The 113,748-nt window shown below is 36.5% G+C and carries 100 protein-coding genes and 2 tRNA genes; 26 read left to right on the top strand and 76 right to left on the bottom strand.

Translation table 11 applies throughout. The features are described 5' to 3' along the window. Positions 1 to 889: 889 nt before the first annotated feature. From ACPDG9_RS04910 to ACPDG9_RS04840, 15 genes are all read right to left on the bottom strand, one after another. The gene (locus tag ACPDG9_RS04910; protein WP_430526644.1) at positions 890 to 1,522 is read right to left on the bottom strand and encodes a DUF4304 domain-containing protein; all 633 of its coding nucleotides are present in this window, start codon (positions 1,520 to 1,522) and stop codon (positions 890 to 892) included. 1 nt (position 1,523) lies between these two features. Further along, on the bottom strand, positions 1,524 to 1,724 hold the full coding sequence (locus ACPDG9_RS04905; RefSeq protein ID WP_430526643.1) for a hypothetical protein: 201 nt from the start codon (positions 1,722 to 1,724) through the stop codon (positions 1,524 to 1,526). A gap of 7 nt (positions 1,725 to 1,731) precedes the next feature. Then, positions 1,732 to 2,352 (bottom strand): hypothetical protein, encoded by a 621-nt coding sequence (locus tag ACPDG9_RS04900; protein WP_430526642.1) that lies wholly within the window; start codon positions 2,350 to 2,352, stop codon positions 1,732 to 1,734. A 470-nt stretch (positions 2,353 to 2,822) separates the two neighbouring features. Beyond that, positions 2,823 to 3,269 (bottom strand): hypothetical protein, encoded by a 447-nt coding sequence (locus tag ACPDG9_RS04895; protein WP_430526641.1) that lies wholly within the window; start codon positions 3,267 to 3,269, stop codon positions 2,823 to 2,825. 11 nt (positions 3,270 to 3,280) lie between these two features. Beyond that, positions 3,281 to 3,532 carry a hypothetical protein gene (locus tag ACPDG9_RS04890; protein WP_430526640.1) on the bottom strand — a complete coding sequence of 84 codons (252 nt, stop codon included), beginning with the start codon at positions 3,530 to 3,532 and terminating at the stop codon, positions 3,281 to 3,283. 94 nt (positions 3,533 to 3,626) lie between these two features. Continuing rightward, complete coding sequence (locus ACPDG9_RS04885; protein WP_430526639.1) at positions 3,627 to 4,238, bottom strand: hypothetical protein; 612 nt, start codon at positions 4,236 to 4,238, stop codon at positions 3,627 to 3,629. Positions 4,239 to 4,249: 11 nt separating this feature from the next. Further along, the gene (locus ACPDG9_RS04880; protein WP_430526638.1) at positions 4,250 to 10,726 is read right to left on the bottom strand and encodes an RHS repeat-associated core domain-containing protein; all 6,477 of its coding nucleotides are present in this window, start codon (positions 10,724 to 10,726) and stop codon (positions 4,250 to 4,252) included. Between the two features lie 4 nt (positions 10,727 to 10,730). Next, on the bottom strand, positions 10,731 to 11,180 hold the full coding sequence (locus ACPDG9_RS04875; protein WP_430526637.1) for a T9SS type A sorting domain-containing protein: 450 nt from the start codon (positions 11,178 to 11,180) through the stop codon (positions 10,731 to 10,733). A 287-nt stretch (positions 11,181 to 11,467) separates the two neighbouring features. Beyond that, on the bottom strand, positions 11,468 to 13,039 hold the full coding sequence (locus tag ACPDG9_RS04870) for a M20/M25/M40 family metallo-hydrolase (RefSeq protein WP_430526636.1): 1,572 nt from the start codon (positions 13,037 to 13,039) through the stop codon (positions 11,468 to 11,470). 202 nt (positions 13,040 to 13,241) lie between these two features. Beyond that, on the bottom strand, positions 13,242 to 14,042 hold the full coding sequence (locus ACPDG9_RS04865) for an endonuclease/exonuclease/phosphatase family protein (RefSeq protein ID WP_430526635.1): 801 nt from the start codon (positions 14,040 to 14,042) through the stop codon (positions 13,242 to 13,244). A 2-nt stretch (positions 14,043 to 14,044) separates the two neighbouring features. After that, positions 14,045 to 15,532, bottom strand: coding sequence for a RagB/SusD family nutrient uptake outer membrane protein (locus ACPDG9_RS04860; RefSeq protein ID WP_430526634.1), 1,488 nt, complete (start codon positions 15,530 to 15,532; stop codon positions 14,045 to 14,047). Positions 15,533 to 15,543: 11 nt separating this feature from the next. After that, a complete protein-coding gene (locus ACPDG9_RS04855) occupies positions 15,544 to 18,807 on the bottom strand; it encodes a SusC/RagA family TonB-linked outer membrane protein (RefSeq protein ID WP_430526633.1) in 3,264 nt (1,087 codons plus the stop codon). Positions 18,808 to 18,937: 130 nt separating this feature from the next. Next, positions 18,938 to 19,873 carry a FecR family protein gene (locus tag ACPDG9_RS04850; protein ID WP_430526632.1) on the bottom strand — a complete coding sequence of 312 codons (936 nt, stop codon included), beginning with the start codon at positions 19,871 to 19,873 and terminating at the stop codon, positions 18,938 to 18,940. 97 nt (positions 19,874 to 19,970) lie between these two features. After that, entirely contained in the window at positions 19,971 to 20,513 is a 543-nt protein-coding gene (locus ACPDG9_RS04845) for a sigma-70 family RNA polymerase sigma factor (protein ID WP_430526631.1), read from the bottom strand. A 99-nt stretch (positions 20,514 to 20,612) separates the two neighbouring features. Beyond that, positions 20,613 to 21,320, bottom strand: a complete 708-nt coding sequence (locus ACPDG9_RS04840) for a hypothetical protein (protein WP_430526630.1) — start codon at positions 21,318 to 21,320, stop codon at positions 20,613 to 20,615. A 272-nt stretch (positions 21,321 to 21,592) separates the two neighbouring features. On the opposite strand from ACPDG9_RS04840, the gene ACPDG9_RS04835 reads away from it, so the two are divergent. Next, positions 21,593 to 22,495 (top strand): DMT family transporter, encoded by a 903-nt coding sequence (locus ACPDG9_RS04835; protein ID WP_430526629.1) that lies wholly within the window; start codon positions 21,593 to 21,595, stop codon positions 22,493 to 22,495. A gap of 60 nt (positions 22,496 to 22,555) precedes the next feature. On the opposite strand, the gene ACPDG9_RS04830 is transcribed toward ACPDG9_RS04835, so the two are convergent. The 6 genes from ACPDG9_RS04830 to ACPDG9_RS04805 form a co-directional block, all read right to left on the bottom strand. Then, the gene (locus ACPDG9_RS04830; RefSeq protein ID WP_430526628.1) at positions 22,556 to 23,104 is read right to left on the bottom strand and encodes a HugZ family protein; all 549 of its coding nucleotides are present in this window, start codon (positions 23,102 to 23,104) and stop codon (positions 22,556 to 22,558) included. 64 nt (positions 23,105 to 23,168) lie between these two features. Continuing rightward, the gene (locus ACPDG9_RS04825) at positions 23,169 to 23,369 is read right to left on the bottom strand and encodes a helix-turn-helix transcriptional regulator (RefSeq protein WP_430526627.1); all 201 of its coding nucleotides are present in this window, start codon (positions 23,367 to 23,369) and stop codon (positions 23,169 to 23,171) included. Then, the gene (locus tag ACPDG9_RS04820; protein WP_430526626.1) at positions 23,359 to 23,760 is read right to left on the bottom strand and encodes a hypothetical protein; all 402 of its coding nucleotides are present in this window, start codon (positions 23,758 to 23,760) and stop codon (positions 23,359 to 23,361) included. Before ACPDG9_RS04820 ends, ACPDG9_RS04825 begins: the two co-directional genes overlap by 11 nt. A gap of 195 nt (positions 23,761 to 23,955) precedes the next feature. Further along, the gene (locus tag ACPDG9_RS04815; RefSeq protein WP_430526625.1) at positions 23,956 to 24,462 is read right to left on the bottom strand and encodes a GNAT family N-acetyltransferase; all 507 of its coding nucleotides are present in this window, start codon (positions 24,460 to 24,462) and stop codon (positions 23,956 to 23,958) included. Positions 24,463 to 24,542: 80 nt separating this feature from the next. After that, complete coding sequence (locus ACPDG9_RS04810; protein WP_430526624.1) at positions 24,543 to 25,928, bottom strand: leucyl aminopeptidase family protein; 1,386 nt, start codon at positions 25,926 to 25,928, stop codon at positions 24,543 to 24,545. A 97-nt stretch (positions 25,929 to 26,025) separates the two neighbouring features. Next, complete coding sequence (locus ACPDG9_RS04805) at positions 26,026 to 26,844, bottom strand: hypothetical protein (RefSeq protein WP_430526623.1); 819 nt, start codon at positions 26,842 to 26,844, stop codon at positions 26,026 to 26,028. Positions 26,845 to 26,968: 124 nt separating this feature from the next. On the opposite strand from ACPDG9_RS04805, the gene gcvP reads away from it, so the two are divergent. Then, the gene (gene gcvP, locus ACPDG9_RS04800; RefSeq protein WP_430526622.1) at positions 26,969 to 29,821 is read left to right on the top strand and encodes an aminomethyl-transferring glycine dehydrogenase; all 2,853 of its coding nucleotides are present in this window, start codon (positions 26,969 to 26,971) and stop codon (positions 29,819 to 29,821) included. 83 nt (positions 29,822 to 29,904) lie between these two features. Here the strand turns inward: gcvP and ACPDG9_RS04795 are convergent, their stop codons facing one another. The 6 genes from ACPDG9_RS04795 to ACPDG9_RS04770 are packed head-to-tail and all read right to left on the bottom strand — an operon-like array spanning position 29,905 to position 36,709. Further along, positions 29,905 to 31,809, bottom strand: a complete 1,905-nt coding sequence (locus ACPDG9_RS04795) for a TonB-dependent receptor plug domain-containing protein (protein WP_430526621.1) — start codon at positions 31,807 to 31,809, stop codon at positions 29,905 to 29,907. A 10-nt stretch (positions 31,810 to 31,819) separates the two neighbouring features. Next, a complete protein-coding gene (locus ACPDG9_RS04790; RefSeq protein ID WP_430526620.1) occupies positions 31,820 to 32,881 on the bottom strand; it encodes a hypothetical protein in 1,062 nt (353 codons plus the stop codon). Continuing rightward, on the bottom strand, positions 32,878 to 33,744 hold the full coding sequence (locus ACPDG9_RS04785) for a SagB/ThcOx family dehydrogenase (protein WP_430526619.1): 867 nt from the start codon (positions 33,742 to 33,744) through the stop codon (positions 32,878 to 32,880). Before ACPDG9_RS04785 ends, ACPDG9_RS04790 begins: the two co-directional genes overlap by 4 nt. 4 nt (positions 33,745 to 33,748) lie before the next feature. After that, a complete protein-coding gene (locus ACPDG9_RS04780) occupies positions 33,749 to 34,540 on the bottom strand; it encodes a hypothetical protein (RefSeq protein ID WP_430526618.1) in 792 nt (263 codons plus the stop codon). A 10-nt stretch (positions 34,541 to 34,550) separates the two neighbouring features. Then, entirely contained in the window at positions 34,551 to 35,831 is a 1,281-nt protein-coding gene (locus ACPDG9_RS04775; RefSeq protein WP_430526617.1) for a YcaO-like family protein, read from the bottom strand. After that, positions 35,828 to 36,709, bottom strand: coding sequence for a hypothetical protein (locus ACPDG9_RS04770; RefSeq protein ID WP_430526616.1), 882 nt, complete (start codon positions 36,707 to 36,709; stop codon positions 35,828 to 35,830). Before ACPDG9_RS04770 ends, ACPDG9_RS04775 begins: the two co-directional genes overlap by 4 nt. Positions 36,710 to 38,003: 1,294 nt before the next feature. On the opposite strand from ACPDG9_RS04770, the gene ACPDG9_RS04765 reads away from it, so the two are divergent. Both ACPDG9_RS04765 and ACPDG9_RS04760 read left to right on the top strand, forming a co-directional pair. After that, positions 38,004 to 39,200 (top strand): MFS transporter, encoded by a 1,197-nt coding sequence (locus tag ACPDG9_RS04765; RefSeq protein ID WP_430526615.1) that lies wholly within the window; start codon positions 38,004 to 38,006, stop codon positions 39,198 to 39,200. Between the two features lie 108 nt (positions 39,201 to 39,308). Then, on the top strand, positions 39,309 to 40,220 hold the full coding sequence (locus ACPDG9_RS04760) for a DMT family transporter (RefSeq protein WP_430526614.1): 912 nt from the start codon (positions 39,309 to 39,311) through the stop codon (positions 40,218 to 40,220). Here the strand turns inward: ACPDG9_RS04760 and ACPDG9_RS04755 are convergent. After that, complete coding sequence (locus ACPDG9_RS04755) at positions 40,217 to 41,686, bottom strand: lipopolysaccharide biosynthesis protein (protein WP_430526613.1); 1,470 nt, start codon at positions 41,684 to 41,686, stop codon at positions 40,217 to 40,219. The genes ACPDG9_RS04760 and ACPDG9_RS04755 overlap by 4 nt on opposite strands. A 136-nt stretch (positions 41,687 to 41,822) precedes the next feature. Here ACPDG9_RS04755 and ACPDG9_RS04750 point away from each other — a divergent pair, with 136 nt between their 5' ends. The 5 genes from ACPDG9_RS04750 to ACPDG9_RS04730 all read left to right on the top strand — a co-directional run bounded on the left by ACPDG9_RS04750 (position 41,823) and on the right by ACPDG9_RS04730 (position 46,069). Beyond that, entirely contained in the window at positions 41,823 to 42,677 is an 855-nt protein-coding gene (locus ACPDG9_RS04750) for a glycosyltransferase family 2 protein (protein ID WP_430526612.1), read from the top strand. Positions 42,678 to 42,744: 67 nt separating this feature from the next. Beyond that, the gene (locus tag ACPDG9_RS04745) at positions 42,745 to 43,491 is read left to right on the top strand and encodes an MlaE family ABC transporter permease (protein WP_182647681.1); all 747 of its coding nucleotides are present in this window, start codon (positions 42,745 to 42,747) and stop codon (positions 43,489 to 43,491) included. Between the two features lie 4 nt (positions 43,492 to 43,495). After that, the gene (locus ACPDG9_RS04740; RefSeq protein ID WP_430526611.1) at positions 43,496 to 44,272 is read left to right on the top strand and encodes an ABC transporter ATP-binding protein; all 777 of its coding nucleotides are present in this window, start codon (positions 43,496 to 43,498) and stop codon (positions 44,270 to 44,272) included. Positions 44,273 to 44,526: 254 nt separating this feature from the next. After that, entirely contained in the window at positions 44,527 to 45,399 is an 873-nt protein-coding gene (locus ACPDG9_RS04735) for a pirin family protein (RefSeq protein WP_430526610.1), read from the top strand. A 91-nt stretch (positions 45,400 to 45,490) separates the two neighbouring features. After that, complete coding sequence (locus tag ACPDG9_RS04730) at positions 45,491 to 46,069, top strand: hypothetical protein (RefSeq protein ID WP_430526609.1); 579 nt, start codon at positions 45,491 to 45,493, stop codon at positions 46,067 to 46,069. Positions 46,070 to 46,370: 301 nt separating this feature from the next. On the opposite strand, the gene ACPDG9_RS04725 is transcribed toward ACPDG9_RS04730, so the two are convergent. The 6 genes from ACPDG9_RS04725 to ACPDG9_RS04700 form a co-directional block, all read right to left on the bottom strand. Next, positions 46,371 to 48,401 carry a M3 family metallopeptidase gene (locus tag ACPDG9_RS04725; RefSeq protein WP_430526608.1) on the bottom strand — a complete coding sequence of 677 codons (2,031 nt, stop codon included), beginning with the start codon at positions 48,399 to 48,401 and terminating at the stop codon, positions 46,371 to 46,373. Between the two features lie 141 nt (positions 48,402 to 48,542). Continuing rightward, positions 48,543 to 51,638, bottom strand: coding sequence for a preprotein translocase subunit SecA (gene secA, locus ACPDG9_RS04720; protein WP_430526607.1), 3,096 nt, complete (start codon positions 51,636 to 51,638; stop codon positions 48,543 to 48,545). Positions 51,639 to 51,716: 78 nt separating this feature from the next. Next, positions 51,717 to 51,938 carry a DUF2795 domain-containing protein gene (locus tag ACPDG9_RS04715; RefSeq protein WP_002986941.1) on the bottom strand — a complete coding sequence of 74 codons (222 nt, stop codon included), beginning with the start codon at positions 51,936 to 51,938 and terminating at the stop codon, positions 51,717 to 51,719. 136 nt (positions 51,939 to 52,074) lie between these two features. Continuing rightward, on the bottom strand, positions 52,075 to 52,647 hold the full coding sequence (locus tag ACPDG9_RS04710; protein ID WP_430526606.1) for a cob(I)yrinic acid a,c-diamide adenosyltransferase: 573 nt from the start codon (positions 52,645 to 52,647) through the stop codon (positions 52,075 to 52,077). Positions 52,648 to 52,710: 63 nt separating this feature from the next. Beyond that, positions 52,711 to 53,403, bottom strand: a complete 693-nt coding sequence (locus ACPDG9_RS04705; RefSeq protein ID WP_430526605.1) for an ABC transporter ATP-binding protein — start codon at positions 53,401 to 53,403, stop codon at positions 52,711 to 52,713. A gap of 46 nt (positions 53,404 to 53,449) precedes the next feature. Further along, positions 53,450 to 53,989, bottom strand: coding sequence for a hypothetical protein (locus tag ACPDG9_RS04700; RefSeq protein ID WP_430526604.1), 540 nt, complete (start codon positions 53,987 to 53,989; stop codon positions 53,450 to 53,452). A gap of 135 nt (positions 53,990 to 54,124) precedes the next feature. Between ACPDG9_RS04700 and ACPDG9_RS04695 the strand changes: the two genes are divergently transcribed. Next, positions 54,125 to 54,679 (top strand): hypothetical protein, encoded by a 555-nt coding sequence (locus ACPDG9_RS04695; RefSeq protein ID WP_430526603.1) that lies wholly within the window; start codon positions 54,125 to 54,127, stop codon positions 54,677 to 54,679. Positions 54,680 to 54,809: 130 nt separating this feature from the next. On the opposite strand, the gene ACPDG9_RS04690 is transcribed toward ACPDG9_RS04695, so the two are convergent. Continuing rightward, positions 54,810 to 54,883, bottom strand: a tRNA-Arg gene (locus tag ACPDG9_RS04690). A 16-nt stretch (positions 54,884 to 54,899) separates the two neighbouring features. Continuing rightward, positions 54,900 to 54,973: transfer RNA gene (locus tag ACPDG9_RS04685), tRNA-Arg, on the bottom strand. Positions 54,974 to 55,185: 212 nt separating this feature from the next. On the opposite strand from ACPDG9_RS04685, the gene ACPDG9_RS04680 reads away from it, so the two are divergent. Next, positions 55,186 to 56,070, top strand: coding sequence for a hypothetical protein (locus ACPDG9_RS04680; protein WP_430526602.1), 885 nt, complete (start codon positions 55,186 to 55,188; stop codon positions 56,068 to 56,070). Positions 56,071 to 56,403: 333 nt separating this feature from the next. Here the strand turns inward: ACPDG9_RS04680 and ACPDG9_RS04675 are convergent, their stop codons facing one another. Next, positions 56,404 to 56,772, bottom strand: coding sequence for a hypothetical protein (locus tag ACPDG9_RS04675; protein ID WP_430526601.1), 369 nt, complete (start codon positions 56,770 to 56,772; stop codon positions 56,404 to 56,406). A gap of 130 nt (positions 56,773 to 56,902) precedes the next feature. After that, positions 56,903 to 58,726, bottom strand: coding sequence for a transcription termination factor Rho (gene rho, locus ACPDG9_RS04670; RefSeq protein ID WP_430526600.1), 1,824 nt, complete (start codon positions 58,724 to 58,726; stop codon positions 56,903 to 56,905). A 192-nt stretch (positions 58,727 to 58,918) separates the two neighbouring features. On the opposite strand from rho, the gene ACPDG9_RS04665 reads away from it, so the two are divergent. Further along, positions 58,919 to 59,335, top strand: a complete 417-nt coding sequence (locus tag ACPDG9_RS04665; protein WP_430526645.1) for a DUF4293 domain-containing protein — start codon at positions 58,919 to 58,921, stop codon at positions 59,333 to 59,335. A 43-nt stretch (positions 59,336 to 59,378) separates the two neighbouring features. Here ACPDG9_RS04665 and ACPDG9_RS04660 read toward each other — a convergent pair whose 3' ends face one another. Both ACPDG9_RS04660 and ACPDG9_RS04655 read right to left on the bottom strand, forming a co-directional pair. Beyond that, on the bottom strand, positions 59,379 to 59,891 hold the full coding sequence (locus ACPDG9_RS04660; protein ID WP_430526599.1) for a metallophosphoesterase family protein: 513 nt from the start codon (positions 59,889 to 59,891) through the stop codon (positions 59,379 to 59,381). Positions 59,892 to 59,920: 29 nt separating this feature from the next. Further along, the gene (locus tag ACPDG9_RS04655) at positions 59,921 to 61,201 is read right to left on the bottom strand and encodes a M64 family metallopeptidase (RefSeq protein WP_430526598.1); all 1,281 of its coding nucleotides are present in this window, start codon (positions 61,199 to 61,201) and stop codon (positions 59,921 to 59,923) included. 203 nt (positions 61,202 to 61,404) lie between these two features. Between ACPDG9_RS04655 and ACPDG9_RS04650 the strand changes: the two genes are divergently transcribed. From ACPDG9_RS04650 to lpdA, 4 genes are all read left to right on the top strand, one after another. After that, positions 61,405 to 62,235, top strand: a complete 831-nt coding sequence (locus ACPDG9_RS04650) for a hypothetical protein (RefSeq protein ID WP_430526597.1) — start codon at positions 61,405 to 61,407, stop codon at positions 62,233 to 62,235. Positions 62,236 to 62,331: 96 nt separating this feature from the next. Beyond that, positions 62,332 to 63,069 (top strand): tRNA pseudouridine(38-40) synthase TruA, encoded by a 738-nt coding sequence (truA, locus tag ACPDG9_RS04645; protein WP_430526596.1) that lies wholly within the window; start codon positions 62,332 to 62,334, stop codon positions 63,067 to 63,069. Continuing rightward, positions 63,066 to 64,820, top strand: a complete 1,755-nt coding sequence (locus tag ACPDG9_RS04640; RefSeq protein WP_430526595.1) for an ABC transporter ATP-binding protein — start codon at positions 63,066 to 63,068, stop codon at positions 64,818 to 64,820. The genes truA and ACPDG9_RS04640 overlap by 4 nt, the downstream gene beginning before the upstream one ends. 432 nt (positions 64,821 to 65,252) lie before the next feature. Further along, on the top strand, positions 65,253 to 66,644 hold the full coding sequence (gene lpdA, locus ACPDG9_RS04635) for a dihydrolipoyl dehydrogenase (protein WP_430526594.1): 1,392 nt from the start codon (positions 65,253 to 65,255) through the stop codon (positions 66,642 to 66,644). Positions 66,645 to 67,093: 449 nt separating this feature from the next. Here lpdA and ACPDG9_RS04630 read toward each other — a convergent pair whose 3' ends face one another. Next, on the bottom strand, positions 67,094 to 67,786 hold the full coding sequence (locus tag ACPDG9_RS04630) for a LytR/AlgR family response regulator transcription factor (protein WP_430526593.1): 693 nt from the start codon (positions 67,784 to 67,786) through the stop codon (positions 67,094 to 67,096). Then, a complete protein-coding gene (locus ACPDG9_RS04625; RefSeq protein WP_430526592.1) occupies positions 67,762 to 68,754 on the bottom strand; it encodes a sensor histidine kinase in 993 nt (330 codons plus the stop codon). The genes ACPDG9_RS04630 and ACPDG9_RS04625 overlap by 25 nt, the downstream gene beginning before the upstream one ends. A gap of 175 nt (positions 68,755 to 68,929) precedes the next feature. Here ACPDG9_RS04625 and ACPDG9_RS04620 point away from each other — a divergent pair, with 175 nt between their 5' ends. Together ACPDG9_RS04620 and ACPDG9_RS04615 are read left to right on the top strand one after the other, a co-directional pair. Next, on the top strand, positions 68,930 to 71,296 hold the full coding sequence (locus tag ACPDG9_RS04620; protein ID WP_430526591.1) for a TonB-dependent receptor: 2,367 nt from the start codon (positions 68,930 to 68,932) through the stop codon (positions 71,294 to 71,296). Positions 71,297 to 71,300: 4 nt separating this feature from the next. After that, positions 71,301 to 72,143: a DUF4249 family protein gene (locus ACPDG9_RS04615; protein ID WP_430526590.1), complete on the top strand. Its 843-nt coding sequence runs from the start codon at positions 71,301 to 71,303 to the stop codon at positions 72,141 to 72,143. Positions 72,144 to 72,341: 198 nt separating this feature from the next. Here the strand turns inward: ACPDG9_RS04615 and recN are convergent, their stop codons facing one another. The 11 genes from recN to ACPDG9_RS04560 form a co-directional block, all read right to left on the bottom strand. Further along, complete coding sequence (recN, locus tag ACPDG9_RS04610; RefSeq protein ID WP_430526589.1) at positions 72,342 to 73,997, bottom strand: DNA repair protein RecN; 1,656 nt, start codon at positions 73,995 to 73,997, stop codon at positions 72,342 to 72,344. A 36-nt stretch (positions 73,998 to 74,033) separates the two neighbouring features. After that, positions 74,034 to 74,924, bottom strand: coding sequence for a DUF4835 family protein (locus tag ACPDG9_RS04605; protein WP_430526588.1), 891 nt, complete (start codon positions 74,922 to 74,924; stop codon positions 74,034 to 74,036). Further along, on the bottom strand, positions 74,917 to 76,122 hold the full coding sequence (gene coaBC / locus ACPDG9_RS04600) for a bifunctional phosphopantothenoylcysteine decarboxylase/phosphopantothenate--cysteine ligase CoaBC (protein WP_430526587.1): 1,206 nt from the start codon (positions 76,120 to 76,122) through the stop codon (positions 74,917 to 74,919). The genes ACPDG9_RS04605 and coaBC overlap by 8 nt, the downstream gene beginning before the upstream one ends. Positions 76,123 to 76,135: 13 nt before the next feature. Next, positions 76,136 to 76,453 carry a DNA-directed RNA polymerase subunit omega gene (locus ACPDG9_RS04595; RefSeq protein WP_182647711.1) on the bottom strand — a complete coding sequence of 106 codons (318 nt, stop codon included), beginning with the start codon at positions 76,451 to 76,453 and terminating at the stop codon, positions 76,136 to 76,138. Between the two features lie 12 nt (positions 76,454 to 76,465). Beyond that, on the bottom strand, positions 76,466 to 77,272 hold the full coding sequence (locus tag ACPDG9_RS04590) for an outer membrane protein assembly factor BamD (RefSeq protein ID WP_430526586.1): 807 nt from the start codon (positions 77,270 to 77,272) through the stop codon (positions 76,466 to 76,468). A 168-nt stretch (positions 77,273 to 77,440) separates the two neighbouring features. Further along, positions 77,441 to 77,887, bottom strand: a complete 447-nt coding sequence (locus tag ACPDG9_RS04585) for a hypothetical protein (RefSeq protein WP_430526585.1) — start codon at positions 77,885 to 77,887, stop codon at positions 77,441 to 77,443. A 62-nt stretch (positions 77,888 to 77,949) separates the two neighbouring features. Continuing rightward, positions 77,950 to 78,468, bottom strand: a complete 519-nt coding sequence (locus ACPDG9_RS04580; protein ID WP_430526584.1) for a ferritin — start codon at positions 78,466 to 78,468, stop codon at positions 77,950 to 77,952. Between the two features lie 4 nt (positions 78,469 to 78,472). After that, a complete protein-coding gene (gene dapA / locus ACPDG9_RS04575; RefSeq protein WP_430526583.1) occupies positions 78,473 to 79,357 on the bottom strand; it encodes a 4-hydroxy-tetrahydrodipicolinate synthase in 885 nt (294 codons plus the stop codon). 6 nt (positions 79,358 to 79,363) lie between these two features. Then, positions 79,364 to 79,876, bottom strand: a complete 513-nt coding sequence (locus ACPDG9_RS04570; RefSeq protein WP_430526582.1) for a DUF6913 domain-containing protein — start codon at positions 79,874 to 79,876, stop codon at positions 79,364 to 79,366. A gap of 64 nt (positions 79,877 to 79,940) precedes the next feature. Continuing rightward, entirely contained in the window at positions 79,941 to 81,941 is a 2,001-nt protein-coding gene (gene ligA / locus ACPDG9_RS04565; RefSeq protein ID WP_430526581.1) for an NAD-dependent DNA ligase LigA, read from the bottom strand. A gap of 10 nt (positions 81,942 to 81,951) precedes the next feature. After that, positions 81,952 to 82,425, bottom strand: coding sequence for a DUF6495 family protein (locus ACPDG9_RS04560; protein WP_430526580.1), 474 nt, complete (start codon positions 82,423 to 82,425; stop codon positions 81,952 to 81,954). Positions 82,426 to 82,584: 159 nt separating this feature from the next. Here ACPDG9_RS04560 and ACPDG9_RS04555 point away from each other — a divergent pair, with 159 nt between their 5' ends. Continuing rightward, complete coding sequence (locus tag ACPDG9_RS04555; protein WP_430526579.1) at positions 82,585 to 83,055, top strand: DinB family protein; 471 nt, start codon at positions 82,585 to 82,587, stop codon at positions 83,053 to 83,055. A 34-nt stretch (positions 83,056 to 83,089) separates the two neighbouring features. On the opposite strand, the gene ACPDG9_RS04550 is transcribed toward ACPDG9_RS04555, so the two are convergent. The 13 genes from ACPDG9_RS04550 to ACPDG9_RS04490 all read right to left on the bottom strand — a co-directional run bounded on the left by ACPDG9_RS04550 (position 83,090) and on the right by ACPDG9_RS04490 (position 93,966). After that, on the bottom strand, positions 83,090 to 84,046 hold the full coding sequence (locus tag ACPDG9_RS04550; RefSeq protein ID WP_430526578.1) for a helix-turn-helix transcriptional regulator: 957 nt from the start codon (positions 84,044 to 84,046) through the stop codon (positions 83,090 to 83,092). A 204-nt stretch (positions 84,047 to 84,250) separates the two neighbouring features. Then, entirely contained in the window at positions 84,251 to 84,694 is a 444-nt protein-coding gene (gene rplI, locus ACPDG9_RS04545) for a 50S ribosomal protein L9 (protein ID WP_430526577.1), read from the bottom strand. A 65-nt stretch (positions 84,695 to 84,759) separates the two neighbouring features. After that, on the bottom strand, positions 84,760 to 85,056 hold the full coding sequence (gene rpsR / locus ACPDG9_RS04540) for a 30S ribosomal protein S18 (protein ID WP_002987043.1): 297 nt from the start codon (positions 85,054 to 85,056) through the stop codon (positions 84,760 to 84,762). 5 nt (positions 85,057 to 85,061) lie between these two features. Continuing rightward, complete coding sequence (rpsF, locus tag ACPDG9_RS04535; RefSeq protein ID WP_002987044.1) at positions 85,062 to 85,403, bottom strand: 30S ribosomal protein S6; 342 nt, start codon at positions 85,401 to 85,403, stop codon at positions 85,062 to 85,064. A gap of 150 nt (positions 85,404 to 85,553) precedes the next feature. Continuing rightward, complete coding sequence (locus ACPDG9_RS04530; RefSeq protein WP_430526576.1) at positions 85,554 to 86,132, bottom strand: helix-turn-helix domain-containing protein; 579 nt, start codon at positions 86,130 to 86,132, stop codon at positions 85,554 to 85,556. A gap of 428 nt (positions 86,133 to 86,560) precedes the next feature. Beyond that, the gene (locus ACPDG9_RS04525; RefSeq protein WP_430526575.1) at positions 86,561 to 87,124 is read right to left on the bottom strand and encodes a DMP19 family protein; all 564 of its coding nucleotides are present in this window, start codon (positions 87,122 to 87,124) and stop codon (positions 86,561 to 86,563) included. Positions 87,125 to 87,397: 273 nt separating this feature from the next. Further along, positions 87,398 to 89,848: a replication restart helicase PriA gene (gene priA / locus ACPDG9_RS04520; RefSeq protein WP_430526574.1), complete on the bottom strand. Its 2,451-nt coding sequence runs from the start codon at positions 89,846 to 89,848 to the stop codon at positions 87,398 to 87,400. Positions 89,849 to 89,910: 62 nt separating this feature from the next. Continuing rightward, the gene (locus ACPDG9_RS04515; RefSeq protein WP_430526573.1) at positions 89,911 to 90,267 is read right to left on the bottom strand and encodes a WG repeat-containing protein; all 357 of its coding nucleotides are present in this window, start codon (positions 90,265 to 90,267) and stop codon (positions 89,911 to 89,913) included. A gap of 212 nt (positions 90,268 to 90,479) precedes the next feature. Further along, entirely contained in the window at positions 90,480 to 90,872 is a 393-nt protein-coding gene (locus ACPDG9_RS04510; RefSeq protein ID WP_430526572.1) for a DUF2147 domain-containing protein, read from the bottom strand. Positions 90,873 to 91,058: 186 nt separating this feature from the next. Further along, positions 91,059 to 91,484, bottom strand: a complete 426-nt coding sequence (locus ACPDG9_RS04505) for a DUF2147 domain-containing protein (RefSeq protein ID WP_430526571.1) — start codon at positions 91,482 to 91,484, stop codon at positions 91,059 to 91,061. Positions 91,485 to 91,526: 42 nt separating this feature from the next. Next, complete coding sequence (locus ACPDG9_RS04500) at positions 91,527 to 92,423, bottom strand: YihY/virulence factor BrkB family protein (protein ID WP_430526570.1); 897 nt, start codon at positions 92,421 to 92,423, stop codon at positions 91,527 to 91,529. An 18-nt stretch (positions 92,424 to 92,441) separates the two neighbouring features. Next, on the bottom strand, positions 92,442 to 93,302 hold the full coding sequence (gene nadC, locus ACPDG9_RS04495) for a carboxylating nicotinate-nucleotide diphosphorylase (protein WP_430526569.1): 861 nt from the start codon (positions 93,300 to 93,302) through the stop codon (positions 92,442 to 92,444). A gap of 88 nt (positions 93,303 to 93,390) precedes the next feature. After that, positions 93,391 to 93,966 (bottom strand): DJ-1/PfpI family protein, encoded by a 576-nt coding sequence (locus ACPDG9_RS04490; protein WP_430526568.1) that lies wholly within the window; start codon positions 93,964 to 93,966, stop codon positions 93,391 to 93,393. Positions 93,967 to 94,170: 204 nt separating this feature from the next. On the opposite strand from ACPDG9_RS04490, the gene ACPDG9_RS04485 reads away from it, so the two are divergent. The 3 genes from ACPDG9_RS04485 to ACPDG9_RS04475 all read left to right on the top strand — a co-directional run bounded on the left by ACPDG9_RS04485 (position 94,171) and on the right by ACPDG9_RS04475 (position 96,804). Continuing rightward, the gene (locus ACPDG9_RS04485; protein WP_430526567.1) at positions 94,171 to 94,668 is read left to right on the top strand and encodes a hypothetical protein; all 498 of its coding nucleotides are present in this window, start codon (positions 94,171 to 94,173) and stop codon (positions 94,666 to 94,668) included. A 289-nt stretch (positions 94,669 to 94,957) separates the two neighbouring features. Continuing rightward, a complete protein-coding gene (locus ACPDG9_RS04480; protein ID WP_430526566.1) occupies positions 94,958 to 95,659 on the top strand; it encodes a YceI family protein in 702 nt (233 codons plus the stop codon). A 164-nt stretch (positions 95,660 to 95,823) separates the two neighbouring features. Continuing rightward, on the top strand, positions 95,824 to 96,804 hold the full coding sequence (locus ACPDG9_RS04475; protein ID WP_430526565.1) for a YpdA family putative bacillithiol disulfide reductase: 981 nt from the start codon (positions 95,824 to 95,826) through the stop codon (positions 96,802 to 96,804). Here the strand turns inward: ACPDG9_RS04475 and ACPDG9_RS04470 are convergent. Then, entirely contained in the window at positions 96,801 to 97,211 is a 411-nt protein-coding gene (locus ACPDG9_RS04470) for a Fur family transcriptional regulator (RefSeq protein ID WP_430526564.1), read from the bottom strand. The genes ACPDG9_RS04475 and ACPDG9_RS04470 overlap by 4 nt on opposite strands. A 416-nt stretch (positions 97,212 to 97,627) precedes the next feature. Here ACPDG9_RS04470 and ACPDG9_RS04465 point away from each other — a divergent pair, with 416 nt between their 5' ends. After that, the gene (locus ACPDG9_RS04465; protein ID WP_430526563.1) at positions 97,628 to 98,824 is read left to right on the top strand and encodes an aromatic amino acid transport family protein; all 1,197 of its coding nucleotides are present in this window, start codon (positions 97,628 to 97,630) and stop codon (positions 98,822 to 98,824) included. 56 nt (positions 98,825 to 98,880) lie between these two features. Here ACPDG9_RS04465 and ACPDG9_RS04460 read toward each other — a convergent pair whose 3' ends face one another. The 3 genes from ACPDG9_RS04460 to ACPDG9_RS04450 form a co-directional block, all read right to left on the bottom strand. Further along, positions 98,881 to 99,597: a tRNA threonylcarbamoyladenosine dehydratase gene (locus ACPDG9_RS04460; protein ID WP_430526562.1), complete on the bottom strand. Its 717-nt coding sequence runs from the start codon at positions 99,595 to 99,597 to the stop codon at positions 98,881 to 98,883. 37 nt (positions 99,598 to 99,634) lie between these two features. Continuing rightward, positions 99,635 to 100,276 (bottom strand): TatD family hydrolase, encoded by a 642-nt coding sequence (locus tag ACPDG9_RS04455; RefSeq protein WP_430526561.1) that lies wholly within the window; start codon positions 100,274 to 100,276, stop codon positions 99,635 to 99,637. A 73-nt stretch (positions 100,277 to 100,349) separates the two neighbouring features. Then, positions 100,350 to 102,986, bottom strand: coding sequence for a valine--tRNA ligase (locus tag ACPDG9_RS04450; RefSeq protein ID WP_430526560.1), 2,637 nt, complete (start codon positions 102,984 to 102,986; stop codon positions 100,350 to 100,352). Between the two features lie 223 nt (positions 102,987 to 103,209). Between ACPDG9_RS04450 and ACPDG9_RS04445 the strand changes: the two genes are divergently transcribed. Then, entirely contained in the window at positions 103,210 to 103,599 is a 390-nt protein-coding gene (locus ACPDG9_RS04445) for a DUF1573 domain-containing protein (RefSeq protein WP_430526559.1), read from the top strand. Between the two features lie 306 nt (positions 103,600 to 103,905). Here the strand turns inward: ACPDG9_RS04445 and ACPDG9_RS04440 are convergent, their stop codons facing one another. Genes ACPDG9_RS04440 through ACPDG9_RS04430 form a run of 3 tightly spaced genes read right to left on the bottom strand, consistent with a single transcriptional unit; the run spans position 103,906 to position 106,859 of the window. Beyond that, complete coding sequence (locus ACPDG9_RS04440) at positions 103,906 to 104,643, bottom strand: tyrosine-protein phosphatase (protein ID WP_430526558.1); 738 nt, start codon at positions 104,641 to 104,643, stop codon at positions 103,906 to 103,908. A 6-nt stretch (positions 104,644 to 104,649) separates the two neighbouring features. Then, positions 104,650 to 105,777 (bottom strand): DUF4105 domain-containing protein, encoded by a 1,128-nt coding sequence (locus tag ACPDG9_RS04435; RefSeq protein WP_430526557.1) that lies wholly within the window; start codon positions 105,775 to 105,777, stop codon positions 104,650 to 104,652. Positions 105,778 to 105,782: 5 nt separating this feature from the next. Further along, on the bottom strand, positions 105,783 to 106,859 hold the full coding sequence (locus ACPDG9_RS04430) for a PorV/PorQ family protein (RefSeq protein WP_430526556.1): 1,077 nt from the start codon (positions 106,857 to 106,859) through the stop codon (positions 105,783 to 105,785). Between the two features lie 151 nt (positions 106,860 to 107,010). Here ACPDG9_RS04430 and ACPDG9_RS04425 point away from each other — a divergent pair, with 151 nt between their 5' ends. After that, positions 107,011 to 107,751 carry a CDP-alcohol phosphatidyltransferase family protein gene (locus ACPDG9_RS04425; protein WP_430526555.1) on the top strand — a complete coding sequence of 247 codons (741 nt, stop codon included), beginning with the start codon at positions 107,011 to 107,013 and terminating at the stop codon, positions 107,749 to 107,751. Between the two features lie 234 nt (positions 107,752 to 107,985). Here ACPDG9_RS04425 and ACPDG9_RS04420 read toward each other — a convergent pair whose 3' ends face one another. Further along, positions 107,986 to 108,738 (bottom strand): NYN domain-containing protein, encoded by a 753-nt coding sequence (locus ACPDG9_RS04420; RefSeq protein WP_430526554.1) that lies wholly within the window; start codon positions 108,736 to 108,738, stop codon positions 107,986 to 107,988. An 83-nt stretch (positions 108,739 to 108,821) separates the two neighbouring features. Further along, positions 108,822 to 109,403 carry a TIGR00730 family Rossman fold protein gene (locus ACPDG9_RS04415; RefSeq protein WP_430526553.1) on the bottom strand — a complete coding sequence of 194 codons (582 nt, stop codon included), beginning with the start codon at positions 109,401 to 109,403 and terminating at the stop codon, positions 108,822 to 108,824. A 159-nt stretch (positions 109,404 to 109,562) separates the two neighbouring features. Here ACPDG9_RS04415 and ACPDG9_RS04410 point away from each other — a divergent pair, with 159 nt between their 5' ends. Further along, the gene (locus ACPDG9_RS04410; protein WP_430526552.1) at positions 109,563 to 111,956 is read left to right on the top strand and encodes a TonB-dependent receptor domain-containing protein; all 2,394 of its coding nucleotides are present in this window, start codon (positions 109,563 to 109,565) and stop codon (positions 111,954 to 111,956) included. A gap of 115 nt (positions 111,957 to 112,071) precedes the next feature. On the opposite strand, the gene cls is transcribed toward ACPDG9_RS04410, so the two are convergent. After that, positions 112,072 to 113,553, bottom strand: a complete 1,482-nt coding sequence (gene cls / locus ACPDG9_RS04405) for a cardiolipin synthase (RefSeq protein ID WP_430526551.1) — start codon at positions 113,551 to 113,553, stop codon at positions 112,072 to 112,074. Positions 113,554 to 113,748: the final 195 nt, after the last annotated feature.

Genomic DNA, 113,748 nt, shown 5'->3' with positions numbered 1-113,748 from the left:
CAATCAACGAATTTAATCAAATAATAAATATTAATAAAGCTGCTTAACTAATTGTCCGAATTTCATTAGGATATCCAAACATCAATTCAGGATATTCTAAACATTTCTTTAGATTTTCCTTGTACAATGAATAAATAACAAAATGCGGTCTGTAATTTTCTCCATCAGGCAGATTTATTAACTCTATACCTATCACGAAAGGCTCTACTATTTTGTACAATTTATTTGGAGAATAGTTCTGTAATTCAGGAAAAAACGACAACCACTCTTTTGTTATTATTCTCTTCTTTTTGTTGTCCATAAATCTTTTATTTTATTCAAAATGATCCTACCTTGGTAAAACATTACCATATCGATCCACTATATTCACTGGCTGATGAAAAGTATTAAAATACTTGTTAAATTGATTAGTTTTCATTATTGGGTTTCCAAATTTAAAATCATAAATAACATTATTACTAACATCATGAACATCTAGAAAACCTTTACCAAATCTTCCTTTAAAATATTTATTTACTTGTAATCCTCTATTTCCATACATATTTTGATATCTATTTAACAAGCCTGTTGCATACGTGTGTTTCGCAGTACCAGCAAATCTACCAACACCTCCAATTGCTGCTTCAGCTTTTATAGCTGCACTTTGAACTAACTGAACATTTGAAAGCCCTGATGCACTTCCACCAACAGTAATTTCATCTAAAACCGTGTTGGGAATAGTAAGTGATCCTCCTTCAACACCACCATCGACTACCGATAACGAGGAGTTGTGCTATTCTTAGTATACGTTTTAAAGAAAAGAACATCTAAGAGCTGTTTGCAAATTGCCCTTAGTGTCTATGGAATAAGCGAAACAGTATACAATTTCGCTATTTTTTTATCCTGTTTATTACTTTCGATTTGTTTTTTCTACTTCTTCATAACTATACTCTATTTCCATTAAATGCTCTATAGCTCTAATCTCATTTGGTGTTCCTTTTGAGTGTTTCATAAACCGCTCAATAACTCCATATAATGCTTCAAAATCTCCCTTAACTTTTAATAGTTTAGTTAAATATATAAACCTTCCTAACTCTGTAGTACCTGCATAATAGTCGTTTATCCAACTATTCATTAAATCTTCATCGGACAACCGTTTTTTAATTTCAGGTAGTATAATATGTTGAACTATTTCTATAACATCGCAAACTACATCATTCAAATTGTCCAATACACGAATACTCCACCAATAATCTGGACTGTTAGGCAAAAAATTTCCAACCCAAGCTATCCAATGACATTGTTCTACTTTCGGCTTTATTAACGTATCAGACCTACTGCATAATTCTGCTAAAACACTAGAATAAATTCCAAAGTTGATCGTAAATCTAACTACTTCCTTTGTGTTTTCTCTACTTTTTTGAAAGTTTAGTATCCCATAATTCACACCGTCTTTTAAATAAAAACTATTTCCTTTTTTACTAAAGCCCATTGGTTTCATCATAGGGGTTAACAAATTTAAAAAATCTCCAAATCTATTCATTTTACCAATTTTTAGGTTTTCTTACTAATTGTACTGGATAAGGAACGTCTTGGGCTTCAAGCCAAGCATCTTTTAATCTTTGTAATGGTAAATATCGAGAACTACCAACCTTAGTTTCAATTCCTCCTACATTAACACCTTTATACCAAACATCAAGATTCATATAGCGTTTTCCATCTTTAAAATCATACTCAATTCTCAAAAAATCACTAGTAAGTGGGATTAAAACAATCCCACTTAAATTTACTAGCATCTAAAAATTCAATATTGGTAAACTTTTCTTTTTCAAAAAAAACGCTACAATAATCAGATACAATAATTACAGCTTGTCCTATGGCAGTGGTATAAAAAACATCACTACTTATTTGATTAGGAGATTCAAACACAATAGCATTAATTTTATTTATAATACTCTTTCCTTTCTGACAAGTATTACACAAATCTTTTTCTTCAAACTCAATGTAGCTTAAATCAACGAAAGCATTAATCTGCTCAATTTCAGGATAATAATACACTTCATTTAACAATCTATTCTTATAGTATAGCTTTACCTCTCTAAAATTGGTTAAACCGTTAAAATCAGAATTGTCAATCTTATCTTTGACTTTTTTAGAGACAATAAAACCTACATAGGTTCCATAAATAAAATCTCCTAGTTTTCTTTTCGAGACATTGATTTCTAAAGGAGGTAACCACTCCAACATACTAAGAAAAGCTCCACATGTTTCACATACTTTTGCGACTCCTGTTTGATAATTCATTTCCCTTTGTTCTCCATAGGCAAATTCTGAATTCTCGAATAAATTATTTTTTATTATAAAATAGGGCATCATCATTCTATTAAATTAACGTTTGGTATTCTATTTTTCAGCCAAGGTTGTTGATGGAGATTATGAAGGTATCTATCAAATTGTATAGGTGTAGCTGAAGGATTACTCTGAAGCCATTTAACAACTGTTGCATCATATTCTCTATGCCAAGTTTGATATCCTCTATGAGACGCATCATCTGAAGCTTTATAAATATATTTGGCATTCGTTCTGCTATAATCAAATGCATTCTTCAATGTAGGGTGGTTATTTAAAACTCTTGTTATTCTATTCCCTAGTAAATGATGAGCTTGTCCAGTAGCTATCGTACTTTCCCCACCCCCTCCAACAGTAATTTCATCTAAAACCGTGTTGGGAATAGTAAGTGATCCTCCTTCAATACCACCATCGACTACCGATAACGAGGAATTGTGCTACTTCAAAAAAACAATTAACTGTGTATCATCAAAATACACCTATACTATTGAGAGTTATTGGTGCACTTTTACTTTAAATATCAGATCATAAAAATCAGCATCAGGACACCCATCATTACAATAATAAACAAAACTATCCTCTATCTTTTCAATATAGAAAGCAGCTCCATTATGTCCATAATCTACAGTTCCATCAGCTGTTCTCCAGACATTGTAAACATTTACTTTTTTATCCTTAGAAAATATTTCAATTGAAACTTTTTTAGGAGCTGTATCTTCCCATAACACAATTTTAAATGGTAAGATTTGGTTATTCACTTTAAAATCTCCCTTGGTTTCAATAACAATTCCTTGTACCCATTTGCTATTTGTTGAAATAAACTCTACATCGATTGTTATTTCATTCTCATTTAAAAAAAGTTTTTCTATTAAACGTAATTCTTTTCCTTTGTAATGAATCGGTTGTCCCTTGGACTCCGTAAATAATGTTTGAAATTCCATAGTACTATTTTTTAATATCTGAAAGGATCTAGTTTTCGGTGTTCATCAGGCCAAACTTTAATAAAATCGAACAAACCACCATTGCGCTGAGGAACTTTATGATGATGTAATTCCATGCTTTCAAGTATTCCAGTTTTTGGGTTTTGTTGTTGAGGAGCAAGACCTTTTTGCATACGCAAAACATTGGGTTCTCTATAAGCCTTTGAATTATAAAAGGCTTCATTCTTCCAAAATCGTTGCCTCACTGTACTCCATACAAACAAAGCTTTTCACTATTGATATTTCCTCTTTCACTTGAATCAACCTTAATTTCCTTAAAAATAGTATAAAGGAATAAACAACGTTTTTTCTTATAAGTTAATCCTTTTTCAAAGCAAAGATTGGTATTTCTATTGTTTCAATATTTTCCAATCTTATATTTGTGAATTTACTTTTTTTCAGAATTTCAGCTGTTCGACCTGTTACCAATATTTCAAAGGAGTTTTCAGGCAGAAAAAAGTCACTACCATCCCATTCATCTAAATTGACATCCATTCCCAGATAATATTCGCTTAGGGGGGTATTACCCCCTAAGCGTTTCTCTATAATTTTAGATTGGCTAAAGTCTATTTTCCCTGTTCGACCTTGAATTGACAACCCATGATAACCGTCTATTTCTTTGTTATTTTTCCCTAACAGTTTTACACTAAACGCACTCCATCCAGTCAATTTATTTTCTTCTAATAGGATTTTCATCTGATTTGAAATAAGAAATAAACTAGGCCACCCAGTATCCAAAACATCTTCTAGTTTACTCCCATATTCCTGCTTAAATACTATAGGATAGTCCCCTTCAAAGGCTCCTTGTATTAATTTATGTTGATCAAAAAATCCATTTTCATCTTCTTCCTTATTCAGACTAATAGCATGAGCTTGAATAGCTGATGAAGATAGCTTACTGCTAAACGTATAAAATTGGTTACTTCTCATTACTATCTTTTTTAAAAATTAACAGGTATATTATAGGCTTTCATTAATTCCCTCCCATAATCCATAATTTGAGATTGAGAAGGATTTGTTTTAAGATAACTTTCCCACATAGTATTAAACCTAAATGCATTCTTTAAATGGTCTGAAGTGTCCCACCAAGTCCCAAATTGAGGGTCATGTATATTTATACCTTTCGTGTTAAAAATAGATTGAAATTTTTTAGGAAAGACATGATGGGCCTGTGAATTCTCAGGTACGTAACCTGTCAACTTCCCTAAATTAAATCTAAAATTATTTTTTGTAAATGATTTAAATACAATTGTTTTCCCACCCCCACCAACAGTAATTTCATCTAAAACCGTGTTGGGAATAGTAAGTGGACCTCCTTCAATACCACCATCGACTACCGATAAAGGTACAACTTTTGTTGTACTATTTTTCACTTGATTGGTATAGTTCAAATCGGGAACACTCTTTGCGTTTGTGGCAGTACTGAGGTTTACTTCCGTTTCTTGCGAGACAACACCTGCGGGGTTGATGGTTACAGGCAGTGGATGTGCGATAGGTGCAGCACCTGTCCAAAAGTTTCGTCCATTCAATAGGGCAAGTATACCGTTGGAAAGGCCTCCTAATACACCTCCGAATCCGACACTGGTATAAAAATCTTTTGCAGAAATCATGGGATCGCCTAAATAGAAGGAATTACCTAAGGAAGTTATCCCCACTTGAGTTGCTGTTCCAATGATACCGGATCCCATTCCTGCGAGAGCTCCCCCTGCAGCACCTCCCATGAGTCCAAAAGCCACACCACCTGTAAGTATTTCCACCGCTCCTCCTGTTGCTCCGATACCAAAGGCTAGGAGTCCGTCCTTATCCATCTTAAATCCGTGGATGCCCCAGTTGATCACTCCTCCAACTACAGCCGCTATAATGATGGGTACAAATAAGAGTTCTCCATCCTGATCAATATAGACCAACGGATTATTCCACACATAGCCATAGCGATTGAAATTTTGCGTGTAACTGATGTCTTGTACAAAATTATCTGGTGCTAAGAAGCGATGCACCGATGGATCGTATAAACGTCCATTCATTTGCACTAAAGACACCCCTTGCAAATGCTCATGCCCCGTGAATCCTCTGTCTAAAACAGTCAATCGGTTGCGCTCATTTCCTTGCCCATCTTCGGCAATTACCAAATTTCCCCAAGCGTCAAAATGGCGCTTCTCAACCAATTCTCCTCTTGCATTGGAAATCGCCAAAATGCTACCTAAATAATCTCGATGAAGAAAATGGTGTACCAAGCGATTATCTCCTTTCTCCATTTTGGCTATTACCGTTGCGGAATAAGCATCGCCATCGAGATAGAAGACGAGGTCGATTTGATCTGCCTCAACATCGTAATTAACCTCAATAGATCCATCAGCTGAATAGTAGCGTCTAAAAGGACTCTGTTCCTTACTTGTGGCCAAATCTCCGTGGTACATCACACTCCTTTGATTCAGCGGATTATAATCAAAGTAGATATTTTCCTTTCCCTCTTCTTTAATCCAAACTGGTTTTTTAAACGCATTATACAGTACTTGCTGTGTAGGTCGTACTTGATTATAAGCATGAGCTTCGGGATTTAAATCAATTGAAGCTACTTGATACGAACTTTCGCTAGGATATTTATATGTTCCGATTTCATTGCTGAGAATACGTCCTTTGCTATCATACTCCTGCGTTTCTTGAACGCCTTCTCTGTTGGTAAAAGAAGTCAATCGGTCTAACTCATCATAGGAAAACGTTTCCGTTCGATTGAACATTCCATTTGTTCTACTCAACAGATTTCCTCTTTGAACATCGAATTGATTGGCTAATTGATACAAATCAATGCTGTGAAAGTCTTTTAATTTATGTCGGATTAAATAGCCATATGAATCATATAAATTACTAATTTTCAATCCATTGCCCAGTTCAATTTGGGTTAATTGACCATAGGCATTAGCCTCTACTTTAGTAATGAGTTTTAAACGGGTTGCAACATCAACTACCTCACTGTGATAGCCATATTTATACTGATGCTTGATCTTAGTTTCCTTTGTTCTTCCGTGGGTTTGTACTCTTAGGGTTTCTTCGAATTCTCTTCCAAACGTATTAAAAGTCAACTGTTTGGTAAATGTAGCCACTGGAGTTATTTCTGTAGTTTTGATCAATCGATGCAAAGTATCATACACATAATCATAGGTATAACGATCGCCATTTACCGTTGCAGTTATGTTGTCAAGTAGTTGGCTCCCTTCTGCATAGCTATATGTAATTTGTGTATTGGTTTGCTCTCCTGTTGTGTTTTTTTGGATGAGTTTCCCTACTGGATCCAGGGTCAATGTTGTTATTCCTTTAGGGGTTGTTTCTTTAATTAGTTCCCCTAACGCATTATACTCATAGGTATACGTTCCTGCAGAAGGGTCAATTAACTTAGTTTTTCTTCCCCAACCATCTTGTTCTAGAGACATAATAGCACCATCATACGTAGTTGATTTTAAATTGCCATTGGAGAAATACGTGTAGTTAATTTCACCTCCTGCATCTTTTCTAGTCACAACATCACCTGTGGCATTGATTTTTGTTTCTTTGATCGACACTCCATCATCAACTTTAGTAGTGGTGACGGTATAGGTTGTTGTAATCGTTTTGTCTTTGCTGCTTGTTGTTTTGTTGATTCTACCTCGTTTGTCATATTGTACGGTATTCCACAACGGCAAAATTGTCCTATCATAGGGTTCACTTTCTTTAATCAACCGGTTAAAGACATCATATTCAAAGGACTTCCAGACCAAGTCATTTCGAATATCAATAAAAGCACTTTGCGTTTTATTTCCACGCGTATCGTATGTTTCTCTCTTCCATCCACCTTCTCCATCTTGGGTTGTAATTTCAAAACCTTGATCCGTTTTAACGTACTCTGTTTGAGTTGTTTTACCGAGAAAATTTGTTATACCCGTAGGTTGTCCCCAATTGTTATAGGAGTAGGTTGTTGTACGTCCGAATAAATCTGTCATTTCGGTTAAGAGTCCTCTATAACTTTGATATCGATAGGTTGTTTTCAATCCCTCAACATCAATTTCTTCTGTTAGAAAACGTCCAAAATACCCGTATCTAAACCCTTGTTTACGCTCAGGTAAATCACCTGCTTTAACGATTTTCTCAACTACATTACCATAGGTATCATACCTGTTTTTTTCAACGATAGAATCCGAAGTATTATTTCCTTTTTTAATTGTTTGTATTACTCTTCCTTTATCATCATAGCCATAGTGTTCTTCTGTTGTAAATTCCTCTTCTCCTTCTCGAATTTGCGTTTGTTTTGACGCTGTAATTCGACTTCTAAAATAATTGGCTTCTGTATCGTTACTATAAGCATATGCTATTGTTGTTGTTTCTGTTTTATCCGTAATTGTACGAGGACCACTTGGTGCTGCAACAGCCAACTTGCGTTTGTACGTCGAAGACTCTTGGACGATATCATTAAAAATATTGTAGATATTAGTCGTTTCCTTTATGAAAGAATCAGCAATCGCCATTCCTCCCATCACTTGATTCACTACCTTAGTCAGCTGCGGAATAAACACCTTATCTGTGGTAATTTGAGTATGATACGTATAATCTGTAATCGTCTCATAGGCTTTAACAGCAGTAATTCCGCTTGGAGATGGTTTTTCTATGAACGCTTGCCATTGATCACCTGTAATTACACTTTCTCTTTTCAACAACCCTCTGTTTCGCACTTCCATTTCTTGGATCTTCTTAAACATATTTTCTGTTGTGTCGTACCAATTGGTGCGTACAACTCCTTTAAAACCTAAAAATCCAAGTCCCTGAAGATCTACAACTGGCGATGCATAAGCGAAGGTCTGTTTCTGTGCTGTAGTCTGATTATTTGTTAGCTCTATGGTCGTAACAAGATAAGTATTGAGTAAAGTATTGGGTTCAATCAAAGGATATTTTTCCTTAACAGTCGAGTATTTCATAAAGGAAGGAAAATCTGTTTGATCGTTTGGATTTTCAGTTTTCACACCATATTGGCCATACGTTAGGTGATAGGTGTCATCTCCTTGTTGAATAGTGGTAATCAATCTGTTTTTGGCTTGATTATAGCCGTATTCAAACGTATACATCCCTTGATTAATAAATAACCCCATTCGAAAACTATTGGTTGTATAAGCCACTTTACTAAATGGAGATAAGTAAATGGGAATGGGAATGTATTGAATCGCATCCTCTTCTGATTGAATGGGTTTAAATATCGGATCTGTAGAATAGGCATCTAGTACAGCAGCCGTATTAAAAACGGAATTCCCTTCATTTTTGACAAAATCAATCAGAAAGAGCGTACCTCCTTTTTTAAATCCTTCGTGGTCTTTGGGAACAACAAAATATCGAAATTCGATCATATCAGTTTTCCCATCGTTATTGAAGTCTGCCGCAATGTGATTGACATATTCTAAAACAGGAAAATTGTTATTGTAGTGGTCCGTAATTACATAGTCTTTGAAAGTATAAAATCCTCCTTTTGCTTCTATTCGTTCAAATCCAGTGCCTGTGCAATAAAATATCCAATTAGCCCCTCCATCAGCGGACAGCATCACATCTGTTTTTCCATCGCCATTAAAATCCCCTACATGAACTTGATTACTCAAACGAATATGAGGGTTTTCATAGGTAAACACTTGGGTAAACGCTGTGCCTGTATAGGTATACAGTATCATTTTTGTATCATTAATAACTAAGACATCCGTTTTACTACTTCCCAAAAAATTACCTGTAACTACTTTGGAATCTTCCTTATAATCTCTAATAAATCCCGAATTCGGCGGTTGCGTGGTGTTTTCATTCAAGTCGAGTAAATACGCTTTCCCTCCCGGCAGCTTGAATTCTTCATAGTGTATGGGTTGCGTCGTACAAACGGGAACCCTAAATTCAGTAGGCTTTTGAATGGCCAAAATATCTGTTAGTCCATCTCCATTAAAATCTCCACTATAATAGTCATTTGGCAAAGTAAAGTCATGTCCTTGATTACAATATGCAGGTGTCGGCTGAATTTTGAACGTAGGGAAATTATACCGTCGAGTAAACTCACTTGTAATTACACCATCAATCAGAGCTCGAGCTTGAAAAACATTACCTGATATTTCCAACCATCCTTCATAGGATAAAACTTCGTTGTTACTACTTTTTAGCTGAATGGGATAAACCGCATCAAAAACTGCGCCCGTACCAACATCGTGATGTACATACGTTCCCTCTTGTTCAGCCGAGGAATAGTATACCCAATATTCTTTTCGATCTTTCTTATAGACCAAATAATCTAAACTGCCATCGCCGTCAAAATCACCGCTTATTGCTCCAAACTTATTTGCTGTTACATCTCCATATAGATTTGTAGGAGTTTCACCTTGTAACACTGTCGTATTTTCAAATTCGCTTTCTTCTTTATAACTTAAAAGAACAGGTTGTAACTCTATGGAATCAATCCCGTTGTATTCTTTAACGCTCTTCAGTAACTTAAAATGTAAGGGTGTTGTTGCGTAGTCTAAATTGTATTTTCTAAATATAGTCTCTCCACTTTTCACTTGGATTTGACTGAGGTAATCTAAATTTTCAAATTTTTCACCACCTACATAAAAAGTCTGTTGACCAACCTCCAATGCTTGATAGACAAACATAATCTCATTTTCATATTCGGCATAAATGGGATCAAGAGTTGTTGAGAATTGCGGTAACTCCTCCTCTTCCTCTATAGTAGGTGTAAAATCGCGAATACGCGAAACATATTGAATAGAAGAAATCAACTGCATACCTCCTCTTTCGATATAATGATACACTATTTTATTTTTAGAAAGATCTTGGGTACTGCTAATGGCAAAAGCTAATTTTGAACCAGAATCAGCTGTTGCTCCATATTGTGAAATACTCCCATCTGGATATTGCACTTTAAAATAGGCAGGACCATAATTAGCGCCATACGGAGAAACACCATGAGAGGTGATTTTTAGATTGGAATAGTGTTCGGTTTGGTATTCCGCTCCATCTCCACCATACGATCCCGATTTCAAGAGTAAGCGTTGTCCATCTAAAGCGAACCGATCTGTTGAAGAAAAATTAACCTCACTTGGTTCACCATCGTGATATGGGGTTGAGGTAATTCGATTGATTGCAGAAACTCCCGCAACAGCCCATCCTAATCCGACTATTCCATTACCTGCTTGACTGTTATATACTAAACTAAGTTGAGGTGTCAAACCATTTACTCCTTTCGCAACTTGAAGGGGAATCGTATACACAGCTCCTCCTGTTGTCCCGACCTCTAATTGTCCTTCCGTTTTACCAATAGGCCTTTCATCAAAAGGTAGTACCTTGTTATTCCCTCTTTCGTCTATCGGTTGTCCATAACATATTAAGTTTGCTAGTATAAGGAACAACACCAAAATACAACTGTGTTTCATCTCTCTAACGTTTTATGATTATGCCATTTTCCTTCGTTCCATCTGCATATTGCACAACCATAACATAAGATCCTTGAGGTAAGGCTCTTACATCAAAGTAGGTTTGTTCCTCTACAAACAAATTTTCACGTTTAAGAATCACTTGATAGTTAGAACTGTACAAAAAAATTGCAGCAACCTCTTGAACTGTTCTATCCCATAAAATAAATAATACCTCTTGAACGGGATTAGGGTAGTACTTCAGTTTCGGTTTTTCATTCTGCGCTGTCTCTTGCAACAAGAATTCGTTGCTGTCATTGCTTAACAAGGGATTAGAAGTACTGCTGTCTTCTATAACTCCCCTATAAATCTGATTCCCTGCCCCATCATAATCGAAAACAAGTTGTTTTGAGGCAATTTGCGAAGTTGCAGACCAAGACAAAAGAAGTACTAGTAGCTTTACGTTATTTTTCATATCATAATTTTTGGTTAATTATTTAACAGCAACAACAATTAATGCTCCAAAAAAATGATAGTCCTTTCTCAAACTAACTATTCAACTACAGATATTTGAATAGTTAAATAAAAGATTAAATAATTAACACTTATATTTTAAATCACATCTTGTCTATCTAGGAAAGAAGAAGTAAAATAATTTCTCCATGCACTTGATTTATTGACTCAATTTTTAGCTTCTTTACAGGCTGTAAACAAAAAAAGAGCGCCCTTTTTGGGGCGCTCTTTTGTTATGGTTAATATTATTTAGTAATGATTTGAATTGCGTTGTGGTTCTTTGGCAACGGGCCATTGTTGCTGTTCGCCTTGATCATTTGTTGGCAAGACAACCTTTTCTCTTGAGACTAATTTCTCTTCTTCACTGGCTTTATAAGCTAAAATAGCCAAGAGAATCGCATTGTTTTGAACGTCGTCAAATACAATTTTGTCTGCTGTATCTCTATTGGTATGCCAAGTGTAGTTTCCATAGCCCCAGCTCAGTGAGCTCATCATAAATCCGGGGATATCTTTGCTAACAAAAGACACGTGATCGGATCCACCACCAGAAGGTGATCCAGGGTAATGTGTTTTAAGGTCCTTTTTATACGTATCTGGTACTGCAGCCAGCCATCTCCCTAAAAAATCATAGGCATGTAAAAAACCTTGTCCTGCAATATTAGCGATACGTCCAGTTCCATTATCTTGGTTAAAGACCACCTGAATCTTATCCAACAATTCGGGATGATCTGCGACAAAAGCACGAGAGCCATTTAGTCCTTGTTCTTCACTTCCCCAATTTCCAATTAAAATGGTGCGCTTAGGATGAGGCAATACCTGTTTTAAAATGCGCGTCGCTTCCATCATGGTAATAATTCCTGTTCCGTTGTCTGTCGCACCTGTTCCACCATCCCAACTGTCTAGGTGAGCAGATAAAATTACGTATTCGTCTGCTTTTTCGCCTCCTTTTAGTTCAGCAATGGTGTTATATGTTTGTGTGGTTCCCAGATTTTTAGATTGTACATTTACGTTGATTCGCGGTGCTTTTCCTCCTTCAGCTAAGCGATACAGCAAGCCATAATCTTCAAATGCAACATCAAGGGTTGGTACTTTTGTTGTTTGGGCTCCAAAGATTCGATTTGCCCCCATAATACCGGTCCAGTACGACATAACCACTCCTGCTGCACCAGCTTCTTCTAGTATTTTTGGTAGTTCCTTTGCCGTATATCCTGTAATTTCAAGACGTTGATTCCATGCCTTTTCCGTTGCTTCTTTGTCGTTTTTATAACGCTCATAAGAAGATGCTGTAGCATATTCTTTCCATTGATACTCAGGACGTCCACTCGGAGGCAATGGGGAGATCATCACATATTTCCCCTTGATTGTCGGCAACCAAGCCTGAAAATCAGCTCGACTTTTAGCATCAACTAATACAATCACTTCTCCTTCTACTCCGTTTTTCTTTGTAGCTGGACTCCACGCCAGTTGTGTTCCCTCTAAAGATTTTATTCGAGGACTTATCAACGTAATTTGAGATGTTCCTCTCTCCCAAGATTTCCAAGTTCCATACGCCTCGTTGCGCGCTTCCAAGCCCATTTGTTCATACGAGTTTTTCACCCAATTGTGCGCTTGCATCATTTGTGGAGTTCCTACTAAACGCGGTCCTATAACATCTAACAGTTCAAAAGCATACGTCTGAAGTTGAGAATTTGAGGTTCCTTCCTTTACAATAGCCTCTACAATAGGGTCTTGCTGCTGTGCAATACTTACACTACTCGTAATAAGAGTCATTCCCAGCAAACTATACTTGAAGGTTCGATTGATCGTTGTGGTAAATTTCATTTTTTTGATTTTCGTTTGTTTGAGGCAAAGTACTTTAATATCTATTGACAAACAACTTTTTTTTATCGGATGTACTCCCAAAAAAAATAGGCGGGAAAATCCCGCCTATCTCAACTAAATTAACACATTTACTTCATGAAATGACTTTACTTTATTTTTATTTTTCCAACTTCCTTTGAAATTAGCTATTTCATATTCTTTTTTACTCGCTAATAATAATCTCCGCAAGTACAGGTAAATGATCTAAATCATTTAATTCTGTATAAGGCGCTTCAACCTTCATTATCTTAATATTCCCACTAGTTACAATATTGTCGATATTAACATCAAGTTTCCCTGCCATTTTCCCACCTGGAGCTGTAGTAAACCATCCTTGTGCACCTCCACTAGCAACATTATATCCCAACGCTTTAAATTCTTCAAATGTTTTATTCTTTGCATTAAAGTCTCCTAAACAAATAAAATACTCATATTTTTTCATTTCCTCTTTTAACTTTATAATGGCATCATCATGCCATTCTACCTGCCAAGGAATATGAGAAGATATAATTGCTATTCTTTTATCTCCAACAACTAAATCACCAATAATCGCATAGTATTGTCCAAACCAAGGGACTTGACGAATGTTTATCAAATTAAAATTAGTTGCGATACCATTGTATATCCACTCATTTTTATCACCAAAATAGACATTTGAATAATATGGTTTTAACAGTTCTTCTGTAGCCTTGTATTTTTCCTCCTTATCAAAATACTCATTCCACTCATTAACGATCATGAAATCTGCACCTTGGGCACCAATCCATTTTCGCCAATCTTCTAGTTGTTTTTCAGCTATTTCGCCAGTACCTTGAAATCCTCCCAATTTCCCTTGATTAAAGTGTCCCACATTATAGGTTAGCATTTTGAATCGAAGAGGCTGATCTACTTTATTTTGTGCTTGTATCATTCCTATATTAGCCAAGAAAGCACATAAGGCAATAAGTGTTTTAATTTTTCTCATAATTAATATCCTGGATTTTGATCTTTAACTTGATCTAGTTTTTTATTATAATTGAATTCTGTATCTGGAATTTTCCATAAATAATGTTTAGGATTAATAGTTGTATGCTCTCCTTTACGACTTTTATATTTACCGATGCGCTCTTCTGCCTTTCCTAGTCGAACAATAAAGTCCCAGTGCTTCCCTTCATTAAAACGTTCATACATTTCTTCCTGAATTAATACATCTATAAAAGCATCAAAATTGGCAATCTCAGCTGCGTTATAATCTATAGACGCATGAGTTGTGTGAATTGACTTTCCATATGCTCTTCGTTTTATTTGATTCAAAGTCTCAATAGCTTTGTCAAAGTCTGAATTCACACGTGCTAATGCTTCAGCATAAGTAAATAAAACATCTGTATAGCGAATCAAAGGTATATTTACATTAGCTCCACCTCCAGAAGCATGAGGGTCTCTATATTTTGTTAATAAACAAGTAGAGTCTCCATAAGTATCTGCTCCAAACACATAGAGTCCAACATTGCGCTCTAATCTAAAGTCTTCTTTATTCCAATTTTTAATTAAAGTATTGTTTAAATCAGTATAATGTGTGAAATAACCAAACCCATTTAACATTAGTTCCTCATTTATTTTGTATTTCGGGTGTGAGGTATAGGAAAGATAAGACCATGTTTTATTATCCGTACGAGAAGTTTTAATGTAAAATATTTCCTCTGTCGATTTTGGCAAATCAAACCCAAATACTTTATCGAAATCTAGTGGTTTAGTGATTGGGACTAGGCTATATTTACCACTGTTTACCACCTCAGAAGACAATTGCAAAGCCAATTCATACTGTTGTAAAAACAAGGCTACTTCTGCGTAAAGTGTCTTTGCTGCTACTTGATCAGGAGTTCCCCCAATTCTAGCATCCAAAGGTAAATGTTCTGTTGCAAATTTTAAATCTTCTACTATAAAAGCATAAACTTCTTCTTTATTACTTTTAGGTAAATCCCATTGACCTAAGTTCTTATCGGTACGCAAGATCACACCTCCCCAATGCTTTACTAAACTAAAATAATTATAGGCTCGTAAAAAACGCAATTCCGCAATAAACTTATTTTTTTGTTCCTCAGTTAACTCTTTTCCTGTTGGTAATTTATCTATAGCCACGTTACTAAGTAAAATTGCGCGATAAATATTGGACCAATTGACCTCCGATCTTGTAATTTGTCCAGAATTAATGAATCCATTATACCCATCATAGCCTGTATAAATCCCCTTTGCATAGACATATTCTGTATTAGCTTCTAAAAGAGTAAACCAATTTGCATCATACGATTGTCTCATAGATTCTAAAACTGCCATGACACTAGCATTAGCTTCCTCTGGTGTATTATAAAAATTATCTACTGTATTGGCATATGTATAATCTGCTTCGTCTAGTTCATGGGTACATGACTGTAAAAAACACATACTTGTTCCTAAAAAAAATAAAAATTTTCTCATAATAATATATATTAGAACTGAGCTTTTAACCCAAAAGTGAATGATTTTGTATTTGGATAAGTGAAGTGATCTATCGCACTATCTATATCGCTATTTTTTGAATTCACCTCAGGGTCTACTCCTCTATATTTAGTGAAGGTTAATATATTTTGAGCACTTACATAAATGCTAAAGGAAGAAAAGATTGCTCTTTTCATTTTATGTACGGGTAAATTATAAGTTAATGCGATATTTTTTAAACGTAGATAAGAACCATTTTCCAAGAATCGATCTGAATGACGTAAAACTCCTACTCGTTCAATGCGAGGATAATGTGCATTTGAATTGTCTTGTCCCTCTCTCCAACTATTATAATACACCCCTTTTTCTACATTCATCCCTTGACTATAACTATAGTTTCGCATTTCACTGATGTTGTATACTTTATTCCCTTTTGATCCTTGCCAGAACATGCTTAATTCAAAATCTTTATATCGTAAATTGGTATTAATTCCATAAGTAAAATCTGGAAAAGGTGAGCCTGCTAAGTATCGATCTTCATTATCAGTATAAGCACCATCCTCATTAAAATCTTTGTATTTTAGTCTTCCCTCTTCATCTAACCCTTCATCCTTATACAAATAAAAAGCACCTAGAGGTTGACCTTCTCTTAAAATTGTAGTTGTTCCTGAAGCATACCCTGTATGTGTACTTCCAAAAATATCATCTCCATTAGCAAGTTTCTCAATTTTATTAACATTTCGAGCAAAATTAACCTGAGCTGTAAGACCAAAATCTTCTTGATCTATAATAGTAGCATCAAGCATCATTTCAATTCCGCGGTTGCTCATACTTCCTATATTTCTGATTGTATTTTTATACCCACTAGACGAAGGCAAAAACACGCGATTAAGCATATCCTCCGTTAATTTTCGATATATATCTAGGGAAAAATTAATGCGATTATTAAAAAAGGCAAGATCTAATCCAAGATCCCATTGCGTTGTAGTTTCCCATTTCAAATTACCTGGATAAACCGTTCCAGGTGCATAATAAGAATAATTTCCATTTTCAGTCGCTGTTTTTCCTGTAGTCAAAATATTTTGAGTAGCATAAGGATTAATTGCTGTAGATCCAGTTACCCCATAACTTGAGCGTATTTTCAAATCTGAAATTCTCATTTGCTCTAAAATCGGAATCAAGAATTTTTCGTTGGAAGCTCTCCAAGCTAAAGCTACAGAAGGAAAATACCCCCATTGATTACCTTTGGTATATCTACTAGAACCATCTGCGCGCATACTTGCCGTCAAATAGTATTTCTCATCAAAACTATAATTTAATCGCCCTAAATAAGATTGTAATACCCATTTTGTAAAACTACTGTTTGGCGAATTCATGATCTCGGCTGACCCCAAATCATATACCTCCGAAATATCAGATAAAAACGTATTTCCTGAAGCTTGTAAATACTTGCTTTTATAGGATTGATTAGTATATGCCCCCATAATATCAAAATTGTGTTTATCCGCCAACTTCAATTTATAAGTGAGAATATTTTCATTAATTGCGGTTTCACTACGCACAGCATTTAATGCAGCAGAATTACTAGAATAAATATACTTTTGGGTAGTATATGATTCGTAACGGCTATCTGAATTTTCATAACCAAAAATAGTTTTAAACGTCAATCCTTCAACTGGCTTTAGAACAATACTAGAATTGATGTTACTCAATCTGTTATCCGTTTTATATTTTGATTCATTCACAATATTCATCGGATTTCTCAATTCATGTGAAGACCAAGGAAACCAAGTGCGAAGCTCTTTATAATTGCCATTTTCATCATAAGGATAAAAATGTGGAGATGCAGCATAGATAGCAGACATCAAAGAAGACCCTGCTGCTCCACCACCTTGAGATTGATTGAACCCTACCAAAGCGCTATATCCCATTTGCAAATTGACATCTAGCCAATTTTTCACAGGCATACTCAAATTCGTACGTACATTCTTTTTATCAAATGAGCTATTCGGGATAATTCCTTCTCTTTTCAAAAGTGTTCCACTAACATAATAATGTAACTTATCTTTAGATCCAGATAAGTTAATATTGTGACTAGAAATTGGAGCTGATTTAAACATTAAATCTTGCCAATCTGTTCCTTCCCCCATTCTTGCTAAATCTTCTTCTGAAAAAGGCGCTTTTTCTAATATCTTAGCATTAACCAAATACTCATTATAAAAATTAGCCCATTCTTTTTCATTCATCAAATCCAATTTTTTAATTTGTTTCTGAATACCATAATCAAAATTGTAGTTCACAATAGTTTCCCCACTCTTTCCTTTCTTGGTTGTAATAAGTATCACCCCATTAGCCCCTCTTGAACCATAAATAGCCGTGGCTGAGGCATCTTTTAAGATTTCCATACTCTCAATATCATAACTTCCAATAGAAGAACTATTTTGAGGAATTCCATCTACAATAATAAGAGGAGTGTTTCCACCTAAAATTGAATTTACTCCTCTAATTCTGATAGAATAATCTCCTGATGGCTCTCCCGTATTTTGTGATACCGAAACCCCTGCAACTCTTCCTTGTAATGCTTGTAATGGATCTGTTACAGTATAGCTCGTCAACTCCTTTTCTTTAACTGTGGCAACAGCACCTGTTAGATCAGAGCGCTTTGTTGTTCCATAGCCAATCACCACAATCTCATCCAAACTTGTTTGATCTACTTTTAAATGGATATCCATGGTTTTCTTTGCTACTACCACTTGCGTTTTATACCCTATAAAGTTGATTTCCAACTGATCAACCGTTGGAACAGCTTGAAGGCTAAACTTTCCATCCAAATCAGAAGTTGTTCCTTGTGTGGTCCCCTTTAATACAATGGTTGCACCAGGAACGGTTAAATTATTTTCATCGCGAATAACCCCTATCACCGTTTCTGGTTTTCGATCCTCTAATTTTACGGAAATAGTATTTCCCAATTTGTGGTAAGAGACAGCATAGGTTGTAGCCAAGTAACGCATAACCTCATCTAAACTTTTGTTTTGAAGGTTGATGTTCTTTTTTATTGCATTACTCTTGATCGGATCTCCATAAATAAAGGTAAAATCCGAATGGGCCTTAATGTAATCAAACACATCTATGATAGAAGCTTGATTCATCTGAATAGTAAACTCACTTTTATTTTTTTCCTGTGCTACGGCCTCAAGGGGCTGTAAGAAACACAGGGATACAAAACACAAACACAGAAAAAGTTTTCTATATTCTTTGGATAATTTTAGATACATAATTATTATCTTCGTTTTTTAAGTTAATCTAAATAGGATTATATTTTTTTTACGAACTGTATTCAGTTGCAGCTGGATACAGTTTTTTTTTTACACTTTTTTCATGAGAAGTTGTTTTTAGGGTTAAACACTAGTTTGTTAGCTGTAGTTTATATTGTTTTTCTCCGACTTTTTTATATTGTATATTGTAAAGAAAGTATAGTCCTTGTAGTACTTCTTCTATATCTGTTCCTTTAAAATCACCATTAATGGTATAACTAGGCAACGCTCGCGCTGAAGTATCCCATTCGATGGTACTATCAAATCTTCGATTCAATACTTGGATGACCTCTGCTATGGATGTATTATTAAACTGGATTCTCCCCGTAATCCATTGATTTGAGTGTTCTAAATCCACTTCAACTTTAGAAAGGCTCTTCGTCAGCTTGTCCCATTTAGCTTGCTCGTTTTCTGTTAGGATAACCTCTTGCTGTGCCGATGCCCGTACGCGAACTTTTCCTTCATGAACACTGACTAACGTTGTTTCATTGGGAAAATCACTAATATTAAAGGTAGTTCCCAAAACAGTGGTAGATAAATTGGGACTATGAACAATGAAGGGCTGATCTTCCTTTCGATAGACATCGAAGTAAGCTTCTCCTTCTAAAATAACTTCTCTGCTGTCTGAGGTAAACTGATTAGGGTAATGTAGCGAGCTATTGGAATTGAGGTAAACCAATGTAGAGTCACTGAGATAAAAAACAAGTCGCTCCCCTTTCTTTGCTTCTTGGACCAATTGTTGTACTTCTGGTGAAGAAGTCAAGAAAAAATACAATACCGCTACGCCTACTATACTCGCGGCCAAAGAGGTGTATCGAAATAAGGAAGTAGTAAAAAAAGAAGTAGTTCGTTTAGAAGCCACCTTGTGTTGCAGTCTTGCGTACAGTTGACGGTTTCGTTTTACTTCTTCTGCGGTTAGTCCTCCTGTTTGCAAAGCGTCAAAAAAACGATTGACAACAGCTTCTTCCGCTGAGGTTGCTGTTCCTTTGTGATACTTTTGTAAAAGGGTTTTAAATTTCTTATACATTATAGTGTTGTGATCTGATACTATAATGAAGTACGCGAAATTAGGTTTTCCCCTATGCTAAAAGTTAGGCTTAATTATTCCTTAAAATACACAACACTTAGTTAACATTACTCCATAGAAGTAGGAGAATCGCACCAGAAATATCCGCTACATAAGGAGTAGACTCTTTGAGCATTCGCAGTGCTTTCGTAATTTGATTTTCAACCGTACTCTCTGTAATCCCCAGACATTGGGCAATATCTTTATAACTGCGCTGTTCGTAAAAGCGCATTTTAAAAATCAACAAGCATCGATCTGGAAGAATGGCTAAGGCTGTTTTTTCGATTTCATCCAGCAACATTGTCTTCACCTCATCGTATTGCACCTCATCCAAATCAGGAAGGATAGAGGCTAGTTTCTCCACTTGAACGGAATCAAAACGTCGGTTATACAGCGCTTTAGCACATTGATTCCTAATGGCTTGAAACAGATAAGCACGGGGTAGTTCAACAACAATTTTGCGATTCCAGAAATCAATAAATACCTCTTGTACAATATCTTCTGCAACAGCTTTATCCCGCATAATATTATAGGCAAAACTGTATAATTCAGCCCAGTGTTTTTGGAAGATTTGATCAAAATCAGCGTTATGACCTACCATTTGTGTATGAATTATTAGAATTACTCAAACAAATGTAGGGGTAAAGAATGCTTTGGATTTTAATTCACTGTTAAGTTTTACTCGTTCTTACTTGTTATTTTACTCATAATACTCATAGTCAAAATAGATTTTACTATACACTTGATGCGTTTGATCGTAAACCTCTTTTTCTACAATATTACCGTGCAAGTCAAAAGCCCTATTGGTAAAAATCAGTACCTGCGTATCTCCATATGGTTGGAGTGTTTCTTGTGTGAACTGTATTTCATATCCCTGAGCATCATATTGATGATGAGATTTCGTTTCAAATTCAACGGTCTCCTGTTCTTTATTCCTAATAGTTAAGTGAATTTCTTTCACTTGCGCTTGAGGAGTGAACAATAGTTGCATTGTTCCTTTATTCTTCGGCTTATTAAAATACGTATAGGTAAATTCACATGTCGTAGTCTCTGGCCATTGTTGAACAATTTCAGTGGCTTTTGTTCCATCTGCGTTCAGGCTCAAGCTGTGGCGTGTGTTCTGCTGATATTCAAAAAACTGAAGCTCTCCTATTTTCGTATAGACTGTAGAGGTCATTTCTGTCCCTTCCCGTACACCGCTATAAATTTCCTTCAAAGTAAAAAAGCCTCGCTCGTCGAAATAAATTGCTTGTTTCTTTACTTCATTCCCCTCACTAGGTTGATCAATACGCACTATTTTTTTCACTTTACCTCTAACATTTTCTGTTTGCCAATCCGTCAACGGTTGGGCATCACTTGTTTGAATAAAAGCAATAAAAAGAACGAATAGAAACGCGGCTGATTTCATAGTTGAATTGAGTTTAGTATGACACAAAGAGATCAAAGCAGTAAAAATACTTCTTTTAGCAAAAAAACAACCGAAAAAGAGCGACTATTCAATTCATTGATTCGGACTTTTTTCAATTATAAAGTAAGGAGTTGATTTTTATTTGAAGAAAAAACAAAACACTTTTACAAGCAATTGCAGCGACTATTACGATGTTAGCAATAGTGAGATTCCTATACTTCCCCCCATGGAGAAGCTGTATCTTTGCGCGGAATTTTTATATTTTATTTACAATGAAAAACCTGAAAGGAATTTTGTTCGCTTTAATTTCCTCTGGTACATTTGGATTGGTTCCGTTGTTTTCGTTACCACTACTCGTACCGAGCTTGCGACCAGAAGGAGTGGCGGCTATCGGCATACCGACCATTCTATTTTATCGATTTTTGTTTTCATCAGCCACCATGGGTGCTGTTTGTATCTACAAAAAAACAAGTTTAAAAATTTCTATTCGGGATTTAGCAGTCGTCTTTTTCTTGGCTTTATTATATGCCGGCACCGCCAAGTTTATTGTCGATTCATATGAGTATATCGCTAGTGGTTTGGCGACCACCGTTCATTTTCTATATCCTCTTTTTGTCAGCATCGTTATGATTCTCTTCTTTAAAGAAAAGAAATCAACCGTCTTGCTCATTGCCTCGATTCTTTCGTTGCTTGGTGTTGGTATGATGTGTTGGCATGGGGAAGCTTCTCCTGCCCTATTTAAAGGACTGATTTTAGCTTCTTTGACCATATTTACCTATGGCTTGTATATTGTAGGCTTAAACCAATCAAGGGTTTCCCATATGAACTTTGATTCACTAACGTTTTACGTGCTGTTAATGGGTTGTTTGATTTTTCTTTTCTACGCCTTGTTAACTACGGGAATCGACAGTGTTACACTCAGAGCAGACTGGATCAACCTCATCTTACTTGGTTTTTTTGCAACGTTTATCTCAGATTTGTGCTTGGTTTTAGCAGTTAAACACGCGGGATCTACGGTAACCTCTATTTTAGGATCCATGGAACCCGTAGTGGCTGTTGTAGTAGGAACACTTTTCTTTGGCGAATTCTTTAATTGGATGTCAGCCCTTGGCTTGTTCTTTGTACTCCTATCCGTGACCTTAGTCATTGCTTTTTCAAAACAAAAAGACACCTAAAAACAAAAAAGTCTTTAGTGTGATACTAAAGACTTTTTTTATTGAACCCATACAGGTATATTATTTTTTAACGTCTACGTTATGTTGACCATGAGCACCGTGTCTATGCTCAATTACTTGTAAATTCTCATCTACAAAATAAGCACTTCCGAATCCATTCACATAAGACCCTTTAATTGGCTTTAAGTTGAACATGATAAAGTCTTCTAGGTTTCCTAAAACCTCGATTACTTTTCCATGTCTCTCTCTTAAATCAACCATGGCTTGCTCATATAAAGGATTTCCTTTCTCTACTAACTCCGCTTCTGTTTCGATTGTTAATCGGTGTCTCGCATATAATTGTTTAGATGAAGCCTCATCTTCTACAAACATAAAAGATACTTTTTTGCGATCTCTTAGGTTCTTCGTGTGCTTTGCCATAAAAGAAACTAAAATTTGGAACTCATTTCCAACTCTTGAATAAGGCGCTGTACTTACCAAAGGTGAACCATCTTCATTTAACGATGCAATCATCACGGATTTACACTCGTTAATAAGCTCCTCTACTTTAGGCGCTTTCGGTTTTACTTTGTGTTGATCGAAGTTTGGATTAAGTGTATCTGTACTCATTGTAATTGTATTTATATTGTCGCGCTAAGATACTAAATTATTTAAACTAAATAAAAATAATACATTAATCTGTGTCTTCTAGCTCAAATAAATCTTCCACCTTTACTTGGAGTGTTTTCGCCAATTTTAACGCCAATATCGTCGAGGGAACGTAGCGATTCGACTCAATAGAATGAATGGTTTGCCGCGAAACTTGAATCGCTTCTGCCAATTCTTGTTGAGTAAAATAACAACGTATGCGTTCTTCTTTAACTTTATTCCGCATCGAAACTCTTTTTTATTTTTCGGTATTCTATTTCGTACATTAAATTAATAAAAATCATAATTTTCATCACAGCCCCAGCTGTATTTTCTGTAAATGCGCCAGGTTCAATACAGTTCCATATCGCTTCGATAAATATACTGATAATAAGTAGTAATACACCTCCCGCTAAGGTTTTCAATCGCATAAAAGCGAGCATTTCATCATCTTCTTTTCTCCTTGTAAAAAAATACATCAACAAACCAAGATTAATCATGTTCGTTGCAATAGTCTTTGCCGAGTCCTGATATTCCCACAGGTAATCTTTCAAGGCAAAGCTCAGTACCACAGCAGAGATAATAAGTCCTATGCCAATCCACTTAAATCTACTCGGTAATAAAGGAAACTGTTTCATATTTTTCGTTTTTAGTTGATCCGAATGTAAAATAAACTTGATATTTATGCAAAGCAAACTTTACATTGTAATGCAGAAACCTTTCCGTCAAACAACTGTGTTCCGATCTTACCTTCTGACGCTTTGTTGTTGAAAAAGAAAACAGAGAAACAACAAAAAAAAGCAATAACCTGTATTCATCTCTTGTTTTCTAGCCTATTTAATTTCGATTTGATAAATATAATCATCCATCACATAGCCGTTACCAATATCGAAAGTCTTGGATTCTATACACTGTAAGCCATTGCGTTCATAGAATTCAATCGCTTTCGCATTGTTTTTATTTACCGTTAAATAAACGGCCCTTGCGTTATTTTGACGAGCAAAATCGAGTACATGAGCTAACATTAACTTCCCTAATCCTCTTTGTTGTTGGTCTGTATCCAAATAAATTTTAGACAGAAATACGCGATTGTCTTCCATCATTTTATAGTCTAAATACCCGAATACTTGTCCTTCAACCACTAATAATTCCCATACATACCCGGCTTCAATTTCATTTGTGATGCGTTCGTGGCTGTACATCATCGGCAACATATAGTCTATTTGGGCAGGATCTAATAGTGGTCCATAGGTTTTTTGCCAAATTTTCTCCGCCAAAGGGCGAATTAAATGCATATTTTCAGGAGTCACGGCCTGATATTGTATTGAGATATTTTCCATTTTCACCTTGTTATATCATGAGATAAAAAAAGCAGTAAATCGAAACTTACTGCTTTTATATAAAAATCAAATATAAAAAACTATGCTTTATAATTTGTTAAGTAATCAACTAAAGTACGGATTCCACTTCCTGTTCCTCCGTTTCCTTTGTAATCTCTAGGTGCATCCATCCAAGCTGGACCAGCAATATCAATATGCACATAAGGTGCTTTGGCGAAATGCTCTAAGAATTTACCTGCTGTGATCGTACCTGCGAAACGACCACCGATATTTTTCATATCAGCCACACTCGATTTCAACAAGTCTTTGTAGTCATCCCAGAAAGGCAATTGAGCCAAACGCTCATGCACTTTGTATCCAGAAGCGATAATCGCTTGCATTGTTTTTTCATCATTCCCCATAATACAAGAAGCGATATCTCCAGCCACCACTAAAGCAGCCCCAGTTAAAGTTGCGGCATCGATAATTACTTCAGGCTCATATTTTGCCGCAAAAGCAATCGCATCTCCTAAGATCATACGTCCTTCAGCATCTGTATTCAATACTTCTACCGTTGTTCCATCGAACATAGTGATCACATCACCAGGCGCATATGCATCTCCACCCGGGCGGTTATCCGTTGCTGGGATTAACCCAATCACGTGAACATTTACTTGGTTTAGTGCCGCTGCATAGATGGTTCCCGCCATACAAGCTGCTCCTCCCATATCACTCTTCATCGAGTCCATCGATCCAGCAGTTGGTTTCAAACTCAATCCTCCTGTATCGTAAACCACCCCTTTACCAACTAAAACAATAGGTTTTTTGTTGATTGGATTCGCTGGTTTGTACTCCATAATTGTAAACGTTGGTTGCTCCACTGACCCTTTGTTAACAGCCAATAAACCACCCATTCTCAAAGCTTCGATCTCTTTTTTACCTAAGACATTTACCGAAAATTGCGCTTCATTACCTAAAACTTCAATCTCTTTTGCTAATTGCGTCGCAGTCAAATAGCTTACTGGTTCATTAACCATCGTACGCGCCCAATAAACAGCTTTGATGGTATTGTTTAAATCGCTGATTTGCTTCGTGTCAAAATTTCCTTTTACCTCAATGTTTTCCAATGCATATTGCATAGTTTCTCTCTCCTTGAAGTACTTTAAAAATTGGTAGTTCGACAGCGCTATCCCTTCTGTCAAAGCCAAAGTAGATTCGCCATTTCCTACTACTGTCAAGGTAGCCGCTTGTTTATCTAATTGCTTGCGGATGTTAAATCCTGCCAAACGCATTTTTTCTAAATTCGTATTCTCTTTAACGAAGAAGTAGTATTGCGGTCCAATTTTCGCAAAATCCTCTTCTTTTTCTCCTGCTTCAAAAGCTTTTACAAAGTCATTCAATAAAGCAGGAACCTCAACAGTGTTGTCATTTCCTAAAACGAAAACTATATTTCCGTTTGATTTAACGTCATTTACAAGTTGTATCATCTTTGTTGTTTTTATAAGTACAAATATACATTTTTTTAGACTCAGCTAAAAATCTCTTGCGAAAAGATTGAGATCATTTAGCCGAAAAACGTTTTTTTTACTGTTCCAATAAAACTAAAATCCACCAATAAATTGGAACACTTTCCACCCAAAACAAGCTAAAATAAATACTTCGTTTTGGGGAAGCTCGTAGAATAAAGAGCAGTGTGATGCAGACAAGAATGAGGTTATTCCAAGCTTGTATGGGTTGAAATCCTACCTTAAAAAATTCAATCACAAAAAAAGGAATCAACAAAAGAGTGAGTAAAATCTTGGTTTTACGCGTACCTAATAGCTGTGGAATGGTTTTTAAATACTTTTCATCATACTGTAAATCAACGATTTCAAATATTCCAATAAGGATCAACACCAAAATAAAGCGCTGTAAAAACTTGATCCATATGTCTAGAGATAGCTCAACATTTGCGTTTAGAATAGGGATGATCAACGTTACTGTTGCCCAACACAAACAGACGATATACACCTTTAGGCCTGACCAATTGCGCAGGTTAGGTACGCGTTTGGAAATGGGCACAGCATATAAAACAGCCAGCACCAATAAAGATATAGTCACTAGCTGTGCAGGAATATGTAAAAAGAAAAAGCAACCTATTCCTACAAGGAGCGCTAAAAAGCTCATACAAGTAATTGTTTTCATCTTCAACGACAAGTTGAGCCGATGAATCGCAACAAAATCTGCATATTTAATAAAGTTATAGGAAAACAACGTACCTGAAAAGGCGAGAAGTGATACCGTCCAATCGAAGGGTAAACGACAAAAATAAAAGGTCATTTGCACCAAGGCGAACACGGCGAAAGAAACGTGTACACTCGCTTTGAGATAAAAATCAAATCCTGTTGTAAGGGCTTTTCTCATCCTGTTTTTTTGAACCTAAAAAGGCAGAATATTTAGATTAACAAAATTACTAGGAATATACTTAATATATCTCAGATTTATGGTTATTTTTGTATGCTTATACACAACTTATTATTTTGCCCAAATGAAAACAAATGCATTTGCTTTAAGACACATTGGCCCTCGTGCTGAGGACATGGCACAAATGTTTAAAACTGTGAAAGTTGATAACATTGAACAATTAATCGATGAAACTTTTCCAACTTCAATTCGCTTAAAACAAGATTTAGCTCTTGCTCCAGCAATGACAGAATATGAGTATTTATCTTATATTCAAAATTTAGGGAACAAAAACAAAATCTTTCGTTCTTATATTGGATTAGGATACAACGAATCTGTTAGCCCTGCTCCTATTATTCGCAACGTATTTGAAAACGCTGGTTGGTACACGGCTTATACACCTTACCAAGCTGAAATTGCACAAGGTCGTTTAGAAGCGCTATTAAATTTCCAGACTACCGTAATTGAATTGGCAGGAATGGAAATCGCAAATGCTTCTTTATTAGATGAAGGTACGGCAGCAGCTGAGGCGATGATGTTACTATACGATGTACGTACGAGAGATCAAAAGAAAAATAAAGCATTGAAATTCTTCGTTTCTGAAGAAATTTTACCTCAAACTCTTTCTGTATTACAAACGCGTTCAATTCCTTTCGAAATTGAATTAGTAGTAGGAGATCACCAAGCCTTTGACTTTTCAGAAGACTTCTTTGGTGCAATCTTACAATACCCAGGTAAATATGGTCAAGTATATGATTATGCTGACTTCATTAATACAGCTAAAACAAAAGATATCAAAGTAGCTGTTGCAGCAGATATCTTGTCTTTAGTGACCTTAACTTCTCCAGGTGAACTAGGAGCTGACGTTGTAGTTGGAACAACACAACGCTTCGGTATTCCATTGGGATTTGGAGGACCTCACGCTGGTTTCTTCGCTACAAAAGAAGAGTACAAACGCAGTATGCCAGGTCGTATCATTGGTGTTTCTAAAGATGCGGATGGAAACAGAGCTTTGCGTATGGCTTTACAAACACGTGAACAACATATTAAACGCGAAAAAGCAACGTCAAATATTTGTACAGCTCAAGTATTATTAGCTGTTATGGCGAGTTTCTACGCTGTTTATCACGGTCCAAACGGTCTTCGTTTTATCGCTAACCAAGTACATGCAAAAGCAAACACTGTAGCAGAAAACTTAGCTAAATTAGGTATCGAACAAACCAATACGGCTTATTTTGATACTATCGTTGTAAAAGCAGATGCAGCAAAAGTTAGACCGATTGCTGAAGCGAACCAAGTAAACTTCTACTACATTGATGCTACTACGATTTCAATCTCTTTAAACGAGACGGTAAACGTAAACGATATCAATACAATCATCGCTATTTTCGCTCAAGCAGTAGGTAAAGAAGCCTTTACCATCACAGCTTTAAATGAAGAAGCAATCAACTACCCAGCTAAATTAAAACGTACGTCTAAATTCTTAGAGCATGACGTATTTAATAGCTACCACTCTGAAACAGAGTTAATGCGTTACATCAAGCGTTTAGAACGCAAAGATTTAGCATTAAACCAATCGATGATTTCATTGGGTTCATGTACCATGAAGTTAAATGCTGCTGCTGAAATGTTGCCTTTAAGCAATGGTCAATGGAACAACATCCACCCTTTTGCTCCACTAGATCAAGCACAAGGTTATATTGAAATGTTGAAAGACTTAGAGCATAAATTGAATATTATCACAGGATTTGCTGGAACAACTTTACAGCCAAATTCAGGTGCACAAGGAGAATATGCTGGATTAATGGCAATTCGCGCTTACCACCACTCAAGGGGGGATTTCCAAAGAAATATCGCTTTAATTCCTGCTTCTGCTCACGGAACAAACCCTGCTTCTGCAGCAATGGCTGGAATGAACGTTGTAGTTACGAAAACAACACCAGAAGGAAATATCGATGTGGCTGACTTAAAAGCAAAAGCGGAGTTACACAAAGACAACCTTTCTTGTTTAATGGTTACTTACCCTTCAACTCACGGAGTGTATGAGTCAGCAATCATGGAAATTACGCAAATTATCCACGATAATGGCGGACAAGTATATATGGATGGTGCGAATATGAATGCACAAGTTGGATTTACAAACCCAGCTTCTATTGGGGCTGACGTTTGTCACTTAAACTTACACAAAACATTCGCTATTCCTCACGGAGGAGGTGGACCTGGAGTTGGACCAATCTGTGTGGCTGAACATTTAGTTGAATTCTTACCTTCTAACCCTTTAGTGGCTGTTGGTGGTAAAAATGCAATTACTTCTATTTCTTCTGCGCCTTATGGATCTGCTTTAGTATGTTTAATCTCTTACGGTTACATCTCTATGTTGGGAACGGAAGGATTGAAAAAAGTAACGCAAACAGCGATCTTGAATGCCAACTATATGAAATCTAGATTAGAAGAGCACTACGCTATTCTATATACAGGTGAAAAAGGACGCGCTGCACACGAAATGATTGTTGACGTTCGCGAATTCAAAGAAAAAGGAATTGAAGTAACTGATATCGCTAAGCGTTTAATCGATTACGGTTTCCACGCACCAACGGTTTCTTTCCCTGTAGCAGGTACGTTAATGATCGAACCTACAGAAAGTGAAAGCTTAGCAGAAATCGATCGTTTCTGTGATGCGATGATCTCTATTCGTCAAGAAATCGAAAATGCAACAATTGAGAACCCAGTAAACGAGTTGAAAAATGCTCCGCATACGCTAGCATTATTAACGGCTGATAATTGGGATCTTCCTTACTCAAGACAAAAAGCAGCTTATCCATTAGAGTACGTTGCTGAAAACAAATTCTGGCCTACTGTACGTCGTATTGATGACGCATATGGAGACCGAAACTTAGTTTGTTCTTGTGCACCAATCGAAGCATACCTTGAAAACTAATTCATTGTAATATCATAACAAAACGCCATCAAAACAGATGGCGTTTTTTTTTGATTACCAAACGTCATACCCCACAAGTAAATTTAAAATTTAAACTGTATCCCTAAATAAAGTACTCTTCGTTGAAAATCTTGATAATAGAAACGCGTGTAATCTGAAGCATAGTATGGTTTTCTTTGATTCTTTCGATCCAAAAGATTTACAATCGAACAGTAAGCGATCAAGTAATGAGTGCCTATAGGAAACAATCGATTTACAGTTAAATCTATCCGGAAATACGAGTTCATGTATTCTTTTTTAGAAGATTCCACTTGAGGTATAAATACGTTTAAATGAGGTTCATATGAAGCCGCACCAAGGGGAATAAACGGATCACCTGGGTGACTATTACAAACGACAGAAGCTGTTAGGTATTTCGGATTCGAATAAGTCAATTGTGCTTTGCTAAATAATGCCCAATGGGTATAATGCTCTTGGTTAATCTCTTGTTCACGTCTCAAAACTGAATTGGATAGCGCCAACGAAAAAAAGCGATTAAACAGTTGCGTATACGACCATTCAAAACCCAAAATTTCTTGATTAGAGACTTGCTCTAGCGCAGAGAGCTGTTCTTTTCCTTGATCTTTTTTCCAATACACAGCTCCCGTTATGGCGGTATTTCCCCTTTCATAGTAATAATCGACAGCCAACTGCTTACTGCGCATTACCTCTATTTGATGATTGTAATAATTGGGCGGAGTATAGCTGTGATACGTTCCTAATCCAACAATAAATCGATGATTGGCATTGACTTTGTAAAAAGCAGAAACTTGATGACTCCAAAAATCAAATTGCTTCTCTTTAATCCCCGTATTTTTTCGAATTCCCAAGGATACCCCCAGTCGATTGCTAAATTTGTAATCCGTATACAGATACAAAGACGCTGTCTCAAGCTGCTTATCTTCACGTTGAGCAACTGTTGGATGCTCCTTCTCCATCGCATAATAATAAAGCGGTTTTATCTCTTTATACGCATAGTGGTTCGTTGCAAGCGATCCTCCATACTGAAGATTCCAGTTATACATAAGGTGGTATTTATGAGAGATCTCCAAGTAAAATTGCTTGTTTTTCACGTGAGAATCAATCGTTTTAAACTGATACGTATTCGTACTCCAATCGCCCAAACTCACCAGTTTAAACAGGGATTTTGCGCTAGTATACGCCAAGGTATTGACCGTAAAAAAACGCCTTTGATTTGCTTGTGCATCCGCGCGATACACCAAATTATAACTTTTGGAATCATAGTACTCCTCTATGGCATAACTATAGCTGTTCAACACAAGTCTTGGAGCGAATTTAATCCTCAAATTCAACCCTCCATCCTTCGACTGAAAAGAGTTTAAGTCTTCCAAACTTCGCTTGTTTATCGCTTTGAGAACATCTGAAAACTGTGTGTTCGCATAAAACTGAACAAAATCTGTTTTTCCTATTTTTTTATTGAGTTGCAGCCCTAAGGTAGATAGCGCTGCAACAGCTTGATAAGAATCGCGATCCATTGACTTCGTACTTTCAATGGAAACAATCCCTGCGCTTGAATTTCCATACGTCAACGGTGGATTACTTGCATAGACATCTTGACGATCAATCATTTCAGTATTAAACAGTGAAAAACTCCCTACTCCATCTTCTTGTGCATGGCGTGTGGGGTTGTATATAGGAGCCCCATTGAGATAGACTAGCGATTGATCTGCTCGTCCTCCTCTCAACATAGGAGCTGCACTTTCACTCGTATTGGTTGAAAGGGGTAAAAGCGCTATTGCCTTTAATGGATCCCCACTAGAAGCAGGATTAAAGTACACCTCCATTTTTTTGAGCTGAATACTGGCGTATTTTTCGGCAATGGGATTGGTATTGACAATGACAATTTCTCCCAAAGCTTGGGACAAAGAATCTGTTCCACCTTCTTGTGCGTACGAAGACAAAAAAAACACATTCAATATCACGATCATCACCCCTCTTTTACAACGAGAAAACATAGTAAAAAAACAACAGTAACGGCGTAGCAAAACAAAACCACGCTCCAGCAATTGACGCACAACTCAGCAAGAAAAAACCGCTATACAGCAGCTGTTTTAACGTAATATTCCCCTTAAAAAGTTTACAAAAAGCAAGAGACGAAACACGAAACAATTGCTCTTGATTCAGCCAATCACTCAACACATAATACCCATCCGTTTGCGGTAAAAAAACATTCAAATTAAACAAAGAACGAATGAATATCGAAATCAACATCGAATAACCAATAAACACCAAAACGGGTAGATGATCCTTTAGACACCTTACACTCCCCAAAACAACAAGTACAACAAGCATATCAAAAATAAATCCCCCCGCATAAATCAACAGGCGATGTTTTCTGACTTTTACCTGTTGGATAACTAGTTTATTATAAAACACAGGAATAACAAACAACAAAAGTCCAACACCAAAAACAGAACCTTTTCCCTGATACCGCTTATAAAAAAAGTAATGCCCGAGTTCGTGAATCACCATACTTAAAAAAGCACCTAAATAAATAAAAACAAGAAGGCTACTAAACGAATAAGGTACTAAATACAAGGTGCGTTTATAATGCTCACTAAAGGAAAAAGGACGTGCAACCAAAAAGAATAAGATCACCGTTGCCAAACACATAAACGTAACAAGAACAATATCTTGCACCTTCTTTTGCTCTCCAAATCGCTCTAGACGACGATGCGTAAAATCCAATGTTAAAACTTCCCATATTGCTTTTTTGCGTTTTCCCTTTAGCTGTACTAAGGGTGTAGACGATAAAGTAGCTGGATCAACTAAAAGTTTCAGCTGTTGTGCCAAATCGACTAAAGCATCTAATTGAGGTTCGGTTATGAGAATTCGATCAGCAAAGAACTGAATAACCTCTAGCTTATTCAAAGAAGAACTATATCGAGAAATAATCTCAAATTCTATTTTAGACAACTTGATCAAAGATGTTACATCTCTGAGTTGGAGTACTAAATAGTCCTCATTTTCCTCCATGTACACAATATCATTGAGTTTCATTCTTCCTCTTTTTTTAAGTTGCCAATTGCCATACACAAAAAAGGTTGATGCAACTTACTCTTCAATTCAAGCAACTCGTTGAGTTGATTGCTTAAAATTCCGCCAAACACACAACAACCGATCTCTAAAGCCGCACCAGCTAAGTAAGCTGCATGAACAAATTCTCCAATTTCGACAAGCGAAAGCACAACCCCAAAATCTTTATACTTGAAAGAGTGTTTATTCAAAATAGACGAGAACACAACAAAAGCAGACGTCTGTTCAAAATCAATTACCGCCGTTGGAGTTTTCATGATTGTTTCATAAAACGCATTCATGGATTCTTTGGTATCCAAAGGTTTTACTAGTTCCAAGGTAAAGTCAACAACATTATAGCGATAAGCCCCCAAAGGCAACTCTTTTATTCGGTGATTGATCACGTATATTTCTGTTGCATATAAAGCCCCTCCCGATGCAATATTCCTTGTATATTTAGTTATTTCAGTTCCTTTAAAATCAACTATTTCACAGCCCGTAAGCGTATAAAAAAGTTGCAAAAAACCGCTAATATCCTGTAGAGTCAAAGGCTCTATTGCAAACGTTCGACTGCTTTTTCTCTTCTTATTAAGTTGATTTAACGCCCAAAAAGCAGCAGACGGATTACGTTCTGAAGGGAGAGAAAAAGTAGGACAAAAGCCAACGTCATAGCAAGCCTCATAAATCCTTTTTTGCAGGTTTGGATTATTGTTGACATAGCTAATTAGAGTAAATTTTTCTCTAGACTCTCTGTCGTATCGCTTGAACTTAATTTGATCAAGAAAAGCCAAAGTTGGCTCACTCAACTGATGTTCTGCCAACAAATTCAAAATATCTTCTTGTGTCATAAGGCTAAGATTGAGTAGCGTATTTTCGCTGTATTTGTTCAAGATCTGATGTCCGCCCCTCTAATTTATAATACTGTATTAAAAGAGAATACAGCTCAACACGCCCCCAAGACGGAGTATAAGCTGTTGCGTCTAACGCATCAGGACAGGCTAAACCTTTTAACGCGTATTCCTCTACCTTTTCCATTCCACCGAACATTTTAGGCGTATGAAAATTATGAGAAGCTAAAACTTCGTAGGCACGTAGATTTGCCTTATTCAAGGCTAGTGCCTTCTGTGCATAAGCAAGAACATTGGAAGAAACCTTACTCAGTTTAATGATATTGACATACGGCATAGAAAAAGAAGTACAAGCCGCCAACAAAGCGTAATACTCAGAGTTTTCGTACGACTTTTCTTCTAGAATATGCAAAGCCATCAAGATTGCCTCTTCTGCTTTTTTCTCCTTTTTCTCTATCGTCTTGTAATAAACCGCTTCATAGTAGTATAAATAACTTTTCCAATACGCTTTATAAAACCCTTGAAGTTCTACGTCAACTTTTTTTATCGCTTGGTTTAGTCCCTGAATATCGCGATGTTGGAGTAACTGGTTTACAACCTTATCCATTCGCTCTTGATAAACAGATCGTTCTTTTGCTTCACTACTCGTATCACAAGACAAGACAAAGCATTCCTGTTCAGAGCCATCCACAGTACCTCTTGGGACACTGCCGCTACTAGATACACTCCAAAGTACAGCAAGGAGTAACATCCCTGCCAACAAAAAAGGCGGGAATTTATAATTCAATGATTTCATAGTTTTATAATTAAGGAAATGGATGTGGAAATTCAGTAAACAAATCCGCTTTCGAATCAAACAATCCGAGATAAGGATAATTAAAATCACCCGTTAACAGATGCAGTTGAGGCGTAACCACCTTAATGATTTCAAACCCTAATTGTTTCGTGTCAACAGTACTCAAATGGGAAATATACACTTCATTAATTCCCTTTTTCAGTAATTCACAAGGAGACAAATTGCTCAAATGATGTGGATATACTTCCTCCCAGATCGTCGTATAATCGCGATCCCCCATAACATCTGTTAGCAGGGGACTATAGTGCATCAACTCTGGATAAAGATTGTATAAAGCGTAGTGCTTTTTAAACGAATCAATTGCTGTAAAATTAAAAGCCCCTATTTTTTCTCTTAGCAGTACATTTTTAAATTGATTACTCGTAAACTCCGTATACGCAATTCCTTGATAAGCTTCAATCGTTGCCTTGATCAGCGCTTCCTTTTTTTCTAATCGAGAAGCCGCACCAACACTTTGGTAAATCTTACCGTTTTTCTTGAATAGGATAAAAACAACAAAAGTGGGACAAAGTGCCTCTTGACAGAGGTCATACGCGATAATTTTCACCCGATTATTGTCGAATAAATTGCGAATTACCTCATCCGATTTAAACCGATCTAAGAGAAACGATTGAGCATATTTGGTGTATTTCTTGGAGCGTTGAGTATACCAAAACTTCGCAAAGGCATCTCGTTCAATACACTCCAACAGCCCCCCTTGAATAGCGGTTTCAACAACCGTATGACAAGCAGTTCCCGTAGACGTATTCTTATGGTACATTCCGTCTCCAACAATATTTTCAACGTTAACCATAAAAAAAGGCAAGAGAATTTCTTCTTGGGTTATGTAATTTACACTTCGGATCCAATGCGTTTGACAAGCTGCCGTTAAGCGCTTTAGCTTAAACGATGGCTGTCGATATTGATCCTCTGAAAAATAAGCAATATCCTGAGGATTGAAACAAGTATAGGTGTGCTTCAGTTGCGAATAACTTCCTGCTATTAACGCGTTTGAAAGCTGAAAACTAGAAGCATACCGCTCCAAGTACTCCCCTAATGCAGCAATACTTGCTTGTTCTTTGTTGGAAGATATTCCTCCACCTAAAATAGTTGCCCTTTGATTGTTTACAACAAATAAATGATCCGAAAAACACACCACTTCATGTAAAAAAGCAGGCATATACAAATTTCGAGGCACCGTTAGTTGGGGTTTATTTAAAAACCCCAACTCTCCATATAATGTACTTGTCATAAGGGATTGTATAAAGATAACATATTGCAAATCCCACAAGAAGGCGATTTTAGCACGCGAAACGACTGATTTTTGTACTGATTAAAATCGATAAAAAAAGCCTTGTCATACAGAACTTTGTTATTTCGCAACAAGATTCGTTGGAGTTCATTGTAAATAAAAGAAGTATAAACAGGAAATGATCCTATAGTAAATACAGATATCGGATGTTCTTCCAATCTTTCTTTGGTCCACAAGTGATTAATCAATAGATCGGGATTCGATAAATTGAAGATCTTTCGCGTTTCTACACAAGCTAAACAAACCGTATCTTTCGAACTATTCATTAAAGGACCGAGTAATAAACCATTTTCATAAAACTCGACAAACAAAAAATCTGAAGTTCTTGTTTGCTGAAATAGGCTGATCTGCTCTACAGTTTGAGCATTGTAAAAAAAAGGTCCTACTAACAACGTCAGTGCTACTGATTCACTTTCTTCCACAGATTCAAGATTTACCCCATCAGATAAATTGTAGATGCGATTGATTTGAATCTGCTCAGGTAGTCCTTTAATAAAAGTGTCCAACAACTGCTGCTCCTTGCCAAATTCTCCGATGAGATCAACATACAACGGTGCTGGCGTGACACTTTCGAGATGAATAAATTTATTCTCCACTAACCAAGAGACAAGATCCTCTCGTTTTTCCTTTTGAAGAAAAGAAGGACAGCAATCCAACACGAGAGTGTCCATTGGTTTTTCCTCTTGAATAGAGGCTAAAACGGCAATCATGGCTGGAGCAGATTTTCCTTTAATTTTTTTTATCGTAGTGGAATCAGATAGCAAAAAATACTCCTCACTATCCGTTTGTATTATTTTCCATTTTTCTTTTTTCATCATGGGTTAAGGGGATAAAAAGCCAGTAATCCCGATTCGAATCAAATGGCATTACTGGCGTTAATACTAACAGCAGCAGCAACAGCTACAGCAGGCGTAAACATCCATTTCGTTTGACATCGGAACTGACATAGACGAAATTTCTTTGGTTTCAATTGTTTCCAGTGTGAGTTGTAATTCTTTCATTTTTTCAATAAATTAAATTGGTTAAATCAAGCTAAGTTTTGAGACTTTACTCGGCTATTTTGGTCTACTTCTCGATCGAGAAAATATAAAAACACCTTCGCGAATGGCCTTTATCAACAGACAAATCACTCCGTTGTATCTCCTATTGAAATACAAAAAGAAGAGGATCTTTACTCTTAAAAAATAGTTGAAACAATAAACAGATGTAAGTAGAGGGAGAACTGAATGAACGGAGCACTTAGTTGAAACTACTACGTCAATCACACTTACTGTGTTTACTGTAAATTAAAACACGATCTTTCGATCTAAATCTCCGCTGATTGTACAGGTTAAAGTAGAGTAATCCCTATTTTTTAACTCAGCGACATAGTAAAAATAAATAAAAAATCTTACGCCGTGCTATCGCACGCAAAAACAATTTGATATTTTAATGAAAAAACATCAAACTAATTGATTAGTATATATCTTTTTGTGAATTGCTTGATTTGGATTACATTATTATTGAATTCGATATCTTCGAATCAAAAAATAAATTCCACTTAAAACCAAAAGTGCATAACAAATCAAATCCACGTGGATATACCCAAAAAAATCAAATAGGTTTAATACAAGTACAATTGTAATTAACAACACTAAACCTTTAACAAACTTATCCATTTTAAAAAAAAATTGAAATTAATTTCCCCTTTACCTGAAATAACTTCTTTCCACCCCCTTAAGGTCTTCCCTTCCTAAGTTGTGAACGTAAAAAACATTATTTATGTTGATTTTATACAGCTGCAAAAAACATTCCACTTTTACATACCTTACTTCTAAAAACCAAAAATGCGTTTGAATTTTAACCTAATTAAACGCAATATACACAATCAAAACCCATAAAATAACTCAAAAAACAAACATTAAAACAGAATTACCTATAAAAAATTATGTTTTGATGTTTTTAATTAAAATACACACAACGTATAAAAAAAGTTTTTAAAAATGGTTATATTCTCATTTTTGTGCGTGGTCAGCGGCTGTGATAAGGACCAAGGGCAATTGGTCAATTTTTTTAAGGTATAGTACAGTCGCTTATTTTACATTTGTAGCCAGTAAAACAACAATTCACCCTATGCTTAGAGAAGCTACAAACCAAAGAAAAAAGCTAGCCACAATACTAGCCTTTAGTTCAATTCCCCTTTCTGGATTTGTAACGGATATTTATTTACCTTCTTTTCCCTCCATGGCTAATGACCTAGCGGTTACCGAAAAAGAAGTCCAACTTACCTTGACCTGCTATTTATTGAGCTATGGAATTTCTCAACTTTTTATAGGAAGTGTACTCGATAGCATCGGTCGGTATAAACCGCGTTTAATTGCCTTGCTCTTTATCGCATTATCTAGTACACTGATTGCCTTTACTAGTGATATTTTTTTTATCTGTTTACTGCGCATTATACAAGGAATCGCCATTTCGGTTTTAGTTGTTGCAACCCGAGCGATATTCATGGATATTTACGAAGAAAAGCAACGCATACACTACTTGAGTTACTTTACTGTGGTTTGGTCCTGTGGTCCCATATTAGCCCCTTTCTTAGGTGGATATCTCGACGACTTGTTTTCTTGGCAGGCGAATTTTTATTTTCTCTCCTTCTACGCGCTATTGCTCTTTGTTCTTGATTTACTGATCAGTGGAGAGAGCCTGGCAGAGAAGAAGAAATTCAATCTAAATCAAACCCTACAAGTCTACCAAACGATGCTGAGCAACAAAAACTTCATCCTGGGCATTTTTATTTTGGGAATGAGTTATTCAATTGTGATGATTTTCAACATCGCAGGTCCATTCCTCATCGAAAATACCTTCAATCAAAACTCAATTGTCATTGGTTCTTGTACGCTTTTGTTGGGCTTTTCTTGGATGCTTGGTGGATTAATTGGAAAAAGAAGAATGCATCTTGCCTTTAAACCCCGTATCACTCAACCCATATATACACAACTCGCCTTAGCCTTTGTTTTGGTCTGTGCGAGTTACTATATTGAAAATTTATACCTTTTAATGTTTGGTTTATTTTTAATTCACATCTGTTCAGGTACGCTGTTTAACAACTTCTTTACCACCACCATGTTGTATTTTCCCAATAATTCAGGTACAGCAGGTGGATTAATGGGTGGGTTAACCTATATCATTACATCTTTTACAAGTTTTGTGATTTCCTCATCTGGTGCCATCAATACGCAATTTCAATTAAGTATTCGCTATACGGTACTCATCTTTTGTTTGTTGTTATTGATTCTCTATGTAGTTCAATTCAATAAAAAAACACCGTAGTCAAACGAAAAAAAAGCTCATTTTACGTGGAAATACGTACCTTTGCCGCCGCTTAGCTTTTATCAGAGCTAAGCGGTTTTGTTATTTTAATCATCTGTATTGCCTATTATGGGACTAAACAATAAGTTTCTAGGTTTCTCAGCAGCAATCTTTGCTGCCGCACTTTGGGGTGTTTCAGGAGCATTTGCTCAATTCTTGTTCAACGAGAAAAATTTCAATGCCGAATGGCTCGTAACGGTTCGCCTTTTAATTTCTGGTAGTATCATGCTGTCACTTGGAATCGTGAAAGGAGATAAAGACGTTTGGCAACTATGGAAAAACAAAAAATACGCCTCACAATTGGTTGTTTTTAGTTTTCTAGGGATGCTACTAGTACAGTATTCCTATTTCATTACTATTTTTCACTCCAACGCGGCAACAGCAACGGTTCTACAGTATATCGGTCCTGTTTTTATTGCAATTTACTTAGCGCTACGCTTAAAAAAATGGCCTAAACCGATTGAAATTTTAGCCATTGGACTAGCGATGTTGGGAACCTTCTTACTCGTTACCCATGGTGACATCAAAAGTCTAACAATCACACCCACGGCTCTTGTATGGGGAATAATCTCTGCTATAGCTTTAGCAGCCTATACTATTTTACCCGTCCATTTATTGAAAGAATACAGCCCTATTGTTATTATTGGTTGGAGCATGCTTATTGCGGGAGTGGGAATGGCTATTGTTTATCCTCCTGTCAATTTCCCTGGAATATGGGACATGGAAACCTTTTGGGCAGTGGCTTTTATCATCCTCTTCGGAACCTTAATCTCCTTCTATATCTTCTTAGATGCCATCAATACAATCGGTCCTCAACGTGCGAGTTTACTCGCTTGTGCAGAACCCTTATCTGCAACGCTAATTGCCGTTTTTTACTTCGGCGTTCAATTTGAATTTTTAGATTGGTTGGGAAGTAGCTGTATTATTTTTACCATCTTATTATTGACGAAAATTAAGAAAAAAGAAATTCCGGAAAATTAATGCCAATAGCGCTTGATAAACGTTAAAAAACGCTGTTGTATTAAAGATACCCACGGGGTTTTGAACACAACTAGGATACCGCAAATCAAGACAAATCCTACACGCACACAAAGCGTTAAAAGATTACTGTCATTTAGAACGGGAATACAAAAACCTACCCCCAAAATGAATAACATACAGCCGAATAACTTGCCAAATTGCAAGTCAAAAGGCCATAATCTCATCTTGAGGTAAATGTAAATCACTTTTCCCAAGTTAAACAACGTCAGACTAAGCAAAGAAGCTAATCCTACCCCCAAAATACCATACGTCGTTTGGGTTAAAAACCAATAGTTCATTCCTACATTCAACACCATTAAAAAGAGAATCGAACTCAAATTAAAACGGTAGTACTTCGAATAGGAAATAATTTCAGAGTTAAATCCCGTTGACATATTAATCACCCCGTTTATTCCCAACAAATAAATAATAGGAAGAGAAGGGGCTAATTTTTCATACGTTGGCAATAATTTAAATAACGGTTCTATCCCCACAGCTACACAGGAAAAAAGTAACATCCCTATAAAAAACATCACCCGAGCAACTTCTTTATACTTCTCGTTGAGTTTTTTAAGCTGTACATTCTTAATCAAATCTGAGATGACGGGTGCATACAAAGCAAAGACACCTGTTGCAGGAATAGCAAGTGTTGAGGCTAAAGTAACTCCAATAGTATAGGTTCCATTGGCCTCATAAGAAATGAAATAGGGAATCATGAGCGAATCCACACGAAACGCAAAGAAAGAACCAAAACTCCCTGCAAAAGCAAATAAACTATACGCATAATAATCCTTTTTCTTTACTTGATCGAATAAGTCATCATAATGCTTACTCAATTTATAGGGGTATAATTTATAAATGTAACTTCCTATTACAACAGTTATTACACCATAACTCAAAATGTAAAATACGAGTCCTTGATCTAGGGTCATCGACGTGTAAATTGCAAGCAGAAATATACTTGGCAAGGCTATTTTAGGGATAATTTTCTCAAAGAAGGTCGGAAAGGATATTTTCTGCAAATTAGTTGCTTGTCTTCGAAATAACTCAATATATGCCATAGCAATTGCCAAAGGAAAAGCATACAACACATACGTAAAGGATGAATCGCGATTAAATAAGCGAATCACAACTAAGGCCACTCCCACCCATACTGCTAGCTTGGCTAGGGAAAGTAAACTGTAACTAAACAATTTTTGTTGCAACTTTTCAGTCAATTGCGGGTAAAAATTAATCAAGGCATGGGTGCTTCCCAGTGCAATAATAGGATACATAATTTGAGCACAGGCATCTACAAAGCGGATAATCCCCAACATTTCTTTGTCTTGGGGATAAATCAAAACCGTTGAAACTACCCCAATCAATACCCCAATGTAATTGATTAAAGTAAATAAAAAAGCTTGTTTGGTTGAAATACCATTCCCCATGATATGCGTTTCCTTGATTCGTTCTTACAAATATACTGGCTATTCTATGCTTAACTACATTTTTTTATATTTTTGTGTGTGAAGATCGAGAAGAGTCATCCTTCTTCCCCATTCACTTGTGTAAATATTCAACCCCATGAAGTACATTGCGATTATCCCCGCTTACAATGAAGCAAACTATATTGAACAAACCTTGCAAAGTTTAGCAGCGCAAACCGTACTTCCGACTTGGGTTATGATTGTCAACGATGGTTCTACTGATCAAACGGCTTCTCTCGTTGAAGCATTTACCAAACAATACGAATGGCTTCACCTCTGTACCAAAGAATCACAAGCAATTCACCTTCCTGGAAGTAAAGTAATTCAAGCCTTCAATTATGGATTGACGCAACTACCTGAAGAAATATCCTTTGATTATATTGTAAAATTGGATGCAGATTTAATTCTACCTCCTCATTACTTTGAATCTATCAGCTATGAATTTCAACGCGATCCTCAATTAGGTATGGCAGGCGGTGTAGCCTTAATAGAAAAAAACAAGCAATGGGTTGTGGAAAACCTTACCGATAAAGATCATATTCGAGGAGCTTTCAAAGCGTATCGAAAAGCCTGTTTTGAGCAAATTGGCGGACTACAACCTGCTATGGGATGGGATACAGTAGACGAATTGCTTTGTAGATATTACAATTGGAACATCCTCGTTCGTCTAGATTTGCAAATTAAACACCTAAAACCGACAGGAGCTCAGTACGACAAAACAGCAAGGTACAAGCAAGGGGAAGCTTTTTATCGCTTACATTATGGCCTTTTGATTACCCTTATCGCCAGTGTAAAGCTTGCATCCAAAAAAAATAAACCTTTACTATTCATCGATTATATCAAGGGCTATTTTAAAGCAAAGGCAAGAAAAGAACCTTATCTAGTCAAGGAAGAACAAGGAAAATTTATCCGTCAATACCGCTGGAATAAAATAAAGTCTAAACTGTTTTAGTACTTTTTTAAATTTATAAACCTTAAAAATCATTTGTAATTGGTAATTTAGCCGATATTTATTTTTTATGATTAAAACTGGATTAACAAATATTGGTCAATACTTTATTATGCTAAAAGAAATTTTCAGCAAAATGACCAAATGGAAAGTAATGAAAGAACTGATATTCAAAGAAATAGATGATTTAATCATTGGTTCTTTGGGTATTGTATGTTTCTTGTCTTTCTTCGTTGGAGGTGTTGTTGCGATTCAAACAGCCTTAAACTTAACCAATCCTTTAATTCCGAAATACCTTATTGGGTTTGCAACTAGACAATCGGTTATACTAGAATTTGCGCCAACGTTTATCTCGATCATTATGGCGGGAAAAATGGGTTCTTTTATTACATCTAGTATTGGAACTATGCGTGTTACGGAACAGATTGACGCCCTTGAAGTAATGGGAGTTAGTTCGTTAAACTACCTTGTTTTCCCTAAAATGGTGGCAGTTCTTTTGTATCCTTTCGTGATTGGTATCAGTATGTTTTTGGGTATTCTAGGTGGATGGTTCGGTGGTGTAATGGGAAATTTTGTAACCTCAGAACAGTTTATCGTCGGATTACAAGATACCTTTATCCCTTTCCACATTACGTATGCCTTTATAAAAACAACCCTTTTCGGTTTCCTCTTAGCAACGATTCCTTCTTTCTTTGGTTACTATATGAAAGGTGGTGCGTTAGAAGTTGGAAAAGCAAGTACAACTGCTTTCGTGTGGACCAGTGTTGCCATTATCCTTACAAACTATATATTAACCTCTCTACTTTTAAGCAATTAACAAGATGATTAAAGTTACGAACATAGAAAAGTCTTTTAATGGTTCCATGGTTTTGAAAGGGATTACCACAACATTCGAAACGGGAAAAACCAATTTAATCATTGGACAAAGTGGATCTGGAAAAACGGTATTCTTAAAAACACTTTTAGGTATTCACGCACATGATAATGGACAGATTCTTTTTGATGGCAGAGATTACGCAGATATGAACAAAAACCAACGTCGTGACCTGCGTACGGAAATCGGAATGGTTTTTCAAGGTAGTGCTCTTTTTGATTCCATGACAGTAGAAGAGAATATTGCCTTTCCTATGCGCATGTTCACCAACAAAAGCGATAAGGAGATTATGCACCGCGTAAATGAGGTAATTGACCGTGTAAAATTAATTAATGCCAATAAAAAGAAACCTTCTGAGATATCAGGAGGAATGCAAAAAAGGGTAGCCATTGCACGTGCAATCGTAAATAACCCTAAGTATTTATTTTGCGATGAACCCAACTCTGGACTAGATCCCAAAACAGCAATCGTTATCGATAACCTGATTCAAGAGATCACACATGAATACGATATCACAACCGTAATTAACACCCATGATATGAACTCTGTTTTGGAAATTGGTGAACATATCGTTTTCTTAAAAAATGGCGTTCTAGCTTGGTCAGGAACAAATAAAGAAATTATACAAACAGACAATGAAGATGTCGTAGACTTTGTCTACTCCTCTGAACTCTTTCAAATGGTTCGAGATGCCATGCGTCACATTGGTTCTACTAAAAAATAAGAAAATCCGAAGCAAATGCTTCGGATTTTTTGTTTGTTGTACGTTGTTTGTTGTTCGGTGAGTCGGTGAGATGATGAGATTCTCCTTTAAAGAAAGTACTTGCTATTTCAGAAAAATCTACCGATAACTCATAACAGATCACTGATAACAGATCACTGATAACTTTTTCTCTCCTCACTCCTCTCTCCATTCTTGTTTTAGATTAAGTAGATTTCATCCTACATGAAGTAACTTTGAGTATAAATAAAAAGGATATGAAAACAAAAAATATTGAACAAATCGCAGCACCAAGACCTGCACATTTTGTAGGAGATGGTTTTAGAGTACACAACTTTATTCCGGGTGTTTCTGGAATGAGTATGCAGCGCATGGATCCTTTCATTATGTTTGACTACAACTCCAAATATCACTTTGGACCAAGTGAAATTCCAAGAGGGGTTGGTGTTCATCCACACAAGGGATTTGAAACAGTTACGATAGCCTATAAAGGACGTGTAGAACACGGCGACAGCAGTGGAGGTGGTGGAGTTATTGGAGAAGGAGATGTACAATGGATGACTGCTGCTTCGGGTGTATTACACAAAGAATTTCACGAAACAGAATGGAGTAAAACAGGAGGTGAATTCCAAATGGTACAGTTATGGGTTAATCTTCCCGCTGAGGCCAAAAAAGAGCAACCGAAATATCAGGCCATTGAACACGCACAAATGCCGCACTACAACCTTGCAGATGGACGAGGTTTTATAGAAGTAATTGCAGGAGAATATCAAGGTGTAAAAGGACCAGCGACCACCTTCACTCCTATCCATATGTCAAACCTAAAAGCACAAACTGGGGCAAGTGTTACCTATGAATTTCCAACTACTTATAACACGTTGTTGCTGGTTGTGGAAGGACGTATTAAAGTCAACGGCTCCGAAGTACAGCAGGATCACGTTGCTGTTATGGCACACGATGGTGAGCAATTTTCAGTAGAGATAATAGAAGACGCCATTGTTCTCGTTCTGGCTGGATTACCTATTAAAGAACCTATTACCCATTACGGCCCTTTCGTTATGAATACACAAGAAGAATTACTTCAAGCTTTTGACGATTTTAATACAGGTAAATTCGGAACTTGGAATTAATCTATTTTCAAAAGGTGTTGCTGAGCAACACCTTTTTTTTGTGTTTTTTTTCTCAATTTGTGAATTCTATTACATTTGCAAATAAAAATATATGCGACATAGAATTGCAATCATGAGCTTACTTCTTGGGATATGTATCGCCTGTAATTCCAAAAACACCTCAACAGCGCAACAGCAGCAGCTATCGCCAATCAACGCGATTACACCAACCGAAACTGTAGCGGAATCTACACCAGAAGAACAACTCACACTTATCGGTACTTCAACCGAATTATACGCTGAATCAGAAGAGAAAATGTTCAATATGTTGAATGAACCCGATCAAATGCGCTTGCAAAAAGCCATACAGATTATTTCAAACAAAATAGGAGAATCGGAAGATTTATACACTGAAGAAGATGATATTGACTACGATAAATGGAATGCTATTTTTTTTAAGCAAGTTCACGGACTAACATTTACAGCCATTACAACTCTCGCAGAGCAAATCTTAAAAGAGGTTAAAAACAAAAACATACTTCATTTACAGGAAGAAATAACGGATTTAGAAAGAAATCCAACAGAAAACCAAGAAGAATCGATATCTTTTTTACAAGAAGAGCTACAAAAAGCAAAAGAATTACCAACAACAATAGATACATATATTTATTCAGAGGAGTGTTTTCTTTAAAAATCTGATTTTTTTCTCTAATTTTTATAAGAATATCTCAACAAAAGAAAGAGTCGATTTAAAATCAGTGATTTTTTATGTTTTTATTTGTCAATAAATTCATTTTATACTATATTTGACTAAGAGTTTTAAAACAAAAAGGCAATTAGGTAGTTAAATTGTTTTTCTTTTAAGTTTTTTAACTCCATTAGAAAGATAAAAGACAATCCGATAAGGATTAAAAGATAAGTTGAAAAAAGAAAAAGTGATGTTGTTAAGTGTAAAAAAGAGTCCCAAATTATTTTGGAACTCTTTTTCATTTTTATGCTAATAACCCTGCTCTATTCAATAGCGCTTCAGGTGTAGGTTCTTGTCCTCTAAACTTTTTATACAAGCGCATAGGATGATCTGTTCCGCCTTGAGACAAAACACAATCTTTAAATGCGGTAGCAACTTCTTTGTTGAAAATGCCTTTTTCTTTAAAATACGCAAACGCATCTGCATCTAAAACTTCCGCCCATTTATAGCTGTAATATCCCGATGAATACCCTCCTTGAAAAATATGTGAAAAAGAAGTACTCATTGCGTTTTCAGCTACATCAGGATATTGTTGAGTTGCTTTGAACTGTTCTTGTTCAAACGCTTTTAAATTGACAATTCCTGTAGGGTCTTGTCCATGCCACCCCATATCTAACATACCAAAACTCAACTGTCGAACAGTTGCCATTCCCTCCAAAAAAGAAGCGCTTTCTTTAATTTTCTCGACATACTCCATCGGAATTAATTCACCTGTTTGATAGTGTTTGGCAAACAGCGCTAGCGTTTCTTTTTCATAACACCAGTTTTCTAAAATTTGGCTTGGTAATTCAACGAAATCCCAATATACATTTGTACCAGATAAAGAAGGATAGGTCGTGTTAGCCAACATGCCATGTAGCGCATGACCAAATTCGTGGAATAAAGTTGTCACCTCATTAAAAGTTAACAAAGAGGGCTTTGTTGCTGTTGGTTTGGTGAAGTTACAGACAATTGAAACATGAGGTCTCTCGTTTACACCATTTAAGATGTATTGATTTTTAAATGAAGTCATCCAAGCCCCATTGCGCTTTCCTTTACGAGGAAAGAAATCGGTATAAAACACGGCTATAAAAGCCCCCTTTTCATCAGTTACTTCAAAAGTACGCACCTCATCGTGGTATTTTTCAATGTCGAAAACTTCAGTAAAGATCAATCCGTATAATTTATTTGCCACTTGAAAGGCCCCATCCAAAACGTTTTCCAATTGGAAATACGGTTTTAAAACTTCATCATCTAAGCTAAAGCGCTCTTGTTTTAATTTTTCTGCATAATAACTTCCATCCCATTTCTGTAGCTGATCAATCCCATCAAGCTGTTGAGCAAAAGCTGTTAGTTCTTCAAATTCTTTACTTGCAGCAGGTTTGGCTTTAAGCAATAAATCATTTAAAAAAGCATTGACTTTTGTCGGCGACTGTGCCATGCGTTCTTCTAAAACAAAATCAGCATGTGTTGCATAGCCTAAAATAGTAGCGCGTTGATGTCTCAATTTTGCAATAGTCAACACATTTTGTTCGTTGTTAAATTCATTGGCTTTAAAAGCTTTTGTTCCCGCTGCTATAGCCAATTCCTTGCGCAGAGCTCTATTTGCCGCATACGTCATAAAGGGGATATAACTCGGATAATCTAAGGTAAAAATCCACCCCTCTTTGCCTTCTTGTGTTGCTAGTGCATGAGCCTCTTCAATAGCTCCTTCAGGCAATCCTTTGAGATCTTCCTCTTTGGTGATATGCAATTGATAATTATGCGTCTCTGCTAATACATTCTCTCCAAATTTTAAAGCCGTTGTAGCTAATTCTGCATCGATAGCGCGAACACTTTTCTTTTGCTCTTCAGAAAGTAATGCGCCATTGCGAACAAAGTTCTTATAGCTTTTTGTCAATAGCGTCTGTTGCTCTACCGTTAGATCCAGTTGATCTAGTTGCTCATACACTTTTTTTACACGTAAAAACAACTTTTCATTCAGCAAAATATCATTCCCCAATTCAGACAACAAAGGCGCTACTTCTTGGGCAATTTGCTGCATTTCATCATTGGTTTCTGCAGAATTCAGGTTAAAAAAGATACTCGCTAGAATATCTAAATCCATTCCTGAAAAAGCCAAAGCTTCTATTGTATTAGCAAAAGTTGGAGCTTCTGGATTGGCTGTAATTGCATCAACATCGGCTTTTGACTGTGCGATGGCTTGATCAAATGCAGGTTTATAATCTGTAATTTTTATTTGAGAAAACGGTGCAGTACCGTGTTTAGTCGTAAAGGGTTTGCCAAAAATAGCCATACTCATCTAATTTTTATTTGTTTTATAAAATTACAACTTTATTAAGCGATTAGGTACAAGAAATTAAGTCTTAACATCCTATTATCATAAAAAAAGGGCCCTTGCAATAAGAGCCCTTTTGTTGTATTGAATAAGCCAAAATTAAGCTTGAATTTCTTCTTGTACTGGTTGAACTGGTAAGTCAGCCTTAGTTAAGAAAGAAGTCACCTCTGCATCCATTTCAGCCATTGTTTTCTTAAACAATTCGAATGCCTCGAATTTATAGATCAACAATGGATCTTTTTGTTCGTGAACAGCTAATTGAACCGATTGTTTTAACTCGTCCATTTTTCTAAGGTGTTTTTTCCACGCCTCATCTAAAATTGACAATACAACATTCTTTTCAAAATCATCAATTAAACTCATTCCTTGCGTATTATACGCCGTTTCTAAGTTTGTAACAACATTCATTGTTTTCATCCCATCTGTGAATGGCACTACAATACGCTCGAAGTTGTTCTCTTGATTTTCGTATACGTTTTTGATTACTTTGAATGCTTCTGCAGCACTGCGTTGTCCTTTTTCACGGTATGCCGCAAATGCTTTCTCATACAATCTGTTTGCCAACGTAACAACGTCTTCTTTGTTAAACTGATCTTCTGTCACAACATCGTTAATTCCGAAATTGCGAATCATATCTAAATCCAAGTTTTTGAAGTCGTTCGCTAATTTATTAGTTTCGCTAATGCGTTCGCATAAATCATACATCATATTAGCGATATCCACTTTCAGACGATCTCCAAATAACGCGTGTTTTCTACGCTTGTAAATTACTTCACGTTGTGCATTCATTACGTCATCATACTCTAACAAACGCTTACGAATACCGAAGTTATTCTCTTCTACTTTTTTCTGTGCTCTTTCGATTGATTTCGTCATCATCGAATGTTGAATCACTTCTCCTTCTTCTAAGCCCATTCTATCCATAATCTTCGCTACACGCTCTGATCCGAATAAACGCATTAAGTTATCCTCTAATGACACGTAGAACTGAGAACTTCCTGGATCTCCTTGACGACCTGCACGACCTCTCAACTGACGGTCAACACGTCTTGAATCATGGCGCTCAGTACCGATAATCGCTAAACCTCCTTTGTCTTTTACTTCTTGAGAAAGTTTAATATCCGTACCACGACCCGCCATATTGGTTGCAATGGTTACAATCCCTGGTTTTCCTGCTTCTTCAACAATCTGAGCTTCTTGTTTGTGTAGTTTCGCGTTCAAAACGTTGTGTTGAATACCACGCATTTTTAATGATCTACTCAATAACTCAGAAATCTCAACGGAAGTAGTACCAATTAATACTGGACGTCCTGCTTGTGATAACTCTACAACATCGTCAATAACGGCTTTGTATTTCTCACGTACTGAACGGTAAATTTTATCTTCTTTATCCTTACGTGCAATTCCTCTATTAGTAGGGATTTCAACTACGTCTAATTTGTAGATTTGCAAGAACTCTCCTGCTTCTGTGATAGCCGTACCTGTCATACCTCCTAATTTTTTATACATACGGAAGTAGTTTTGCAACGTAATTGTAGCAAACGTTTGTGTAGCTGCTTCAATTTTCACGTTTTCTTTTGCCTCAATCGCTTGGTGTAATCCGTCAGAATAACGACGTCCATCCATAATACGACCCGTTTGCTCATCAACGATTAAGATCTTATTATCAATGACCACATATTCTGTATCTTTTTCAAATACGGTATATGCTTTTAGCAATTGATTTAACGTGTGAATACGTTCGCTTTTCACACCAAAGTCTTGGAATAGACGCTCTTTTGCCACCGCTTCATCTTCTCTCGATAAGTTTTGGCTTTCGATACGCGCTACTTCAGTTCCGATATCTGGTAAGATAAAGAAATTCTCATCTGTATCTTGCGATAAGAACTTAATTCCATTATCTGTCAACTGCACTTGGTTGTTTTTCTCTTCAATAACGAAGTACAACGCTTCATCCACTTTATGCATTTCTCTGTTGTTGTCTTGCATATAGTGATTTTCTGTTTTTTGAAGCAATTGTTTCACTCCTTCTTCACTTAAGAACTTAATAAGCGCTTTGTTTTTAGGCAAGCTTCGGTAAGCTCTTAGCAATAAGAATCCTCCTTCTTTTGTATTTCCTTCGCGAATTAATTTTCTCGCATCCGCTAAGAAGTTGTTGGCCAATTTACGTTGGATCTCAACTAAGTTAGCTACTTTTGGTTTTAGCTCGTTAAACTCATGACGGTCACCTTGTGGAACAGGTCCTGAGATAATTAACGGTGTTCTAGCGTCATCTACTAATACTGAATCGACCTCATCGACAATCGCATAGTTGTGAACGCGTTGTACTAATTCTTCTGGCGTATGTGCCATATTATCTCTCAAATAATCGAAACCAAATTCGTTATTTGTTCCATACGTAATATCTGCTGCATAAGCGGCTCTTCTTCCACTTGAGTTTGGTTGGTGATTGTCAATACAATCAACGGTCATTCCGTGGAACTCAAACAGCGGTGCTTTCCATTGACTATCCCTTTTTGCAAGGTAGTCATTCACCGTTACTAAGTGCACACCGTTTCCTGTTAAGGCATTCAAGTACAAAGGCAAGGTTGCAACTAGCGTTTTTCCTTCCCCTGTTTGCATCTCTGCGATTTTCCCTTGGTGTAATACGATACCTCCGATTAACTGTACATCGTAGTGGATCATATCCCAAGTTACTTCTTTACCAGCAGCTGACCACTTATTGGCCCAGTTAGCCTTTCCATCAACAATCGTTACATAGGGTTTGTTCTCCGCAAACTCTATATCTTTTTCAGAAGCTGTTACAGTAACTGTTTCGTTTTCTTTGAAACGCTTTGCTGTTTCTTTTACCACTGCAAAAGCTTCTGGTAAAATATCCAACAACACTTTTTCTGTATTGTCGTATGCTTCTTTTTCTAAGCTATCAATACTCGCGTAAATAGCTTCTCTTTTATCGATATCTTGAGTCTTCTCGATTTCTTCTTTGTACGAAGCGATTTTCGCATCTTGACCGGCTCTAGATTGTTGAATTTTCTCTTTGAAATAGATGGTCTTTGCTCTTAACTCATCATTAGATAAGCTAGATAAAGACGATTCATACGTTTTGATTTTTTCAATTAGAGGCTTTATTTCCTTGATATCTCTTTCCGATTTATCGCCGACAAAAACCTTTAATATGGTATTTATAAGACTCATAGGTTTATATGTTTTTTAACTCTTTTTTCACTTGCTAAATTAAACAAAAAAAAGCCTTGTAGAAGGCTTTTTTCTATATTAATACTCATCCTCGTTCCAAAGATAATCTTCGTCCGTAGGATAGTCTGGCCATATTTCTTCCATAGATTCATAGATTTCTCCTTCATCTTCGATGGATTGTAAGTTTTCTACTACTTCAAGGGGCGCACCTGTTCTAATAGCGTAATCTATCAACTCATCTTTAGTAGCAGGCCATGGAGCATCACTTAAATAAGATGCTAATTCTAATGTCCAATACATCTCTTAACCTTTTTTAAATTTTATTGCAAAAATAAATTTTATTATGAAATAAGCAAGCTTTTTTCATAGTATTTCACTAAGTTTAAAGAACGTCTTGCCTTTTCACAATAAAAAGTCGCAGTTTTCAATGGTCATTCTACCGTTTTTCAGGGATCCATTTTATTTCTTCCGCTTGTAAATCCAAAGTCAACTTTCGTGCCAACACAAATAGATAGTCAGAAAGTCGGTTGATATACTTCAAAATTTCTTCTTCTACAGGTTCTTCTTGGTTTAACTGTACTGACAAACGCTCCGCTCTGCGACAAACGCAACGTGCAATATGACAGAATGACACCGTCGGATGACCGCCTGGTAAAATAAAATGTGTCATGAGAGAGAGATATGACTCCATTCGATCGATTTCACTTTCCATACACGCTAGGGTCTCATCCGTAATTTTGGGGATATTCAAGCGTTCTTTTCCGTTTTTTAATAGGGCCTTTTGCGGATCTGTCGCCAACATAGCGCCCAAAGTAAAGAGTTGATTTTGAATAGATAGTAAAAATTCCTTTTCCACTTGGGGAATTTCTTGATCGCGAATCATACCCACATAGGCATTCAATTCGTCTATAGTGCCATACGCTTCAATTCGAATGTGATTCTTAGGTACGCGTGTTCCGCCAAATAAGGCTGTCGTTCCTGCATCACCAGTCTTAGTGTAGATTTTCATTTTTCACTTGTTAGATCCAACAAGCAAAATACAATACTTTGATCAAACTACAACCGATTGGTCCTATTTTATTCGTTCATCGCTTTCGATCACTCCATCGCGCAAACGAATAATGCGATGAGCGTGTTCCGCAATATCTTCTTCGTGAGTTACGAGAATAACCGTATTGCCCTTGCTGTGGATTTCATCAAATAGCGCCATGATTTCAATAGAGGTCTTCGTATCTAAGTTACCCGTTGGTTCATCCGCTAAAATAATAGACGGATTATTGACTAGAGCCCGAGCAACAGCTACGCGTTGTCTTTGCCCCCCAGACAATTGATTGGGGTGGTGATCCATGCGATCACCTAGCCCTACCATATGCAACACATCTGAAGCGCGTTTTGTGCGATCCTCTTTAGATCGACCCGCATAAATCATCGGCAAGGCCACATTGTCTAAAGCCGTCGTTCGCGGCATTAAGTTGAAGGTTTGAAAGACAAATCCGATGTCTTTATTTCGAATTTCAGCCAATTGATCATCGTCTAATCGACTGACATCTTTGCTATTTAAGCTATAATAACCCGAAGTTGGCGTGTCTAAACAACCGAGAATATTCATCAACGTAGATTTACCAGAACCTGAAGGTCCCATCAAAGCGACATAATCCCCGCGTTCAATCTGTAAATTCACCCCTTTTAAAACCTTGACCGTCTCAGATCCCATTTTAAAATCGCGTTTAATATCTTTGATATCAATAATAAATTCTTTAGACATAATCCTCGTATTTTCTTTTTTATAAGTGTCTCAAAGCCTTCTTTTGTTACACGCGTAGCAAGCGAAAAACTCGATCCGGTTGTAAACGCAAGTTAAAGTGTTGTTTCAGCTGCTCCTTTCGCTTAAAAGCCACTCCAAAATAATAGAAATCTAAAGTTACAATCATTTCTTCGGATGCGATCACTTCTTGCCAATATTTTTCGACAGATGCTTCTTTGCTTCTGCGGTCAATGATCCAAAGTGAATCGTTGTGCATGCTTTGAGCGACTATTTCTATCTTAGGCCAATCTTTTGTATCTCTTCCTTGAAATAAAATTGCATCATAGCTCTTACCTGTATTCCCTTGATAGGATACTGCGGAAATTGCCGTCTTTACTTCTTTGGGAATACGACCATCCAAAGTAGCGAGTTGCTGGGATTCGAAATACACCAAAAGGCGATTGAAGAATTGCTCTTTTCTCGACTGCCCCTTCCAACGCACATCAACTGGATAAAGTCCACGCGTTAAAAGATTAAACACAAAAGGCGAATGGGTGCCGTGTTCGTTATTTGCAGCAAACCAAAATTGAAGATAATCGAGGATCATAGTGTAAACCTTTGTTTTGTACAGTATAAGAAAACTTAGCTCACAAAGGTAGTTGTTACTTTTCGCTTTCTACCGAACTACATAAAATATTTTGACTACTTTTACCCCCTCACCTAACTTATATAAAATAAAAAAATGAGAACTATTTGCCTTGTCCTTTGCTGTATTTTTTCCCTGTCTTGTTCTTCTGATAATCAAGTAGCAGACCAAGATCAATCCAAGGAAATTCTCTCCATGGTATACGATGATACGTTTTTAAATTTCAAGGAAATCCGCCAGGGGAAATTCACAAACGCAGATAGAGAACTCATCGGGTTCTTTATAGAATCCGAAATAATCATCGATTCTACTCATAAAAATAGGTTTCTTATGCTTTTTAGGACAGATTTTATTTCTCACATTGAATTTGAAGGGATCGAATTTTCTCCTTTTAAACCCAACCTTAGGAATTCTGATACCACTTTTGCTTATGCTTATCAATATACTTTACCAGAATACAATTCTCCTTTTACGATCAACCTAAAAATGGAGAATGGAAGAATTACAGGTGACTTTGAGGGATACGTTCACCGATCCAATGACCCCAATGACATGAAGTATATGGATCCTATCTACTTATCTGAAGGAAAAATAGAGCTAAAAATTGCTACTTATCAAAATGAAACAACGTTTGAAGTGCAATCTTTTTAAGTATAACTAATTGAAAAAAGAAGCGCTACGATCACAACAAACAAGATAAACTGCATTCGCTCAATGAGGGGCGAATCGAAAAAGCCATAAACAAAAAACCCTACACTAATGTGTAGGGTTTCTCTTTTTGTGACGATGACAGGATTCAAACCTGTAACCTTCTGAGCCGTAATCAGATGCGCTATTCAGTTGCGCCACATCGCCGTTGTTCTTTGTTTCGTGACCACGGCAGGATTCAAACCTGCAACCTTCTGAGCCGTAATCAGATGCGCTATTCAGTTGCGCCACGTGGCCTAATTGCTTATTGCGAGTGCAAATATAAGACGATATTCTGTAAAACCAAACTAGAATAAGGAAAAAATAGATGTTTTTTTCTTTCACTTGATTAATTGATTAAGCCCTAGCTTTTTAGCAAAAAACTTTTTTTTCCGATTCCAACCTTTTTTGTTTTTCAGCGTCTATCCTATAGGAATCAATCCGACACATAAAAAAGAAACAAAAACACCTTGAAAAAACACACACACCTCTTAGCCTTTGCTTTCCTATCGCTTTGTTTGACCAACTGTAGTTCTGATGATAGTACAGTAGAAATTAAAAGACCAGTACCTACCTATGAAAAGCAGTATTTTATTTCACAAGTACAAACCTCTTTGTATACGAAAGAATTTAAACACGAAACCAACGGTTCTTATGAAATACTTCCCATTTTGGAACAAGAGAATCTATTTCAATTTACCTATACAGAAGATTACAAACTACAAACACTACGTGATGTTTTAACGCTTTATAAAGACGCGAAACCCAAACAAACCTATGCGATCGATTACAACTTCGAACTCGATGAAAACGATCGTTTAAAAACGCTAGAAAAACGCATGGGCAACACCCTTATCAATCACTTTGCTTTTACGTATAAAGACAACCTCCTACACACAAATACAGTTCAACAAGAAGGAGAAACACTAGAGTTAACTTTTGTTTACAACCAAGCAAGCCAATTTACCAGCGCATTAATCAAACCCTATAGTATGAAATTTGACTATGCTTACAACGACAAGAACCAAATGATTTCCATGGGAACCCTTGGTCTATCGGTAGAGTTTGGGTACACAGAAGAAAAGAACCCCTTTTCGCACTTGCCTTTTGATATGACAACCCTACTCCTAGAGGAGTTAAGTTTAATTCCCCTAACCTATCACTTTCCCAATCTCATTCAGACTCTTGTCAGTCCTGAACACGAAAACTTCACTATAGAATATACCTTCAATGAAGACCTGTACCCCGTAAAAGCAACGATGTACGAGATGTTAAACAAGAAAAAAGTAGTGTATAAAGAATTTACTTACACCTATGCGGTGCAAGAAATAGAAATAACAAAGCCCTTAAATTAAGGGCTTTGTTCATTTTATGACTTCCGATGAAGCAACGTACAGAAAAACTGTACATTATATTAATTCTATTATTTTATTCTTCTATTAGCGATCTATTTACTATCTTTCTTCTATAAATCAACATACAAGCTGATTTTACACTTCAAAATCCACCTTTACTTTAACAAAAAAAGCCAAGGTTAAGTTCGCTAACTAATCATTTGAAATAAAGCATGCGGGAGTAGTTTTAACGAATTCCCCATGTGGTTATTTACACCTAAAAGTTTATCAGTTCTTCAAAAGCAATTTTTGTTTTTCTGGTAAACTTTTTTTTATAAGCCACAACAAAACTAGTTACTGCATCTTGTTGTAAAACAAGTAGACTAGCGTTGTGATTAAGAAAATAAGTAAGTAAAAATAGAGGGGATTTCCCGTAAACATTCCGATGATCAAGAACAAAAAAGTAGCTACTGCACCAATTAACAAGAAGTTAAAGGTTTCTTTGTCGATAAAATCATCGAATTCATCTTCTTCCTCGCGCATTTCTTTTTCTAGTTGTTGGGTGCGTTCTTGTAGTTGGGCTTTTTTTTCGACCCATGTTCTTTTAAGCGACTGATTCTTTGTTTTTTTTGCCTTTGTTCGCGCTGAAAGTTGTGACTTACCGTAGCGATACCCCAGGTAGTCAAGCAATAAAACGAGTAATAGAAAGACAAATTTAATCATAGTACACAATGATTCACCTCAACGGCAAAGCGCAAAAATAGTAAACTATCTAGTTTCTTGATCAAAAAAAGAAAAAAAGAGGGTATTTCAGTTGAAACACCCTCCTTTTAGTTATATTCAAAATCACTAATTATCCTTGAATCTCAGCAAAAAACTCTTCGTTGTTTTTTGAATTTTTAATCGAATCAATAATTGATGTCATCGCCTCAACAGAGTTCATGTCATCCATTACTTTTCGAACCGTCCAGGTGCGTTGTAACGCATCTCTATCGAGTAATTCATCATCGCGACGTGTACTTGATGAAGTAATGTCAATTGCAGGGTAAATGCGTTTATTCGCCAATTTACGATCCAATTGTAGCTCCATATTTCCTGTTCCTTTGAACTCCTCAAAAATAACCTCATCCATTTTAGATCCTGTATCAACTAAAGCCGTAGCAATAATACTCAAGGACCCTCCATTTTCGATATTACGCGCTGCTCCGAAGAATCGTTTTGGTTTTTGTAGTGCATTAGCATCTACCCCACCACTCAACACTTTTCCTGATGCAGGTTGTACCGTATTGTACGCACGTGCTAAACGCGTGATAGAATCAAGTAAAATCACAACATCATGTCCGCATTCAACCAAGCGCTTGGCTTTTTCCAAAACAATATTAGCTACTTTCACATGGCGTTCTGCTGGTTCATCAAACGTTGATGCGATCACTTCTGCACGTACACTGCGTTGCATATCCGTAACCTCTTCTGGGCGTTCGTCAATTAACAACACAATTAAGTAAACCTCTGGGTGATTAGCTGCAATTGCGTTAGCTACATCTTTCAACAACATGGTTTTTCCCGTTTTCGGTTGGGCTACGATCATTCCACGTTGTCCTTTTCCGATTGGAGCAAACATATCCATAATACGCGTTGACGTTGTACTTCTCAACTCGTCTAATTTAAATTTTTCCGTTGGAAAAATCGGCGTTAAATGCTCAAAAGAAACGCGATCTCTCACACTTTGAGGATCATGTCCATTGATTTTCAACACGCGCACCAAAGGGAAAAATTTCTCCCCTTCTTTTGGAGGACGTACCACCCCTTTAACGGTATCTCCCGTTTTCAATCCAAAAAGGCGAATTTGAGATTGAGACAAATAGATATCGTCTGGAGACGATAAGTAATTATAATCCGCTGAACGCAAGAAACCATAACCATCAGGCATCATTTCTAACACCCCTTCACTTTCAATAATACCGTCAAACTCATAATCAGGTTCTCTGAAATTATTTTTTTGTTGGGTGTTATTGTTGTTGGATTGGTTTTGATTTCGCTGTTGATTTCTATTGCCTTGTTGATTGGGATTTTGTTTTTTAGTTTCCTGTTCAACCGCAGGCTGTTCACTTACAACTGAAGATTCAGTTTCGTTCTTTGTAGTATCTGGTGCAACAACTTGACGTTGATCCTCTCCTTGTTGCTTTTTGTTATTCTTAAAGTCGCGCTTTTGAAAATCGCGCTTGGTATTGTCATTTTTCTTTTTTGGTGTGAACTCTCTGCGATTATCACGTGGATTCGCTTTGGGATCAGTTTTATCTGTATCGCGTTCTACCGTTGCCTTTTCTTCCGTAAATTCAATGGCTTTCTGTTCTGTATTGTCAGTCTTTTGTTGTTTTCCCTCCACTGGTGTTGTTCCAACCTCCGTTGTTTGTTTCGCTAGCCTTGGGCGTTTAGGTTTTTCGACTGTCGTAGCTTCTGCTGGCGCTGCTTGAACTGCCTCTGCTTGAACTGCTTTTTCTTTTAGTGCAACAGGCTTTGGCGCTTTAGCTTTAACTTCTGTTGGAGCTTGAAGCGACATAATTCGCTCAATTAACTCTCCTTTTTTTAAAGTCGACACCTTAGTCAGCTTAGCCTTCTTCGCGATCTCCTGAAGGTCAGAAACCTTCATTTTTTCTAATTGGGAAATGTCAAACATATAAATGTTTATAGATTATAAATAAATGAGTTGTGTCTTAAAAATAAGAATGGAATTTTTGTTAGTAGAAGTGTCGTATTATGAAGTACTTACGACATAACTGTTGCAATAATACGAATTATTTTTAATATTTAATAGGTTTTTATAAAAAAGAAACCTTACTTTTGTGTGAGTTACAGAAAACCAATCATCATGCTACAGCGAATTCAAACCGTATATATGTTATTAGCCTTAATTGCGCTAGGCGTATTGCCCTTTGTTTTTCCATTATGGTACAATGCTCAACAAGAGGAAGTTTACTTTATGTTCGTTCCTAGTTTCACTATTCTATTTGGTGTATGCACCGCATTGACCGCTGTCAGTATTATGAACTACAAAAATAGAAAACGACAGTTTGTTTGCAACAGACTGACTATGATATTAAACGTTATACTATTAGGATTATTTGTTTATCGAACACTAACTGTATCTGGAGAAGCGTCAGAAATCGTTTCTGAGAAAGGTATTGGGATGTTCCTCCCTATTGTTTCTATCTTGTTGCTTGTATTAGCAAACAAAGCCATCAAGAAGGATGAGGATCTTGTAAAATCTGTGGATCGTTTGCGATAAACCTAACATCTTAGTTTATTAGTGCGTAGAAAAAACCGAACAATTACAATTGTTCGGTTTTTTTGTTTTTAGACCATTCTATGACCTCTAAATCTTTGATATTCCCCTGATCTAGCACAAAGCGCAGCATGGTTCGAACTTGGTGGAATCCGCTAATACCCGCCGCTCCAGGATTTAAATGCAACACCTGGTATTGCGGATCATATTGCACTTTCAAAATATGGGAATGCCCACAGATATACAAACCAGGCTTTTCCTTGCTCAACTGACGCTTGACTTGTGTACGGTATGTTCCGGGATATCCCCCTATGTGGATCATATACACCTTCATCCCCTCACAAGTAAACAACTGCTCTTCAGGAAATTCCAATCGCGCTTGAGTGTCGTCAATGTTACCATATACTGCACGCAATGGCTTGTGCTTTTTTATCGCATCTGTCACCTCGAGATTACCAATATCTCCAGCATGCCACACCTCATCCGCTTGTTTAACGTATTTTAAAATCGACTCATCCATACAACTATGTGTATCAGATAACAATAGTATCTTTTTCAATGCTCTTTCTCTTCTTTCGTTATATACCCTTACTCCAGATAAAATTGAATAAGGCGTTCAATCGCTTTTTGACAAACCGAACAAAATCTATCGTGTTGATTCGTACGCATGCGACATTCCCTTTCGCCTTTGTAAATTCCATTCCCTGTCAAGCCTTCATATACCCCAAGAGGGTATTTTTTTGCTTGCTCAATAGGAGTTGGAATCGGTGTACCTTTTTTCAACTGCTTCTTCCATTTGGAATCAAAATCCTTTAATGTCGTAATATTTTGTTCCCAAGGCTCTGCTTGATTGGAAATAAAATCACTTAATACATCTTGTTCATAAAAATACTCATCCGCCAAACCTGCAAAACTATGACCAAATTCATGAACTACCACAGGTTTAAAGTCTTTGTGTCCTGTTGTGGTCAACGTGTATGAATTATAGATTCCGCCACCACCGTAAACCGTTGTATTCGCTAAAATCACAATGTGTTCGTACGGAATTCCCGCTAAGAGATCGTGTACTTTTTTCAGGCGATTCGTCGTTAAGTAACGTTCAGAGTAAAACGTATCAAAATTAGATTCTACTGCTGTTTTCTTCCATTCTCCTGTACGTGGAACACTAACTCCTGAATCGACAGAGGTGCTTTTAACCGCAATAAAATTAAAGTTGTCTGAGAATTGATCAAAAGGCTTGTGCTTGAATATTTCTTCTACGGCTATACGAGCGGCTTCGATAAATTGATCCATTTCTTGGTTGGTATAACCCTCTGCCAGTAAAACCACATTAATCGCCTTGTTGCTATCCTTTGCACGATGAAGATATTCATGAGGGGTTAGCTCCTGTGTTCCCTTATCGTGAATCAGGATATCATTGGGTTGAATAACGTGAGAGAGTCTCGTTTTCTCTGCCCCTGATTCGTCAAACAAAACGACTTCTACTCTTGTTTTTTGCTTTGGAAAAGGCACTAAAAATACATTTTCAAAACTCTTTGTCGTTGTTATAGCCTCTTCTGTTGACAACCATTCTTGAAATAGAGTACTAAAACTCGTGGTGTAAATCAACTGATTGGTAGCATCATCATAAAGGTGTATTTGTCCATTCCCTCGCAAAGCATTTTCCCCTAAATGGTGTGTTCGTCCTGCCCAGATCGGATAACGTCCTAACTCATCCAAAGAAATAAACTGTTGCTGTGCGTTTCCTCCAAAAACATAGTCTAAACGCAACGTCTTATGCTCAAAAAACTGGTTAAATTCTTGTGCTTGTGTAAGCGTACACGTTCCTCCTAACAGCAATGCTAGAGCGATCTTCTTTATCTTGTTCATATTATCGTCATTTTCAAAAAGTAAAAATAGGACTATTTCATTGTTTTTTTTTGTGTTTTTCCAACTCCTTTTATTTCCTTTATTTTAGAACTCAATTCAAATCCTCCTCGATAACCTTACAACGAAGAATAAAAATATATATTTATCTTACATATCCTATTTTTTAAAGTTAACTTACCTCTCTATTATAATTAAATAGTATTATGAAAAATATCAACTACATCCTTTATTCTCTTTTATTCGGTTTTAGTGCTGTTAGTTATGGGCAATACAATACCTACATCGAATCAAGTAATGAAATTATGTTGAACAAAATTGAAGAACAAGATTTTGAAACAGAGGCTGATTTAGATCAATACGTCCTGCGATGGGACGATGAGAAAAAGGAAGATTACACCAAGATATACATGAATCTAACACCTGAGATAAAAGCTATTGTCTACTTATATCCTTGGGGAGAAACGAATCTTATTTATGCCTTTTATTTAGATAAAAAGTCAAATGATTATACCCCAGTTTTATTTACAAATTATTCTTCGTCTGAAATTGAAGCGAAGCAAAAAGATATCACACTGACCCAAAATAGATGTTGTGGAGAGTCAGTAGTACGCGGAAAACTGACCATTCATTTTGATGAAGAAGGTATATCATTTATAGAGAATTATGGCGTAGTCGATCCTTATAACAATGTAAAACATTTTGAAGTACCTGACTATTCGTCTTACTATAGTACGGTCAAATGGGGAGTCATTCAAAATGAAGGCTACAATTTAAGATCTTATCCTTCCATGGAAAAGCATCAAGACAAAGATTTTGATTATTTTTTTAATGCAAATGGAGAATACACTATTGCAAAAATTAGAAAGAATACACGAGTAAAAATTTTAGATACAGTTGATTTAGAAGATCGTACTTGGCTTTATGTAGAAGTCAACCCCAAAAATTTTTCCGAAGACAATGTTTCTGCGTATTTATACAATCCCGATCAAAATATTCGAGCTTGGGTTTCTGCTAATTTTGTAACCCTAGAATAACAATTTGCCAAATGTTTACCTCAATTTTATGTAAACTTGAACAGCCAAGTCCTTATTTTTAAAGTATATTTGTACGCTTACAAACAATTTTTCATTTTGAGGTATTTTATTGAATTTGCATATAATGGTACGGATTATCATGGTTGGCAATTACAACCCAATGCGCCTACTGTACAGCAAACATTAACTGAAGCTATTTCCACTTTACTACGTCAACCCATTGAGCTTGTTGGTGCTGGTAGAACAGATGCAGGTGTACATGCGAAGCAGATGTTTGCTCATTTTGATTATGAGCTACCGTTGGATAAACCTGCTTTGATTCAAAAGATGAATTCCTTTTTACCTCCAGATATTGTTGTGTATCAATTTCACCCTGTTGATACAGAAGCTCATGCGCGATTTGATGCAACAGATCGAACCTATGAGTATCACATTCACCAGTTCAAAGATGCCTTTATTCATCCGTTGAGTTATTATCACCACCGCCCTTTGGATGTGGTATTGATGAATCAGGCAGCGCAAATTCTATTTGAATATGAAGACTTCGAGTGCTTTTCAAAAACGCATACGGATGTATTCACCTTCAACTGTTCCATTTACAAAGCTGAATGGACTATAATTAACGACAATCAATTGGTTTTTACCATACGTGCCAATCGCTTTTTGCGCAATATGGTACGCGCCATTGTGGGCACCTTGATCAATGTGGGTTTACACAAAATCACGTTAGAGGATTTTAGAGCTATTATCGAAAGCAAAGACCGAGGAAAAGCTGGTTTCTCAGTTCCCGGAAAAGGCTTATTTTTAACAAAAGTAGGTTACCCTTATTTATGAAAAAACTAAATACCATATCCTTACGCAAAACCTTAGCTTATGCCAAACCGTATCAAAGTAGATTTCGTTGGGTTATATTCTTTGCTATTGCCTTATCTGTTTTTGCTGCGGCTCGTCCGTATATGGTTAAAGAAACTGTAAATCAATACGTTCAACCTCAGGATCAAAATGGTTTACTACTCTACGTCGGACTAATGGCTGTTGTGCTCTTTTTAGAGGTGATGTTTCAATTTTTATTTACCTATTGGGCAAGCTGGTTAGGTCAGGATATCGTCAAAGATATACGCGAAAAGTTATTCAAAAAAATCATTTCTTTCCGCATGAGATACTTCGACAATGAACCTGTTGGAAAATTGGTTACGCGTTCGGTATCCGATATCGAATCGATTGCTAGTATCTTCAGTCAAGGGCTATTTATGATTGTCAGTGACTTACTAAAAATGGTTGTTGTTTTAGGTATTATGTTTTACATGAACTGGAAATTGAGTTGCATCGTTTTATTAGCCATGCCGATTTTACTTTATGCAACGCGTATTTTTCAAATTAAAATGAAAGATGCCTTCCAAGAAGTGCGCACCCAGATTGCCAACCTCAACACCTTTGTACAAGAGCGAATCTCAGGAATGAAAATCGTCCAACTATTCACTCGTGAAGAGATTGAATATGAGAAATTCAAAGAAATTAACGAGAAACACAACCAAGCTTGGTTGAAAAATATTTTATACAACTCCATCTTCTTTCCCATTGCGGATATCGTGTCTTCCTTGACTTTAGGTTTAGTGATTTGGTATGGAGGGATGTCTATCGTACAAGGCGATAACTTAACAACTTTTGGAGATTTATTTGCCTACACCATGTTAATCAGTATGCTGTTTAATCCGTTGCGTCAAATAGCGGATAAATTCAACGTCATGCAAATGGGGATCATCGCAGCAGAACGCGTTTTCGAAGTATTGGAAATGGATGAAACCATCGAAAACAACGGTACGATTCAAGCTACTTCATTCAAAGGAGATATCTCATTACACAACGTACACTTTAGTTATATTCCCGGTGTTGAAGTACTCAAGGGAATCGATTTGGAAATTAAAGCAGGACAAACCGTTGCTATTGTGGGTTCTTCCGGAGCGGGAAAATCAACAATCATCAACTTGTTAAATCGCTTTTACGACATCAATGCAGGAACGATTAAAATTGACCATATTGAAATTCACGATTTTGAACTAGCTTCGCTTCGCAAACAAATTGCCATTGTTTTGCAAGATGTCTTCCTATTTAGCGATAGCATTATGAATAATATTACCCTACACAACCCTGCTATTACTAGAGAATTCGTCATCGAATCCGCGAAGAAAATCGGCATACACGACTTTATTGAAAACTTACCTGGTGGCTACGATTATGACGTCAAAGAACGCGGAGTTATGTTATCATCAGGGCAAAGACAATTAATCGCTTTTTTACGTGCTTATGTCAGTAAACCGAGTATTTTAATTTTGGACGAAGCGACTTCGTCCATTGATTCTCATTCTGAAGAATTACTCCAAAAGGCAACAGATTACTTAACGCATAATCAAACGTCCATTATCATTGCACACCGTTTAGCCACAATTGTCAATGCGGATGTGATTATTGTCATGGACAAAGGTAAAATCGTAGAAAAAGGTACCCATCAGGAGTTGCTAACTTTTGAAAATGGATACTATAGAAACCTATATGAATCTCAATTCAAAATAGTAGAATCGGCTTAATGCATTAGATCTACTCAAAAAAGAGGACTGTTTTCACCCATAAAACAGTCCTCTTTTTTCTTCTACTACCTACCATGCCGCTCATATAGCAAACACAGGATTACCTTAAAAACACAAGAAGAACAACTCTTACCCACGAAAACAACTGTAAATGAATTGATTGTTATTTTTTATTTTAACCTCCTTTAGACCAATTGTGATCAAAATAAACAAACCACGAGTAAAGTGCATCACTCATCCCCTATTCGAGTCTCCCTTAAAAAAATTACAGCATTTCAATTGATAAACTAACAATCATCTTCTTAAAGACACCCAAAAAGCACATCCATTTACAATTCGATAATTTACTGTCTATCAACTTTTCAAACTGAAAGTTTCAAGAACGGAAATAATTGATTATTTTCGTAGCGTAAAATATAGAAATACATACATATGAAATTCGATATTATTGTTTTAGGAAGTGGCCCTGGAGGTTACGTTACGGCAATCAGAGCATCTCAATTAGGCTTTAAAGTCGCAGTAGTTGAAAAAGAAAATTTAGGAGGTATTTGCTTAAACTGGGGATGTATTCCTACAAAAGCACTTCTAAAATCTGCCCAAGTATTTGAATACTTGAAACATGCTTCTGATTATGGTTTGACAATTAATGGAGAAGTTGATAAAGATTTCGACGCTGTAGTTGCACGTTCACGTGGAGTTGCAGCAGGAATGAGCAAAGGTGTTCAATTCTTGATGAAAAAGAACAAAATTGAAGTTATCGATGGATTTGGAAAAGTAAAACCGGGCAAAAAAGTTGACGTAACAGATAAAGATGGAAAAGTAACAGAATATAGTGCGGACCACATTATCATCGCAACAGGTGCTCGTTCTAGAGAATTGCCAAACTTACCACAAGATGGTACGAAAGTAATCGGATACCGTCAAGCCTTAACTTTACCTAAGCAACCAAAGAAAATGATTGTGGTTGGTTCTGGTGCAATTGGAGTTGAGTTTGCTTATTTCTATAATGCAATGGGTACAGATGTAACGGTTGTTGAATTTATGCCAAACATCGTTCCTGTTGAAGACGAAGACATCTCTAAACAATTTGAGCGTTCATTAAAGAAAGCGGGAATTAAAGTAATGACGAATGCTTCTGTTGAGAAAGTTGACACGACAGGAGAAGGCGTAAAAGCAACGGTAAAAACAGCAAAAGGAGAAGAAATCATCGAGGCTGATATCGTATTATCTGCGGTTGGTATCAAAACAAATATTGAAAACATCGGCCTAGAAGAAGTTGGAATTGCTACAGATAGAGATAAAATCTTAGTAAACGATTTCTACCAAACAAATATCCCTGGTTATTATGCTATTGGAGATGTTGTTCCTGGACAAGCTTTAGCACACGTTGCTTCTGCAGAGGGAATTTTATGTGTAGAGAAAATTGCAGGTCATCATGTTGAACCTTTAGACTACGGTAATATCCCTGGATGTACATATGCTACACCTGAGATTGCTTCAGTTGGATTAACAGAGAAGAAAGCAATCGAAGCTGGTTATGAAATCAAAGTTGGTAAATTCCCATTCTCTGCTTCTGGAAAAGCGCAAGCAGGGGGTACACCTGATGGATTCGTAAAAGTTATTTTCGATGCTAAATACGGCGAATGGTTAGGATGTCATATGATCGGTGCTGGTGTTACAGATATGATTGCTGAAGCTGTTGTTGCTCGTAAATTAGAAACAACGGGCTATGAAATCTTAAAAGCAGTTCACCCACACCCAACAATGAGTGAAGCTGTTATGGAAGCTGTTGCAGATGCTTACGGTGAAGTAATCCACTTATAAGAATAAGAAAACTCAGTATAGTTTTAAATAAAAAAAGTCTGTCGAAAATCGACAGACTTTTTTTATTTATACCTTTTCAATTCGCCTATTTTATGTCTTAATCCTTTGAAAATAAATCATAATTAACTATATTTAAACCTATTAACTATAATATATTCTATAATGAAACGTTTTTTAACCTCCTTTTTACGGAGTCTTACCTTTTTGTTTTTGGTCGTCGGTATGATACTAATGGTGCAAAATATCGATCAATTCCTCTATAAACAAACATTAGAATTTGGATCGTTAACTCTTGCATTCACTTGCATTGCCATTAGTATTTATGGACAGCGAAAACTGAAAAAAACAACCCGAATTTCGCCTTTTTAAGGATAGACAAACATAGATCTACCTTCAAGAACGGCTGTAAGGTAGATCTAAAAAAAATCGTCCTACACTTCCTCCTTTCCTTACTCAATTAAAATCTGATACTTTCTACCCACCGGAATTTCGATATTAGTACACAGCGTTACTTTTCCTAACTCCTTTTTTACTATTTGCTTGCGGTTGACAATAAACGAACGATGCACCTGAATAAAATCATCTGGTAACTCCGTTTTAATACTTACTAAGGAGCCATAGACAAAATAACTCTTGCTTCTATTCTCAACAAAAATCTTGATGTAATTCCCTGCACTTTCCACAAAAATAATTTCGTCTATATCGATAGTCACATCCAATCCATCTTCTCGTATTCGCAATACATTATCTCTGACTTCTTCCGTTGTTTCTTTTCTATTCTTGCAAAAAATCTTAGCCTTTTCGATTGCTTTTAAAAACTTGCCAAACGAAATTGGCTTCAATAAATAATCAACCGCATCTTTCTCATACGATTCTAATGCAAAGTCAGAGTAAGCCGTTGTTATAATTGTAATAGGCTTAACCGCTAACATATCCAAAAACTCCAACCCCGATATTAAAGGCATATTGATATCCAATAGTAAAATATCTACATCGTTCTTTTGCAAAAAAAGTAGCGCTTCTTTACCTGAAAAAGCGTTACCAACACATTCTAAATCTTCGCATTGACTAAGATGACTCATCAAAACCTGATGTGCTGGTTTTTCGTCATCTACAATTAAACATTTGTATTTAATCCCCATAATGTAAGTTTTGCACTATAAATATTCTTTTGATCTTCTGATATAAATCGAGCCTGTATACCCGATACTTCTAATCTCCTTTTTAAATTACTCAATCCCAACCCTGTTCCTTGCTTCTGTTTTTCTTTGGGTAAACAACTATTGATAATTTCAAAGTAGATCTTCCCTTCTCGCTCTTTCCAAGAAATAGTAATAAACGGATTTTCTGTTTGTAAACTAAACTTCACCGCATTTTCTACTAAGCTAAAAAACAATAAAGGAGGTACGTGATATGCTTCAAGATCTCCTTGATAATTGATATTCACCACAAGTGAATCACTTGTGAATTTATAGTAATCTAAATATTCATTGACGAAATCAATTTCCAATTTCAATCGAACCTCTTCCTTTTTACTGGCTTCAATTTGATAGCGAAACAAGTGAGAGAGTTGCAAAATACGATTGGGCGTATCTGTGGGATTAGTGAGCGCTTCTCCATACAGATTGTTCATCGCATTCAACAAAAAATGGGGATTTAGTTGCATTTTTAAAAATTTTAGCTCTGCTTCTGTGTTGGCCAACTTTCGCTCACGTAGGGTAATATTCTGAAAAGCCCATTGGTGAATAAAATACGTTCCTGTACCCAAAATAGTAAAAAACAACGTATTAGTTACCTCGAGAATTAAAGATTTAAACTCCCCTACATAGATGGCGTATTGACTCAAACAAAATACACTAAAAACCAAGTAGACTAAAAACCACAGTAAAAAGGAATCGTACTTTTTGGTCAACAAAAATCGCTTAATTACAAATACATTGTTGATATAAAGCAAAAAATAAATCATTGTTATGGCAGGAACCATCTCCAAGAAAATCTCTCGAATACTTTTATCTCCTAACGTTGTGTATTGAATGAATCCAAAAATTAAACACAGCGTTAATAAACCAAAAATATTGCGATACCATATATTTGAATACCATCTCCACATGTCAAAAGCTTTATGGACTAAAGATAGTTAATCCAACACATTGACTGCAAAAAACTTATACCAAAACCATTAAGATAAAAATTCTTCCTTTTGCATATTCTTTTCGCTAAAAACGCTAGAACTTAGCTATTTTCGTACTTGAATTAATTACCAAAGTAGGATGATATACAACCAAATGAAAACAGCATTTCTATGCTGTGTATTGTTTTTTATAACCTTGGGCATGAAAGGTCAAGCCACTTATCTTTTACAAGGAACGATAAAAGACAATCACGAACCTTTAATTGGGGCTACAATTTATATTAATGAAATAAGTAATGGCGCCATTACCAACGAAAAAGGTCACTATGCCATTGAATTAAAAGAAGGTTCTTACACTTTAAAAATATCTTATATTGGCTATACGGATACGTTTAAAAAAGTAAACTTAACCCAAAACCAAACGTTAGATTTTGTACTATCCACAGATAATTCTGAACTATCTGAGGTGGTAATTGTACAAAATAGAAACAAAGTAGACATTCGAAAACCCGAAATGAGTGTCAACAAACTGACGACAGAAGAAATCAAAAAAATGCCTGTTGTATTAGGTGAATCCGATATTTTAAAATCCATTCTTCAACTACCTGGAGTAACAAACGCTGGAGAAGGTGCTGCGGGATTTAATGTACGAGGAGGCAGTGCAGGACAAAACCTGGTTCTTCTAGATCAAGCAACCGTATACAGTTCTTCTCATCTTTTTGGCTTCTTTTCCGTTTTTAATTCAGATGCGATACGCGATTTAAAGCTTTATAAGGGGGGAATCCCCGCTCGTTTTGGAGGAAGAGCTTCTTCTGTACTCGATGTCAATCAAAAAGAAGGAAATAAAAACGAGTATGCACTTGAGGGGGGAATCGGCGTTATCTCTAGTCGTTTACTTGCTGAAGGTCCCATTCAAAAAGGCAAATCATCTTTCTTGATTGCAGGACGTGGTTCTTATGCTCACTTATTCTTAAAGCTGACGGATAATAAAAATTCAGCTTATTTTTACGACATCAACACCAAATTGAGTTTTGAACTCAATAAAAAGAACAAACTATTTTTCTCTGCTTATTACGGAAAAGACATTTTTAGTTTTACTGATCTGATGAAAAACAGCTTTGGAAACTTAGCGGCTACACTAGATTGGCAAACGACATACAACGACAACTTGATCGGAAACTTCACCTTATCTACTAGTCACTACAACTATGATTTAGATTTGGATTTGGTTGGATTCAATTGGACCAATGGAATTAAGAGTACACAATTGAAGTACGATTTCTTACACGATATCAACTCAACTTTACAATTGCGTTATGGTGTCGGACATATGGAGTACATTTTCTATCCTGGAACGATTAAACCGACAACCAGTGATTCTTCAATTAACTACAAGAAAATAGACAATAAATATGCAGCAGAAAGTAGCGTATATGTAGAAGCAGAACAAGATTTTGGACAACATTTTAGTGTGAATTACGGCCTTCGTTTTTCTCATTTTAATGCCAAAGGAAAAGGGATAGAACATACCTATGCCAACAACCAACCTGTTTGGTATGATCGCGAATTAGGTGTTTACAAAATGGCTGATATGCTAGATCCAATCTACTACAAAAAGAATAAATCAATAGAACACTTCAACAATATCGAACCGCGTTTAGGAGTAGCGTATATCATAAACGACAATCAATCGATTAAAGCGAGTTACAACCGCATGACGCAATACATCCACTTGATGTCTAATACTGCTGCACCAACGCCTTTAGATATTTGGACACCTAGTGGAAAATACACGGATCCAGAACTAGTGGATCAAGTGGCGTTAGGCTACTTTCAAAACTTTTCAGAGGGCAAGTACAGCTTAGAAACAGAGGTGTTCTACAAAAAAGTAAAAAATAGCATTGATTATATAGACGGCGCACAGCTAGTCGGAAACGAGGCCATTGAACGCGTAATCCTCAATGGAGAAGCGAGAGCTTATGGTTTGGAAGTACTCTTCAGAAAGAACTTGGGCAAACTAACAGGATGGGTTGCTTATACGCTTTCTAAAGCAGAACAACGCACACCTGGCAGAACAGTTGATGAACCAGGAATCAACAACGGTAATTGGTATAGAGCAGCTTATGATAAGTTACACGATCTATCCATTACTGCTATGTACGACTATAACCCAAAATGGACGTTCAGCGCTAGCTTTACCCTACAGTCTGGTCGACCAATTACGTATCCTGAAGGTCAATATGAATACTTAGGTTTACGCGTACCGAAATTTGGCGATCGCTATGCGAATACAATGCCAGCGTATCACCACTTAGACATTTCTGCAACTTACACCCCCAATCCTAATTCAACAAAAAGATGGAAAGGTGAATGGGTATTTGGAATTTACAACTTATACAGCCGATACAATGCTGCTTCAATCTCCTTTAGAGAAAACGAAGACATCCGTGGAAAAAATGAAGCTGAAAAGATGTCAATCTTCGGTTTAGTACCAAGTATTACCTACAATTTTAAATTTTAAGCAAATGAGAGTGTTACCCTATATTTTTATTCTTCTAACGGTATCCTTCACTTCATGTACGAAAGTAATCGATATCGATTTACCAACAGCAGAACCTCGATTGGTTGTAGAAGGAAATTTAGATTTTAACAAAATGAGAGATACAGACACCGTATCGGTGAAACTGAGTTTGACTACAGATTATTTTAATCTAGAAATCCCTCCTGTTAATAATGCTATTGTTCGTATTAGTGACCAACAAGGAAATCAATTCCTATTGCGCGAACTCGCTCAAACTGGACTTTATTATTCAACTGAAATTAATAAACCAACAGATGGGGATACCTTTAAACTTCAAATTGAATATGACAACGATATCTATGAAGCAACTGAAACGTTTCATGCAAGTCCAAACATAGACGAAATCACACAAAAAAGAGAAAAGTATTTCGACAAAGATTATTATGTATTGCGCGTGTATTTTCAAGACACCCCACAGGTCAATCAAAATTTGAATTACTATTATCTATACTATAAATACGATAAAAAGGGACCTCAGCCCCGTGTATTAAACAATGAATACGCAATAGGCAACCGAATGGAGTCACTTTATATTGTTGACGAAGATGCAGTAGCAGGAGAAAAAGTAGCAATTGAACTCGCTCAGATTTCCAGAAATTACTACGATTTCGCTATGACTTTCTTCGATGCAATCAACAATGGAGGAGGACCTTTTCAAGTACCTAGTGGTCGTATTATTGGAAATGTAAAAAACCGCACTACACCCGAAAAAGAAGCATTGGGCTACTTTAGGGTAATCGAAAAACAAATCGCTGTACACACTATTTTTGAACAGCCTAAAAAATAAAAAAAGCGACAAAAACGTTTCCGTTTTTGTCGCTTTTTTTTTGTTATCAGTGATCTGTTATGAGGTATCGGTAGATTTTTCTAAAATAAGAAGGTATTTTTTAAAATGAAAATCTCATCATCTCATCATCTCATCATCTCAACAAACAAAAAAACCATCCCTACAAAGGAATGGTTTTTCTATATTGATAATCTTCTGTTAACTGTTCAGCAACTCCTTCGCGTGTTGCAAAGCAGATGCTGTTATATCCTTTCCAGATAGCATTTGCGCAATTTCTTCTACGCGATGTGCTTCATCTAACTGAATGAGTTTTGATGTTGTTGAATCGCCTTCAGAGGCTTTATATACTTTATAATGTTGATGTCCCTTAGCTGCAATTTGTGGTAAATGTGTAATAGCAAATACTTGCATAAGCGTACTCATATCCTTCATGATTACGCCCATCTTATCCGCAACCTCCCCCGAAACTCCCGTATCAATTTCATCAAAGATAATGGTAGGTAAATTAGAATAACGAGCTAAAATTGCCTTAATAGCCAACATAATACGCGATAATTCTCCTCCAGAAGCTACTTTCTTTAGCAAGCCGAAATCCATTCCTTTATTAGCAGAAAACTGCAATTGCATTTGATCTTTCCCATTCGTTAAATACTGGTCTACTGTTTTGAAGTCAAACTGAAACAACGCATGAGGCATTCCCACCAAGGTCAAGATCTCAACGAGCTGACTTTGCAAAGCGGGAATGGCTTGTTGCCTTGCTTGAGACAGTTGATGCGCTAAGTCATCGAGCGTAACAATGAGCGCAGCGATCGACTTTTCTACTGCGACAATCTTTTCCTGTACTTCACCAACTTTAAAGACCTTGTCATTTAACCCCGTCTCAATAGCAATTAACTCTTCTACCGTATTCACTTGGTGTTTCTTTTGTAGCGCATAAAGAATTTGCAAACGTTCATGTAAAACGTTTAAACGCTCTGGATCCGAAACCACATGATCTACTTCTCGTTCAATTTCATTAGCTAAGTCCGCCAATTCAATTTCAGCACTTACCACACGATTGTATAATTCTTCGTAATCCTTAGAAACAGTTGCTGTTTTTTGTAGGGTTTGACGCAATTCCTTTAGTCCTTGAATAACGCCCATTTGATCCGCAGTCAAGATTTGCGTCGCTAAAGCAAAGCTCTCACGTACATCTTCTACATTATTCAGCTTTTCAAACTCGCCTTCAAGCTCTGCTTGATCAATGCTACTCAACTGTACTGTTTCTAGTTCTTCTAAAAGAAAGGCATTGTAATCCTGTTCTTTTAGCAATTCTATTTCTTCCTCTTTCAGTTTTTTAAGTTCACTAAGCGAAGCCTTGTATATTTTTAATTGCTTTTGATATTCTTCTAAAGTTTCTTCATTCTGTGCAATAGCGTCAATTACCTTAATTTGATAAGTTTCTTCATTCAACTCACTCGTTTGATGTTGGGAGTGAATATCAATTAATACGGCGCTCAACTCTTGTAAATCTGTTAGATTGACTGGTGAATCATTGACAAAAGCCCGTGATTTCCCAGAAGGTAAAATCTCTCTTCGAATAATGGTTACCGGTTCGTAATCCATATCTAAAAAAGAGTACAGTTCCTCTAGTTTATAAGGATCCACATGAAATTGACCTTCAATCACGCATTTTTCCTCCTTATTTTTTAGCGAACCTAAGTCTGCTCTTTTCCCTTGTAAAAGACCTAATGCACCTAATACAATTGATTTTCCAGCACCAGTTTCACCAGTAATAATAGAAAACCCTTTAAAAAACTCAATTTCTAAATGGTCTATTAAAGCGAAATTTTTTATACTCAAAGAAGTAAGCATAATCCGAGTTTATTTAATTTTACAATGGAAAGATACTTATAAATTATTCCACTTCGAAGCATTTAAGGGAGATAATGCTTGTAAACTTTCAACCACGCGTTTCTTGTTTTGGTCAGCTACTCCTGAATAAAGATTTACTAACTCATCTGTTTTCGCATCGAAAAACACGCGTATTAAGAAAGCATTCGAACGCACTGCGTTGTACTGTTTTAGGTCATTTAATGCAAGATAAATGCCATTTCTACCCTCTTCTAAACTTTCACTCATTAGGTCAAGTCCTTTTCTGTGATAGTTGTATAAAGCTTCGCGAAAAGGTCGACTAGCCCCAGCGGACAAGTCGTTAACCAAAGTATAACGCGACGTAGGTCCGTCTCCTTGTTTCCATCCTTTTGCACCTGATTGTTGCGCCATTGAAGCAATTAAAGATGCTTCTTGATAGTAAGTAGTTCCGCCTTCTTTAGCAAAAGTATCACTATCCATACCCAAAATCATATTGACATAAAAAGACACCAAAGAGATTAAGTTCGATTCATAGCTACCTGCACTATAGCGAAGTGGTTCAAATTCAGTATAATTAAAAGCAATATCCTTGTCGTTAAAATTCAAGACAGGGCTCATATACGTCGTGTTATAGGTAGGACGACCAAATTGCACCTGTAGTGTACCTGAAACATGTGTGTTATTGTCAAAAGAACTCACCGTTAACAAAAACGTACAATCAATTTTCTCATTGGGATTCACGCGTTGAGAAGTCCAATTCGTTTGGTTCAACAATTCTTTAAGCGACTTTTCTAATGTGCGAAAATAATTCTGATGGGCATTTCCCACCTGTGCGAAATTCACACTTACATTGGCGTTTAACTCTTGTGCATGGCTCGTGCCAATCCACAGAAAAAAACAAGCGAAAAGTCCCAAAAGTTTATTCATACTGTTGAATGATTTTATTGACAATATCTTGTGCAACGGCTTCTTTTGATTTAAGTTCCATCGGCTGTACCGTAAATGCACGATCGATAAAGGTAACTTTATTCGTTGGTTTTCCAAAACCTGCCCCTTGATCATTAAGGGAATTTAAAACGATTAAATCTAGGTTTTTTTTGGTTATTTTTTGTTTGGCGTGTTCCACTTCATTTTCCGTTTCCAATGCAAAGCCAATCAAGTATTGTTGTTTTTTGATTGCGCCTAAAGAAGCTAAAATGTCTGGATTCTTATCCATCGTGATCGTAAATTCCTCCGCGTTCTTTTTAATCTTCTGCGCAGCAATTTCTTTTGGACGATAATCCGCTACTGCAGCTGCAGCAACCACTACATCGACCTGATCAAAATAACGGTGACACGCTTCGTACATTTCTAGTGCAGACATAATCGGCACGACTTGAACGAGAGGATCATCTATTTTTTGATTCGTTGGTCCGCTTACGAGAACTACCTCTCCCCCTTGTTTAGCAACCGCTTTAGCAATATCATATCCCATTTTACCAGAAGAGTGATTACCTATAAAACGCACTGGATCTATGGGTTCGTATGTAGGACCAGCGGTAATTAATACTTTTTTACCTTGAAGAGGTAAACATTGACGTAAAGAAGTTTCGATCACAGCGAGGATTGTCTCCGGTTCGGACATTCTTCCTTTTCCGATTAATCCACTTGCTAACTCACCTTCTTCAGCAGGAATAATCGCGTGATTATAAGACGATAGCGTAGCTAGATTTTTTTCTGTTGAGGGGTGCATATACATGTCTAAGTCCATTGCTGGCGCAACGTAGACGGGACATTTCGCAGACATATAGACCGCCATAAGTAAGTTATCACATAGCCCATGAGCCATTTTAGCTAAAACATTAGCCGTAGCCGGTGCAATAAGCATAAGATCTGCCCAAAGCGCTAATTCGACGTGATTATTCCATGTACCTCCTTCGCCTTCGTTAAAAAACTGAGTATAAACAGGTTTTTTAGACAACGTTGATAACGTATAAGGAGTGACAAATTGATGAGAAGCAGGTGTCATGATCACTTGGACCTCAGCACCTGCTTTAATAAGTAAACGTACTAAATTTGCCGTTTTATAAGCGGCAATTCCACCAGTAACACCTAGTAATATTTTCTTTCCGCTTAGCACTGACATTTTGTAGTATATGTTATTGGTTAACTTCTTTGAATGAAACTTTCCCTTCCAACCATTCTTCAACTGCTAACGCTTGAGCTTTTGGAAGTTTTTCATAGAACTTTGATACTTCAATCTGTTCTTTATTTTCAAAAACTTCATCTAAGCTGTCATTGTTAGTCGCGAACTCCTCTAACTTATCGATCAATTCGTTTTTAATTTCAACGTTGATTTGACTTGCTCTTTTTGCGATAATAGTAATAGCTTCATAGATATTACCAGTTGGCTCTTCAATTTTACTTTTGTTGTAAGTAATTGTGTTTACTGGAGCAGTTGTTTTCTTTAAATCCATTTTACGCTTAGGTTATTTTGAAATATTTTGTAATTCTGTGTTTATATCTTCAAGCATGTCATCTGCTTTTTCTTTGTATTTTGTTTCGCTGTTAAAGCGAATCAATGCATCGTACATTCCCTTTGCATTGTTTAAACGCTCTTCCATGCGACTGTGAACACTGTTCATGGCCAACTTATATGCAGAATCCAATTTGTAGAATAGCGCTTCTTCTTTGAATTCCGTACCAGGGTAATCGTAGATAAAGTTGTCTAGTGCTACAATAGCCGCTCCATAATTTCGAGTGTATGGCCCAATTGTATTCAACTGTTTTGCATTTTCAAAAGCCTTTTTCTCTAGCTTTTTGTTCATCGAACTCATGATTGAATTCGCCTCGAAAATAAAGTTCGAACCAGGGTATTGATCGATAAACTTTTGTAATTTATCAATTGTTGTGTTGGTAATAGTTTGATCTAAAGAGTAAACAGGAGATAACTCTACCCCACATTTAATCTCTTTCAACAACGCTTCTTCTCTTTTTTCACTTCTAGGGTATGTTGCAGCAAACAATTTAAAACGTTCAGCCGCTGTCATATACTCCTTCGTTACATAAGTAGCTTGTGCGAAATTAAAATACATATCCTCATAATCTGGTCGACCTCTAAACGAAGTCTCTACTTGCTCATATAATCGGATAGCTTTTCTATACTTTTGTTGTTCGTAATATTGATTTGCAACTTGCGTTTTAAATTCCAAATCTTCTGATTTCATAGCTTTTTGCAAAGGGGAACACCCTACAAAAGTTAACGCTAAAAGAGATAATCCGACGTATTTTTTCATTTCGTTTATTCGGTATTAAACAATTGCTGCTCGAGTTAATGCACTTCAAAAGCAACTGCAAATTTAGTTATATAATTGCATTATACAAAAACCTTTCTTTACTAAAAAGAAAAAAAGCTCTTTTTTGTTTTATTTTAACAGGATATTTTAGTAAGTGTTTGTTCATCTTCACAGGCATTCGCTCTGTTTTTCCAACCAATTCTTCCAATAGTTTTTATCTTTAATAGAGAGAAAGTAGTCTTTATTCGCCGTTTTTACACATAAAAAATCACCCGAATCACTAAATACATAAGCATGTTTCCTTCGAAATCTACGATATCCATATCCTCCGAATTTCCCTACATAATCTAGGTTTTCGATCGTCATTTCTTCTATCTCCTCCAATAAGACGGTGTGTTTTCTACACAATCCAAATACCAAAGCGTCGGCTGTATGTTCGATCGTGTAATCTAATGAACGAGCATACAAATGAACTCCTAGTACAAAAACAGTAGTAGCACCTAAAAATAAATAGTCTCCAGTGATAACACTAAAAAGCAAAAGTATAATACATACAAAAGTTACAATAAACTGTGCTGATCTTTGCCTGTAAATATTCATTTTCTCGCAATACATACTCCCTTATTTAAAGATAAAAAGATGCCCATAGGCATCTTTTTTATCCATATTTTTTCTTACTATACCGTAGCAGAAGTTGCTCCTGCATCTCCTCTAAAGCTCTTCATATCATTGTCGAATAAATAAAGTCCACCTTTATCATCTCCAATTAAATTGATTTTGTCTAAAATTGTACGTGCTGTTGCTTCTTCTTCAATTTGCTCAGACACATACCACTGTAAGAAGTTATGTGTAGCATAATCGCGTTCTTCTAAAGCTATATGTACTAATTCATTAATACTTTTTGACACAAACACTTCATGTGTAAATAATTGTGTAAAAAGCGTCTTAAATGAAGCGTAATCCAACTCCGGTTTTGCTACTGCTGGAATCGTTGCTTCTCCTCCTCTTTGGTTGATATACTTAACTAATTTAAGCATATGTGTACGCTCTTCATCCGATTGATCATACATAAAAGAAGCAATTCCTTCAAATCCTTGAACTTCTGCCCAAGTTGCCATCGCTAAATAAATTTGAGATGAATCTCCTTCTATTTTAATCTGTCCATTTAAAGCATCTTGCAATTTTTTCGATAACATAATTTTACTTTTTGAGTTTTAAAAATTCTTTTTCTATACGTTGTCCTAAATCTTGATCTACCCCTACCAAAGGCAATCGTAGTTCATTGTCAATTATACCCGCTTTTGTCAATACTGCTTTTATTCCCGCAGGATTTCCTTGTTCAAAAATCATATCGATAATAGGCATCATTTGATATTGCAAATCAAAAGCTTCCTTAATTTTACCTTCTAATCCCAAGCGAATCATTGTTGAAAAAGGTTGAGGCACACCTTGTCCGATCACCGAAATAACCCCCGCTCCTCCCGCGAACACTAAAGGCAAAGCAATAGCATCATCTCCTGAAATCACCAAGAAATCTTTACGTGTCGATTGTCTGATCAATTCCATTCCTTGAACGATATCTCCAGCAGCCTCTTTGATTCCAACAATATTAGAAAATTCATTCGCCAAACGAATTACTGTTTGGGGACTCATATTACTTCCTGTACGTCCAGGTACATTATACAACAAAATAGGCAAACTACTTTGTTGTGCAATCGCTTTAAAATGTTGATAGATTCCTTCTTGAGTCGGTTTATTGTAGTATGGAGATACAGACAAGATAGCGTCAAATCCGGCTACATTATTCGGATTCAAATCGTGCAATACTTGTGCAGTATTATTTCCACCAACACCTAAAACTAAAGGTAACTTACCCGCATTCGCCTTTATTACAGTCTGTTTTACCACCTCTTTTTCCTCCGTGCTTAGCGTAGCTGATTCTCCAGTTGTTCCTAAAACGACAAGATAATCCACCCCTCCTTGCGTTACGTAGTCTACCAAACGCTGTAGCGCTTCAACATCAACAGATTTATCTTTTTTAAATGGAGTAATCAAAGCTACTCCTGTACCTTTTAGCGATTGCATAGTCGTTTATTTCGTTTTAAAAATAGTTATATAATTCATTAAATGCTTTACATATTGCGTAGCTTGAAGCTCCTGCATATCTAAACTAAAGTGATTGATTCTCGGGCTAACTGTTGCAAGTCCAACCTTAAACTTCGCTTTCGATTTTGAACTTACCCATAGTAAAGGTACAATATCTTTAGCGTAAAAATTAATCAACAAGTCAAAAGATTGCTCCATAAATTTTTTGGCAGCCTGATTGTGTAAATCCCCAATCAAGGTAAAGTCCTTCATACTAAAAGAAGGATCCAACAACTGCTTAGACTTCGTTAATCCCGTATACACCAAAACGTGTATTTCTTTTGCTGCTGCCCAATTTTGACGTAGTGCTTGAATTAATTCATCCACTTTCGCTACTTCACTTTTTTCAATCAATATTCCGATCGTCTTTAAGGAAAAATCAAAGTTCGACTCCAATCCCTTTAAAACAGCTTTATTGATCGCTTTTCTTAATGTTTTCTTTTTGAAAGTACTAAACATAATTCTTTGATAAGAAGTAAAGTTAGAAAAAGCTTAATAATAAACGAATCACTTTAACAACAAATTATTTAATCATTACTAAAAATTCATCCTCTGTCAAAATGGTAATCCCCAATTGATTGGCTTTTTCCAATTTAGAAGGTCCCATTTTATCACCCGCCACAACATAATCCGTTTTAGAACTGATCGAGCTTCCATTCTTTCCTCCGTGATCTTCAATCATCTGTTTCAATTCCTCTCGACTTACTTGAGTAAACACCCCAGAAACGACGATTGTCTTCCCTTTTAACAGGTCAGATACAACGGTTGATTCCTTCTCTTCCAACACCATTTGCACACCATAGGCTTTTAAGCGTTCAATGGTTTGTTTGTTGATCTCCTTGCTAAAGAAATCGATCACGCTTTGCGCAATTCGCTCTCCAATTTCATCCACCATCATCATTTCAAGCATTGGTGCTACAGCTAAAGCATCGATGGACTTATAGTGATTGGCCAATTTCTTCGCTACGGTTTCTCCAACAAAGCGAATTCCCAAAGCATATAAAACACGTTCGAAAGGAATGCTTTTTGATGCCTCAATTCCCTTGATTAAATTATCTGCTGATTTTTCAGCCATGCGCTCTAGAGGCAATACATCTTCTTTCTTCAATTCATACAAATCGGCATAATCTTTTATTAAGCCGTTTTTGTACAACAACACAACCGTTTCCTCTCCTAACCCCTCAATATCCATAGCTTTACGCGAGATAAAATGTTGAATTCTACCTGCAATTTGCGGTGGGCATCCATAGACATTTGGACAATAGTGCTGTGCTTCTCCTTTGTTTCGCTTCAAGGGAGTATTACATTCTGGGCAGGTAGTGATATAAACTGTTGGCTGAGAATCAGCGGTACGAACAGCGGTATTCACTCCTACAATTTTCGGAATAATCTCTCCTCCTTTTTCCACATAGACATAATCCCCTACGCGTATATCTAATTTTGCAATCTGATCTGCATTGTGTAAAGAGGCACGTCGAACTGTTGTGCCTGCTAATTGCACAGGTGCTAAATTCGCCACTGGTGTGATGGCCCCTGTACGCCCTACTTGATACACAATCGACTCCAGCAAGGTTTCTCCTTGCTCTGCTTTAAATTTATAGGCAATCGCCCAACGAGGAGACTTGGCTGTAAATCCAAGTTCCTCTTGATCGTGCAGGGAATTCACCTTCACGACAACTCCATCGGTTTCATATGGTAATTCATGGCGATGCACATCCCAATGTGCAATAAATGCCAAAACTTCGTCCATGCTTTTAGCTAACTTAGAAACCGCAGGCACTTTAAACCCCCATTGACGCGCTTTTTCCAATCCTTCGTATTGGGTTTCAAAACCTAAGTCTGACCCCGTTAAATTGTACAACAAACACTCTAATGGACGTTTAGCCACTTCTGCACTATCTTGTAATTTCAAACTTCCAGAAGCCGTATTTCTCGGATTTGCATACGGTTGCTCTCCAATCTCAATGAGCTCTTCGTTCATGCGTTCAAATCCAGCAAAAGGCAAAACGATCTCTCCGCGAATATCAAAACTCTTGGGATAGTCCGTTCCTTTTAAGCGAATGGGAACCGATTTTATTGTTTTAATGTTATTCGTTACATCATCCCCTTGCATACCATCTCCACGCGTTACCGCGCGTACCAAAACCCCGTCTTCATACGTGATGCTTATCGAGGCTCCATCGTATTTTAATTCGCAGGTATACTCCATCGGAACATCCCCCAAAACTTTTTGAATGCGCTTTTCCCAATCTAATAAATCTTCTTGTGAATAGGAATTATCCAAGGAATACATCCTGTTTCGATGTACAATAGTCTCAAAGTTTTTAGTAATCGTTCCTCCTACGCGTTGTGTAGGCGAATCCGCATCAAAAAACTCAGGGTGTTTTTTTTCTAAAGCCTCTAATTCCTTTAATTTTTGATCAAATTCAAAATCAGAAATCGTCGCATTATCTAATACATAATAGTTATAATTATGCTCGTTTAATTCTTTTCTAAGGGCTTCAATTTTGCTTTTCACTTCCATATAGCCTAAGTTACAGTTTCAACATCTCTTTAAATTGCATATACAACACACCATCACTCAAAATTGCGCCTTGGCGAATAATGTCAAAAAGCTCTGCATTGCGATCAGAACCAAAGTTCTTTCCTCCGTGTTTCACTTCCACCTCAGCGGTAAAAACAGCTTCAGACAACCATTGCAGCCCTTCTTGCGTCAAGAAATCAATATCTTGTTGGAGTGTTTTAATCACAATGGTATTGATGTATTGCTCATCAAACCCAAATAAGAAAATATGATTTTTTGAATAATGCTCTAAATATTGAGCTTTAGTCAATACACCTTCCCAGATCAAGTCTGAAAACACATCTAATTCTTGTTCAGCAACTTCTGGCTTTTCTTCTTTTAACTTATCCCATTCATTTTTATCGATTTGCTGTGCAGCTAAAAATTTTACAAATTCCGGATGTAACTCCTCAAATTGTTCTTTCGTCAGACGAGAATACTTCATAATAATTTCTTTGAAAGACAAAAATACTAATTATAAAACGTATTTTTTTGCTTTGAAACGTTAAGCCCAAAAAATAATTTCACGGAACAAACTTCCTGACAAACCGTTGTCAATACCCAATCCTACATTTGCAGTATAACAAATAAAAATATACTACAAATGAACACCGTTATTATTACAAAAGAGCAGCTTTTACAGTACTGGCAAGGGCAAAGAAACTTAACGAGACGCGTAATCGAGGCTTTTCCTGAACGTGATTTATTTAATTTCACCATCGGAGGAATGCGTCCTTTCGCACATATGTGTGCCGAACTAATCGCTATTGCGGTTCCCTCTTTGGCATCTATCACATCTAATCAAATAACCAAATTTGACGAGAAACCAACCTTCGGTTCTAAAGCCGAACTTTTAAACCAATGGGATGAAGACACTGTCCAGATAAACACTTTATTTTCACTTCTTACGGAAGCGCAGTTTCAAAATAACTTTGTCCTATTCGGAGAATATGATTTAAAGATTCAACAACACGTATTCTATTTCATCGACAATGAAATACACCATCGTGGACAAGCTTATGTATATCTACGTGCACTGGGGATTGAGCCTCCGCATTTCTGGGAAACGTTCTAAAAAACAAAGTCCTTTTCACTGCGGTGAAAGGACTTTATTTTTTGTGTTTCTGCAAACTTTGTTCTAACAATTGCACTACTTTTTCTTGCAATTCGACAGGTTTCATAACCTCCGCATGATCCGCAAACATCAAGAACCAACGGGGAAACCCATTGTTTAAATCTTTCATTTTAAAGTGCATTTCCACTTGATCTCCTCGATCTATTTCTTCCACAAATCCATAATATTTACGTTCCCACACCAGATAAGTCGCCATTTGTCTGGATACCAAAATTCGCACTTCTACATTGCGCTCAACATTGCGACTAGGTAAATACAGTTCTAATTCTCCATGAACTAAAGTAAATGATTCTTCGAGCAATTCGATCCATTGAATGCGATCGGATCGGAATTGGCGATAGGATTGACGCAAATGACAATACGCCATAAAATACCAAAAACTATTTTCGTGAAATACTCCCACAGGTTCTACTACGCGAAGGGTAGCTTCTGTTTCTGCTCCGCCCATATAAGCGATCCGCACTTGTTGTTTGAGCGATATACTCTTGAACAAAGTAGACAAAGCAGACGGTACTTTCTTATTAAAAACCGTTTTATCAGAACGCATAACCACCGCAGGAGAAATCCCCGACACTTCTGCTTTTTGAGAAGAACGCAATACCGCTTTCATCTTAAACAAAGCGGAAGTAAAGTGATCACTGAGTTCTTGATCGACATAGACCTGCATAATTTTCTCCGCAGCCACAAAACTCAAAGCCTCTTCTCGGGTAAATAACGTTGGTGGAATCTTATAGCCGTCAACAATAGCATAACCAACGCCTGGCTCACTATACAACGGCACACCTGCCTGCTCTAAGGAACGAATATCCCGATAAATGGTACGCAAACTCACCTCAAATCGATCTGCCAATTCTTGAGCCGTTACAATTGGCTTGGACTGTAAATGAATAAATATACTAATGATGCGATCAAATCTTTTTTTTATATCCATTTTGGTTATGGGTTATCGGTTATCGGTTATCGGTTATCGGTTATCGGTTATCGGTTATGGGTTATCGGTTATAAATAAAAATACGGCTTTAATCGAATTGTTCTTCAAAAAAGCAAAGGAACAAAAATACAAAAAAGCCTCCCTGAAAAGGAAGGCTTTTTATATAAGTTATATTTACATTGAACTGAGATCAGTTCAAGTGAATTACTCTTGTTCAGCGATTACTTCGTAATCAACTTCAACAATTACGTCACGGTGTAAACGTACTGTTGCATTGTATTTACCTAAACGTTTGATAACACCTGAAGCGATGAATTTTCTATCAATTTCTTGACCGTTTTTAGCAAATACTTCAGCTAAATCTTGGTTCGTTACTGAACCAAACAATTTATCTCCACCTGCTTTAACAGCGATTTTGATTTCAATTGCTTTTAATGCTTCAGCAATAACTTTAGCATCAGCGATTAATTTAGCTTCTTTGTGCGCTCTTTGCTTTAAGTTTTCAGCTAATACTTTCTTTGCAGAAGGTGTAGCTAAAACTGCAAGTCCTTGAGGAATTAAGTAGTTACGTCCGTATCCTGGTTTTACAGTTACTACGTCATCTTTAAATCCTAATTTTTGAACGTCTTGTTTTAAGATAATTTCCATGTTGATGTCCTTTTAATAAGAAGTTAGGTTTCTAAGTTGAAAACCAACAACTTGTTTTTTTTATATTATTTTAATAAATCCGCTACGTATGGCATTAAAGCTAAGTGACGAGCTCTTTTTACCGCTACAGAAACTTTTCTTTGGTATTTCAAAGAAGTTCCAGTTAAACGACGAGGTAAAATTTTACCTTGCTCGTTAACGAATTTTAATAAGAAATCAGCATCTTTATAATCGATGTATTTGATTCCTGATTTTTTGAAACGACAATACTTTTTAGTTTTGTTTGTTTCTATGTTTAAAGGCGTTAGATATCTGATATCTCCGTCTTTTTTTCCTTTTGCAGATTGCTCAATAGTTGACATAATAATTAAGCTTTTTTAGATTTTAATTTTTCTCTTCTTCTCTCAGCCCAAGATATAGCGTGTTTATCTAAAGCAACAGTTAAGAAACGCATAACTCTTTCGTCACGTCTGAATTCTGTTTCAAGGTTGATGATTACATCTCCAGCAACTTTGTACTCAAACAAGTGATAAAAACCACTTTTCTTGTGTTGGATTTCGTAAGCTAATTTTTTTAAGCCCCAATCCTCTTTAGCTACCATTTCAGCTCCTCTTGATGTAAGAAATTCTTCGAATTTCTGTACTGTTTCCTTTACCTGAGTTTCAGATAAAACGGGATTCAAGATGAAAACAGTTTCGTATTGATTCATAAAATAAAAATTTATTTTGTTATAAAATTGAGTGCAAAAATAGTACTTTATACAACATCAACCAAAGTTTTTTTATTTTTTATTTATTTGTGTTATTGTTTGCTGTTTAGTGAAATGGTGAGATCGTATTGAAAATCTACCGATAACAAATCAGTAATCACTGTTAACTTTATAAAAAGGGATATGCATTTTTCTCTCTCCCTCCGATTTAAGTCCACTATACAAAGCTAATCCATAATTGCAAATCACCAAGATAAAGCCGAAACCTATGAACCACTCAAACATATAATCTTCGTGATTCCCCAATGTATTAAAAACAGCATATACCATGAGACTAGACACACATAGGGTGTAAACTACTTGGGTTAAGACGATATTCTTTCCTTCTCGATCGAAACTATCACTCCCTTTTCGATGTATACTCCATCCTATCAACGGAGCAATGATATTACCCAAAGGAACAACAAGTCCCAAAAGCACAAGAAAATAAATCGTTCTAATAGACATCCCCGAAGTTGACGACATCTGTTTTCGCTCATCAAACAACTCTTCTACGCTTATCTGTAATACCTCACTTAATTGTTGCAAGCTATTTCCACGAGGTACCGTTTCTCCCTTTTCAATGCGCTGAATCGTACGAACAGACAACCCAGATCGATCCGCTAATTCTTCTTGAGAATATCCTTTAACTACTCGTAATTCTCTTATTCTTTCTCCAATGTTATTCATCTTTAATTTCCTTAAATTATTTTGAACAAACCTAGTGAATCACAACCATTTTCCTTCTGTCATTAGGGCGACATATTACTGACATTTCTTTGTTCTTTGCTCTTTGCTCTTTGCTCTTTGCTCTTTGTTCTTTGTTCTTTGTTCTTTGTTCTTTGTTCTTTGTTCTTTGTTCTTTGTTCTTTGTTCTTTGTTCTTTGTGAAGTCGTAAATTCTCTGCAAAGCACAAATCGTAGCCTAGCGAAAATCGAAACGTAGTGCAAATCGGAGCGTAGCGTAGATTCATCGAACACCAAAACAAAATATCAACTAGGTGAGATATATTCATCGAACACCAAAACAAAATATCAACTAGGTGAGATATATTCATCGAACACCAAAACAAATAGAAACTCGGTGAGGTAAACCGCACAAAGTACAATCTTCCTCCTTTATTCTCGCTCTACTTTTTTACCCAATAATTGTTCTGCGTAATCGTACATTCCATCGATTGATAAGACTAAAAGCTCTGGATGTTGCTTCAACCAATTCGCATTTAAATCAATTAAATCTTCTTCAATATTGAAAAAAGTATCGTCATTTAAAAGGTCACGAGTTGGATTGGTTCCAAAATAATCACTCTCAATAAAAGCTTCTAAAATCACCTCATCCATATTTTCTAGCACCTCTAACCTTTTTTTCAATAAAGCCAAATGTGCTACAGCTCCCATTTTTTCCAAGCCTTCAATAATCCAATCAATCAATTCTAAATCAGCACCTGTATTGTACACAAACTGAGAAAAATTTCCGTTTTCATATTGAGATAAATAATAATCGACATAATAGCTCAAGAATGCATCATGTGGAATCATCTCGTCCACGCGATCTTCTTCTGGATCTTCTTCCTCTACTTCTTCGCGGATTAGATTAATAAAGGTAATGTTTGAATAGATGATATCGTAATTATCTGGACTTTGTGCCGCTTCTTGGGACACTACAATTTTCGGTTGACTCATTTTACTTCTTTTTTACTTGAAGCAAAAGTACGATTTAACTGCCAACTATAAGCAGCAGTTTCTTTACTTTTAAGATCATTACCTTCCTATTAATTGATATAGCTGTAGAAAAAACAACCTTTTCACAAGGAGGTCGTAAAGAAAACTCGATCTGCATCCAAAGGATTTCCTTACTTCGTTCTTTTTTCTAGCTAAGTTCCACTCAGCTTTGGTTTTATTTTCCCGATTGATCCAAAAAAAAGAGAAGCTCAGCCTCTCCTATTTCTCTATCATTTAATAGAAATCAACATTAGCCACCACGTGAACCGAACGATACGCCCCAATAGCTTCAAAACTCTTTAAGATGCGTCTCACTTGTCCTTTGGTTTGGTTGAGCATCACTTGTTGTGGGATCTTGATTAAGATCACGCGAATATACTGATTTCGAATGCGATTAATTGCGGGTTCTTCTGGTCCCAAAACGGGAATACCCAATTGCCCTTTGAGGTTGTTGTACAACCAAAAAGAAGCCTCTCTTAATTTTTCAAAATCGCGGTGCTTTAAGGTTAAGCGAATCAAGCGGTAGAAAGGCGGATACTGAAAGTTATGACGTTCATACATCTGCTCTTTGTACATGGATTTATAGTCGTAATTGGTTACTTGTTGAATGATATTGTGATAGGGGTTAAACGTTTGAATAACCACCTTTCCCTTTTTATCAAATCGACCCGAACGCCCTGCAATTTGCGTCATCATTTGAAAAGCGCGTTCGTGAGCTCTAAAATCGGGATGATACAAACTATTATCGGCGTTCATAATCCCCACTAAGTTTACATTGTCAAAATCAAACCCTTTGGCTAGCATCTGCGTTCCTACCAAAATATCAATTTGCTTGCTTTCAAAGGCTTCGATGAGTTTCTCATAGGCATATTTTCCCCTAGTGGTATCTTGATCCATACGGGCAATTCGCTTATTGGGAAATAGTTCGTTCAACTCTTCCTCTACTTGTTCTGTTCCAAAGCCCTTGGTATTCAAATCAACGCTATGACAACGCACACATTGTTTGGGCATCGGCAAAGTATACCCACAGTAATGACAACGCAATTCATTTCTGTACTTGTGATAGGTTAAACTCACATCACAATGCGGACATTCCGGAACCGCACCACAAGTCATACATTCCACCACTGGTGAAAATCCTCTTCTATTCTGAAAGAGAATCACTTGTTCTTCTAAGGACAAAGCCTGATTAATCTCATCAATCAATTGATCAGAGAAATGCCCAGTCATTTGTTTACGCTTGTATTTATCTTTAATATCTACCAAGAGAATTTCTGGTAATACTACATTGGTATAGCGTTTCGTTAGCTCTACCAAACCGTATTTTTTCTGAGCAGCATTGTAGTAGCTCTCCAAACTTGGTGTTGCCGACCCCATTAACACCTTCGCTTTGTGTTGCATCGCCAATACCACAGCAGCATCACGCCCGTGATAACGAGGAGCTGGATCGTGTTGCTTATAATTAGCATCGTGTTCTTCGTCTATCACCACTAAACGCAAATCTTGAAACGGCAAGAATACAGACAAACGCGTTCCGATTATTACTTTTGCTTTTTCAGATTGCAGTAAAACTTGATTCCACACCTCCAAACGTTCATTGTGTGAGTAGCGCGAGTGATACACCGCTACTTGATTGCCGAAATAAGCAGTTAAACGTTGAACCAATTGGGTGCTGATTCCAACTTCAGGCAATAAAAACAACACTTGCCCTTCTAAAGCTAGGAATTTCTCAATGAGTTTTATATAGACTTCCGTCTTCCCTGATGCCGTAACCCCATGCAACAAGACGACTTCTCTTTCCTTAAATTGTTGTTCGATCTCCCAAAGCGCCTTGCTTTGATCATCCGTCAATTGAATCGTATCTGAGGTGGCATCATCAAAAACAACGCGATCGTGATTGAGGTAATACGATTCAAAAACGCCCTTCTCTAACAAAGCATTGACGATAGCTTGACTACTCTCTCCTTCTTCAATCAGCTGTTTTACGGGAATTGGATTTTTGTTCGTCGCTTGTAATTGGAAGTATTTTAAGATTAACTCGCGTTGCTTCGCTGCACGGTGAACCACCTCCATGAGTTTCGTCAACCCATCATCTTGGGTGTATTCTTCTGTCAAACGCACATAGCGAATTTGCTTGGGCTTGTATTTTTCAACCATTTCTTCCTGCAACAAAATAGCTCCTTTACTCAATAGACTATTAATTACTGGAAAAACTTGTTTGCGGTTGAGAATGGCAATAATTTCATCCAATTTTAAAATAGATTGAATTTGCATGGCCTCATACAGCAGGTATTCAGCATCATCCAAATCCGCAGGTTTTAAATCCACTTTGTCGTTCCACTGGATAATTGTCTCACTTTCTAAAAGTAAACGCGAGGGCATTGCTCCTTTGTACACCTCTCCAAGTGTACACATATAATACTCTGCTAACCACTGCCAAAACTTAATCTGATCTGGTGTGACTACAGGTTCAATATCTATAATTTCGTGAATATCTTTTGCTTCGTATAATGCAGGTTGTCGATGGTGTTTCTCAACAACTAAAGCAGTGTATACTTTATTTCGTCCAAAAGGCACTGCTACCCGCATTCCAACTTGAATAAAATCAAATTCAACATCGTTGATTCGATACGTAAACGTAGGATCTAAAGCTAAAGGTACAATGACCTCAACAAAATATTGCATGCTTGGACTTGTTAATCAATACGAAGGTGGAAACCTTCCTACACAATGAATAGAAAAAGGAATTAATTATTAGTTTTAGCTGAAACGATATTTCCTTTTTGATCAATATAAAACCACGAAGGGCTATCCCAATAGTGATATTCTCCACGGGATTCAGCGACTTCTCTACTTCTTCCTTCAAAGGTAGCCTTTGCTACACCATTTTTGAAAGGAAATACAAAAGCAAATTGGGGTTTGATCACCACTTGTCCTTTGACATTGGCAAAACCCATTTTCCCTTCTTCATCTACAATACGATACATGCCTTCTACAACAAAATCCGGTCCATTGTCATACCAATACGGTTGATGCGTTGATTTTGACGTCATACAACTCGTCGTTCCTATTAACAGTAAAAAACACACCAATATTCTATTCATTTGATTTAAAATTTATAAGTAGCTAGCAAGTAGCCTTTGATTTTCTGAATTTCAAAAATACGGGTTTTATACCATATTTTCATAGTCTCTATACGATATACTTCTACCTCTTCGAGAATTTTAGCCTAAATTACACTAGAAAAAGTTTTCCTTTCCCATTCGTTCAAATAGAAAAAAGTCAGCTTTTTGGAGATAGCCTTCTCTATTTAGGGTTATTTCGCCCAGGTTTGTGATCGTTTAAAAAATAAGACACTCGAAACACCACTCCCATCTAACTTGCTATAACCTACCAATTTTAACGAACATTTATATTCTGTTCCAGTTTCTGGATCAAAAATTATCCCTCCGGAATAGTTATTGTCCTTTTCTTTCACTAAATTCTTCATGACCGTAAGTCCTTTATAGGTTTTCATCCAATCCTCTCCCTTGCAATTTTCACATGTAGTATCCTTTTTATCAACCGCAAAAACTTCAATGATCTTTTCTGCGTATTTCCCCCTGTCTTCTTTAATCTCAATAACCGCTAAGGCATTCCCTGTTTGCTCATCCCTTGTTTTCCATTTACCCACAATTGAATATTGAGGTTGCGCATGTAGGCTTAACATACCCTACAATAAAAAAACAGCGAAAGTAGTACTCTTTTCATCTTGTTTATTTTTTTAAAATGAAACAACCTTACTAAAGGTACAAACTCTTCGAGACCAGACCTAAACAATTAACAAAACACCCCTTCAAAGTGCGTTGACTCAGAGGTTCAAAAAAAAGGCTATCCAAATTAGATAGCCTTTTATTTACATTTTTGTCCACGTTTGCGTTCTTCCAATTAAAGAAATTCCGACATACCCTCGTACTTCTAATTTCGTTTTTCCATTGGTTTTAATGGAACACTTATATTCTTTACCCGATTGAGGATCGATAATTGTTCCTCCCGAATATTCTTCTCCTTTTTTCGTCAGATTTTTAATAATAGTTAACCCTTCAATTGGCTTTCCCTTATCATCTCCCGGACATTTTTCACATTTAGAATCCTTTTTAGCTGGATTTAAAATCTCGATTACTTTCCCGTGGTATTTCCCTCCTTTTTCTGAAATCTCTACGATCGATTTTGCATCTCCCGTTTGATCGTCAAACGTTTTCCATTTACCAACAATAGATTGAGCATTTATCGTCATCAAACTACCCCACAAAAACAAGAATATAAGCATTGAATTTCTCATAATATTTTTTCGTTTTAAATTAAGTTATACACTCAAATATACTTATTTTTTTAACTTAATCTTACGTATAGCTAAATTTAACTCAAATCCTAGCAATAGAATCATACAGTTAATCCACAAGTAAAACATAACCACCAACAACGTTCCGATTGACCCGTATAATTCGTTATAACGAGCAAATCGCAACACATAAACTCCGAAGCCATACGAGGTCAACACGTATAAAATAGTAGTAAAGACCGATCCAATAGAAATAAAGGAAACTCCTTTTGTTTCTTTAGCTCCAAATTTATACAGGATAGAGGTGGTGAGCAACACGACCAATAACAAGTAGATATTACGCGACCACACCAACCAATTTGCATCGATAGACAAGCGGTGAATCAAGACCTCCAAAATTACGTAAAAGGCAACCGAAAAAATCAAGACAAAAGACAAGATAACCGATAAGGCTAATGCCACGAGGTATTGTCGAATGATATTGCGCGAAATAGTAATGTGATACGACGATTCAAATCCGCCAATAATAGCAAACACCCCATTAGTCATTAAGAAGATGGAGAGTAAAAACCCCGATGACAAGAGCGATTTATAACTATTATTCATAATATCGAGAATAATAGACTGAATTGCTTCATAGGTATTGGGTGGAACAGAATTTTCAATAAACTGCAAAAAATCCGCTTGAAAGTTATCAATCGGAATATAGGGGATTAAGTTTAAAATAAACAGTGCAAAGGGAAACAGTGCCATAAAGAAACTGAAGGCGATCGATCCGGCGCGATAGGAAAAGGCGCCTTTAATGATCCCTACCAAATACAATTCAATCAAATCATATAAAGAATATCCCTCAAGAAAAGAAAACTTCACTCGTTTTAATCCTCTGACAATTTTATTGATGATCGGTATTCGATCCAGCTTATTTTCTACTTCTGACATGCACTTTTTTTAGCGCTGCTATACAACAGCTTTTAAACTTAAATCCATATTGTAAACGGAATGGGTTAATGCACCGGAAGAAACATAATCTACCCCACAAAGAGCATACGTTCTCACCGTTGTTTCATCTATATTGCCCGATGATTCCGTTTGGCATTGATCTCCAATTAAAGCCACAGCTTGTTTAGTGGCTTCAAAGTCGAAATTATCCAAGAGAATACGATGTACATTCGCACAAGCTAAAATTTGTTGTACTTCATTTAAATCACGCGCCTCAACAATAATTTTCAAATCCTTGTTGTTCTCTTTTAAATAGGCATTTGTTTTTTCAATAGCCTCTTTAATTCCCCCTGCAAAATCGATGTGGTTATCTTTCAACATAATCATATCATACAAAGCAAAACGATGATTTTCTCCACCTGCAATTTTCACCGCCCATTTTTCAATGGCACGTATGCCAGGTGTCGTTTTTCGCGTGTCTAAGATTTTAGTACCTGTTCCTTCTAATAAATCAACAAATACGCGTGTTTTTGTTGCAATAGCACTCATGCGTTGCATTGCATTTAACATAAAGCGCTCCGCACTCAAGATCGATTGAGAAGATCCAGCCACACTCAGAACAACATCACCCACGCGAACAGCTTCTCCATCTTGAATAAACACCTCAACCTCTAATGTTGGATCAACATAATTCAAAATCATAGTAGCAAATTCTACTCCTGCTATTATCCCTTGTTCTTTGACTAACACCTGTGCTTTGCCCTTGGCCGTATCAGGAATACACGCTAAAGAACTATGGTCACCATCACCTACATCTTCGCGAATGGCATTGACAATAATTTGATTTAATTCGGCTTGAAATTGTTGTTCTGAAATCATATATAAAAAATTTGCGCTGCTAAAATAAGAAATGTTTTACAAGTGTACTTCTTTTAGCAACGCAAACTCTCCTGTAGCAACAACCTACTTATCCAATTTTTATTCCCAATAATTTATAGAATTCACGGAGAATAGCAGGATGTCCTGGCCAAGCAGGCGAAGTCGTTAAATTGCCATCAGTAATTGCCTTATCTGCATCGATTTCTTTGTAAATTCCCCCTGCTACCGTAATATCCGGTCCTACTGCAGGATAAGCAGTAAGAGTTCTTCCTTTTAAAACTTGGGCGGGAGTCAAAACTTGAATACCATGACAGATTGCTGCAATAGGCAGATTTTTCTCAAAAAAGTACTGTACAATTTCAATCACTCTTTTGTTCAAGCGAATATATTCTGGCGCACGACCTCCACATACATAAAGCCCTGCGTAATCTTCTACTTTAACTTCATCAAAACTTTTGTTGATCACAAAATTGTGTCCTCTGCTTTCGGCATAGGTCTGAAAGCCTACAAAATCGTGAATCGCTGTTGCAATGATGTCATTTTTTTTCTTTCCCGGACAAACCACATCTACTGCTACACCTACCGAAAGCAAAGCTTGATAAGGAACCATTACTTCGTAATCTTCAACAAAATCTCCTGCTAACATTAATACTTTTTTTGCCATAACTTTATTTTTTTGATTTATTCCTCCTAATTTACAACAATCTATTCAATTCAAAAAACACATTTTTGACTTGAAGCTTGTTTTTTATTTGATGATTGTATTTCCCATGCAACAGCAGCATGGAAAATTTTTTAGCTGCAATTTTCGAAACTCTACACATTTTGCCTTAACTTTAAATATTCTTTATTTAAAATCTATTTTCAAATGAAAAAATTACTCTTTATTCTTTGTGTAACCTTGGGAATGGCTAGCTGTAATCAAAAAGTAGCTCCTCCTCAAACGGTAAGTGTGAACGATCAGTTCTCTATGGAAATACCAGCTACTTTAGCGGTAATGACGGATCTGTATCCCGATGCGGCTATTCAGTATGGAAATACCTTTAAACAAGTTTACATCATCGCTAAAGAATCTCCTAAAACAGCAGATGAATCTTTTGCTGCTTTTACACAAAAAGCATTGGCAACGTATGCCAATAGACCCGATTATGAAATCACAAAAGAAGACGACGTCAGAATTAATGGACTAGCAGGGAAAATTTATAAAATATCCATGTCACAAGAAGGCAACTTCATGTTTATGATTCAAACTGTAATCGAAGGAAAAAAAGGCAACTATGAGATCATCGGTTGGACTATAGGACAAAACAAAGACTATCAAGGTGACGAATTGATGAATATTATTTCGACCTTCAAAGAAATCTAATTCTCTTTTTATTCCCCTACTCATAGAGGATGACGGCTGTGTTATCCTCTTTTTTTGTTTGAACGGCACTCTTTTTTCATCGTAAAAGCAAGTGTTTATTTTAAGATAAATTTTACGCTACTCGTTTTTTTCTCCCAAAAGACATCTATTTAAATAGAAAAAACAACAAAATATGCGCCCTTAGTTCAAAAAAAACTGTATTTATAACATTTTAACATTCAGTATTTTAATAAGCTATTGTATATTCATTTTTGTATTGTACATTTGGAGAAACAAAATAGCGAATAACATGAAAAAAATTTTATTATCAGTAGCAGTAGTAGCTGCTCTTTCATTAGCATCATGTGGAAATAAGAATGCTGATAAAGCAACAACTACAACTGAACAAGAAGTAGCAGTGGAACAAGGAGATAAATACGCTGTTAACTTAACAGAGAGTAATGTAACTTGGAAAGTAGGACACAAAGGAGGATTAAACCCTCGTTTTGGTACATTAGCTTTATCTACTGGTGACATTGCAATCGATGCTACTGGATTAAATGCAGGTGCTTATACTATTGACATGAACTCTATCCAAGTTGATCGTGCTTCTGTTGATGCTGATGAGGACATCGAAAAATTAGGAGGACACTTAAAAAGTCCTGATTTCTTTGACGTAGAGAAAAACCCTACAGTTGATTTCAAAATCACTAAAGTTGAAGATTTTGATGCTGCAAAACACACAAGTACAATCGAAGGTGCAAACAAAATTGTAAGTGGTAACTTGACAATTTTAGGAAAAACAGTAAACATTACTTTCCCTGCTAAAGTAACTGTAGAAAACGGAAAAGCGGTTATGGATGCTTCATTCATCGCTGATCGTACAGAATGGGGATTAGTATTCGGAACTACAGATAAAGAATCTGGAGCTGCTCTTAACCCTGCTGATTGGGCAATTAGTAAAGATATGGAAATTGGAATCCATTTAGTTGCTGATAAAGTAAACGAATAATAAAGTTTAAATACTATACAAGGAGGATACCCCTAGGGTTTATCCTCCTTTTTTTATGCTGTTTACTTTGGGGTTTATCGTGCTTTTACTTCCCCTTACCAAAATAATTCAATAATTTTGTTTCGCTTAACCAACATCCCCTTTGCGGGTTTATTTAGAAGAGAATGACACATTTAGACGTATTAATTATCGGAGGAGGGCCTATAGGAATTGCCTGTGGGATCGAAGCAAAAAAAGCAGGATTATCCTATCTTATTATCGAAAAAGGTTGTTTGGTAAATTCACTGTACCATTATCCGATCAATATGCAATTCTTTTCCACTTCAGAGCTATTAGAACTTGATCATATTCCATTCATTAGCGCCGAAACAAAACCTAGACGCAAAGAAGCCTTAGAATATTACAGACGAGTATCACATCTACACAATTTGTCAATTCACTTGTTTGAAAAAGTACTTGAAGTCAACAAACAACCTCAAGGTCATTTTGCTATAGAAAGTTCTAAAGGTCATTATACTGCCAAACACGTCATTGTAGCCACTGGTTTTTACGATTTTCCTAATTTACTTCAGATCCCAGGAGAAGATCTACCGAAAGTATCACACTACTACAATGATCCACACTATTACGCTAACATGAATGTCGTTGTAGTTGGAGCAAGTAATTCATCCGTAGATGCAGCTCTTGAATGTTATCGAAAAGGCGCAAACGTTACGTTAGTTGTAAGAGACAAAGAGATTAGTTCTCATGTCAAATATTGGGAGAAACCCGATATTGAAAATCGCATTGCAGAGGGAGCTATACAAGTGTATTTCAACAGCAACCTAACAAATATAAGTCCTACTACTGTTACCTTAGAACAAAAAGGAAAATCAATTCAAATTGCCAATGATTTTGTCCTTGCCCTAACGGGATACCGTCCTGATTTTGATTTTTTACGTCGATTGGGGATCACTACGCAAAACGACAGGGAACAATTACCTACGTTCAATCCTGAAACAATGGAAACCAATATTGAAAAGCTATACTTAGCGGGTGTAGTTTGTGGCGGATTAAATACGCATACTTGGTTTATTGAGAACTCAAGAATTCACGCTAAACACATTGTAGAGCACATCACTCGTCAATCCTCAATACGCAACTAAGCTTGACAGTTTTCGCATATTCCTTTGGCTACCACTTCAATTTCACTTAGTTGAAATCCGACTGGAATATCCATCGTGGGAATCGCTACTTGAGTAAGGCAGATCGTTTTTTTACATTGATTGCAAACAAAATGCACATGAGTATCTCTGTGACTATCTGCAGAACACTTGGAGGAGCACAACGCATATTGCGTTACATTGTTTGCTGTTATACTGTGGAGTAACCCTTTACTTTCAAACGTTTTAACGGTGCGATAAATCGTCACGCGATCTGATTGATCAAAGCTATTTTCAATATCCGCCAAAGACACAGCACCTTGTTGTTGCTTCAAAAATTTAAGCACTAAAATCCGCATTGCAGTGGGTTTTATGTTTTTGGCTACTAACTCTTCTTCAATATTCTTCATTTTCCATCCCTTTTAATAAACTCAAAGGTAAGCATTGTTCCTCAATTCCTTCAACTACAAAAAAAGGAATTAATTGTCTTTTATACTTATTTCAAGTTCACCTTTCCTTCTCTGTTATCTGATATTCAACTGCTTCTACTGGACTATCAATTTGAAGCCCTGTGAAATAATCACTGAAGTTCAAGAAAAAATGCAACAAATAGCCTCTTCATTTCATTTGCTTTTAGATTTTGATGATTTTTATCGCAAAAACTATAAATAAAACATATATTTATTTTTTTAGATCTCGTTCTGACAAAAAAGAAAAAAAGAATAGAATAGAGGTATGATTCTTGCGGAATAAAACCATTGAAACTCTCTTACCGAAAACAAGATCTATGACGAAATAAATTCAAACAACAATAAATTTTAAACAAATGCAAAAAATTATCGGAAGTATTCTTATTGTAGCAGGTACTACAATAGGCGCAGGAATGTTAGCAATGCCCATTATATCGGCTAATGTTGGTTTTTTATTTATGTCATTGATCTTATTCTGTATTTGGTTTGCTATGTTTTATACTTCCGTTCTCCTAGTAAACGTCTATCAATACAACCCTACCTCTGCTGGTTTTAACACACTCACCTTAAAATATTTAGGAAAACCAGGTGCCTTTATTACCGGCTTGAGTATGTTGACATTGATGTATGCTTTAGTCAGTGCCTATATTGCGGGTGGAGGAGATATCTTAAGAACGAATCTCGAGCAAATATTACACATTAAAGTGGCACCTCAACTCAGTTCGGTCCTCTTTACCCTTATTTTTGGGGGCATTATTGCTTTTGGTACTAAAGCAGTCGATTACAGTACAAAAGTGATTTTCTCTACTAAAATCCTTTGTCTTTGCTTAGTATTAGGGCTATTGTTGCCTCATATTGAAATGGCCTATTTAAGTTATTTACCACAAAGTCCTCTTCCTGTACTAGCGACAATACCCATCATTTTCACTTCATTCGGTTTTAGTGTGGTCATCCCTAGTTTAGTTAAATACTTGGATGGAAATTTACGCCAGCTCAAGTGGGTCTTTTTTATTGGGAGCATCATCCCTTTACTTTTGTATCTAATCTGGGAACTTACGATTCTAGGAAATATTGAGAGTAGTGTATTCAGTGAGATTTTAAAAAACAATGCAGGATTGGAAGGTTTACTTCTCTCTATCAAGGAGATCAACAATTCGAGATTCATCAAAATAGCCTTTACTATTTTTGCTGCAGCAGCTATCTTAACCTCTTTTTGGGGTGTAGCCTTAGCTTTAAATGATTACATCAAAGATTTAGCAAAAGATCGCCCTAAAATCAAGCACAACATCAGTGCATTCGTTTTGACTTTCTTACCGCCTATCCTCTTTGCTTTATTCTACCCTGATGGATTTGTTATTGCATTGGGATATGCTTCTATTTCCTTAGTGGTATTAGCTTTAATTATTCCCATGTTGATGTTACAAAGAGCAAAGAAAAGAGCAGGTGAAAAGACATCCTTTCTTCACTATACGATTTATGGATTCCTATGGATCTTATCCATCTTAATTGTGGTTTTACAGCTTTTATTAGCGTTTGAAATCCTCCCTTCTTAAGGGTCGAGACAAATAAAAAAGGAGTTGGGGATTGACCTACTCCTTTTTTATTTCTTTTATTTCGACAACAAATAGCGTATCACATTTTCTGCAGCGTGCAAGCCAAACAAGGCTGGCATCCAGCTGTTCGTTCCGAAAAACGACTTTTTAAAATTAGATCCATCTGTCATTTTCAAGCTACTTTCATCTGGTTTTTCTGTTGAAAAGATGGCTTTTACACCAGAAGAGATTCCTTCTTTTTTCAAGCGTTTTCTAATTTGTTTCGCCAACGGACATACATCTGTTTTACTAATATCTTTGACAACGATTTTAGAAGCCTGCATCTTTCCACCTGCTCCCATCGCGCTAATTACTTTTATACGTTTGCGCTTAGCCGCTAAAATCAAATTAATTTTAGGTGTAATACTATCAATACAGTCCAACACATAGTCATACTCTTCCGTCACTACTTCATGCGTGCGTTCAGGAGATAAAAACTCTTGCATACGCGTTAGCTTTAATTCCGGATTAATATCCATTAGACGATCACCAACCACGTGTACTTTCGCCCTATCTATTGTTGAATGTAGAGCGGGCAATTGTCTATTTATGTTTGTAATATCTACTGTATCCCCATCTACGATTGTCATGGTTCCCACACCTGCACGCGCCAAAAATTCAGCGGCAAAGGATCCAACTCCACCTAATCCTACAACTAATACATTAGCGTTTTTCAATTTTTCTAGTCCTTCTTCTTTAAAAAGCAAGGCTGCTCTTTCTTGCCAAATAGCCATTCTATTTCTCGTTATTAATCACCTTACAGGCTCTAAATTAGTATTCTATCTTAAATATGCGTTTAAAATTAGACGCTACAATTTGCTCAATATTGGGGTGACATTCTGCTGCCTTAGCATAGATTACTCCAATTGAAAGGGTTTGATCATCATCGGTTTCCAAAAAAATGTATTGCTCTGGTACTGAAGCTAACGTATCTTGTAAACGTTTACTGTGCAACAAAGCACGACCAAAAGACAAATGAAATCCATTTTTCCACAAACTTTCTGCAACCTGTTGATGTTTATTAAACCCGTGAACAAGTAAAGGAACGGTTAAGTTCAATTGCTTCTTCAGCGCAATAATTTCCTGATAAGCAGAAACGACGTGCAAAATTACAGCTTTTTTATTTTTTTCTGCAAGAAGTAATTGACGAACCAATACTTCTTTTTGTAAAGCGAACGGAACAGCTATTTTCTTATCAAGCCCACACTCTCCTAATGCCAAACAATTCGCTTGTTGAAGATGAGTTTCGATAAAGTCTAGTTGTTCCTCAAGTAACTCTTCTTTAATATACCACGGATGAATACCCAACGAAAAATAAGGAATAGACCAATCTACCTTAGACAAATCTTGGTTAACAAGCGCTAACGTATCAGCTTCCTTGTGCAGATAGTGGGTGTGTATATTGTACTTCATGAGAGCGAAGATAAAAAAAAAGGTCTTTGATTCGTATACGCGAACCAAAGACCTTTACTATAAAATTGCGAGTTTATTCTTTTAAACCAGCTAAACTTTGTTCAATTGTAGCGATCTTAGCCAAAGCATCTGCTTCTTTTTTCTTCTCACTAGCTACGACTTGTTCAGGCGCACCACTTACGAACTTTTCGTTCGATAGTTTACCTTGTACGGATTTCAAGAAACCTTTTAAGTATTTCAACTCTTCTTCTAATTTCTCAATTTCTTCCTCAATATTAACGTTGCCTTCCATTGGAATAAAATACTCGTTGGATTTTACTCGGTAAGAAAGAGCGCCGCTTACTTGCTCCGTCACGTATTCCATACTTGCCACGTTCCCCATTTTTGAGATTACGCTATCAAAATAAGTTGACACTTGCTCCTTATTGATAATCTTAAGATCGATTGCATCTTTGAAAGAGATATTTTTATCTTTTCGGATGGTGCGAATACCCGCGATCACCTCCATGGTAAAATCAAACTCTTTAATTAAATTCTCATCAAAAGCTTTTGTCTCAGGCCAAGAAGAAATTACCAACGCTTGCTCTGCTGTACGCGCATTGATATGTTGCCAGATTTCTTCCGTCAAGAAAGGCATAAAAGGATGTAACAATTTCAAGTTTTCTTCCAACAGCTCAATTACTTTTTTGTATGTAACAGCATCAATTGGTTGTTGATATCCTGGTTTAATCATTTCTAAGAACCAAGAACAAAAATCATCCCACACTAACTTATAGATCGCCATCAAGGCATCTGAAATTCTGTATTTAGCGAAATGATCTTCAATTTCCACTAGTGTTTGTTGCAACTTCGCTTCATACCAAGCCAAAGAAACTTTTGCTGTTTCTGGTTGTTCTAAAGTTTCAGAAACTTCCCATCCTTTGATTAAACGGAAGGCATTCCACACTTTATTGGTAAACGCTTTTCCTTGTGCACATAACTCTTCGTCAAAAAGAATATCATTACCCGCAGAAGCAGACAACAACAAGCCAACGCGAACTCCATCTGCACCAAATTTATCGATTAACCCTAAAGCATCTGGTGAATTCCCCAAAGACTTAGACATCTTACGACGTTGTTTATCACGTACAATTCCCGTAAAGTAAACATTCGTAAAAGGCTGAACTCCAGTATACTCATAACCAGCCATGATCATACGTGCTACCCAGAAGAAAATAATATCCGGACCAGTAACTAGATCATTAGTTGGATAGTAGTATTTAAATTCTTCATTTTCAGGATCGATTAATCCGTTGAATACAGACATTGGCCACAACCAAGAAGAGAACCACGTGTCTAACGCATCTTCATCTTGTTTTAAATCCGCTATCGTTACCTCTGACTTTCCTGTTTTTGCTTTTACTAATTCCAGTGCAGCTTCTTTTGTTTCTGCCACCACGAAATCTTCTTTTCCATCCCCATAATAGAAAGCTGGTATTTGGTGTCCCCACCACAACTGACGAGAAATATTCCAATCGCGGATATTTTCCAACCAACTTCTGTAGGTACTGTTGTAGCGACTCGGATACAATTTTACATCTTCCGTTGTCATTACAGCATCTAAAGCAGGTTTTGCCAACTCTTCCATTTTCAAAAACCACTGATCCGATAGACGAGGTTCAATTACCGCTTTCGTACGCTCAGAAGTTCCCACATTATTCAGGTAGTTTTCTACTTTGTCTAAAGCACCGATAGCCGCTAATTCAGCTTCAATTTCCTTGCGAACCACAAAGCGATCTTTACCTTTATAGTGTAATCCCAAATCATTTAACGTTGCATCCTCATTGAAAATATCGATGATTTCCAAATTGTGACGTTCCCCTAAATCTTTATCATTTACATCGTGTGCAGGCGTTACTTTCAAACATCCTGTTCCGAATTCCATATCTACATACTCGTCGAAGATAATAGGAACCACGCGGTTACAAATAGGTACAATTGCCTTTTTACCTTTCAAATGTTGGTAACGCTCATCATTGGGATTGATACAAATTGCTGAATCTCCTAGAATCGTTTCAGGACGAGTTGTTGCAATAGTCAAATAATCCGAAGTACCTTCGATTTGATATTTTACGTGATATAGTTTTCCTTGGCGCTCTTCATAGATTACCTCTTCGTCCGATAGGGTTGTTTTCGCTTCAGGATCCCAGTTCACCATGCGATAACCGCGATAAATCAATCCTTTGTTATACAAATCAACAAATAACTTAATTACTTGTTGTGACATTTCAGGATCCATCGTAAACCTTGTACGATCCCAGTCACAAGAAGCTCCTAGTTTTTTTAGCTGATCTAAAATCACACCGCCATACTCTTCTTTCCACTCCCAAGCGTGTTTTAGAAATTCTTCTCTAGTTAAGTCGTTTTTATTGATTCCCTGCTCTCTCAATTTAGCGACGACTTTGGCTTCAGTTGCAATAGATGCGTGATCCGTCCCAGGGACCCAACATGCGTTTAGTCCTCTTAAACGTGCGCGACGTATTAATACATCTTGAATTGTAATATTCAACATATGCCCCATGTGCAATACTCCAGTTACGTTTGGAGGAGGTATTACAATGGTGTACGGCTGTCTTTCATCTGGTACAGATCGGAAAAAATTATTCTCCATCCAATACTGATACCATTTTTGCTCTACTTGCTTTGCGTCAAATTGTGCAGGAATTACCATTATTCTATAATTTAATTATTAAAAAAAAGAAAAAAACGCTATGCGTCGAGGATAATAAATGAATTTTTCTATTCTCAATACCTATAGTTTTTTTATCTTTGTATTGTACAAAAGTAATTATTACTCGTCAATTATAAAAGTATATCTCAAATCGAATATGCGAAAAAAATTTGCGAGTTTTATAAAAGTTTCTAATTTTACAAAACAACAAAAAGTTATAGTAATGAAAAAATTAATAGCAGTATTTGCATTAGTCTTATCTAGTGCCTTGACATTCGCTCAAAATGGTCCAAAAATTCAGTTCGCAGCTGAGAATAACACCATCGATTACGGAACAGTAGTTAGAGGGAATGACGATGGATTACGTACATTCGAATTCACAAACACAGGAGATCAACCGTTAGTTATTACTAATGTGCGCTCAACATGTGGATGTACAGTTCCTTCAAAACCTACAGAGCCAATCATGCCAGGTAAAAAAGGAAAAATCGATGTAAAGTACAACATGAGCATCGGTAGAATTAGCCGTACCATCACAGTGGAATCAAACGCAGTAAACTACGAAAACGGTACAGTGCCTTTGAGAATTAAAGGTGAAGTTGTAGACAAATAAATCTACTCAACATAAAAAAAGCCACGCAATGCGTGGCTTTTTTTATGTCTTTATATCCTAAAACTAGTTACCTTTCCATTACCAACTTTGTCAACCCATCCCTTCCTTATTGAATTTCACCTATTACCGGTATAAGTAACCTCTCCTTTCACTTCAACTTGAGCTCTTTACCCTTAATATTGAAAGATACCACCTTCTTTATGAAGATAAGTCGCTGTTACAATGGATACACTATTTTCTGCACTAGAAGAAGATACTACAACAGAGCTAAAAAAACTGATATTATTCAACTAATTGAATCAAAAACTACTTTCTAAACTCTTGATTATTAGTAATGGCTTGCGTAAAAAACTCAACTCCTTTTACTTCCACTTTTGCATCAAATCCTCTAATGTGCTTGGCATGGTGAATATCAGAGCCTACGAAGTCAATTAAGCCATTAGACAAAAGAAAATTGGCTGCTTCTAGTACATGTTTACCATAGTATCCCGTTACAGAGAGTAAATTCATTTGAAAATGACATCCCGCTTTTTTAAGCTTCTTATACATGGCTGTATTCTGATGATAAAAATTATAGCGCTCTGGGTGAGCCAATACAATATCATAGCCATTGGATTTCAACTGAAACAGAATATCCATCAGTTGAATGGGTGGATTCATGTAAGACATTTCCACCAAAACGTACTTATTTTTTAAAGTCAAGAGGTCTTTATTCTCAATATGAGGTAACAAGCTTTCGTCCATCATATACTCAGAAGCTACTCTAAGTGCGATATCCGATGCTTCTTGTGGCAGTTCTTCTTGTACTTTTTGGTACTGATTTAAAATTCCTTCTCTTGTATTTTCCCAAACTAAAGGTGTCGTATGAGGAGTAGCAATCGCTTGCTTGAATCCTAAATCTCGCATGGATGTAATAATCATGCGGGTATCGTCAATCGTCTGAGCACCGTCGTCGATTCCGTAAATTAAATGAGAGTGTATATCCACATAATCATCCGGGATCAAATCTTTTAAAATGGGTTTAGATTTAAAAAAAGAAAACATAGTCTACTATTTATTCTTCCCTCTATTTTGTAAAACAGTTTTAAATTCTAAAAATAAAGTTGCTAGAGTTAATAGATACAAAGGTAATGTTATTATTAATTTTTCTGAATAAAAATTCAAAACAAAGTAGATAATTAACAATATTACAACAACAATAGCTAATTTTGACTTAATATTACTCAACCTTTTAACAAATGGAATAAATATAAGCAAAGGATTACATAAAAACACCACATTATTTAATAGTATTTCTCTATGTAGAGAATAAAACCCTACTAGTATAAAAAACAATCCCAAAACCCCCATAAGGACAAAATACACGGATCGAACGGTTTTATTAAGGCATAGAACGAGCAAAAGAAGCGTCATTACCGAGGCAAACCAATAGGTATTCCACCAAACATAAGCGGTTTTAGGTTGCGATTGAAAGACGGTTAGTTCTTCTTTTACCAAAGGTTGAGTTCCATTCATTGAGTGCGACAATCCTGATTGAAATTTATCTGGCAAGAACAAAAGCGTTGATGGATGATCTACTTTATAGCCAAAAATGAGATTAATTCCCAATTTTTCAAAATAGCGGTCCTTTAGGTAGGTGTTTAAAATTGATCGATACGTTGCTGTGTTACCTTCTATTGTTGTTTCTACGGGTGTTGGTAAAACTTCATTAAGCACATCCACGACCTTAGTTGTACAGTTTTGATCTATAAATTTATAGATATAAAAGCGTTTATCTTCAGCCAAAGATTCATTTAGTTTTTGCCAAATACGCTGTGTTTGTTCCTGCGACAGATTCAGTTCTTGTTCCACAACAGAGCGATTATCATACGCATAGTTCATCACAAAACTCCTGTAATCTTCATAATCAACGAAATAAAGTAAATCACCTTTAACGAATTTTGCATAAAAATTGGGGGTTCTAAAATTGAACAATCCATAATTATACACGCGATCTATTCCTTCCGCAGGGTCATACACTCGAATAGCAGTATGACCAAAAAGAGCGTATAATTGATCTCCTGTTCCACAGGTTAAGACGCTGATTTGTGCCTTATCCGATAAGGTGCGTTGAGTGGCATAACCAAAACTTACTTGTAAGGCAAAAAAAGCAACAAGTAAGGCAACTATTTTTTTCATGTTTTTTATTTTCTAAAAATTCCTAAATCTAGTTTTAATGAAAATACGTTGGAATAAATAGCAGCACTTTGGTCTCCTATATCCGTCAAAGCATAATCAACTTGTATTCCTTTATAGTGAAAACCAACACCAATATTGGGTTGAAATTCTATTTTTTCGGTATTGTCCATTTGTCTATTGTTTTGGAAGTTTCCTACACCACCCCGTACAAAGACCAAATTAGCATATCCAAACTCCACACCTAAAGAAGGAGTCATACTCATCGAACCGCTAGAGATCATTGCATTGGTTTCAGCAAATTCGACGTGAAGAGCAAATGCAGCTAATAGATTTAAATCGCGGGTAAGTTGCATATTCTTAGACACCCCCATTTGTAATTTAGGCAAAGTAATCTCCGTCGTTTCCGGTAGTTCTTGATTCATTCCTTCAATGGCACCTTGTACTTTACTGTACTCCTTTTTATTGATACTCCACATGTTGTATGTGGTAGTAATATCCCTTGCCATTACACCAAACATCCACTCGGATTTAGTTTTATATTGCACACCGGCATCAAAGCCAAAGCCCCATGAGTTTGCAAACTTTCCGATCACTCGTCTGACTACTTTTGCATTAACCCCGTAGGTAAGTCCTTCAATAGGAGTTTTACGAGCATAAGAAAGTACAAAAGCATAATCTGCGGCAGAGAACAAACTAATGCGGTTATAATCGATATTTCCATGCTGATCAATCAGCTCCGTTGTATTCATAATATCATCCACCCCAAAGCGAATGACAGAAAACCCCAATGCGCTTTTTTCATCCAAAGGCATAGCAAAGGCTCCGTAATCATATTGAGCAATATTAGCGAAATAACTGGCGTGCATTAAAGCCACTTGCTGCTCTTCCAATCGCATCAATCCTGCGGGATTCCAATAGACAGAATTCACATCTGACGTTGATGCAACTACACTATTCGCCATCCCCATAGACACAGCATCTACCCCAATATTTAAAAATTCATTGGAATATTTTCTCGCTTTTTGACCGTAAGAGGCAAATCCGACGCAAAGTAGTACTGTACATAATGTTAGCTTTTTCACAAACCTCCTTTTACTATTTATACAAAGCTGTAAAAATAGTAAAAAACTAAAAGGCGATGAAGATATTATTATTTGTAAGTTTATGATACCTTTGTCTAAGGATAATAACATCTGTTTTTATCCCAGGGACAAAAACTCAAATAAGATCTACATGAAAAAACACATTCCAAATTTCATTACTTTATTAAACCTCGCTTCAGGGTTAATAGCTTGTATCTATGCCTTTGACGACAATATCCACATGGCCTTTTTATGGGTGTGTATCGGTATTTTCTTTGACTATTGGGACGGATTTTTGGCTCGCATTCTCCATGTAAAAAGTGAATTAGGACTTCAATTGGATTCTCTAGCAGATATGGTAACGAGTGGTGTTGTACCTGGACTTATCATCTACAAACAGTTAGCAAACATCCAAGAGACACAAGGTCCATACAACCTAACACCTGAAACATACTACATGGCTATTGTTCCGTATTTAGGTTTTCTAATCACCCTAGGTGCTGCCTATCGTTTAGCTAAATTTAATATTGATACGAGACAAACAGACTCTTTTATCGGGTTACCCACTCCAGGAAATGCATTATTCATTCTGAGTTTACCTTTAATTGTAAGCACTACAGATTCTGAAGCGATTATTTCTTTTTTGAGTAATCCCTATGTATTAGTTATCATTAGTGTATTGAGTGCTTATATTATGAACGCTGAATTACCGTTATTTTCGCTAAAAATTAACCCTAAAAACATCGAAGCTTATAAACTGCAATTAGGCTTTGTATTAGTTTCGGTTATCCTGTTAATTTCCTTGCACTACTTAGCAATTCCAATTATCATTTTGCTTTACATTTTACTTTCAATAGTTAAAAATGTAACTGCAAAAAAAGAAATAGCATAACACAAAAAAGGTCAGCAAATGCTGACCTTTTTTATGTTATGTCACTATATCTAAGAGAAAACCAATCACAAAAATAAGAATTTGAAAGGTTAGTACCTTAGCAAATAGCTGAGTAAACCTTTCCAATAACTACTTCTCGTTCCTCCGTAAACCTTACCAATAGCCCAACTCACATAAAAGAACAAAATGAGGAAGAGTTTAAAAAACTTAGCTGTAAAAAAAGTAACCTTTCGGTTACTTCTTTTTTACTAAAGGATGATTTAATCCCTTTACGTTATTGTTGATCACTTCATATGTTTTTAAATGCTTAAACATTTCGGTTAGGTTTCTAAAACCATAATCACGCGAGTCAAAACTTGGATCTAATTTTCTTAGGTTATTTCCCACAGTTGAAATGTACGCTTCTACTTCTTCATCTACAGACATATCAAAGGCACGATCAATGAGGCGCATCTCTTTTTTAGTAATCGTACGCGTGTCGTTCTCTTCCTCTTCATCAATCACCTGTTTCTTTTCCTGATTAACCGTTTTTCCTTCTTTTACAGGTTTAGGCATTAGCGTTTCACAATATGTAAAAATCTCACACGATTGCACAAATGCATTAGGCGTCTTCTTCTCTCCTATCCCCATCACAAAGATTCCTTCTTCTCGAATTCGCTTAGCTAATCCGGTATAATCACTATCACTTGAAACAATGCAGAATCCATCGACCATCTTGGCGTGTAAAATATCCATTGCATCAATAATAAGCGAACTATCCGTAGAGTTTTTCCCTGAGGTATAATTAAACTTTTGAATAGGTGAAAAAGACAAATCATTTAAGAGATCTTTCCAGCTGTTCATTTGTGGAGTTGTCCAATCGCCATAAATACGACGGATAGTTACCTTTCCATATTTTGAAACCTCTGCTAATATATTTTCTAATAATTTAGCTTGTGCGTTATCTCCATCAACGAGTATCGCTATATTGTTATTATTTTTTTCCATTTTTTATTTCATATTCTTACTCAAGTAGGGAAAATACGAAAAAAAAGTTCGAAAACAGCGATTTTAATTTTTTTTTAGCACTATTAAAGCGTTTGTTTTTGCACTACCCACTTACCTACTTTAGGAGCTTCATAGGCTTGCATTTGCTGTAGTAAATCATCGATATCATCTGATACAATAACCATGTTTTTATTTTCTTCTTTAAGAAATCCCTGATGAACCATCATATCCATCATTTGCAACAACGGATTATAAAAACCATCTACATTGAACAAAGCAATGGGTTTTTTATGCAACCCCAATTGTCCCCAGGTCAATACTTCAAAAAACTCTTCTAAGGTACCATATCCTCCAGGTAATGCAATGATTCCATCAGATAGTTCATCCATCTTTGCTTTGCGTTCGTGCATCGTATCAACAAAAAACAAAGAGGTTAACCCTTGATGTCCCAATTCTACATCAGCTAAGAAATGAGGCAACACCCCAATTACTTCTCCGCCATTTGCCAATGCTCCATCGGCTATAGCTCCCATTAACCCAACTTTGGCACCACCATAAACCACTCCTATATTGCGTTGGGCTAACGCCATTCCTAAGGCTGTCGCACTTTGCCTATACTCAGGCTTACTCCCAGCACTTGAACCGCAAAAAACAGTATACTTCATAAAATTTATATTTTTTCTAAATAACACATAACTAATTGATAATCAAAATAATAAAATAAAAAACTTTGTTTATTTACTTTTTTTTATTTTGTTGATGTAACAAAAGTAACGATTCTCAGTCTATTAGATTAGACAAAAAAACTTAATTCAACTAATCAAATGAATTCAAAACTATCTTTATTGTTTTTCCTACTCTCTCTATGTGGTGTTTACGCCCAGGGGTCAGTAAAACTAACGGGACGTGTACTTGATAAAAACCTCAAGGAAGCCGTTCCATACGCTACGATTACGCTTAAAAAAGGTGATGCTGTTATTACGGGTGGAATGACTGCCGATAACGGTACTTTTACCATTACAGCAACTGCTGATACTTATGATTTAGACGTTCAATTTATTGGTTACAAACCGTATCACAAGGAAATTGCACTTAAATCAGCGACTGATCTAGGTACTATTTACTTAGAACCGGAATCAACAACTTTAGCTGATGTGACCATTGTTGCAGAGCGATCTACAATTGAGCAAAAAATTGACCGAAAAGTAATTACCATGGGTAAAGACTTAACCACAGTAGGAGCTACTGCTTCGGACATTATGAATAATATTCCTTCGGTAAACGTAGATAAAGACGGTAAAATCTCTTTAAGAGGAAACGAAAATGTTCGAATCTTATTGGATGGAAGACCTACTAATATGTCTGCAGAGCAATTGTTAAAGCAGATTCCATCTACGTCAATCAAAAGCATTGAATTAATCACGAATCCGAGTGCAAAATACAACCCTGAAGGAATGTCGGGAATCATCAATATCGTTTTACACAAAAATACAGCGGATGGATTTAACGGTTCTGTTGACAGTGGTGTTACAATTGCAAAAAACATTCAATCCACGACTTCACTCAACCTAAACTACAGACAAGGAAAATTAAACTTCTTTGGTAATGCAAGTTATTCTGACGGAAAATCAACAAATAATGGCGATATGTTTCGCGAAGACTTATTGTCGCCTACAACGATTGATATGTTGAATAAAAACAAAAACATTCTGTATAAAGTAGGTGTTGATTATTATATTAACGACAACAATACACTTTCGTTTTATACGAATCAAAGTACAAACAAAAGCGATATGGGGTTGAAAACGTCAACGATTTACCCTGATCAATCCTTTGATAATATTTTCCAAAACACAGACTACAACAACAAAAATACATTTAGCACCTATAATTTAGCGTACAAACACTTATTCGCGAAAAAAGGACACACGCTTGATGTTGAAGTAAACCACAACATCAACAAGTCGGAAATGGACGGAGATTACCTAACAAAGTTAGGAACGGCTAGTGATTTGTTGTATCAAGATGGCAATGATGATAAAAATACATTATCGACCGTAAACATTGATTATGTTAATCCGTTAAACGACCACACTAAATTAGAATTAGGGGCTGAGGCTAGAATTTCTAGAGCGGATAATAATTTCAATTCCAACAATCCTTTGATTCCTGCAAATCAAATGGCCATTGCCAATACATACGACCAAGATATTTTCTCTGCTTATGCTACTTTTGGTCAAACACTAGGTAAATTCAACTACCAGATTGGCACGAGAGTTGAGAGTTATAAAGTAGACTCTAAACTAGATGGTACTTCTACGTTTAAAGACGATTATGTTACGCTTTATCCTTCTGTTTATTTAGGATATAACTTAACAGAAAGCGATATGTTCAACGTGAGTTACAGCCGTCGTGTAGATCGACCTGGAGTAAGACAAACCAATCCAGTTCGTCAGTTCTCTACGCCTTTAATGACAATGGTTGGAAACCCAGAATTGAAGCCTCAGTTTACAAACTCCGTAGAGTTAAACTATACGCGTTTATTTGCTAAAAGAAGTAGCATTACGGCGGGAGTTTATTATAGACGTATCAATCACGAGATCAATCACGTAATTTACGACGATCCAGAAAACGACAATCCAAATGCATTGCTAATGACATTTGACAACTATAAGTCAAACGATGCGTATGGTTTCGAAGTTTCAGCCAACATTATTGTTACCCCTTGGTGGGATATGCAACCTGCTCTTGACTTTTCTAGCATTAAACAAACGGGATTTGTTTCACAACTAGATGCAACAGGAGCAATGCAAACTGTATTGAGAGACATCACAGCTAATGCATTCAATGCGCGTTTAAACAGTAACTTCAAGGCAACTAAAAACTTGCGTTTTAACTTGTTTGGATTCTACAGAGGTGCAGTAGATGGAATTACTTCAGATGCAAAAGAAATGTACAAGATTGACGCTGGAGCTCGTTATGCTTTACTAAATAACAAATTGGGCATTAGCGTTCGATTTAACGACATTTTCAACACTATGTCTTACAAATACGAAACTAAATATCCTTATCCTTCAAGAGGTGAATTCACTTGGGAAAGTCAATCTGTATACGTTGGTGTAAACTATACCTTTGGCGGTGGAAAAGGACGATCATTACAAAGAAAGTATAGAGATACCAACACGAAACAAAGTGGTGGATCAGGAGGATTATTCTAAATCTATACCGAGACTTCAATTATTGCTAAAAAGGATACCTGAAAAGGTGTCCTTTTTTTGTTCGTTGTTCGTTGTTCGTTGTTTGTTGTCACGAAAGTCACTAACCTTCATCCATTCACAACAAAGGCGAAAGCAGACGTAAAAAGCTATTTTTTAAACGATGCCACTTCGAGCGTTTATTCCAGCGATCTAATTCTAGCTTAATTGCATTTTTACAATCTTCTTCAAACATTGCTCGCATCTGGCTAGCAAAATCCATATCGTAGAGTACCACATTTACTTCAAAATTGAGATCAAAACTACGATGATCTAAGTTGCAAGTACCTACTGAGCTAATACCTGAATCAATCACCCACGTTTTAGCGTGAATAAATCCTTTTTTATACAAGTAAATTTCAACACCAGATTCTAACAATTCTTGAAAATACGATTCAGAAGCCAACTTCACCGTAAGGGAATCTGTAATACCAGGCAACAACAACTTCACTTTCTTTCCGCTTAGTACAGCCATCTTAATAGCCAATTGTAGCGATTCATCTGGGATATAGTAGGGTGTTGTGATACAAATTTCGCGATCAGCGGCTTGAATGGCTTGTAATACGCTAAAAAGAATAGAAGGCACATCCGAGTCGGGTCCAGAAGCAATCACTTGTAGTGGAAGCGTTTCTTGTTTCCCCATATTTATTTTAGGAAAATAATCAGCGGAGAAGTTGATATTCTCTTTGCTGCAGAAATTCCAATCCGTTAAAAACACATGTTGTAATCCATAAGCTCCACTCCCTTCAATGCGAATATGCGTATCACGCCAAAAGAAGTCGCTTTCTCCTTTTCTGCCATTGTCGTAGCGATCGGAAATATTGATTCCTCCCGTATAGGCAATTTGCCCATCCACGAGGACAATTTTACGGTGATTGCGGTAATTTAATCGGTTAGCTAAGGCTAACAGTATAATTTTATTAAACGCAAAAGCTTGAACACCATTTGCACGTAGATCTCTTACAATATTTTTGCGTATACTTCTACTGCCAAAATCATCGTAGATGAAACGTACCTCTACCCCTTCTTTCGCTTTTTGTATGAGCACTTCGGCAATTTCTTTTCCGATCTCATTATTTTCATAGATGTAATACTCCAGGTGAATATGATGTTTGGCTGCTTTGAGGTCTTCCAATAAACGAGGAAAGAACGCTTCGCCATTTTGTAGGAGTTCCACGTGATTATCGATCAACAAAGGACCTTCTCCAACAATGGGATTAGATAATAGGTTAACAAAAGATCGGTGTTTATCTACAATGGGATGCCCTTGTTGTTTGAGATCTAAATGGATTTCCTTCATTCGCTTAGTAAAGCGATCCGCATAATTATCGTTGGCGATTAATTTTTTAGAATACATTTTTCTTCTGCGATAATTAATCCCAAAAGAGAAATAAAAAACAATACCGAAAACGGGTACAAAGAAAACGAGTAATAGATAGGCTAAGGTTTTGGAAATAGAATCCGTATCATAGATAATTCGGATGGAAACGAGAATTGCAATGATAAAATAGACTAATTCCCAATAAATAACCCATTCTGATTCGAAAAGCAATGCTATCATAATTTGAAATATTTCGCCATGGTATAATGTGAATTGCCATTTAAACGAGATCTAAATTTACGCATTCTTTAAATAGGAAAGAATATAAATAAAAAAAGCTTCCTATTTAGATAGGAAGCTTTTGAGCCGATGGAGGGACTCGAACCCACGACCTGCTGATTACAAATCAGCTGCTCTAGCCAACTGAGCTACACC

This window comes from Myroides sp. C6-3 (assembly GCF_050522425.1).
In the GTDB taxonomy this organism is placed as follows: Bacteria; Bacteroidota; Bacteroidia; order Flavobacteriales; family Flavobacteriaceae; genus Flavobacterium.
Note: the sequence above shows the minus strand (reverse complement) of the source record. Positions and strands in the feature narration are given on the sequence as shown.

Coding starts and splice junctions, on each gene's coding strand:
- ACPDG9_RS04740 (WP_430526611.1), top strand. CDS start 43,496: ATGATTAAAGTTACGAACATAGAAAAGTCTTTTAATGGTTCCATGGTT.
- ACPDG9_RS04855 (WP_430526633.1), bottom strand. CDS start 18,807: ATGTATCTAAAATTATCCAAAGAATATAGAAAACTTTTTCTGTGTTTG.
- ACPDG9_RS04630 (WP_430526593.1), bottom strand. CDS start 67,786: ATGGGGATTAAATACAAATGTTTAATTGTAGATGACGAAAAACCAGCA.
- ACPDG9_RS04835 (WP_430526629.1), top strand. CDS start 21,593: ATGAAAAACCTGAAAGGAATTTTGTTCGCTTTAATTTCCTCTGGTACA.
- ACPDG9_RS04615 (WP_430526590.1), top strand. CDS start 71,301: ATGAGAGTGTTACCCTATATTTTTATTCTTCTAACGGTATCCTTCACT.
- ACPDG9_RS04760 (WP_430526614.1), top strand. CDS start 39,309: ATGGGACTAAACAATAAGTTTCTAGGTTTCTCAGCAGCAATCTTTGCT.
- ACPDG9_RS04850 (WP_430526632.1), bottom strand. CDS start 19,873: ATGTATAAGAAATTTAAAACCCTTTTACAAAAGTATCACAAAGGAACA.
- ACPDG9_RS04595 (WP_182647711.1), bottom strand. CDS start 76,453: ATGGATTTAAAGAAAACAACTGCTCCAGTAAACACAATTACTTACAAC.
- ACPDG9_RS04470 (WP_430526564.1), bottom strand. CDS start 97,211: ATGAAGAATATTGAAGAAGAGTTAGTAGCCAAAAACATAAAACCCACT.
- ACPDG9_RS04725 (WP_430526608.1), bottom strand. CDS start 48,401: ATGGCTATTTTTGGCAAACCCTTTACGACTAAACACGGTACTGCACCG.
- ACPDG9_RS04910 (WP_430526644.1), bottom strand. CDS start 1,522: ATGAATAGATTTGGAGATTTTTTAAATTTGTTAACCCCTATGATGAAA.
- ACPDG9_RS04455 (WP_430526561.1), bottom strand. CDS start 100,276: ATGAAGTACAATATACACACCCACTATCTGCACAAGGAAGCTGATACG.
- ACPDG9_RS04795 (WP_430526621.1), bottom strand. CDS start 31,809: ATGATCGTGATATTGAATGTGTTTTTTTTGTCTTCGTACGCACAAGAA.
- rplI (WP_430526577.1), bottom strand. CDS start 84,694: ATGGAAATTATCTTAAAACAAGACGTTCAAAAATTAGGATTTAAAGAT.
- ACPDG9_RS04480 (WP_430526566.1), top strand. CDS start 94,958: ATGAAAAAAATTTTATTATCAGTAGCAGTAGTAGCTGCTCTTTCATTA.
- ACPDG9_RS04515 (WP_430526573.1), bottom strand. CDS start 90,267: ATGAATAGAATATTGGTGTGTTTTTTACTGTTAATAGGAACGACGAGT.
- ACPDG9_RS04840 (WP_430526630.1), bottom strand. CDS start 21,320: ATGAAATCAGCCGCGTTTCTATTCGTTCTTTTTATTGCTTTTATTCAA.
- ACPDG9_RS04570 (WP_430526582.1), bottom strand. CDS start 79,876: ATGTTTAGTACTTTCAAAAAGAAAACATTAAGAAAAGCGATCAATAAA.
- ACPDG9_RS04585 (WP_430526585.1), bottom strand. CDS start 77,887: ATGTATTGCGAGAAAATGAATATTTACAGGCAAAGATCAGCACAGTTT.
- ACPDG9_RS04605 (WP_430526588.1), bottom strand. CDS start 74,924: ATGAATAAACTTTTGGGACTTTTCGCTTGTTTTTTTCTGTGGATTGGC.
- ACPDG9_RS04665 (WP_430526645.1), top strand. CDS start 58,919: ATGCTACAGCGAATTCAAACCGTATATATGTTATTAGCCTTAATTGCG.
- ACPDG9_RS04550 (WP_430526578.1), bottom strand. CDS start 84,046: ATGGATATAAAAAAAAGATTTGATCGCATCATTAGTATATTTATTCAT.
- ACPDG9_RS04420 (WP_430526554.1), bottom strand. CDS start 108,738: ATGGAAAAAAATAATAACAATATAGCGATACTCGTTGATGGAGATAAC.
- ACPDG9_RS04640 (WP_430526595.1), top strand. CDS start 63,066: ATGAAAAAACTAAATACCATATCCTTACGCAAAACCTTAGCTTATGCC.
- ACPDG9_RS04560 (WP_430526580.1), bottom strand. CDS start 82,425: ATGAAGTATTCTCGTCTGACGAAAGAACAATTTGAGGAGTTACATCCG.
- ACPDG9_RS04510 (WP_430526572.1), bottom strand. CDS start 90,872: ATGTTAAGCCTACATGCGCAACCTCAATATTCAATTGTGGGTAAATGG.
- ACPDG9_RS04895 (WP_430526641.1), bottom strand. CDS start 3,269: ATGGAATTTCAAACATTATTTACGGAGTCCAAGGGACAACCGATTCAT.
- ACPDG9_RS04625 (WP_430526592.1), bottom strand. CDS start 68,754: ATGTGGAGATGGTATTCAAATATATGGTATCGCAATATTTTTGGTTTA.
- ACPDG9_RS04440 (WP_430526558.1), bottom strand. CDS start 104,643: ATGTTTTCTTTTTTTAAATCTAAACCCATTTTAAAAGATTTGATCCCG.
- ACPDG9_RS04445 (WP_430526559.1), top strand. CDS start 103,210: ATGAAAAAATTAATAGCAGTATTTGCATTAGTCTTATCTAGTGCCTTG.
- rpsF (WP_002987044.1), bottom strand. CDS start 85,403: ATGAATCAATACGAAACTGTTTTCATCTTGAATCCCGTTTTATCTGAA.
- ACPDG9_RS04755 (WP_430526613.1), bottom strand. CDS start 41,686: ATGGGGAATGGTATTTCAACCAAACAAGCTTTTTTATTTACTTTAATC.
- ACPDG9_RS04475 (WP_430526565.1), top strand. CDS start 95,824: ATGACACATTTAGACGTATTAATTATCGGAGGAGGGCCTATAGGAATT.
- ACPDG9_RS04750 (WP_430526612.1), top strand. CDS start 41,823: ATGAAGTACATTGCGATTATCCCCGCTTACAATGAAGCAAACTATATT.
- ACPDG9_RS04790 (WP_430526620.1), bottom strand. CDS start 32,881: ATGAAACTCAATGATATTGTGTACATGGAGGAAAATGAGGACTATTTA.
- rpsR (WP_002987043.1), bottom strand. CDS start 85,056: ATGTCAACTATTGAGCAATCTGCAAAAGGAAAAAAAGACGGAGATATC.
- ACPDG9_RS04695 (WP_430526603.1), top strand. CDS start 54,125: ATGAGAACTATTTGCCTTGTCCTTTGCTGTATTTTTTCCCTGTCTTGT.
- recN (WP_430526589.1), bottom strand. CDS start 73,997: ATGCTTACTTCTTTGAGTATAAAAAATTTCGCTTTAATAGACCATTTA.
- ACPDG9_RS04860 (WP_430526634.1), bottom strand. CDS start 15,532: ATGAGAAAATTTTTATTTTTTTTAGGAACAAGTATGTGTTTTTTACAG.
- secA (WP_430526607.1), bottom strand. CDS start 51,638: ATGAGTCTTATAAATACCATATTAAAGGTTTTTGTCGGCGATAAATCG.
- ACPDG9_RS04870 (WP_430526636.1), bottom strand. CDS start 13,039: ATGAAATTTACCACAACGATCAATCGAACCTTCAAGTATAGTTTGCTG.
- rho (WP_430526600.1), bottom strand. CDS start 58,726: ATGTTTGACATTTCCCAATTAGAAAAAATGAAGGTTTCTGACCTTCAG.
- ACPDG9_RS04580 (WP_430526584.1), bottom strand. CDS start 78,468: ATGTTATCGAAAAAATTGCAAGATGCTTTAAATGGACAGATTAAAATA.
- nadC (WP_430526569.1), bottom strand. CDS start 93,302: ATGATTTCAGAACAACAATTTCAAGCCGAATTAAATCAAATTATTGTC.
- ACPDG9_RS04490 (WP_430526568.1), bottom strand. CDS start 93,966: ATGGCAAAAAAAGTATTAATGTTAGCAGGAGATTTTGTTGAAGATTAC.
- ACPDG9_RS04820 (WP_430526626.1), bottom strand. CDS start 23,760: ATGAAACAGTTTCCTTTATTACCGAGTAGATTTAAGTGGATTGGCATA.
- lpdA (WP_430526594.1), top strand. CDS start 65,253: ATGAAATTCGATATTATTGTTTTAGGAAGTGGCCCTGGAGGTTACGTT.
- ACPDG9_RS04715 (WP_002986941.1), bottom strand. CDS start 51,938: ATGTATTGGACATTAGAATTAGCATCTTATTTAAGTGATGCTCCATGG.
- coaBC (WP_430526587.1), bottom strand. CDS start 76,122: ATGTCAGTGCTAAGCGGAAAGAAAATATTACTAGGTGTTACTGGTGGA.
- ACPDG9_RS04810 (WP_430526624.1), bottom strand. CDS start 25,928: ATGATACAACTTGTAAATGACGTTAAATCAAACGGAAATATAGTTTTC.
- ACPDG9_RS04745 (WP_182647681.1), top strand. CDS start 42,745: ATGATTAAAACTGGATTAACAAATATTGGTCAATACTTTATTATGCTA.
- ACPDG9_RS04815 (WP_430526625.1), bottom strand. CDS start 24,462: ATGGAAAATATCTCAATACAATATCAGGCCGTGACTCCTGAAAATATG.
- ACPDG9_RS04700 (WP_430526604.1), bottom strand. CDS start 53,989: ATGATCCTCGATTATCTTCAATTTTGGTTTGCTGCAAATAACGAACAC.
- ACPDG9_RS04460 (WP_430526562.1), bottom strand. CDS start 99,597: ATGGCTATTTGGCAAGAAAGAGCAGCCTTGCTTTTTAAAGAAGAAGGA.
- ACPDG9_RS04705 (WP_430526605.1), bottom strand. CDS start 53,403: ATGTCTAAAGAATTTATTATTGATATCAAAGATATTAAACGCGATTTT.
- ACPDG9_RS04710 (WP_430526606.1), bottom strand. CDS start 52,647: ATGAAAATCTACACTAAGACTGGTGATGCAGGAACGACAGCCTTATTT.
- ACPDG9_RS04415 (WP_430526553.1), bottom strand. CDS start 109,403: ATGAAGTATACTGTTTTTTGCGGTTCAAGTGCTGGGAGTAAGCCTGAG.
- ACPDG9_RS04875 (WP_430526637.1), bottom strand. CDS start 11,180: ATGAAAAATAACGTAAAGCTACTAGTACTTCTTTTGTCTTGGTCTGCA.
- ACPDG9_RS04830 (WP_430526628.1), bottom strand. CDS start 23,104: ATGAGTACAGATACACTTAATCCAAACTTCGATCAACACAAAGTAAAA.
- ACPDG9_RS04885 (WP_430526639.1), bottom strand. CDS start 4,238: ATGAGAAGTAACCAATTTTATACGTTTAGCAGTAAGCTATCTTCATCA.
- ACPDG9_RS04845 (WP_430526631.1), bottom strand. CDS start 20,513: ATGGTAGGTCATAACGCTGATTTTGATCAAATCTTCCAAAAACACTGG.
- ACPDG9_RS04780 (WP_430526618.1), bottom strand. CDS start 34,540: ATGAAATCATTGAATTATAAATTCCCGCCTTTTTTGTTGGCAGGGATG.
- ligA (WP_430526581.1), bottom strand. CDS start 81,941: ATGGAAGTGAAAAGCAAAATTGAAGCCCTTAGAAAAGAATTAAACGAG.
- ACPDG9_RS04620 (WP_430526591.1), top strand. CDS start 68,930: ATGAAAACAGCATTTCTATGCTGTGTATTGTTTTTTATAACCTTGGGC.
- ACPDG9_RS04825 (WP_430526627.1), bottom strand. CDS start 23,369: ATGCGGAATAAAGTTAAAGAAGAACGCATACGTTGTTATTTTACTCAA.
- priA (WP_430526574.1), bottom strand. CDS start 89,848: ATGCAATATTTTGTTGAGGTCATTGTACCTTTAGCTTTAGATCCTACG.
- ACPDG9_RS04770 (WP_430526616.1), bottom strand. CDS start 36,709: ATGATGAAAAAAGAAAAATGGAAAATAATACAAACGGATAGTGAGGAG.
- ACPDG9_RS04765 (WP_430526615.1), top strand. CDS start 38,004: ATGCTTAGAGAAGCTACAAACCAAAGAAAAAAGCTAGCCACAATACTA.
- dapA (WP_430526583.1), bottom strand. CDS start 79,357: ATGCAATCGCTAAAAGGTACAGGAGTAGCTTTGATTACTCCATTTAAA.
- ACPDG9_RS04730 (WP_430526609.1), top strand. CDS start 45,491: ATGCGACATAGAATTGCAATCATGAGCTTACTTCTTGGGATATGTATC.
- ACPDG9_RS04805 (WP_430526623.1), bottom strand. CDS start 26,844: ATGAGAAAAGCCCTTACAACAGGATTTGATTTTTATCTCAAAGCGAGT.
- ACPDG9_RS04785 (WP_430526619.1), bottom strand. CDS start 33,744: ATGACACAAGAAGATATTTTGAATTTGTTGGCAGAACATCAGTTGAGT.
- ACPDG9_RS04500 (WP_430526570.1), bottom strand. CDS start 92,423: ATGTCAGAAGTAGAAAATAAGCTGGATCGAATACCGATCATCAATAAA.
- ACPDG9_RS04675 (WP_430526601.1), bottom strand. CDS start 56,772: ATGATTAAATTTGTCTTTCTATTACTCGTTTTATTGCTTGACTACCTG.
- ACPDG9_RS04530 (WP_430526576.1), bottom strand. CDS start 86,132: ATGAATAACATTGGAGAAAGAATAAGAGAATTACGAGTAGTTAAAGGA.
- ACPDG9_RS04735 (WP_430526610.1), top strand. CDS start 44,527: ATGAAAACAAAAAATATTGAACAAATCGCAGCACCAAGACCTGCACAT.
- ACPDG9_RS04465 (WP_430526563.1), top strand. CDS start 97,628: ATGCAAAAAATTATCGGAAGTATTCTTATTGTAGCAGGTACTACAATA.
- ACPDG9_RS04880 (WP_430526638.1), bottom strand. CDS start 10,726: ATGAAACACAGTTGTATTTTGGTGTTGTTCCTTATACTAGCAAACTTA.
- ACPDG9_RS04865 (WP_430526635.1), bottom strand. CDS start 14,042: ATGAGAAAAATTAAAACACTTATTGCCTTATGTGCTTTCTTGGCTAAT.
- ACPDG9_RS04485 (WP_430526567.1), top strand. CDS start 94,171: ATGAAAAAATTACTCTTTATTCTTTGTGTAACCTTGGGAATGGCTAGC.
- ACPDG9_RS04650 (WP_430526597.1), top strand. CDS start 61,405: ATGAAAAATATCAACTACATCCTTTATTCTCTTTTATTCGGTTTTAGT.
- ACPDG9_RS04505 (WP_430526571.1), bottom strand. CDS start 91,484: ATGAGAAATTCAATGCTTATATTCTTGTTTTTGTGGGGTAGTTTGATG.
- ACPDG9_RS04425 (WP_430526555.1), top strand. CDS start 107,011: ATGAAAAAACACATTCCAAATTTCATTACTTTATTAAACCTCGCTTCA.
- ACPDG9_RS04525 (WP_430526575.1), bottom strand. CDS start 87,124: ATGAGTCAACCGAAAATTGTAGTGTCCCAAGAAGCGGCACAAAGTCCA.
- ACPDG9_RS04555 (WP_430526579.1), top strand. CDS start 82,585: ATGAACACCGTTATTATTACAAAAGAGCAGCTTTTACAGTACTGGCAA.
- ACPDG9_RS04590 (WP_430526586.1), bottom strand. CDS start 77,272: ATGAAAAAATACGTCGGATTATCTCTTTTAGCGTTAACTTTTGTAGGG.
- gcvP (WP_430526622.1), top strand. CDS start 26,969: ATGAAAACAAATGCATTTGCTTTAAGACACATTGGCCCTCGTGCTGAG.
- ACPDG9_RS04450 (WP_430526560.1), bottom strand. CDS start 102,986: ATGGTAATTCCTGCACAATTTGACGCAAAGCAAGTAGAGCAAAAATGG.
- ACPDG9_RS04410 (WP_430526552.1), top strand. CDS start 109,563: ATGAATTCAAAACTATCTTTATTGTTTTTCCTACTCTCTCTATGTGGT.
- ACPDG9_RS04655 (WP_430526598.1), bottom strand. CDS start 61,201: ATGAACAAGATAAAGAAGATCGCTCTAGCATTGCTGTTAGGAGGAACG.
- ACPDG9_RS04900 (WP_430526642.1), bottom strand. CDS start 2,352: ATGCCCTATTTTATAATAAAAAATAATTTATTCGAGAATTCAGAATTT.
- ACPDG9_RS04435 (WP_430526557.1), bottom strand. CDS start 105,777: ATGAAAAAAATAGTTGCCTTACTTGTTGCTTTTTTTGCCTTACAAGTA.
- cls (WP_430526551.1), bottom strand. CDS start 113,553: ATGATAGCATTGCTTTTCGAATCAGAATGGGTTATTTATTGGGAATTA.
- ACPDG9_RS04775 (WP_430526617.1), bottom strand. CDS start 35,831: ATGACAAGTACATTATATGGAGAGTTGGGGTTTTTAAATAAACCCCAA.